This is a genomic window from Methylophaga sp. F-2 (genome assembly GCF_056859315.1).
Genome location: NZ_JBSXOF010000016.1, coordinates 57,358 through 172,700, shown reverse-complemented (window position 1 = coordinate 172,700; position 115,343 = coordinate 57,358). Strand labels below are relative to the sequence as shown.

The 115,343-nt window shown below is 42.3% G+C and carries 110 protein-coding genes and 2 tRNA genes (2 of these 112 only partly in view); 35 read left to right on the top strand and 77 right to left on the bottom strand.

Going from position 1 to position 115,343, the window contains the following annotated elements:
- The 4 genes in view from AC13DA_RS05085 to AC13DA_RS05070 are tightly spaced (at most 40 nt apart) and all read left to right on the top strand, a layout consistent with a single transcriptional unit that may run on beyond the window.
- Positions 1–827, top strand: the 3' portion of a protein-coding gene (locus AC13DA_RS05085; protein WP_284451834.1) for an outer membrane beta-barrel protein. It extends 541 nt beyond the left edge of the window; the window shows 827 of its 1,368 coding nt (coding positions 542–1,368); its start codon lies off the left edge, out of view; the stop codon is at positions 825–827.
- 9 nt (positions 828–836) lie between these two features.
- Positions 837–1,730: a metal ABC transporter substrate-binding protein gene (locus tag AC13DA_RS05080; protein ID WP_284451835.1), complete on the top strand. Its 894-nt coding sequence runs from the start codon at positions 837–839 to the stop codon at positions 1,728–1,730.
- Positions 1,727–2,491, top strand: coding sequence for a metal ABC transporter permease (locus AC13DA_RS05075; RefSeq protein WP_284451836.1), 765 nt, complete (start codon positions 1,727–1,729; stop codon positions 2,489–2,491). Before AC13DA_RS05080 ends, AC13DA_RS05075 begins: the two co-directional genes overlap by 4 nt.
- A gap of 40 nt (positions 2,492–2,531) precedes the next feature.
- The gene (locus tag AC13DA_RS05070; RefSeq protein ID WP_007145886.1) at positions 2,532–2,876 is read left to right on the top strand and encodes a DUF4870 family protein; all 345 of its coding nucleotides are present in this window, start codon (positions 2,532–2,534) and stop codon (positions 2,874–2,876) included.
- Positions 2,877–2,911: 35 nt separating this feature from the next.
- On the opposite strand, the gene AC13DA_RS05065 is transcribed toward AC13DA_RS05070, so the two are convergent.
- From AC13DA_RS05065 to AC13DA_RS05050, 4 genes are read right to left on the bottom strand one after another with little or no spacing between them, the layout of a single operon-like run.
- Entirely contained in the window at positions 2,912–3,670 is a 759-nt protein-coding gene (locus AC13DA_RS05065) for an SDR family oxidoreductase (RefSeq protein ID WP_284451837.1), read from the bottom strand.
- 25 nt (positions 3,671–3,695) lie between these two features.
- Positions 3,696–4,553, bottom strand: coding sequence for a formyltetrahydrofolate deformylase (gene purU / locus AC13DA_RS05060; protein ID WP_284451838.1), 858 nt, complete (start codon positions 4,551–4,553; stop codon positions 3,696–3,698).
- 56 nt (positions 4,554–4,609) lie between these two features.
- Complete coding sequence (locus AC13DA_RS05055) at positions 4,610–4,960, bottom strand: nucleotide pyrophosphohydrolase (RefSeq protein ID WP_284451839.1); 351 nt, start codon at positions 4,958–4,960, stop codon at positions 4,610–4,612.
- Positions 4,953–5,717 (bottom strand): alpha/beta fold hydrolase, encoded by a 765-nt coding sequence (locus tag AC13DA_RS05050; protein WP_007145890.1) that lies wholly within the window; start codon positions 5,715–5,717, stop codon positions 4,953–4,955. The genes AC13DA_RS05055 and AC13DA_RS05050 overlap by 8 nt, the downstream gene beginning before the upstream one ends.
- A 54-nt stretch (positions 5,718–5,771) precedes the next feature.
- On the opposite strand from AC13DA_RS05050, the gene AC13DA_RS05045 reads away from it, so the two are divergent.
- Entirely contained in the window at positions 5,772–5,945 is a 174-nt protein-coding gene (locus AC13DA_RS05045; RefSeq protein ID WP_007145891.1) for a hypothetical protein, read from the top strand.
- Positions 5,946–5,974: 29 nt separating this feature from the next.
- On the opposite strand, the gene fabB is transcribed toward AC13DA_RS05045, so the two are convergent.
- From fabB to AC13DA_RS05015, 6 genes are all read right to left on the bottom strand, one after another.
- Positions 5,975–7,192, bottom strand: a complete 1,218-nt coding sequence (gene fabB, locus AC13DA_RS05040) for a beta-ketoacyl-ACP synthase I (RefSeq protein ID WP_284451840.1) — start codon at positions 7,190–7,192, stop codon at positions 5,975–5,977.
- A 9-nt stretch (positions 7,193–7,201) separates the two neighbouring features.
- Positions 7,202–7,717: a 3-hydroxyacyl-[acyl-carrier-protein] dehydratase FabA gene (gene fabA, locus AC13DA_RS05035; protein ID WP_040576271.1), complete on the bottom strand. Its 516-nt coding sequence runs from the start codon at positions 7,715–7,717 to the stop codon at positions 7,202–7,204.
- A 136-nt stretch (positions 7,718–7,853) separates the two neighbouring features.
- Positions 7,854–9,173 (bottom strand): TolC family outer membrane protein, encoded by a 1,320-nt coding sequence (locus tag AC13DA_RS05030; protein WP_284451841.1) that lies wholly within the window; start codon positions 9,171–9,173, stop codon positions 7,854–7,856.
- A 125-nt stretch (positions 9,174–9,298) separates the two neighbouring features.
- Entirely contained in the window at positions 9,299–9,970 is a 672-nt protein-coding gene (locus tag AC13DA_RS05025; RefSeq protein ID WP_284451842.1) for a LuxR family transcriptional regulator, read from the bottom strand.
- The gene (locus AC13DA_RS05020) at positions 9,967–11,298 is read right to left on the bottom strand and encodes an HlyD family type I secretion periplasmic adaptor subunit (RefSeq protein ID WP_040576272.1); all 1,332 of its coding nucleotides are present in this window, start codon (positions 11,296–11,298) and stop codon (positions 9,967–9,969) included. Before AC13DA_RS05020 ends, AC13DA_RS05025 begins: the two co-directional genes overlap by 4 nt.
- A gap of 2 nt (positions 11,299–11,300) precedes the next feature.
- Positions 11,301–13,481, bottom strand: coding sequence for a type I secretion system permease/ATPase (locus tag AC13DA_RS05015; RefSeq protein WP_284451843.1), 2,181 nt, complete (start codon positions 13,479–13,481; stop codon positions 11,301–11,303).
- Between the two features lie 115 nt (positions 13,482–13,596).
- On the opposite strand from AC13DA_RS05015, the gene AC13DA_RS05010 reads away from it, so the two are divergent.
- Complete coding sequence (locus tag AC13DA_RS05010) at positions 13,597–13,935, top strand: hypothetical protein (RefSeq protein WP_273182498.1); 339 nt, start codon at positions 13,597–13,599, stop codon at positions 13,933–13,935.
- Between the two features lie 3 nt (positions 13,936–13,938).
- Here AC13DA_RS05010 and der read toward each other — a convergent pair whose 3' ends face one another.
- Genes der through AC13DA_RS04995 form a run of 3 tightly spaced genes read right to left on the bottom strand, consistent with a single transcriptional unit; the run spans position 13,939 to position 17,148 of the window.
- Entirely contained in the window at positions 13,939–15,345 is a 1,407-nt protein-coding gene (gene der / locus AC13DA_RS05005) for a ribosome biogenesis GTPase Der (RefSeq protein WP_273182500.1), read from the bottom strand.
- A complete protein-coding gene (bamB, locus tag AC13DA_RS05000; RefSeq protein WP_284451844.1) occupies positions 15,342–16,517 on the bottom strand; it encodes an outer membrane protein assembly factor BamB in 1,176 nt (391 codons plus the stop codon). Before bamB ends, der begins: the two co-directional genes overlap by 4 nt.
- Positions 16,507–17,148, bottom strand: a complete 642-nt coding sequence (locus AC13DA_RS04995) for a YfgM family protein (protein ID WP_284451845.1) — start codon at positions 17,146–17,148, stop codon at positions 16,507–16,509. Before AC13DA_RS04995 ends, bamB begins: the two co-directional genes overlap by 11 nt.
- A gap of 280 nt (positions 17,149–17,428) precedes the next feature.
- On the opposite strand from AC13DA_RS04995, the gene AC13DA_RS04990 reads away from it, so the two are divergent.
- Positions 17,429–18,613 (top strand): ammonium transporter, encoded by a 1,185-nt coding sequence (locus AC13DA_RS04990; RefSeq protein ID WP_284451846.1) that lies wholly within the window; start codon positions 17,429–17,431, stop codon positions 18,611–18,613.
- 28 nt (positions 18,614–18,641) lie between these two features.
- Here AC13DA_RS04990 and lpxA read toward each other — a convergent pair whose 3' ends face one another.
- The 13 genes from lpxA to rpsB all read right to left on the bottom strand — a co-directional run bounded on the left by lpxA (position 18,642) and on the right by rpsB (position 30,981).
- Entirely contained in the window at positions 18,642–19,412 is a 771-nt protein-coding gene (gene lpxA / locus AC13DA_RS04985) for an acyl-ACP--UDP-N-acetylglucosamine O-acyltransferase (RefSeq protein WP_007145903.1), read from the bottom strand.
- Positions 19,409–19,858: a 3-hydroxyacyl-ACP dehydratase FabZ gene (fabZ, locus tag AC13DA_RS04980; protein ID WP_007145904.1), complete on the bottom strand. Its 450-nt coding sequence runs from the start codon at positions 19,856–19,858 to the stop codon at positions 19,409–19,411. Before fabZ ends, lpxA begins: the two co-directional genes overlap by 4 nt.
- A gap of 88 nt (positions 19,859–19,946) precedes the next feature.
- Positions 19,947–20,963 (bottom strand): UDP-3-O-(3-hydroxymyristoyl)glucosamine N-acyltransferase, encoded by a 1,017-nt coding sequence (gene lpxD, locus AC13DA_RS04975; protein WP_284451847.1) that lies wholly within the window; start codon positions 20,961–20,963, stop codon positions 19,947–19,949.
- Positions 20,964–20,972: 9 nt separating this feature from the next.
- Positions 20,973–21,479, bottom strand: coding sequence for an OmpH/Skp family outer membrane protein (locus AC13DA_RS04970; RefSeq protein ID WP_007145906.1), 507 nt, complete (start codon positions 21,477–21,479; stop codon positions 20,973–20,975).
- 20 nt (positions 21,480–21,499) lie between these two features.
- Positions 21,500–23,776 carry an outer membrane protein assembly factor BamA gene (gene bamA / locus AC13DA_RS04965; RefSeq protein WP_284451848.1) on the bottom strand — a complete coding sequence of 759 codons (2,277 nt, stop codon included), beginning with the start codon at positions 23,774–23,776 and terminating at the stop codon, positions 21,500–21,502.
- 58 nt (positions 23,777–23,834) lie between these two features.
- Complete coding sequence (gene rseP / locus AC13DA_RS04960; protein ID WP_284451849.1) at positions 23,835–25,172, bottom strand: RIP metalloprotease RseP; 1,338 nt, start codon at positions 25,170–25,172, stop codon at positions 23,835–23,837.
- Positions 25,160–26,347: a 1-deoxy-D-xylulose-5-phosphate reductoisomerase gene (gene ispC / locus AC13DA_RS04955; RefSeq protein WP_284451850.1), complete on the bottom strand. Its 1,188-nt coding sequence runs from the start codon at positions 26,345–26,347 to the stop codon at positions 25,160–25,162. The genes rseP and ispC overlap by 13 nt, the downstream gene beginning before the upstream one ends.
- Positions 26,344–27,174, bottom strand: coding sequence for a phosphatidate cytidylyltransferase (locus AC13DA_RS04950; protein ID WP_284451851.1), 831 nt, complete (start codon positions 27,172–27,174; stop codon positions 26,344–26,346). Before AC13DA_RS04950 ends, ispC begins: the two co-directional genes overlap by 4 nt.
- A complete protein-coding gene (locus AC13DA_RS04945) occupies positions 27,167–27,913 on the bottom strand; it encodes an isoprenyl transferase (RefSeq protein WP_284451852.1) in 747 nt (248 codons plus the stop codon). Before AC13DA_RS04945 ends, AC13DA_RS04950 begins: the two co-directional genes overlap by 8 nt.
- A gap of 33 nt (positions 27,914–27,946) precedes the next feature.
- On the bottom strand, positions 27,947–28,504 hold the full coding sequence (gene frr, locus AC13DA_RS04940) for a ribosome recycling factor (RefSeq protein WP_273182523.1): 558 nt from the start codon (positions 28,502–28,504) through the stop codon (positions 27,947–27,949).
- Positions 28,505–28,512: 8 nt separating this feature from the next.
- Positions 28,513–29,238, bottom strand: a complete 726-nt coding sequence (gene pyrH, locus AC13DA_RS04935; RefSeq protein WP_284451853.1) for a UMP kinase — start codon at positions 29,236–29,238, stop codon at positions 28,513–28,515.
- 3 nt (positions 29,239–29,241) lie between these two features.
- Positions 29,242–30,123: a translation elongation factor Ts gene (tsf, locus tag AC13DA_RS04930; protein ID WP_007145914.1), complete on the bottom strand. Its 882-nt coding sequence runs from the start codon at positions 30,121–30,123 to the stop codon at positions 29,242–29,244.
- A 105-nt stretch (positions 30,124–30,228) separates the two neighbouring features.
- Positions 30,229–30,981 carry a 30S ribosomal protein S2 gene (gene rpsB / locus AC13DA_RS04925; protein ID WP_284451854.1) on the bottom strand — a complete coding sequence of 251 codons (753 nt, stop codon included), beginning with the start codon at positions 30,979–30,981 and terminating at the stop codon, positions 30,229–30,231.
- Positions 30,982–31,252: 271 nt separating this feature from the next.
- On the opposite strand from rpsB, the gene map reads away from it, so the two are divergent.
- The gene (map, locus tag AC13DA_RS04920) at positions 31,253–32,020 is read left to right on the top strand and encodes a type I methionyl aminopeptidase (RefSeq protein ID WP_284451855.1); all 768 of its coding nucleotides are present in this window, start codon (positions 31,253–31,255) and stop codon (positions 32,018–32,020) included.
- A gap of 15 nt (positions 32,021–32,035) precedes the next feature.
- Positions 32,036–34,654, top strand: coding sequence for a [protein-PII] uridylyltransferase (gene glnD, locus AC13DA_RS04915; protein WP_284451856.1), 2,619 nt, complete (start codon positions 32,036–32,038; stop codon positions 34,652–34,654).
- Between the two features lie 42 nt (positions 34,655–34,696).
- On the opposite strand, the gene AC13DA_RS04910 is transcribed toward glnD, so the two are convergent.
- From AC13DA_RS04910 to AC13DA_RS04795, 24 genes are all read right to left on the bottom strand, one after another.
- Positions 34,697–34,966: a ComEA family DNA-binding protein gene (locus AC13DA_RS04910; protein ID WP_284451857.1), complete on the bottom strand. Its 270-nt coding sequence runs from the start codon at positions 34,964–34,966 to the stop codon at positions 34,697–34,699.
- A 126-nt stretch (positions 34,967–35,092) separates the two neighbouring features.
- Positions 35,093–35,656, bottom strand: coding sequence for a sugar transferase (locus tag AC13DA_RS04905; RefSeq protein ID WP_284451858.1), 564 nt, complete (start codon positions 35,654–35,656; stop codon positions 35,093–35,095).
- Between the two features lie 12 nt (positions 35,657–35,668).
- Complete coding sequence (locus tag AC13DA_RS04900) at positions 35,669–36,631, bottom strand: UDP-glucose 4-epimerase family protein (protein WP_284451859.1); 963 nt, start codon at positions 36,629–36,631, stop codon at positions 35,669–35,671.
- A gap of 70 nt (positions 36,632–36,701) precedes the next feature.
- Entirely contained in the window at positions 36,702–37,226 is a 525-nt protein-coding gene (locus tag AC13DA_RS04895; protein WP_284451860.1) for a hypothetical protein, read from the bottom strand.
- 113 nt (positions 37,227–37,339) lie between these two features.
- Positions 37,340–38,116: a glycosyltransferase gene (locus AC13DA_RS04890; RefSeq protein ID WP_284451861.1), complete on the bottom strand. Its 777-nt coding sequence runs from the start codon at positions 38,114–38,116 to the stop codon at positions 37,340–37,342.
- Between the two features lie 3 nt (positions 38,117–38,119).
- Positions 38,120–39,112: a glycosyltransferase family 2 protein gene (locus AC13DA_RS04885; RefSeq protein WP_284451862.1), complete on the bottom strand. Its 993-nt coding sequence runs from the start codon at positions 39,110–39,112 to the stop codon at positions 38,120–38,122.
- 76 nt (positions 39,113–39,188) lie between these two features.
- Positions 39,189–40,430, bottom strand: coding sequence for a class I SAM-dependent methyltransferase (locus AC13DA_RS04880; RefSeq protein WP_284451863.1), 1,242 nt, complete (start codon positions 40,428–40,430; stop codon positions 39,189–39,191).
- 3 nt (positions 40,431–40,433) lie between these two features.
- Positions 40,434–41,417: a GDP-mannose 4,6-dehydratase gene (locus AC13DA_RS04875; protein ID WP_284451864.1), complete on the bottom strand. Its 984-nt coding sequence runs from the start codon at positions 41,415–41,417 to the stop codon at positions 40,434–40,436.
- Positions 41,418–41,420: 3 nt separating this feature from the next.
- The gene (locus AC13DA_RS04870) at positions 41,421–42,449 is read right to left on the bottom strand and encodes a glycosyltransferase family 2 protein (protein WP_284451865.1); all 1,029 of its coding nucleotides are present in this window, start codon (positions 42,447–42,449) and stop codon (positions 41,421–41,423) included.
- Positions 42,442–43,473, bottom strand: coding sequence for a glycosyltransferase family 2 protein (locus AC13DA_RS04865; protein ID WP_284451866.1), 1,032 nt, complete (start codon positions 43,471–43,473; stop codon positions 42,442–42,444). The genes AC13DA_RS04870 and AC13DA_RS04865 overlap by 8 nt, the downstream gene beginning before the upstream one ends.
- The gene (locus tag AC13DA_RS04860; RefSeq protein ID WP_284451867.1) at positions 43,466–44,566 is read right to left on the bottom strand and encodes a glycosyltransferase family protein; all 1,101 of its coding nucleotides are present in this window, start codon (positions 44,564–44,566) and stop codon (positions 43,466–43,468) included. Before AC13DA_RS04860 ends, AC13DA_RS04865 begins: the two co-directional genes overlap by 8 nt.
- Before the next feature lie 7 nt (positions 44,567–44,573).
- A complete protein-coding gene (locus AC13DA_RS04855; RefSeq protein WP_284451868.1) occupies positions 44,574–45,278 on the bottom strand; it encodes a class I SAM-dependent methyltransferase in 705 nt (234 codons plus the stop codon).
- Between the two features lie 39 nt (positions 45,279–45,317).
- Entirely contained in the window at positions 45,318–46,196 is an 879-nt protein-coding gene (locus AC13DA_RS04850; RefSeq protein WP_284451869.1) for an FkbM family methyltransferase, read from the bottom strand.
- Between the two features lie 46 nt (positions 46,197–46,242).
- Entirely contained in the window at positions 46,243–47,742 is a 1,500-nt protein-coding gene (locus AC13DA_RS04845; RefSeq protein WP_284451870.1) for a lipopolysaccharide biosynthesis protein, read from the bottom strand.
- A gap of 6 nt (positions 47,743–47,748) precedes the next feature.
- On the bottom strand, positions 47,749–48,834 hold the full coding sequence (gene gmd, locus AC13DA_RS04840) for a GDP-mannose 4,6-dehydratase (protein WP_284451871.1): 1,086 nt from the start codon (positions 48,832–48,834) through the stop codon (positions 47,749–47,751).
- 495 nt (positions 48,835–49,329) lie between these two features.
- On the bottom strand, positions 49,330–50,499 hold the full coding sequence (locus AC13DA_RS04835; protein WP_284451872.1) for a nucleotide sugar dehydrogenase: 1,170 nt from the start codon (positions 50,497–50,499) through the stop codon (positions 49,330–49,332).
- 4 nt (positions 50,500–50,503) lie between these two features.
- Positions 50,504–52,369 carry a glutamine--fructose-6-phosphate transaminase (isomerizing) gene (gene glmS, locus AC13DA_RS04830; RefSeq protein WP_284451873.1) on the bottom strand — a complete coding sequence of 622 codons (1,866 nt, stop codon included), beginning with the start codon at positions 52,367–52,369 and terminating at the stop codon, positions 50,504–50,506.
- Positions 52,370–52,444: 75 nt separating this feature from the next.
- Entirely contained in the window at positions 52,445–54,355 is a 1,911-nt protein-coding gene (locus AC13DA_RS04825; protein WP_284451874.1) for a nucleoside-diphosphate sugar epimerase/dehydratase, read from the bottom strand.
- Between the two features lie 80 nt (positions 54,356–54,435).
- Positions 54,436–55,314 (bottom strand): dTDP-4-dehydrorhamnose reductase, encoded by an 879-nt coding sequence (rfbD, locus tag AC13DA_RS04820; protein WP_284451875.1) that lies wholly within the window; start codon positions 55,312–55,314, stop codon positions 54,436–54,438.
- Positions 55,314–55,862, bottom strand: a complete 549-nt coding sequence (gene rfbC / locus AC13DA_RS04815; RefSeq protein ID WP_284451876.1) for a dTDP-4-dehydrorhamnose 3,5-epimerase — start codon at positions 55,860–55,862, stop codon at positions 55,314–55,316. The genes rfbD and rfbC overlap by 1 nt, the downstream gene beginning before the upstream one ends.
- A complete protein-coding gene (rfbA, locus tag AC13DA_RS04810; RefSeq protein ID WP_284451877.1) occupies positions 55,863–56,747 on the bottom strand; it encodes a glucose-1-phosphate thymidylyltransferase RfbA in 885 nt (294 codons plus the stop codon).
- Entirely contained in the window at positions 56,744–57,817 is a 1,074-nt protein-coding gene (gene rfbB, locus AC13DA_RS04805) for a dTDP-glucose 4,6-dehydratase (protein WP_284451878.1), read from the bottom strand. The genes rfbA and rfbB overlap by 4 nt, the downstream gene beginning before the upstream one ends.
- 191 nt (positions 57,818–58,008) lie before the next feature.
- Positions 58,009–58,085: transfer RNA gene (locus tag AC13DA_RS04800), tRNA-Arg, on the bottom strand.
- Positions 58,086–58,122: 37 nt separating this feature from the next.
- Positions 58,123–58,199, bottom strand: a tRNA-Pro gene (locus AC13DA_RS04795).
- Between the two features lie 141 nt (positions 58,200–58,340).
- On the opposite strand from AC13DA_RS04795, the gene folD reads away from it, so the two are divergent.
- Positions 58,341–59,198: a bifunctional methylenetetrahydrofolate dehydrogenase/methenyltetrahydrofolate cyclohydrolase FolD gene (gene folD / locus AC13DA_RS04790; RefSeq protein WP_007145949.1), complete on the top strand. Its 858-nt coding sequence runs from the start codon at positions 58,341–58,343 to the stop codon at positions 59,196–59,198.
- Between the two features lie 41 nt (positions 59,199–59,239).
- Here folD and cysS read toward each other — a convergent pair whose 3' ends face one another.
- The gene (cysS, locus tag AC13DA_RS04785; RefSeq protein WP_284452328.1) at positions 59,240–60,631 is read right to left on the bottom strand and encodes a cysteine--tRNA ligase; all 1,392 of its coding nucleotides are present in this window, start codon (positions 60,629–60,631) and stop codon (positions 59,240–59,242) included.
- Between the two features lies 1 nt (position 60,632).
- Positions 60,633–62,306: a glutamine--tRNA ligase/YqeY domain fusion protein gene (locus AC13DA_RS04780; protein ID WP_284452329.1), complete on the bottom strand. Its 1,674-nt coding sequence runs from the start codon at positions 62,304–62,306 to the stop codon at positions 60,633–60,635.
- A gap of 275 nt (positions 62,307–62,581) precedes the next feature.
- Between AC13DA_RS04780 and AC13DA_RS04775 the strand changes: the two genes are divergently transcribed.
- A complete protein-coding gene (locus AC13DA_RS04775; protein ID WP_007145952.1) occupies positions 62,582–63,163 on the top strand; it encodes a peptidylprolyl isomerase in 582 nt (193 codons plus the stop codon).
- 44 nt (positions 63,164–63,207) lie between these two features.
- On the top strand, positions 63,208–63,963 hold the full coding sequence (locus AC13DA_RS04770; RefSeq protein WP_284452330.1) for a UDP-2,3-diacylglucosamine diphosphatase: 756 nt from the start codon (positions 63,208–63,210) through the stop codon (positions 63,961–63,963).
- Here AC13DA_RS04770 and AC13DA_RS04765 read toward each other — a convergent pair.
- From AC13DA_RS04765 to ffh, 8 genes are all read right to left on the bottom strand, one after another.
- Positions 63,949–64,662, bottom strand: a complete 714-nt coding sequence (locus tag AC13DA_RS04765; RefSeq protein ID WP_007145954.1) for a DsbC family protein — start codon at positions 64,660–64,662, stop codon at positions 63,949–63,951. The two genes, AC13DA_RS04770 and AC13DA_RS04765, sit on opposite strands and share 15 nt — an antisense overlap.
- A 7-nt stretch (positions 64,663–64,669) precedes the next feature.
- Positions 64,670–65,155, bottom strand: coding sequence for a YajQ family cyclic di-GMP-binding protein (locus tag AC13DA_RS04760; protein WP_284452331.1), 486 nt, complete (start codon positions 65,153–65,155; stop codon positions 64,670–64,672).
- Positions 65,156–65,231: 76 nt separating this feature from the next.
- Complete coding sequence (gene xerD / locus AC13DA_RS04755) at positions 65,232–66,131, bottom strand: site-specific tyrosine recombinase XerD (protein WP_284452332.1); 900 nt, start codon at positions 66,129–66,131, stop codon at positions 65,232–65,234.
- Positions 66,132–66,239: 108 nt separating this feature from the next.
- A complete protein-coding gene (rplS, locus tag AC13DA_RS04750) occupies positions 66,240–66,584 on the bottom strand; it encodes a 50S ribosomal protein L19 (RefSeq protein WP_007145957.1) in 345 nt (114 codons plus the stop codon).
- Positions 66,585–66,597: 13 nt separating this feature from the next.
- A complete protein-coding gene (trmD, locus tag AC13DA_RS04745) occupies positions 66,598–67,341 on the bottom strand; it encodes a tRNA (guanosine(37)-N1)-methyltransferase TrmD (RefSeq protein ID WP_284452333.1) in 744 nt (247 codons plus the stop codon).
- 13 nt (positions 67,342–67,354) lie between these two features.
- The gene (rimM, locus tag AC13DA_RS04740; RefSeq protein ID WP_273182600.1) at positions 67,355–67,873 is read right to left on the bottom strand and encodes a ribosome maturation factor RimM; all 519 of its coding nucleotides are present in this window, start codon (positions 67,871–67,873) and stop codon (positions 67,355–67,357) included.
- Between the two features lie 21 nt (positions 67,874–67,894).
- Entirely contained in the window at positions 67,895–68,143 is a 249-nt protein-coding gene (gene rpsP, locus AC13DA_RS04735) for a 30S ribosomal protein S16 (protein ID WP_040576276.1), read from the bottom strand.
- A gap of 83 nt (positions 68,144–68,226) precedes the next feature.
- Positions 68,227–69,594, bottom strand: a complete 1,368-nt coding sequence (ffh, locus tag AC13DA_RS04730) for a signal recognition particle protein (RefSeq protein ID WP_273182603.1) — start codon at positions 69,592–69,594, stop codon at positions 68,227–68,229.
- A 154-nt stretch (positions 69,595–69,748) separates the two neighbouring features.
- Between ffh and AC13DA_RS04725 the strand changes: the two genes are divergently transcribed.
- The 10 genes from AC13DA_RS04725 to amt all read left to right on the top strand — a co-directional run bounded on the left by AC13DA_RS04725 (position 69,749) and on the right by amt (position 83,193).
- Positions 69,749–70,546, top strand: a complete 798-nt coding sequence (locus AC13DA_RS04725; RefSeq protein ID WP_273182606.1) for a cytochrome C assembly family protein — start codon at positions 69,749–69,751, stop codon at positions 70,544–70,546.
- Between the two features lie 6 nt (positions 70,547–70,552).
- Positions 70,553–71,833 (top strand): HlyC/CorC family transporter, encoded by a 1,281-nt coding sequence (locus tag AC13DA_RS04720; RefSeq protein ID WP_273182609.1) that lies wholly within the window; start codon positions 70,553–70,555, stop codon positions 71,831–71,833.
- A gap of 2 nt (positions 71,834–71,835) precedes the next feature.
- Positions 71,836–73,773, top strand: coding sequence for a hypothetical protein (locus AC13DA_RS04715; RefSeq protein WP_284452334.1), 1,938 nt, complete (start codon positions 71,836–71,838; stop codon positions 73,771–73,773).
- A 65-nt stretch (positions 73,774–73,838) separates the two neighbouring features.
- Entirely contained in the window at positions 73,839–76,301 is a 2,463-nt protein-coding gene (locus tag AC13DA_RS04710) for an AsmA family protein (protein ID WP_284452335.1), read from the top strand.
- A gap of 67 nt (positions 76,302–76,368) precedes the next feature.
- The gene (gene mutY / locus AC13DA_RS04705) at positions 76,369–77,409 is read left to right on the top strand and encodes an A/G-specific adenine glycosylase (RefSeq protein WP_284452336.1); all 1,041 of its coding nucleotides are present in this window, start codon (positions 76,369–76,371) and stop codon (positions 77,407–77,409) included.
- Positions 77,410–77,417: 8 nt separating this feature from the next.
- Complete coding sequence (locus tag AC13DA_RS04700; RefSeq protein ID WP_007145967.1) at positions 77,418–77,687, top strand: oxidative damage protection protein; 270 nt, start codon at positions 77,418–77,420, stop codon at positions 77,685–77,687.
- Between the two features lie 304 nt (positions 77,688–77,991).
- Entirely contained in the window at positions 77,992–78,201 is a 210-nt protein-coding gene (locus tag AC13DA_RS04695; protein WP_007145968.1) for a cold-shock protein, read from the top strand.
- Between the two features lie 141 nt (positions 78,202–78,342).
- Positions 78,343–79,110, top strand: coding sequence for a DUF4197 domain-containing protein (locus tag AC13DA_RS04690; protein ID WP_284452337.1), 768 nt, complete (start codon positions 78,343–78,345; stop codon positions 79,108–79,110).
- A gap of 78 nt (positions 79,111–79,188) precedes the next feature.
- The gene (locus AC13DA_RS04685) at positions 79,189–79,953 is read left to right on the top strand and encodes an elongation factor-1 alpha (protein WP_284452338.1); all 765 of its coding nucleotides are present in this window, start codon (positions 79,189–79,191) and stop codon (positions 79,951–79,953) included.
- Between the two features lie 189 nt (positions 79,954–80,142).
- Entirely contained in the window at positions 80,143–83,193 is a 3,051-nt protein-coding gene (amt, locus tag AC13DA_RS04680; RefSeq protein WP_284452339.1) for an ammonium transporter, read from the top strand.
- Positions 83,194–83,200: 7 nt separating this feature from the next.
- Here amt and uup read toward each other — a convergent pair whose 3' ends face one another.
- The 3 genes from uup to ung are packed head-to-tail and all read right to left on the bottom strand — an operon-like array spanning position 83,201 to position 87,724.
- Positions 83,201–85,096: an ATP-binding cassette ATPase Uup gene (gene uup / locus AC13DA_RS04675; RefSeq protein WP_284452340.1), complete on the bottom strand. Its 1,896-nt coding sequence runs from the start codon at positions 85,094–85,096 to the stop codon at positions 83,201–83,203.
- Positions 85,097–85,098: 2 nt separating this feature from the next.
- Entirely contained in the window at positions 85,099–86,994 is a 1,896-nt protein-coding gene (locus tag AC13DA_RS04670) for an ATP-binding cassette domain-containing protein (protein ID WP_284452341.1), read from the bottom strand.
- A 43-nt stretch (positions 86,995–87,037) separates the two neighbouring features.
- Positions 87,038–87,724, bottom strand: a complete 687-nt coding sequence (ung, locus tag AC13DA_RS04665; protein ID WP_284452342.1) for a uracil-DNA glycosylase — start codon at positions 87,722–87,724, stop codon at positions 87,038–87,040.
- Between the two features lie 182 nt (positions 87,725–87,906).
- Between ung and AC13DA_RS04660 the strand changes: the two genes are divergently transcribed.
- On the top strand, positions 87,907–88,401 hold the full coding sequence (locus tag AC13DA_RS04660; RefSeq protein ID WP_284452343.1) for a hypothetical protein: 495 nt from the start codon (positions 87,907–87,909) through the stop codon (positions 88,399–88,401).
- Between the two features lie 70 nt (positions 88,402–88,471).
- Here AC13DA_RS04660 and AC13DA_RS04655 read toward each other — a convergent pair whose 3' ends face one another.
- A complete protein-coding gene (locus AC13DA_RS04655; RefSeq protein WP_284452344.1) occupies positions 88,472–88,936 on the bottom strand; it encodes a Spy/CpxP family protein refolding chaperone in 465 nt (154 codons plus the stop codon).
- 195 nt (positions 88,937–89,131) lie between these two features.
- On the opposite strand from AC13DA_RS04655, the gene AC13DA_RS04650 reads away from it, so the two are divergent.
- The gene (locus AC13DA_RS04650; RefSeq protein ID WP_007145977.1) at positions 89,132–89,818 is read left to right on the top strand and encodes a response regulator transcription factor; all 687 of its coding nucleotides are present in this window, start codon (positions 89,132–89,134) and stop codon (positions 89,816–89,818) included.
- 3 nt (positions 89,819–89,821) lie between these two features.
- The gene (locus AC13DA_RS04645; RefSeq protein WP_284452345.1) at positions 89,822–91,279 is read left to right on the top strand and encodes a sensor histidine kinase; all 1,458 of its coding nucleotides are present in this window, start codon (positions 89,822–89,824) and stop codon (positions 91,277–91,279) included.
- A 289-nt stretch (positions 91,280–91,568) separates the two neighbouring features.
- Here the strand turns inward: AC13DA_RS04645 and AC13DA_RS04640 are convergent, their stop codons facing one another.
- On the bottom strand, positions 91,569–92,057 hold the full coding sequence (locus tag AC13DA_RS04640) for a hypothetical protein (RefSeq protein WP_284452346.1): 489 nt from the start codon (positions 92,055–92,057) through the stop codon (positions 91,569–91,571).
- A 524-nt stretch (positions 92,058–92,581) separates the two neighbouring features.
- Here AC13DA_RS04640 and msrB point away from each other — a divergent pair.
- From msrB to AC13DA_RS04625, 3 genes are all read left to right on the top strand, one after another.
- Positions 92,582–92,980 carry a peptide-methionine (R)-S-oxide reductase MsrB gene (gene msrB / locus AC13DA_RS04635; protein WP_284452347.1) on the top strand — a complete coding sequence of 133 codons (399 nt, stop codon included), beginning with the start codon at positions 92,582–92,584 and terminating at the stop codon, positions 92,978–92,980.
- Positions 92,964–93,224, top strand: coding sequence for a GIY-YIG nuclease family protein (locus AC13DA_RS04630; RefSeq protein ID WP_284452348.1), 261 nt, complete (start codon positions 92,964–92,966; stop codon positions 93,222–93,224). The genes msrB and AC13DA_RS04630 overlap by 17 nt, the downstream gene beginning before the upstream one ends.
- Positions 93,225–93,289: 65 nt before the next feature.
- Positions 93,290–94,891, top strand: a complete 1,602-nt coding sequence (locus AC13DA_RS04625) for an ABC-F family ATPase (RefSeq protein ID WP_284452349.1) — start codon at positions 93,290–93,292, stop codon at positions 94,889–94,891.
- 52 nt (positions 94,892–94,943) lie between these two features.
- Here AC13DA_RS04625 and AC13DA_RS04620 read toward each other — a convergent pair whose 3' ends face one another.
- Positions 94,944–96,368: a dihydrolipoyl dehydrogenase gene (locus AC13DA_RS04620; protein ID WP_284452350.1), complete on the bottom strand. Its 1,425-nt coding sequence runs from the start codon at positions 96,366–96,368 to the stop codon at positions 94,944–94,946.
- A 23-nt stretch (positions 96,369–96,391) separates the two neighbouring features.
- Positions 96,392–96,601 carry a dodecin gene (locus tag AC13DA_RS04615; RefSeq protein WP_007145985.1) on the bottom strand — a complete coding sequence of 70 codons (210 nt, stop codon included), beginning with the start codon at positions 96,599–96,601 and terminating at the stop codon, positions 96,392–96,394.
- Positions 96,602–96,793: 192 nt separating this feature from the next.
- On the opposite strand from AC13DA_RS04615, the gene AC13DA_RS04610 reads away from it, so the two are divergent.
- The 6 genes from AC13DA_RS04610 to AC13DA_RS04585 all read left to right on the top strand — a co-directional run bounded on the left by AC13DA_RS04610 (position 96,794) and on the right by AC13DA_RS04585 (position 102,506).
- Positions 96,794–98,641, top strand: a complete 1,848-nt coding sequence (locus tag AC13DA_RS04610) for a DEAD/DEAH box helicase (protein ID WP_284452351.1) — start codon at positions 96,794–96,796, stop codon at positions 98,639–98,641.
- Between the two features lie 109 nt (positions 98,642–98,750).
- Positions 98,751–99,980, top strand: coding sequence for a nucleoside recognition domain-containing protein (locus tag AC13DA_RS04605; protein ID WP_348638105.1), 1,230 nt, complete (start codon positions 98,751–98,753; stop codon positions 99,978–99,980).
- Positions 99,981–100,135: 155 nt separating this feature from the next.
- Complete coding sequence (locus AC13DA_RS04600) at positions 100,136–100,774, top strand: 2OG-Fe(II) oxygenase (protein WP_284452353.1); 639 nt, start codon at positions 100,136–100,138, stop codon at positions 100,772–100,774.
- Positions 100,771–101,313: a peptide deformylase gene (gene def, locus AC13DA_RS04595; protein WP_284452354.1), complete on the top strand. Its 543-nt coding sequence runs from the start codon at positions 100,771–100,773 to the stop codon at positions 101,311–101,313. Before AC13DA_RS04600 ends, def begins: the two co-directional genes overlap by 4 nt.
- A gap of 6 nt (positions 101,314–101,319) precedes the next feature.
- Complete coding sequence (locus tag AC13DA_RS04590) at positions 101,320–101,874, top strand: pyridoxamine 5'-phosphate oxidase family protein (protein WP_007145990.1); 555 nt, start codon at positions 101,320–101,322, stop codon at positions 101,872–101,874.
- Positions 101,875–101,876: 2 nt separating this feature from the next.
- Positions 101,877–102,506, top strand: a complete 630-nt coding sequence (locus AC13DA_RS04585; protein WP_007145991.1) for a MarC family protein — start codon at positions 101,877–101,879, stop codon at positions 102,504–102,506.
- 6 nt (positions 102,507–102,512) lie between these two features.
- Here the strand turns inward: AC13DA_RS04585 and AC13DA_RS04580 are convergent, their stop codons facing one another.
- From AC13DA_RS04580 to AC13DA_RS04560, 5 genes are all read right to left on the bottom strand, one after another.
- A complete protein-coding gene (locus tag AC13DA_RS04580; protein ID WP_284452355.1) occupies positions 102,513–103,538 on the bottom strand; it encodes a glycosyltransferase family 9 protein in 1,026 nt (341 codons plus the stop codon).
- A gap of 125 nt (positions 103,539–103,663) precedes the next feature.
- Positions 103,664–104,716: a DUF3549 family protein gene (locus AC13DA_RS04575; RefSeq protein ID WP_284452356.1), complete on the bottom strand. Its 1,053-nt coding sequence runs from the start codon at positions 104,714–104,716 to the stop codon at positions 103,664–103,666.
- 13 nt (positions 104,717–104,729) lie between these two features.
- Positions 104,730–105,956: a bifunctional glutamate N-acetyltransferase/amino-acid acetyltransferase ArgJ gene (gene argJ, locus AC13DA_RS04570; RefSeq protein WP_284452357.1), complete on the bottom strand. Its 1,227-nt coding sequence runs from the start codon at positions 105,954–105,956 to the stop codon at positions 104,730–104,732.
- Entirely contained in the window at positions 105,956–108,676 is a 2,721-nt protein-coding gene (secA, locus tag AC13DA_RS04565) for a preprotein translocase subunit SecA (protein ID WP_284452358.1), read from the bottom strand. The genes argJ and secA overlap by 1 nt, the downstream gene beginning before the upstream one ends.
- Before the next feature lie 150 nt (positions 108,677–108,826).
- Complete coding sequence (locus AC13DA_RS04560; protein ID WP_007145996.1) at positions 108,827–109,660, bottom strand: M23 family metallopeptidase; 834 nt, start codon at positions 109,658–109,660, stop codon at positions 108,827–108,829.
- 156 nt (positions 109,661–109,816) lie between these two features.
- Here AC13DA_RS04560 and AC13DA_RS04555 point away from each other — a divergent pair, with 156 nt between their 5' ends.
- Complete coding sequence (locus AC13DA_RS04555; RefSeq protein WP_284452359.1) at positions 109,817–110,218, top strand: DciA family protein; 402 nt, start codon at positions 109,817–109,819, stop codon at positions 110,216–110,218.
- Here AC13DA_RS04555 and lpxC read toward each other — a convergent pair.
- From lpxC to AC13DA_RS04530, 5 genes are all read right to left on the bottom strand, one after another.
- Positions 110,215–111,132 carry a UDP-3-O-acyl-N-acetylglucosamine deacetylase gene (gene lpxC / locus AC13DA_RS04550; RefSeq protein ID WP_273182677.1) on the bottom strand — a complete coding sequence of 306 codons (918 nt, stop codon included), beginning with the start codon at positions 111,130–111,132 and terminating at the stop codon, positions 110,215–110,217. The genes AC13DA_RS04555 and lpxC overlap by 4 nt on opposite strands.
- Positions 111,133–111,205: 73 nt before the next feature.
- Entirely contained in the window at positions 111,206–112,360 is a 1,155-nt protein-coding gene (ftsZ, locus tag AC13DA_RS04545) for a cell division protein FtsZ (protein WP_007145999.1), read from the bottom strand.
- Between the two features lie 50 nt (positions 112,361–112,410).
- Entirely contained in the window at positions 112,411–113,661 is a 1,251-nt protein-coding gene (gene ftsA / locus AC13DA_RS04540; protein WP_040576281.1) for a cell division protein FtsA, read from the bottom strand.
- A complete protein-coding gene (locus tag AC13DA_RS04535; protein ID WP_007146001.1) occupies positions 113,661–114,446 on the bottom strand; it encodes a cell division protein FtsQ/DivIB in 786 nt (261 codons plus the stop codon). Before AC13DA_RS04535 ends, ftsA begins: the two co-directional genes overlap by 1 nt.
- Positions 114,446–115,343, bottom strand: the 3' portion of a protein-coding gene (locus tag AC13DA_RS04530) for a D-alanine--D-alanine ligase (protein ID WP_284452360.1). Its footprint extends 41 nt past the window's final position; the window shows 898 of its 939 coding nt (coding positions 42–939); its start codon lies beyond the right edge, outside the window; the stop codon is at positions 114,446–114,448. The genes AC13DA_RS04535 and AC13DA_RS04530 overlap by 1 nt, the downstream gene beginning before the upstream one ends.

The window sequence follows — 115,343 nt, the reverse complement described above, 5'->3', positions numbered from 1 at the left end:
ATTTTGCCCCTATTGGTTATTTGAACGAACGTCATGCTCATGCCTGGAATTTTGCTGATGCACCACTGATTTACCGGGGTTTATTTGGTAATCAGCTTTCTACTGACGGGGTAAAACTCTCCTATCTATTACCAACTGATTATATGTTTGAAGTCGGTACCAGTGTCGGTAATGGTGATAGTTACCCTGGCAGTGGCGATCATAGTGGTATTGGTGATTGGCTGGTCTATGCCAAAACCGGTAGTGATATTGGTATAGAAAGCAGCTGGCAAGCAGGCATTTCACACTGGCGTTCAAGCCCGGATGATCGCTCATACAGTAGCGGACACAGTCATGGTGATGAAGAGGAAAGTTCAGCACTATTCAATGGAGACACAGATATCACCAACCTCTCTCTGGTCTACAAATGGGCACCTAATGGTAATTTCCGTCAGGAAAATCTGACCTTGATCGGTGAATTTATGTATCTGCATGACGACGGCAATATCAGTCATGGCAGTGATGAATTTGCTAATTACGATGGCAAACAATACGGCGGTTATCTGGAAGGTGTTTATCAATTCAATCCACAATGGCGTTCTGGTCTGCGTTATGACTGGCTGGGCAGTAAACATCGTGCATCGGATGATGAGTTGCTGGCAGATGCAGGGCTTGAAGGTGGCAGAAGCCATCCACAACGTACCAGTGCCATGGTGGAATACTTACCGAGTGAGTTTAGCCGTATTCGCGCGCAAATTAATCATGATCAATCGTACAGCGATGATGATTGGCAAATGATTCTGCAATATACCGTCAGCCTGGGTGCTCACGGCGCGCACCAATACTAGGAGTTTATGATGAAAACACTTATTTTCACTGTTTTAGTTTTATTGAGCTCACCTAGCTGGGCTCAACTGTCGGTGTTTGCTTGTGAACCTGAGTGGGCATCACTGACTGAAGAGTTAGGGGGCGATGATGTTTCGGTGTTCAGTGCAACCAGTGGTTTACAGGATCCGCACTATATTCAAGCACGTCCAAGTCTGATTGCCAAAGCCCGTAAAACGGATTTATTAGTTTGCACTGGCGCTGAATTAGAAGTGGGTTGGTTGCCATTACTCCAACGTAAGGCCGGTAATCCCAATATCCAGATTGGTGCTGAAGGCTATTTCATGGCGGCCGATTATGTCCGTTTACTGGAAAAACCTGTCACAGTTGATCGTAGTCAAGGGCATGTGCATGCAGCTGGTAATCCGCATATTCAAACCAGCCCGGACAATATTTTTAAGGTGGCTGAAGCGCTGGCTGAAAGGCTAAAACAACGTGATCCTGAACATGCCAGCAATTATGAACAACGCTGGCAAGATTTCCAGCAGCGCTGGCAAACAGCCATGAAACAATGGCAGGAAAAAGCGGCTCCACTGAAAGGTGTGCCCATTGTTGTGCAGCATAAAAACTGGATTTACCTGACCAAATGGTTAGGTCTGAACGAAGTGGCTGTGCTGGAGGCAAAACCTGCTGTACCGCCAACGGTAAAACAGTTGCAATCAGTAGTTGAAAAGCTAAAACAAACACCGGCAAAAATGGTGATTCTGGCCGCTTATCAGTCACCAAGAGCCACTGATTGGTTGGTGGATAAAACAGGCATAAAAAAAGTGGTACTGCCATTCACCGTGGGTGGTGATAACAACAGTAATAACTTGTTTAAGCTTTATGATGACACCATCAACTTATTACTGGATGGCGCTAAATGAACCTGATCAATCTTGATTGGTCGCTAATATTGCCTGCCCTCGTGGCAGGCATGTTAGTTCTGACAACACATGTGCCTCTCGGTCAGGAAGTATTGAAACGGGGCATTATTTTTATTGATCTCGCCATTGCGCAAATGGCGGCACTTGGGGTGATGGCTGCCACCATTTTTATTGGTGATATGCATGGTCCCTGGTTACAAGTGAGTGCCGCAGCCAGTGCCCTTTCCGCCTCGGTTCTCGTACTTTGGTTAGAAAAACGTTATCCACATATTGTGGAGGCGTTAATTGGTTTACTATTTATTCTGGCCGCCAGTGGTGGAATTTTGCTGGTGAGCCATGCTCCACATAGTGATGAATTACTGCATGATTTATTAGTGGGGCAGATTTTGTGGGTGACACCGTCTCATCTGTTATGGGTAGGTTTACTCTACGCCGCGTTGTTATTGATCTGGTTCACCATGCAATCACAGCGTAGCTGGCTTTTTTATATTGTGTTTTCACTCACTGTGACCGCTTCGGTGCAGTTAGTCGGTGTGTATTTAGTCTTTGCCAGTTTAATCTTGCCTGCTTTAGCCAGCCGTGGATTTGAGAAAACCCGTCATAAGCTGTTGCTTGGTTATGGCATAGGCTTTCTGGGTTATTTCTTTGGCCTGATCTTGGCGTTATTACTTGATGTACCCATGGGTGCTATGACCGTTTGGACATTATTTGTGTTAGTCGTAATAAGCCGTTTTATGCTGCAATGGCTAAAGCAGCGATAAATTTGGTAGATTATGTGAATACATTTACCGGAAAAGATGCATGAGCGAATCAACACAGGCCAGTCAACAAACAGTTAAACTCGTTTATTTATTATTTATCGCCAATATTATTATTCAGTTTTTAGGTTTTGTTGCAGTCGTCATTGCTTATATACATAAAGACGATGCAGCAGCCTGGTTACAGTCGCACTATCAGTTTCAGATCCGAACATTCTGGATGGGTCTTCTATATTTATTTATCGGCGTGTTATTTGCCTTCTTTTTAGTTGGCTATTTGGTGTTAGTGTTTTGGGTTATCTGGGTAGTCGTGCGCTGTGTCAAAGGTATGAAATATTTGGATCAACAGCAGCCTCATCCGAATCCAACAAGCTGGCTCTTTGGCTAAAACTGAAAAGACCGGGTAAACCGGTCTTTTATATTTTATTGGCGATGAAATGCCATCGGCCCATTCGCTTCCTGAGTGGGCATTACTTCGATCGTGGTCACATTCACATGCTCAGGGGTATTCACCAGCCACCAGACCGTATTGGCAATATCTTCGGCATCCAGTGCTCTGGTGCCTTCATAGACTTTATCTGCACGGGCCTCATCGGCTTTAAAACGTACCTTAGAAAATTCAGTTTCGGCATTCCCCGGTTCCACATTAGTGACACGGACATTCGTGCCTAATAAATCAGCCCGTATCGCCAGTGAGAACTGCCTGACAAAGGCTTTGGTACCACAGTAGACATTCCCCCCAGGATAAGGCCAGTTACCCGCTACAGAGCCGATATTAATCACATATCCTGACTTTCTCTCTGTCATCATCGGTAGGATAGTCCGAGTACAGTAAAGCAAGCCTTTAATGTTGGTATCTACCATTTTTTCCCAATCATCTAAATTGGTTTCCTGAGCGGGTTCCAGCCCTAATGCCAAGCCAGCATTATTCAGTAACACATCAATTTTTTTGAAAGGTTCGGCTAAACCATGAATAGCAGCTTCAACTGCTTTTCTGTCTGTCACATCAAAACAGCAGGTAGCCACTTTATCTTTGCCCCCCAGCTCCTGCTGTAAATCATCTAGTCGTTGCTGGCGTCGTCCCGTCAGAATTAATTGCCAGCCATTGTTTGCAAATACTCTGGCGCAAGCTTCCCCAAACCCTGAGGTAGCTCCGGTAATCATGATGGTTTTATTCGTCATGCAATCGACTCCTTATTTAGATTATTCAGGCACCTTCAGAAAACACAATGGTACGGCGACCATTGATAATAATTCGATGCTCAATATGTGCTTTTACTGCTCTCGCCAGCACAATACGTTCAATATCTTTTCCCATCATCACCAGATCTTGCGGGCTGTTATCGTGCTGAACATGTTGCACATCCTGGGCGATAATCGGTCCCTCATCTAACTCAGCTGTCGCATAGTGGGCTGTGGCACCAATAATTTTAACGCCACGCTCATAAGCCTGATGATAGGGTTTAGCGCCTTGGAAGGCAGGTAAGAATCCGTGATGAATATTAATAATCCGACCAGAAAACTCGGTCACAAATTCCTCTGACAAGATTTGCATGTAACGCGCCATCACGATCAGATCAATATCAAACTCGGCCAGCAGGCGCTTTATCTCCGCTTCTTGTGCCTGCTTGGTTTCTGCCGTGATGGGTAAGTGATAAAACGGCTTATCGAACTGACGGGCCATACCCTCTAAATCGCGATGATTACCTATAATAAGAGGAATATCGCATTTCAGTTCACCCTCTAACTCTCTCAGTAGTAAGTCGTATGGGCAGTGTGAAGCTCTTGTCACCAGTAAAGCTACTCTATAAGGCTGCTCACTGTAGCGAACAGACCAGTTTAAGTCGATAGTGGCGGCAAACTGGCTAAACTCAGCTTCAAGCTGTTGATGATTGAAGCTACCATCATCTTCAAGCTTAATTCGCATGAAATACTGACCAACTTCAGTGTCCGTATATTGCTGGCAGTGCAGAATATTAAACTGTCTTTCAGCAAAAAAGCTGGTGATTCCCGCGACTAGACCTTTTTGGTCTTTACACTGAATCAGGAAAACAATGGCGCTCATGAGGATTTCCTAAGAAATAGAATAAAAAAGCTAAATCCTAGCACTGTAATTCGGCTTTATGAATATTCATCGTACTTATCATTACGACCTTTGACTTTATCTCGTGGATATTTAGCCGCATTCTTCTGCATTTTATTTTTGATGGCCTGATTTAAATCAATGTTTAAGTCATGACAAAGATAAGCAAGATAAACGGCGACATCAGCTATTTCATCTTCCAGCTCTTCACGTTTATCGGAGGCCAGCCGTTGCTGTACTTGCTCAGCAGTCTTCCATTGAAACCACTCCAGTAACTCTGAAGCTTCTATAGATAAAGAAATCGCCACATCTTTAGGGTTGTGAAACTGTTCCCAGTCCCTCTCCCGGCGAAATTCAATAAGTTGTTTCAGGAGTTCTGTCTCAATCATCTTGTAAAAACGCCTCTACAACCTGCTTAAATTGTTGTGGGCGTTCAGCCTGAACCCAGTGCCCTGCTTTTTCAATGCAATTAAATTCCGCATGCGTAAACTGTGCTGAAATTTGTTGACGATCCTGCTCAGTGACATAGTCTGATAACTCACCATAAACAAATAAGCTCGGCATAGTTAACACCTCGCTATCAAAGATAGACGCCATTAATTCTTTAAAGTTGGCTTTAAGCGCTGTCAGGTTAATTCGCCATTTATAGCGCTCATGCTCAGAGACCAAATTCATCAATAAAAACTGACGAACAGCCTGATCAGGAATAGATTGAGCTAAAGCAGCATCGACCTCTGTTCGGCTAGTAAACTCAGATAAATTCAGTGCCATCATCGCATCCATCAATGGTGTGTGTGCACTAAAGTATTGGCGAGGAGCAATATCCACGACCACCAGTTTTGCAACCATCTCCGGATACATTGCAGCAAATTTCATCGCTACTTTACCACCGAGTGAATGTCCTAAGATATTCATCTGGCCCAATCGCAAGTCTTCACATAACTCATGGATATCTTCGGCCATGACTGTGAAATTCTGCTCATCACTATGCGGGGAACGACCATGATTGCGTAAATCAACACTAATAACACGATAAAAATGTGAAAAATACTTCGCCATGCTGCGCCAATTATCCGCTGAGCCAAATAAGCCGTGGATAATAATTAAAGGTATCCCTTCACCACTTTCTTGATAATGCAATTTCATTGATAGCTTGTTGAAACGTTATAATTAAACAATTTAAATAATCTGGAGCCCGATGTGGAAGACGAAACAATCCTAGTAATGCTGGTGAAACAATATGCCGATAAATTTGGTATTACGTTCAGCTCAAAATATCTTGATGATCCTGATAAAAAGCAATTACTGATCACACTGATTCAGGAAGCCAACGCCGGCAAACGCGGCCCAGTCACTGACGACGATCTACAATAAAAAAAGCCACCGAAAGGTGGCTTTTTTCTTTAATCATCGAGCTTTTCAAACACCAGACAGGCATTGGTTCCACCAAAGCCGAAACTGTTCGACATGACTGTTGTGAGTCCAGCGTTATCGACACGTTCCCGCAGAATAGGCATGCCTTCCGCTTCAGGATCAAGTGTTTCAATATTAGCCGAGGCGGCAAGAAAATCATTTTCCAGCATCAACAGACTATAAATCGCTTCTTGAACACCGGCAGCGCCTAAAGAATGACCTGATAATGATTTTGTTGATCCTACGGCAGGCATATCTGCGCCGAATGTCTTTTTAATAGCACCTAATTCAGCCAAATCACCTACCGGTGTGCTGGTGCCATGAGCATTAATATACTGGACTTTGCCACGAATCGTTGACATGGCAAGTTGCATACAACGCATCGCACCTTCACCAGATGGCGCCACCATATCGTAACCATCTGATGTAGCACCGTAACCGGTCAATTCTGCATAGATTTTAGCGCCACGGGCTTTTGCATGCTCATACTCTTCAAGTACTAACACACCGCCGCCGCCAGCGATCACAAAACCATCACGGTCAGCATCATAAGCACGAGACGCTTTTTCTGGCGTATCGTTATATTTGGTTGATAGAGCGCCCATCGCATCAAATAAAGAGCTCATTGACCAATGCTCTTCTTCACCGCCACCAGCAAACACAATATCCTGCTTGCCGAGTTGAATCTGCTCCATTGCTGTACCGATACAATGTGCACTAGTTGCACAAGCGGATGACATGGAATAGTTCACCCCTTTGATTTTAAACGGTGTGGCGAGACAGGCTGAGGTTGTGCTGCCCATAACCTGGGTAACACGATAAGGCCCAATACGTTTTAAACCTTTTTCGCGCAGGATATCAGCCGCTTCAACCTGATTCGAAGATGAAGCGCCACCCGATCCCATAATAAGCCCAGTTCGGATATTAGAAACCTGCTCTTCGCTTAAGCCTGCGTCAGCAATCGCTTGCTCCATAGCAATATAGGCGTAGGCAGCAGCATCGCCCATAAAACGTAATGTTTTACGATCGATATATTCTTTGAAATCGATATCAATGGTGCCTGCAACATGGCTACGAAAGCCCATATCCGCATAGTCTTGTTTAAAGCGAATACCTGAGCGGCCATGGCGAAGAGACTCTGTCACTGTTTGGGCATCAAGACCTAAGCAAGACGTGATACCTAACCCTGTAACGACAACACGTTTCATTATGAAATCCTAAAAATCATCGGTTGATGTAAACAGACCAACGCGTAAATCTTTTGCAGTATAGATATCGCGCCCATCCACAGATACCGTGCCATCCGCAATAGCCAAAACCAGCTTGCGTGCGATAACACGTTTTAAATCAATACGGTAAGTAACTTTCTTCGCTGTTGGTAATACTTGTCCGGTAAATTTGACCTCACCTGAGCCTAATGCTCGGCCACGGCCTGGATTACCATCCCAAGCCAGGAAAAATCCGACGAGTTGCCACATCGCATCCAAGCCTAAACAACCAGGCATAACAGGATCACCCGGGAAATGGCAATCAAAAAACCAAAGATCCGGATGTATATCCAATTCTGCAATGATTTCGCCTTTACCGTAAGCACCACCTGTATTTGCAATATGAGTAATGCGATCCATCATCAGCATATTGGGAACAGGGAGTTGTGCATTGCCAGGACCAAACATTTCGCCGTGTCCACACTGCAATAATTCTTCGTATGTAAATGATGATTGCTTACTCATGAATTCTCTTAATTATCCCGCCAATTGGGCTCCGTATAATACCACGATCGTTTCTAAACCAGAAAAAAACGTCATTCCCATATATATAAAAAAGCCACGGGCTTTCCCGTGGCTATGAAACTGTTGAAATAGTGATTTACTGTTTTATAGCAATAGTCTCTGCAGCCTCAGGTGCTTTAATATTTAAGCCTTGAAGCAATAGTCCCATACTATTCAAAATACGATACTGCGCATACAGTTCGTCATACTCAGTGTTAACCAGAGCCGTCTGTGCTCTGAAAACTTCATTCTCAGAATCCAATAAGTCTAATAAGGTGCGCTGTCCAAGACTGAATTGTTGTCTGTAGGCATCACGTGACTTTTGACTTGAGTCAACATGTTGTTCGCGATATGACATCTGGCTTTTGACCGTTTCCCATGCATTCCAGGAAAGCCTCGTTCCTTCTTCCACTTCACGATAAGTATTATTTCGAATCTCGGCTGCTTGATTAATTAAATAGGCAGTCTCTTCACGTCGGGCTGAATCACGGCCGCCATTCAATAGGTTATAGCGTAAACGCAACATGGCCGTGATGTCTTTATCCGTACCCACCTGACCATCGATATTATGATCAGCACGCGTACCTACTTCCAGATGTAGATCGGGATAAAAAGGTGCTTTTGCGGTGGCGTGCTGTGCACGGGCTGATTCCAGATCAAAGTTGGCTAATCTTAAAGTTGGATGATTATCAACGGCTTTTGCTATTGCAGCATCCAAGCTATCAGGAATCAGGTTTTCGGGAATTTCAGGCTCTTCTAATGATTCAGGTGGCTCGCCAACAACGCGGATAAAAGTTGTTTCTGCATCACGCAATTTACTTTCTTCTTCCATCAGGTTGGCTTCAGCTAAGGCAAGCCTACCCAGACTTTGGTCCATATCTGCACCACGACCAACACCACGCTCACTGCGAAGAACAATTTGATCATGTGTCCGTTGGTGCGCTTCAAGGTTGGTTTGGGCTAATTCAACAATTTTCTGCTGTCTCAGCACATTGAGATAAGCGTCAACAGCTTCCAACCCGGTATTTTCTGCAGCACTGTACACCGCTGATGCACGGGAATTTGTTCTAAATTCTTGTCTTAGAACTTCGTTTTTAGTTTCCATGCCATCAAACAACATTTGACGCAGCTGTAAGCTTGCCTCATCCCTGTTCAGTCTGACTTCGCCACGCCCTGCTGAACGTGTATTCGGGTTATCAGTCATTTCCCAGCCCGTACCCAAAGCTAAATCCAGAGTTGGATAATATCCGGCCTTTGCCTGATCTATTTCTTTAGAAACAGCTTGTCGTTCACTCGCAGCAGCAAGGATATCGGGATTTGACTCAATAGTATGCATTACTGCACTTTCCAACGTTTGAGCAGAAACACTAGATACCATTACCCATAAAGGTAAGCTTAAAACTAAACTTTTCTTCATCACTTCAAATCCCAATTCCCCCCCAGCCTGAATGTTTTACATTCAATGACTGAATATAAGCCTCATTCCATTGTGCTTAAAATGGCACGGTGTATTAAAACATAACATACTGTTGTTTGATATAACTAACGTAAATCCCTGAAAAATATAGCAAGTGAAAGTCTATCCGGAATATTCATTTTCTGGAATATCGCTGTTAAATGTGCTTTTACAGTTCTTTCCGTAATATTCATTGTCCTGGCAATCATTTTATTTGTCGCACCATGACTTACCAACTCAGCGACTTCCAACTCCTTACGCGACAGACTGTCCAATTTTGCTTGTTGCTCATTTGAAAGTTGAGGTGTGTGATTTAATTCATCAATTAACCCAGCAATAACATGCCGTTCTACCCACACTTCTCCCCGCTGAATCAAATCGAGCGCAATCAGTAACTTATCATCAACAAGTTCTTCTTGAAAATATCCACGTGCGCCCTGTTTAAGAATCGAAATCTGCTCAATAACAGAAAGTTTAGGTCCGATAATAAGTACACGAGCACGGGTCACAGCATTTTCCATAATGCTGAATAAAGAGCTTGCATCACCATTCAAACAAGATAGATGACACAGAATGAGATTTGGTTTTTTTCCATTAAGGTCAGCTTGCGCGTCTTCGATACAGGAAAACTCACACAGCTCATATTGGTCTGCCAAAAGGTGCTTGATATGCACAAGTTGTTGGGCATCGGTCCCGATGCAATAAAGCATTGACTTATTTGCCATATCCGGCATATTTGGTATGGTTTGATTAATCAACGTTCTCTCATCGCCTCATTTTTAGCTTTGAGTATCGGTTTGAATAAATAATCCAGCACCGTTTTTTTGCCAGTCAAAATATCAACCGTTACAGTCATACCTGGAATAATCTCTAATGGACCTTTACTACTATCAATATAGTTTTTATCTGTTCTTAAGTAGATAAGATAAAAACTCTCTCCCTCATCATTTATAATTGTATCAGCACTTATTCGTTCTAATGTAGCAGGAAGTCCACCATAAATGGAAAAATCATAAGCGGTTAATTTCACCATCGCTTGTTGTCCAGGACTCAAAAACGCAATATCAGACGGCCGAATATTTGCCTCAATTAACAGATTATCTTCAACAGGAACAATTTCAACTAAATCCATCCCAGGTTGAATAACGCCACCTACCGTATTTATTTTTAGCTGTTTTATTTTACCTTTAACGGGCGAGCGTACTAATGTACGCCTCACTCTATCTTGTTGAGAAGTGGTTGTTTCTTTAGTAATGGCTAACTCTGACTGTACCTCGCTCAGTTGTGAGGCAGCATCAGATTTAAAACGCAACGTTGTATCTTTAATTTTTTGTTTCGCTTCATTGAGTGTCGAGCGAATTCGGGGAATGGCTAATCGTGTAGTTTCCATTTCTCCACGTAAATCATTGGTGGCACGTTTAAGTCTTAATAATTCGACTTCGGATATCACACCCACTGAAACTAAGGGTTCAGACATTTCCAGCTCTTGACGACTTAAATCATAACTTGTGCTCAGTTTATTCAATTTAGCCTGATTCTCCAGTAACTCTTGTTCACGCTGTTTTACTTGCTGCTCAAGCACATTGATACTGCTCTGTAACTCTAGCTGTCTGGATTGATATAAGGAACGTTCACTGGCTGCCAATGAGGGCTGTTGCTTAATGATTTCCTCAGGTAATTCCAATGGTTTACCCTCAACCTCAGCTGTTAAACGTGCTTTGCGAGCCAACAATTCCCAATATTTCAGTTGTGTCTCGCGGAAAGAAGATGAAAAACGTGTGTCATCAATTCGAAGCAGCACATCGCCTTTGTCAACTAAGTCACCTTCATTAACCAAAACCTCAGAGAGAATCCCCCCCTCCAGATTTTGAATAACTTGCACTTTACTTGAGGGAATCACCTTACCCTGCCCGCGTGTCACTTCATCCAACTCGGTCACACTGGCCCACCAAAAGGCACAAATAAAAAATAAGGTAATCAGCAGTAACAATGAATGACCAAGTCGGGGCGAGTTTTCCAGTGAAGCGGCACTGACTTCTGACATAAACTCAAGATCGTCTGAATTCGTTTTGTTAAACCATGCCATATTTAGCCCTTGTTCACCTTTATATGGCCATTCTTAAGTGCTGTCAGAATTTGTTCTCTTGGCCCATCGGCCACAATGTGACCCTGGTCCATCACAATCACTCTATCCACCAAGCTTAATAAAGAGGCCTTATGCGTGACTAGCAATAAAGTTTTATTCTCAATATTTTCAGCCAGTTTTGCTTTGAAACGTTCTTCAGTACTGTTATCCATGGCATTGGTAGGTTCATCCAGCATGATGACAGGAGAGTCTAACAATAACGCTCTGGCAACGGCCACACTTTGACGTTGTCCACCCGACAAACCTTCACCACGCTCACCTACTGGCATATCAAAACCTGAAGGATGGCGATTAACAAATTCGGTGACGCCTGCTATGTCGGCCGCTTTGAGTACTTCATGATCTTCAGCGAATGGTGCCACCATGGTGATGTTTTCACGAATACTGCCATAAAACAGCACAACGTCTTGAGGTGCATAACCAACATTCTTTCTTAAATCGACAGGATCAACCTGTCGAATATCGGTCCCATCGAGCAAAATAGAACCTTCTTCTGGCTCATACAAGCCAAGCATGAGTTTTTCTAAGGTACTTTTGCCAGAGCCAATACGGCCGATAAAAGCCACTTTTTCACCAGCATTAATTTTAAAAGACACGTCAGTTAAGGCATCTATAGGCTGCTCTGGATATCGGAAACTGACTTTTTTAAACTCTATCCCGCCTTTAAATTCGGGACGATGCAGAAACTCTCGTCCTGAGGGTCTCTCGACAGGTAGGGCCATAAGGCTGTTCAATGAGCTTAATGCCGCTTTGGACTGGTGGTAACGTGTTAGCAGCCCGGCCAGTGCTGCCATGGGCGCTAATGCTCGTCCGGTTAAAATAGTACTGGCAATTAAGGCCCCCATCGTAATTTCATTTTCAGTAATCAGATAGACACCAAAAACAACAACGGTAATGGATGCCATTTGCTGAAGGAAAGAGGAAAAATTAATCGCGGTAGCAGATAAAATTCGCGCGCGTTGACTGTATTTCGTCATAAACCCGATCGTCTGTTCCCATTTCCGCTGTATTGGCGTCTCGGCGCCAATGCTTTTGATCGTTTCTAAGCCAGTTAAAGTCTCAATCAAAGTAGAACTTCTTTGGCCTGAATGCCTGAATAAATGTTGAATGGTTTTTGATAAAGGAAACTGAATAATCAGACTGACTAGTATTGTCAGTGGAATCACGGCCAGTGGAATGAAAGCAACAGGACCAGCCACTAACCAGATAACGGTTATAAATAATAACGAAAAGGGTAAATCCACTAACGTAGTTAAGGTAGCCGAGGTAAAAAACTCTCTGAAAGACTCAAACTCCTGCATGCTATTAGCAAATGAGCCTACTGAGTTGGACCGGGCAGACATTTTCACTGCCATGACCTTCTCAAAAATAGTGGCAGACAGTATGACATCCGCTTTTTTACTGGCAATATCAATAAAATAAGCGCGCAACGTTCGTAAAAGTAATTCAAAGACAAATACTGTTGCGACACCGATAGCCAGCACCCAAAGTGTTTCAGTGGCATTATTCGGCACGACCCGGTCATACACATTCATCACAAATAACGGTGAAGCTAGTGCAAAACTGTTTACTAATATAGATGCGATAAAAACCTGACCATAAATTGGCCAAAAACGCAGAATCGTCCCCCAGAACCAATGGTTCGCCCTTGGTATAGCTGAAAACTCTGTACGCTTATCAAATTGGTGAACGGGTTTGATAAAAATACTGTATCCAGAGTACTGAGCATTTAGTTCCTCGAATGGAATTTCTGCTTCCCCTTCCCCTGTTTCCGGGAAAATGACTCGAGCCTTGGTGTTACTCAATTCCAGAACAATACAAGCATTGGCATCATTGAGTAATAAAACAGCGGGCAGAACAAGATTCGGAATTTTCGTTAACTTTCTCTTCACAATACGTGAAGATAAACCAGCGCGATCAGCAGCACGAGTAAACAGGGATGGTGAGAGTTTATTATTAACTAATGGAAGACCAGCGACCAGAGACTCTGGGCTATGCGGCTTATTCAAAATTTTAGCCAGCAGTGTCAAACAGGACAATAATGGATCATCATGCGTACGGTAGCTATCCTGAGCATCCCATTGCTCATTTTTACTCGTATTGATGACAGGCTCCGTACGCATCTTTATTACTTGTAGTTATTAATAAAACTTGATGAGTTTCACAGTTTTTTAGTTTACTGTAAAGCACTGCTTATCGTAATGTGCTACAGGCATGGGTTTATGGAGTACTAATATAATGGTTTATGTGAAAAGAGACGAGTCAGCAAAAATCATTGCTGTCTATGACAGGCCTCAGGATGAGGCTACAGAAAAATTATCAATAAACTCTGCTGAACTAGTCGATTATTTAACACAATCGGAAAAAAAAGAAGATAGCCTTTCTGCGCTAAGTGCATCGGACTTATCATTGATAAGGGTATTGGAAGATTTGATCAACACCCTGATAGATAAACAAGTTATTTTATTTACAGACTTACCGCTAGCGGCAAGAGAGAAATTAGCCAACCGTGAAAAAGTCAGGGATCAACTCAATAGCCTTGAAAACCTGATGAGTGATGATCCCGGCCTTCTCTAATCACTAACTTTTACGACTCTTTCTTGGTGGGCGCTGTTTTTTTTGTGGCGCATTCTGACTAGCACTTTTTATTGCTTTATCACGATATGGGTTATCACTGGTTTTAAACTCAATCATCACCGGTGTTCCCTGTAATTTCAGCGCCTCTCTGAATGTATTCTCCAGATAACGCTTATAACTGTTCGGGGTAGACTCCGTCTGATTACCGTGAATAATAATTCTGGGTGGATTTTTCCCTCCCAGATGGGCATAACGAAACTTAATACGACGACCTCTAACTAACGGTGGCGGATGATCAGCAATCGCATCTTCCAGCACACGTGTTAATCGTGACGTTGGTACTTTAGTCATGGCAGATTGGAATGCTTGTCTGACTGATTTAAATAATAAACCGACCCCACTACCATGCAGTGCCGAAATAAAGTGTGTCTTGGCAAAATTCAGGAAAGGTAAACGTCGTTCGATATTGGTAGTAACCCACTCTCGTTCACTTTTTTCCAGACCATCCCATTTGTTCACAGCAATGACAACGGCACGTCCACTTTCGACAATCAGTCCGGCCAGATGCAAGTCCTGCTCAACAATCCCTTCATGAGCATCAAGCACCAACATCACGACATTGGCATCTTCCAGGGCCTGTAAAGTTTTTAAAACACTAAACTTCTCAAGTTTTTCAGAGACTTTCGACCGACGTCTAACTCCTGCCGTGTCAATTAATGTGTAATTAACACCGTCTTTCTCAAAAGGAATGTGAATACTATCCCGTGTTGTTCCTGGCTCATCAAAGGCTACCACACGCTCTTCACCCAGTAGTCGGTTAATTAATGTTGATTTACCAACATTAGGCCTTCCCAAGACAGCTAGCCGGATTTCATTTTCATCAAAGGCTTCCGCTTCATCTGCTTCAATTTTCTCAACCGCTGGAATACGTTGTTTAATTTCAGCTAATAAACTATCAATCCCTCTGCCTTGAGTGGCAGAAATGACTTGTGGCTCACCCAAACCTAATGCATAAAATTCGGCAGATATAATTTCACGGCGTTCACCCTCTGTTTTGTTGATAACAAGACAAACAGGTTTTCCATCATTGCGTAGTTGTTGGGCCACATCTGAATCTGTTGGCATCAGGCCTGCTCGACCATCAACAATGAACAAAATAAGATCCGCTTCATCAATCGCTAGCTTAGCTTGTTTGCGCATCAAATCTGACATATTGTCAGTCTGATCGGTGAGTCCACCGGTATCGATTAATATAAAATCAAAGCCGGGTTCTTTCACCTTGCCATAAATACGATCACGCGTCAGACCGGCATAATCAGCGACTAGTGCATCACGACTTCGTGTTAGCCGATTAAATATTGTTGACTTACCAACATTAGGGCGGCCAACGAGCGCGATTACAGGTTTCAATTTTCGGGTACTCTCAGAGCGGTAATACTGCCATCAGCGGCAGTAATATAAACAACACCATTAATAACTAATGGTTTACAGTAGATCGGTCCATCACTCACTTGTTGACGTGAAACAAAACGTCCATCGTCGCGGGCGATCCAGTGGATATATCCTTCAAAATCACCAACAACAATATAGTTTCCAGCAATCGCGGGCGCAGTGGCTTGGCGACGTAATAATCTTGTCTGACGCCATAATGCGTCACCACTACCATCCTGCACAGCCCAGACATAGCCTTCATCATCCGTCACATAAACCGCGTCATGGTAAGCGGCGTCTAGTCCTATTTGTGAAGACATATCACGTGACCATAAAACACGGCCAGAATTAATATCAACGGCAGCAAGCTGTCCCTGATAAGTCACTACATACACCGTATCGTCGATCACAACAGGGTCAGCATCGATATCAACCAAACGTTCCAACTCGGTACGTCCACGTGGGATAGCGATACTATTTTCCCACAAAACTTTACCGTCATTTAACGATAATGCCACCAACTTACCATTGTCATAACCAGCAATAACTTCATTACCAGTAATAACGGGGCGGCCAGCACCACGCAAACTTAACAACGGTACAGCACGTTGGTATGACCAGAGTATTTTGCCATCTTGAGCTGAAATACCGCTGACCCGCCCATCGGATGTCCGGCTGACAACAACATCATTTGCTGATGTCACTGGCGCTAAGACTTCACTGGTCAGTTGGGTACGCCATAACTCTTTACCATCGGCCTCGTTCAGAGCAACTACGACACCCTTGTCTGAACCAACGTAGACCATATTCATGCCGCCACCAATACCGGTCACCACATTCAAATCAAGATCAGCATCCCAAATTTCACGACCCGTTTCAGCATTTAATGCCGTCACCTCGCCTTCATGATCAACGGCAAAGATTTTATTATTCTGCCACCAAGATGACAGTTCCAGCTTCCTGTCACCGGCGCCGTCACCAACGCCTTTATCCCACAAAATCTTGGGGCTAATTTCACTGGTAAACTCAGTTAGTGGTTCTGGTGGTTCTTCATAGGACTCATCAGCAAACCAATCACCCACGGTACTACATGCTGATAAAAATATACTTAGTGATAAACCTATCGTAAGTAAACGCAAATTAACTTTCATGTGCAGCTGCCACGTCATCTAATTTCATTTCAATTAAGGTCTGTCTTGGCTCACCTGAATTGAGGCCAACTAATGCTTTTTGATAAGCGGCATGGGCTTCTTCGGCTTGTCCTTGTGCTGTTTTGATGTCGCCTTCCAACTCAGCGAATAATGAATCAAAGGCTGTCGCATCGTTAGATGTCACTTGCTTCAAGGCTTCATCTAACTGGCCGTTATCGAATTCGACCTTTGCCAGTCTAAGTTTTGCTAATGCTCTGTGTCCGGATAACTCTGCATTAGCAATTACCCATGAAAGGTAATCTTTTGCTTTATCAACCTCTCCCGCTTCACTGGCTTTCTCAGCCATTTGTAAGGCCGCAAATACTGAATATGCACTCTTTTTATTATCCTGCATTAACTTTTCAGTACTTATTTCCGCAGCTTCACTGTCTTGATTACTTACCGAAACGATGGCCTGCTGATAAGTTAAAGCGGCTTGTTGGTCCTGAACCTGTTGATAGTTTATCCAATAACGGACACCAAAAATAGACGCGATCCCCAACACCACCCCTACAAATACAGAGCGACCATTTTCACGCCACCACTGCTTTATTGCTTCTGCTTTTTCTTCATCAGATGCATAGATATCCATGCGGTCTCCTCAACATCAGTTTTATCATCAATATAAAGCGATTGATTATACGTTTTTATCAGCAGCTTGTGGATCAACAATTCAAAGAACGCTAACGATACACTTCTTTGATAGCACCAATTTAGTGCTTAAATTAATAGGTTTGCACCAAAACAAATCACCACATAGTCTAATATTGCACAGCTCCATCCATATATTATTGATTTAACTTAACTTTCATATTTGGTGCGAGTCTTGCTATTTTGGTGCTTTATATCTAAACCAACGAGGGGATAAGATAGTGCATAATGCAAATGATGTTTTATTTATATTACTAGGCGCCATAATGGTGCTTGCCATGCACGCCGGCTTTGCGTTTCTCGAAGTCGGAACAGTTCGCAAAAAGAATCAGGTCAATGCGCTTGTTAAAATTATTGTTGATTTTGCAATATCGACAATCGCTTATTTCTTTATTGGTTATGGCATCGCCTATAATTTACATTTTTTTGATGCTGCTCCCACACTCAGCGAAAACTATGGTTACGGCCTGGTAAAATTCTTTTTCTTGCTTACGTTTGCTGCCGCGATACCTGCCATTGTTTCAGGAGGCATCGCAGAAAGATCAAAATTTTATCCTCAATTAATTGCTACTTTTTTTATCGCCGGCTTTATTTATCCTTTTTTTGAAGGAATCAGCTGGAACGGTGCCTATGGTATTCAGGACTGGTTAAATTCTTCCTTTGGTGCCAGCTTTCACGACTTTGCAGGTTCAATTGTCGTACATGCTGTGGGTGGCTGGATTGCGCTAGCAGCTGTTTTACATTTAGGTCCCCGGCACGGTCGTTACGGGAAGAAAGGAGAGATTTTTGCTCACCCTCCTTCCAATATACCTTTTCTAGCTCTCGGTGCATGGATTTTGACTGTTGGTTGGTTTGGCTTTAATGTGATGTCAGCACAAGCCATTGACGGTATAAGTGGTTTAGTGGCTATCAATTCATTAATGGCAATGGTGGGCGGTATACTAGCATCATGCCTGGTTGGTAAAAATGATCCAGGCTTCGTCCACAATGGGCCATTAGCCGGTCTTGTCGCTGTCTGTGCCGGTTCTGACATTATGCATCCATTAGGCGCACTCATGACAGGCCTGGTTGCAGGGGCATTATTTGTTTTTACATTCACCCTGACACAAAATAAATGGAAAATAGACGATGTATTAGGTGTCTGGCCACTTCATGGCTTGTGTGGCGTTTGGGGTGGTATCGCAGCGGGTATATTCGGTCAGGTTGCGCTTGGCGGCATGGGCGGAGTCAGCTTAATATCTCAGCTTATCGGCACTGGACTTGGCATTTTGATAGCTTTTGTCGGCGGGTTTGCAGTTTACGGTTTACTAAAAGTCGTGCTTGGACTGAGATTATCTCAAGAACAAGAGTATGAAGGCGCGGACTTAAGCATTCACAAAATTACAGCAACACCCAATAATGATTAGATATAACGGGAAAACGCATAATCCGATATTATCGGATTATGCCGCCTTCCTGCTTCTTGAGAAAATCCGCTAATAAAGAAATCTCATCTGATTCTTGTTCTATGCCATCAATACGCAGCTCTGCTTCTTCAAGTTTTAGCCCTGAGCGGTATAAAACTTTATAGGCTTGGCGAATATTTTTAATTTGAATATCGCTGAAATTGCGTCTGCGCAGACCTTCAACATTAATACCAAAAGGTTTTGCCATGTGCCCAGAAACAAGAATATAAGGTGGGACATTTCTCGAAATAACACTGCCCATCGCACTAAAAGAGTGAGAGCCCATATAATTAAATTGGCTGATTAGCGTAAAGCCACCCAAAATAACAAAGTCGTCAATGATGACATGTCCCGCCAAAGAAGCATTGTTAGCAAAAATATTATCATTACCGATAATACAATCATGTGCGATATGCACATACGCCATAATCCAGTTATTACTGCCAAGACGGGTTATTCCACCACCCTGAACAGTTCCCCGATTAATCGTCACTGACTCGCGGATAAGATTGTTATCACCAATTTCAAGTAGTGTATCTTCACCGTGAAATTTTTTATCCTGAGGTTCCTCACCTATTGAGGCGAATTGGAATATGCGGTTATTTTTACCAATTTTTGTTGGTCCATTAATCACCACGTGCGATGCAATTTCAGTGCCTTCACCGATCTCGACCTTTGGGCCAATGACTGAAAAGGGACCAATCTTGACGTTATCAGCAATAACCGCTGTTGGATCAATAATAGCTGTCTGATGAATCACTTTGGCATTTCTTGGTTAACACACATGATATCTGCGCTGACAACGACTTCGCCATCAACACTCGCTTCACCCGTAAATTTCCATAAGTTACGTTTATTTTTGACCAGCTTCACTTCGAGTCTTAGCTGATCACCTGGCTCAACTGGCTTTTTGAAACGGGCATTATCAATACCTGCTAAATAATATAACGCTTCATCAGACCGAATCTCATCAGCTGTTTTAAACGCTAACAAACCTGTTGCCTGAGCAAGGGATTCAAGGATTAACACACCTGGCATGATAACACGCTGAGGAAAATGACCTGTAAAGTGTGGTTCATTGAATGTAACGTTTTTGATGCCGACTAAATGCTCGCCAGGTGTAAATTCAATGACTCTATCGATGAGTAAAAAAGGGTATCGATGAGGTAACAGGCGTTGAATTTCATGTATGTCAATCGTGTTCAAGCTAATATCCCTTGACTATTATTATATTAATAAAGACCGACAATGTTACTTTGAGTCGCCATTTTGGTAAAGCGAAACAACACTCAAATCAATCTTTTGTTTTTTCTTCAAGCTGTTTAACACGATCAAATAATTTATCCATTTGCCGGTATCTAATCACATTTTTATGCCACTGTTTAGCAGGTTCAACAGGAATACCTGAAGAATAGATACCTGCCTCATTAATAGACTTGGTGACCATACTCATCCCGGTTAATTGCACACCGCTGGCAATATTAATATGACCTGCCATGCCAGTACCACCACCAATGGCACAATATTCACCAATAGAAGTACTTCCTGCAATACCCGTACAACCGGCTATAACAGAATGTTTACCAATTGTGACATTGTGTCCGATCTGTATTTGATTATCGAGCTTCACGCCATCAGCAATAACCGTGTCATCAATAGCACCTCTATCAATTGTAGTATTGGCACCAATCTCAACATCATTGCCAATATTGACAGATCCAACTTGTGGCACTTTTATCCAGTGGCCATTATCGTTAGCAATACCAAAACCATCCGCGCCAATGACTACACCAGGATGAATAATCGTCCTTTCACCAATGATGACGCCAAAGCATAATGTTACATTAGGTCTGAGGTTTGCCGCTTTGCGAATAACCACATCATGTTCGATAACACATCCCGGTCCAATCACCACGTCATCTTCTATGATGACTGCTTGCTCAATAACGACATTCGCCCCAATACTGACATTAGCACCTATCTTTGCTGATGGGTCAATTGATGCTGACGCATGGATGCTAGGAAGTTTTTTTTCAGTGGGGTGAAGTAGACTTGCCGCTTTTGCATACGCAACGTATGGATCATCAACCTCAATGGCATTTGTTGTAACGTACTGAGCCATACCTTTTAAAACGATTATGGCACCGGCACGGGACTGATTTAAGAATTTTTTATATTTGGGATTGGATAAGAAACTAAGCTGACTTGAATCAGCATTTGATAATGTACCGACGCTGCTAACTGAATAATTAGCATCGCCGATAACATTACCATTGATATATTCCGCTATTTGAGCAAGAGTCAAACTCACAGGCGCACTCTATTTCTTAGCTTTTAACATTTCCAGAACTTTATCAGTCAGATCTACTTTATCACTGGCAAAGATAACGCCTTGGTATAAAACCAGGTCATAAGACTCTTTTTTGGCTAAATCAACAATTGTTTCAGCGATGTCTTTTTCAAGCTTTCTCAACTCTTCGTTACGACGAATAGACAAATCTTCACTATATTCATCCTGAAGACGTTGTAACTCACGCTGATCACTCAATAAGTCACGTTCTTTATCGCGACGTTGTTCAGCACTTAAAATAGCACCATCTTTATTCAGTTTTTCTTGAGCTGCTCTTAGTGCTTTATGTTTTGCTTCTAAAGACTTACTTCTTGCTGAAAATTCTTTTTCTAACCTTGCGAGTGCTGCTGCTTTTTGTGGTGATTTATCGAGCACCACGCCTGCATTTACAACACCGATTTTTAAATCTGCTGCATAACTAGCAGGTGCGGCGATGAACAATGCAAATAATAGCCAAATAAACTTCAAATTCTTCACACTCAACTCCAAATAATTAATTAAAACGTCGAACCTAATGAGAACTGGAATGCTTCAGTCTCATCGCCGTCTTCTTTCTTCAACGGTGCAGCTATACTAAACGACATTGCACCGAATGGTGAAATCCATATAGCTGACAGACCGGCTGAATATCTCAATAAACCCGCATCAAAATCTTGATTCACATCGTAAACGTTACCAAAGTCAGTAAATGCGCTCAGGCGGAAAGATTTTAACGTTTTTTTCATAAATGGTACTGGGAAAATAACTTCAGCGCCGCCACTGACCAGTAAATTACCACCTAATGGTTTATCATCTTCTTTAACACCAAGCGTATTAGCCTGGAAGCCTCTGACACTTCTGATACCACCCGCATAGAAATTCTGGAAGAAAGGATATTCTTCTGTATCCCCATACGAATCACCATAACCAAACTCACCTCTTAAAGAGAAGGTAAATGTCTCATTGATCGGATGGTACGCATTAGCCTTATATTTCAGTTTGTAGTACTGCAGTGACGGCCCTGGCACTGCAAACTCACCTGTCAGTGTTTGCGAGATACCACTTGTAGGTAACAATGCATTGTCACGGTCATCACTCGACCAGCCAAGGTTTAATGTGACAGTATCAAAAGAGTCACCCTCACGCTTAATAAAGTCAGAATAACGTGAAATGGTATTGTCGGATGGTAAATCGATTTCAGTATGCTCATAACCGACACCAAGGTTAATACGATTTTCCTCTGAAATTGGAATACCAAAGGTAATATCGCCGCCAAAGGCATCTAGTGTATAGGTAGCGATATTGGCTTCATCAGCATCAGTTTTACGATAGAAAGCATTAAAGCCTTGACTGATACCATCAACCGTCACAAAGGGGTTGGTGTAACCAAAACTATAAATAGTATTAATGCTGCTATTGTTAAAACCAAAACGAATATGTTTACCACTTCCCAAGAAGTTCTTCTGTGTCACATTCGCATTAAAAATAAGGCCATCAGATTGCGAGAAGCCGATACCGGCTGAAAGACTACCAGACGGTGTTTCTGTGACGCCAAAGTCCAAATCAACCTGATCCTGAACGCCAGCAACCGGGATAGTTTCAACGTTTACATTCTCAAAATAACCAAGCCGTGATACACGTGCTTTTGATTGCTCGACTTTTTCAGTCGAAATCCAGGCAGATTCCTGTTGACGGAATTCGCGGCGTAATACTTCATCACGTGTTTTACTATTACCAGAAATATTAATACGTCTGACATACGCTCTGCGACCAGGGTCAACAAAGAACGTTAAATCCACTTCGCGTTTTTCGCGGTCGATTTCTGGTACTGCATTTACATTGGCGAAAGCATAACCATCGTTACCCAGACGGTTAGTTAAGTTCTCAGTACTCTTTGTGATCGCCTTACGTGAAAATACAGAATTTTCTCGAATCGTCACTAACTTGAATAATTCATCTTCCGGAACAATCAAGTTACCTGCCAGACGTACCTGATTAATTTTATATTTCTCACCTTCACTGATATTAATAGTGATAAACATGTGTTTTTTATCATCACTGATAGATACCTGAGTCGACTCCACAGTAAAGTCAACATAACCACGATCCAGATAAAATGAACGTAGTGTTTCTAAATCAGCAGATAATTTTTGACGAGAGTATTGATTGTCTTTTGTCAGAAATGATAACAGTGAACCGGTTGTTGTCTGAAAGTCCGTCATCAGCTCTTCATCATCAAAAGCATGGTTACCGACAATATTGATCTCACTGATTGTGGCGACAACACCTTCCGCCATGGTGATACGAATAGCGACACGGTTTCGCGATAGTGGTGTCACTTCTGAACTAATGGCAACACCATATTTACCGCGGCTGAAATATTGACGTTCAAGTTCCAGCTCTACCCGTTCAAGCATGGCTTGCTCAAACACTTGGCCTTCACCAAAACCTATTTCGCGAAGCGATTTCAGTAATTCGGCAGAATCCATGTCTTTATTACCGACAAGTTCAATGCTGGATATCGCCGGACGTTCTTTTACTTTAATAACCAGTACATTGTCTTGTATTTCCACTTCAACATCGTTGAAATACTTTGACTTAAACAATGAACGAATAATGCCTTTTGCATCGTTATCCGTCATCGTATCCCCGACTTTTACAGGGAGATAATTAAAGACGGTACCAGCAGAAATACGTTGCAATCCCTCTATACGGATATCTTCAATGGTAAAGGACTCAGCTTTTGCGACTGAGATAAAGGACAAGAACAGGAGTATAGGCAGTAATTTATTCATTGTTATCAGCAATAACTATCCGTCGACGAAAGAGTAAGTGTACCTGCAATTAATCTGATTATCCAAACACTCTTGATAGATCATTAAAAAAGGCAATAAACATGACCATTATCAAAACAAGGAAGCCCACTTTTTGAATTTGGACCTGCATAGTGTCGGAAAGCGGTTTACCTCTGACTGCTTCAAATGCAAACATAGCCAGATGACCGCCATCCAGCATAGGAATAGGTAATAAATTGAGGATCCCCAGAGTAATACTTATCATGGCAAGAAAGCTGATAAATGACATCACCCCTTGCTCAGCAGAGCTGCCTGCGATTTGTGCAATACTAATAGGGCCGCCTAAGTTATCGGTTGATACTTTTCCGGTAACCATGCCCCACAAACTCTTTAAAGTCGATGAAGAAAAATCCCAGGTTTGAATCACAGCATATTTAATTGCCTCGATCGGTCCATAACGTAACTCCGCTTGCAGCTCTTGTGGTATGGCAGTCTGACTCGCATCCACAGCAGCACCAATGCGGCCTTTACCATCCTCACCTGTTTCAGGTATCAAAGTCAGTCCTAAGCGATCACCATCTCGTAGCAGTTCAATATCTAACGTTTTACCTGCACTGGCCTGAATCAACTCAACCCATTGATTCCAACTTGGAATAGTTTCCTGTTGTGCGCTGACTAGCATATCACCTGCTTTTAAACCGGCTTTTTCTGCCGGAGAGCCAGGCATCACCTCACCGAGAATCGGTTTTATTGAGGGACGGAGTGGCTTAATCCCAATTTGCTCAAGAATATTGCCAACTTGTTCCAGGCCAACTTGAGGCAGAATGAGCGAATGTTCTTGTTTAATACTCGCTGAGCTGACGGTAATATCAATTTTTTCGCCGTACTCTGCTTTTTGAATTAATGCCTTATAAACACTATCCCATGTCGGGGTATCATTACCATCGATTTGCTGAATTTCATCGCCGGCATGCAATCCAGCTTCCGCAGCTATTGATGCTGGCCGTACATCATCAATAACCGGTTTAATACCCGATACACCCACTACTAACAAAATCCAGTAGGCCAAAACAGCAAAAAGTAAATTGGCTATGGGTCCGGCTGATACGATGGCTACACGCTTTGCAAGAGACTGGCGATTAAATGCAAACTGAGCTTGCTCTTCACTCACCGGCATTTCACGTTCATCCAACATTTTGACATAACCGCCCATGGGAATCGGAGCTAATACATACTCAGTGCCATCTTTACCGACTTTTTGCCAGATAGGTTTACCAAAGCCCACAGAAAAACGCAGCACTTTAACACCACAACGTCTGGCCACCCAGAAATGACCATATTCATGAATGATAATCAGGATAGCTAAGGCAATTAAAAAGAAAATTAATGAATGCATAAACCAACCTTGCTTTTAGCTAAGGTTCTCGCTGCGGCATCATCCGCCAGGATCTGTTCAAGCGTCGTGGCGTCATTGGCAGGCAGTTCAATCAACACTTCTTCAATAATTCTGGCAATGTCGGTAAAGCGAATTTGTTCATCTAAAAAAGCCTGTACAGCAATTTCATTGGCAGCATTCAAAATCGCCGTCGCGGTGCCACCCTCATTTAATGCTTTGTATGCCAGGCGTAGGCAAGGGAATCGTGCGAAATCAGCTGCACTAAAATCTAATCTGCCAACTTTGACCAGATCTAAAGGTTCCACACCCGATGCAATCCTATCTGGCCAGGACAACGTATTAGTAATGGGTGTGCGCATATCTGGATTACCCATCTGTGCTAACACTGATCCATCCTCATAATCGACCATAGAATGAATAACACTTTGTCTGTGTAAGACCACTTCAATTTGTTGACTTTGCAAACCAAACAGCCAATGCGCTTCAATCACTTCAAGACCTTTATTCATCATGGTCGCAGAATCAACTGAAATTTTTTGTCCCATTGACCAGTTAGGATGGGCAACTGCTTGTTCAGGAGTGACATCGTCTAACTGCTCAAGATCATAGTCTCTGAATGGGCCGCCTGAGGCCGTAAGGATAATTTTTCTTACACCTTTACCATTGAAATCATAATGTTGAGTATTGGCTACGGGAAGGCACTGCCAGATAGCGTTATGCTCACTATCCACAGGCAGTAATGTTGCACCATTCTCGGCTACGGTTTTCATAAACAAGGCACCACTCATCACCAGTGCCTCTTTATTTGCAAGCAAGATTCGTTTACCTGCCTTTGCTGCTGCCAAGGTTGGTAGTAATCCCGCCGCCCCAACAATCGCAGCGACAACTATATCCGTACTGACCGAAGACGAAACTTCCTCAAGTGCTTTCTTGCCAATTTTAACAATGGTTTTACTATAATTTTTTTTAAGCGCTTCAGCCAGTTTATCTGCTGCGGCAGCATCTAACATCACAGCAATTTCGGGTTCGAACTGAAGGCATTGCTGCAGCATGGATTCTACTGAACGATTAGCCGTTAAAGCATAGACTTTGAATTTTTCAGGATGAAGACTTAATACATCAAGCGTACTCAGTCCTATTGAACCAGTTGACCCCAGAATCGTCACTGATTTCATTTATAACCACCCATAATTAACACAAGGAAAGTGAAAACAGGCACTGCCGCGATTAAGCTGTCAATTCTGTCTAATATTCCACCATGCCCGGGCAGCAGACTACCACTGTCTTTGACCGAGAACGCGCGTTTATACAAACTCTCAAACAAGTCGCCAACAATCGATACTGCAACGGTAACAACAGCAAGTAACAGCCATTCAAACAAGGTGATTGTTGTCGGCGTTTTTACCCAATAAAAACCGATGGCCCAAATCGACGCAAACAACACACCCCCAGCCACACCTTCCCATGTTTTATTAGGGCTGACGGCTGGCGCTAAGGCATGTTTTCCATAGCGTTTACCAGCAAAATAACCACCTGTGTCAGCCAGCCAAACGGTGACCATCACAAAGAAGAATAAAAATGCCCCAACTTCACTAAATGCCTTGAGTGTAATGGATGAGACCACAAATACGGTGAGTATCAAAATACTGCTAATGGCCCCAAAAACTTTATTTTTAAATACAAGTGACAGCCGCTCAGCCAGTGATTTATTCGAAAATCCGAGAATAACAACCAGTGCAATAAGCCAGATGAGGATGCCAATACTGATAATGAAATAAGGATTAAGTTGGGTGATAGCCAGATATAAAACGATAATTAGATCAACAGCCAACATAACCCGCATGCGAGGGCTCTGAATACCTATCATCTGATGCCATTCCCATGCAGCCAGTAATGCAACGGCAACGATCAAGGTGGTGAAGGTGGTTAATGAACTGGCAAAAACAGCCCAGACAACCAGAGGAATTAAAATAGCGGCGGTGATTAAACGTTGTTTAAGCATCAGATTGACCTTGCAATTGCTCAGAAGTACGGCCAAACCGTCTTTCACGTTTGGAAAATGAGCTGATAGCCGCATCTAATTGTTTACTATCAAATTCGGGCCATAATACGTCTGTGAAGAAAAATTCTGTATACGCCATTTGCCATAACAAGAAGTTACTGACGCGTTGCTCGCCACCAGTGCGGATAAATAAATCGGGCTCTGGCAGCGCCGATGTAGTTAATAAAGCACTGATATGTTCTTCATTAATATCTTCAGGCTTAAGCTCTCCGGTAGCTACTTTTTGTGCAATTTGCCGAACTGACTGGGTAATATCCCAACGTCCACCATAATTGGCAGCAATATTCACTATTAGCCCTGTATTATTCCGAGTTAATTCCTGCGCCTGAGCAATTTTTTGCTGTAATGTCGGAGAAAACTTATCTATATCACCAATAATGCATAACCTAATATTATTGTCATGCAGCTTTTTGACTTGATTATCCAGTGCGTGACTAAACAACTCCATTAATAGTGATACTTCTTTACCCGGTCTACGCCAGTTTTCACTACTAAAGGCAAATAGACTTAAAACCTCAACACCCAGCTCGGCACAGCGTTTTACAATATCAGCCACTGTTTTCACGCCTGCACGATGCCCCATAAATCGTGGCTGTAATCGACGTTTTGCCCAACGACCATTACCATCCATAATGATGGCAATGTGTTTAGGAATATTCTCTTTTGGGGGGGTATTCATTCAAGAATGGTCAATGAGAGTGTAACCACAGGGTTACACTTCCATTAAATCCGTTTCTTTTTCTGCAAGCACATCGTCGATTTGCTTGATGGTAGCATCGGTTAGTTTCTGAATATCTTCTTCAGCACCGCGTTGCTCGTCTTCAGAAATTTCTTTTTCTTTCAGTAGGTCTTTAAGCGTACTGTTAGCATCACGACGAATATTACGTACCGCAATACGTGCATTTTCTGCTTCGTTTTTTGCGACTTTAACCAGATCACGACGACGTTCTTCGGTTAGTGGTGGAATAGGAATACGAATAGTCATACCAGCACTATTAGGATTAACACCAAGATCGGATGTCATAATCGCCTTTTCAACGACAGATACCATGTCTTTTTCCCATGGTGTCACTGTCAATGTTCTTGAATCTTCAACACCAACGTTAGCGACTTGACTTAATGGAACATCAGAACCGTAATACGGCACTTGCAGATGGTCCAGTAAGCTGGTGTGAGCACGTCCTGCACGAATTTTTGCCATTGCTGTTCCAAGTGCAGCAACACTTTTTTTCATACGATCAGCAGCATCTTTCTTGATATCTTCAATCATATTTAATCCTATTTCACTAATGTTCCAACTTGTTCGCCATAGATAATTTTTGTCAGATTACCTTTTGTATGCACATCAAACACACGTAAAAGGATCTTTTGTTCCTGACACATGACGACAGCTGTAGTATCCATTACAGCAAGGCGGTTATTGATGACTTCATCGTAGCTAAGTTCATCATAACGAACAGCATTCGGATCTTTGCGGGGATCAGCATTATAAACCCCGTCTACCTGCGTCGCTTTTAACATCAGTTCTGCGCCGATTTCTACAGCCCGTAAACTTGCCGCTGAGTCTGTGGTGAAAAAGGGATTGCCTGTGCCGGCAGCGAAAATAACTACGCGTCCTTTTTCCAGATGTCTGATGGCGCGGCGACGTAAATAATCTTCGCAAACCTCGTGGATTCTTATTGCAGACATGACACGACAGAAGGTACCGTTACGTTCCAGCGCATCTTGTAAAGCCAGGGCATTCATGACTGTCGCTAACATACCCATATGATCAGCACTGACACGATCCATACCACTCGCGGCTAGACCTGCGCCACGGAAGATATTTCCGCCACCAATGACGACACCGAGCTGAACGCCTTGCGCGTTCAGCTCAGATATCTCTTTGGCAAAACGGGAAATCACTTCTGGCTGGATGCCATACTCCGCATCCCCCATCAGTGCCTCGCCACTCAGTTTGAGCAGGACACGCTTATAAACTGGCTGACTTCCCGTTTGTGTCATAAATTACTTCCCTCTGGCTTGTGCCATTACTTCTTCAGCAAAATTGTCTTCTGCTTTTTCAATACCTTCACCGACTTCAAAGAACTCAAAAGCTTCAATTGAAGCACCGGCTTGTTTAATCAGTTTTTCAACTGTTACATCTGGATCTTTTACGAATGGTTGGCCAACCAGGCTGATTTCGTTAACGAATTTCGCCATACGGCCTTCAATCATTTTTTCGATGATGTTTTCAGGCTTGCCGCTATCACGTGCTTGAGTCGCCACGATATCACGTTCTTTGTCTAACAACTCTTGTGATAATTCATCTGGAGAAATGGCTTGTGGACGATTAGCCGCAACATGCATGGCTAAATCTTTAGCCAATTCTTCGTTACCACCTTTCAACTGCACCATTGTTCCGATGCGGTCACCGTGACGATAAAAACCGATAATGCCATCATCAGTATTTAATGAGGTGAAACGGCGAACTTGAATGTTTTCACCAATTTTTGCAACCAGTGCCTGACGAACAGTTTCAACCGTATCACCAGAATCTAGTGTTAATTGTTTTAAAGCGTCTAAGTCAGCTGGCTGAGCTTCCAGTGCTTTTTTCGCTACAGCAGAAACAAAGTTCACAAAATCGTCTGCTTTTGCCACGAAGTCAGTTTCAGAGTTCACTTCAACCATAACAGCGTGTTTGTTATCAGCACTAACTTCAATTCCGATAATACCTTCAGCAGTAATACGGTCTGCTTTTTTATCGGCTTTTGCTAAACCTGATTTACGCATTTCTTCGATAGCGACTTCAATGTCACCATTTGCTTCAACAAGTGCTTTTTTGCACTCCATCATGCCTGAGCCTGTACGCTCACGTAGTTCTTTTACTAAAGCTGCAGTAATTGCCATTGCTCTAACCCTTTTAATCTGATTGTTTTATGAATGCTCATCACTGAGCTCATATACAACACAGGCCCACCCTCGGGCGAGCCTGCTGAATTAAACTAGTAGAAATTATTCGCTGGCTGATTCAGCACTTTCTTCAGCAACTTCTACGAATTCTTCTTTTGCATCTGCAGTTGTGACAGAAGCGCGGCCTTCCAGAATGGCATCAGCAATGTTTGCAGTGTAAAGACGGATTGCACGCATTGAGTCATCATTACCTGGAATGACGTAATCAACGCCATCTGGGTTGCTGTTACTATCAACAACAGCGATAACAGGAATACCTAATTTTCTCGCTTCTTGGATCGCGATACGTTCATGTTCAACGTCAATCACAAACATCGCATCAGGCAAGCCAGTCATTTTACGAATACCGCCAATGCTTTTTTCTAATTTTTCTTGTTCACGAGCAAGATCTAATACTTCTTTTTTCTTCAGACCTTCAGTTTTACCTGACTCGATCATGTCTTGAATAGCATCCAGACGTTTGATTGATTGACGCACTGTTTGGAAGTTAGTCAACATACCACCTAACCAGCGGCGGTTAACGTATGGCATTCCGGCGCGTTCAGCATCTTCACGAATCGCATCTTGTGCTGCACGTTTGGTTCCAACGAACATGATACGGCCTTTTTTAGAAGCCAGTTTGCTGACAAAATTCAACGCATCGTTGAACATTGGTAAGCTATGTTCTAAGTTAATGATATGGATATTGTTACGTTTACCAAAGATGAATGGGCCCATTTTTGGGTTCCAGTAACGGGTTTGGTGCCCGAAATGAACGCCTGCTTCAAGCATTTGGCGCATTGTTGTTTTAGCCATGTGTATACCTTTAATAGTATGGGGTTGAACCTCCACGTACCCCAGTTGTCGACTAATTAGGCCAAACCTAATAGCACCCCGACACCTGTGACGGCACATGTGTGATTTTGCCTTCTTTCGGCGCGCATATTATTCCATACTTAAGCAACAAAACAAAGCTAAAAGAACAATTAACAGCATCGCCAGGAATGATCACTGGTGACTAAAGCTGATTTACGGCAAACTATGCCTGATATCAGAAACTTCATTTCAAAATTAGCAGGGAATTTAAATGGCTGTCAGTATAAAAACTGCCGAAGAAATTGAAAAAATGCGTGTTGCGGGAAAACTCGCCGCTGACGTTTTGACCATGATTGAACCACATGTCCAGGCTGGTATAACCACTGAAGAGCTCAATCAAATCTGTCATGATTACATCGTCAATGAACAACAAGCCATTCCTGCCCCTTTAAATTACCACGGCTTCCCCTGCTCAATATGTACCTCGGTTAACCATGTTATCTGTCATGGCATTCCCAGTGAGAAAAAACTGAAAGATGGCGATATTATCAATATCGATATCACGGTCATTAAAGACGGTTACCATGGCGATACCAGTAAAATGTTTCAAATTGGTAAAACATCTATCTTGGCTCAACGTCTTTGTCGTGTCGCCCGTGAATCTATGTTTGTGGGTATTGAAATGGTTAAGCCCGGTATCCGTCTGGGTGATATTGGTCATGCTATTCAGACCTATGCAGAGAAAGAAAACTTCTCGGTTGTTCGTGAATACTGTGGTCATGGCATCGGCCAGGTCTTTCATGAAGATCCTCAAGTCCTTCACTACGGCACACCTGGTACCGGACTTGAACTCAAACCCGGTATGACCTTCACTATCGAGCCTATGATTAATGCCGGTAAACGTCACGTCCGTCAATTACCCGATGGCTGGACCGTGGTGACCAAAGACCGTTCCTTATCAGCACAATGGGAACACACAATTCTAGTGACTGATAACGGTTATGAGATTCTGACCTTACGTGAAGAAGAAACCGTTTAATCTATAAGGTGTTGTATGCCTCAGCAGAATCTATCTATCTGGGAAGTTGGTAACTTAGTTATTTCTTCTGATGCAGAGGTAACCAATGAAATTTGTCGGGAAGCTTTAAAACAAAGTCAGCTATACCTTCAGCAACAGTTTGATGCGGGTAGCCCGATTGAAGAATTAGTCTATCAACGCGCCTCTTTTGTTGATGAAATTCTCAACCAAATCTGGCAACAACATATCAGCGATGACACACCCGTCAGTCTGGTGGCTGTCGGTGGTTATGGTCGTGGAGAACTCCACCCCTACTCTGATATCGATGTTTTAATCCTGCTTGACGAGTCAGTATCTGATGCACCACCTGAGTCCCTGTCCAGCTTCCTGACCCAACTCTGGGATGTGGGACTGGAAATTGGCCACAGTGTCAGAACCATACAAGAGTGTCGTCAGCAAGCAGAAGATGACATCACGATTGCCACTAATTTACTTGAAGCTCGTTTATTGTGTGGTGCCAGTGAACTCTTTGAATCACTACAAAAACTGACTGTTACCAATAAAACCTGGGATACAAGACGCTTTTTTGAATTAAAAAGACAAGAACAGTTAGATCGCCACCAACGCTACAACGATACTGCCAATAATCTTGAACCTAATATTAAAGAATCACCTGGCGGGCTTAGGGATATTCAAGTTGTAAATTGGGTGGCTCAACAACATTTTGATGTCAAAAACCTGGAAGGACTACGTCAAAAAGGCTTTTTAGCTAATAGCGAATATGAAACTTTGCAAAAAGCACAAAACTTTTTGTGGACAATCCGTTTTGCACTGCATCATCTAGCTGGTCGGAAACAAGAAAAGTTAATGATCGATTTTCAGCGTGAGCTTGCCAAAAAGCTGGGGTATAAAGACGACGACTCGCGGCTTGCCGTCGAAAAATTCATGAAAGATTATTATCGTTGTGCCCGCTCTGTCCGGCAAATGAATAGCTTATTACTACAGCTATTTGAAGAAACGATTATCCTCGCTGATGAGCCCCGTGAAGTGAAAGTGATTAATCGTCGCTTCCAGTCTCATAATGGTTATCTTGAAACAATCAATCCTGGCATTTTTGCTTACTACCCTTATGCACTGCTAGAAGTCTTTCTTATTCTCCAGCAGAATCCTGAACTCAAAGGAGTCAGGGCCTCTACTATTCGTCAGATTCATGCCCATTTACACCTGGTTGATGATAGTTTCCGCCGGGATATAAAAAACCGTAGCTTATTCATGGAAATTATTCGTCAACCTAAAGGTGTGACACATGAATTTCGGCGTATGAATGAGTTAGGTGTGCTTGGAGCTTACCTACCTGAGTTCGGTCGCGTCGTCGGTCAGATGCAACACGATTTATTTCATGCCTATACAGTAGATGAACACACTCTGTTTTTGGTCGGCAATTTAAGACGTTTCTCCTGTGAAGAAAACCGAGAAGAGTTTCCTTTATGTTCGGAAGTATTCAATCAACTTCCTAAACCGGAAATACTCTATATCGCTGGCATTTATCATGATATTGCCAAAGGTAGAGGGGGCGATCACAGTGTATTAGGCGTGGTTGATGCCAAAGCATTTTGCGAACGGCATAACCTGAGTGATTATGATACGAGTATTGTGACTTTTTTGATCCGTCATCATCTTGCTATGTCGACTACCGCTCAAAAAAGTGATTTAGAAGATCCTACCGTCATCAAAAAATTTGCTGACCTGGTAGAGACAACTGAACGACTCAATTATCTCTATCTGTTAACCGTCGCTGATATCAGAGCAACCAATAATAATTTATGGAATGGTTGGCGAGACTCTTTATTAAAACAGCTATACCACAGTACTCATCAGTGGATTGAACACACTGAGGCTCAGGCAAAAAGTACTCGCGAGAAAAGTTACAAAAAATACCAGGAAGCAATGCAAAAACTGCTTGCTAAAGGCCGTATCCAGGAAGATATCGGCAAACTCTGGCATGCGTATGATTTGGATTATTTTCTACGGCATTCCGTCGACGAACTTGTCTGGCAATCAGAACAACGCTTAGACCATATTGATGAAGATCCATTAATTGCACTAAGAAAACACAACGATCAACAGACGCTGGAAATTTTTATTGTCACTCATGATCGAGCCGGTATTTTTGCTGCTATAACGGCTGCTCTAGAGCAATGCCAACTGAATGTTCTCGATGCCAAAATCAACGTCACTAATGAACATGATGCTTTAAATACCTTCATCGTGAACGGTGACAGGCTTGATACCAGACAGATTACCCGCTCGCTTGAAAAGCAATTGGCCAATACTTCTCATGTGAAGCCATATAGTCCAACCATTACTCCCAGGACCATGAAGCTGTTTAAAACACAACCAAATATTGAGTTTGAAACAAACCTTCAGCAAAACCATACGGTGATGTCTTTGCATACACATGACAGACCAGGTCTGGTATCAGCTATCGCACAAGTGTTTCTGGCATGCAAAGTGCAACTAATCAACGCCAAAATTAATACATTAGGTGACCAAGTGGAAGATATCTTTTTTATCACCACTGCCAATGAAAATGCACTTGATGAATTGGAAGAAAATGCACTTAAAGAGCAACTTTTGAGTAGTCTGTCCCAATAAAAAACGGCATGTATGACATGCCGTTTTCTGCATCAAATACTCTTATTTTTTGGAGACCATTAGATCTTCAGAAAGCTGTTGTAGTTTCTTCTCGCCGATACCTTTGACATTGGTGAGTTCATCAACGGTTTTAAACTCACCATGAGCATCACGATACTGAATAATGGCATCCGCCGTTGACGGCCCAACACCATTTAACATCTGCAACTGTTCAGAGGTTGCCGTGTTGAGATCAATCTTGTCGGCAGCAAAAGCAAAAGAGCTGCTTAGAAAAAGAGATAATACCAATGCAAAAAGTGATTTTCGTAACATAATCCATACTCCGTGTTAAAAAACTAAGTCCATAAACAGTTTCTCCTGAAACTGAAGCTTTAGATTAGATGAAAAAACAAACGGAAATCAAACAGACTTTTTACATTGTGTGAGCTGGCTCACAACTCATTTCCTGATGCGATCCCCAGCGCCTTTGCCAGTCAAAGTGAGGAAGATTAAATAAAAATACTGTTTTACTGAAAATGAAGCAATCATCTTGGCATCTGTTTCAGCAAGCAACTCAGGCGTCGACATATCAATACCATTGACCTGAGCTAAGCCAGTAATTCCAGGGCGCACCGAGAATACATTCAGTTTCTCTCTGGCTTCAATCAATTCATGCTGACTTTCCAGGCAAGGCCTTGGTCCCACAAGACTCATATCGCCTTTTAATACATTCCATAGCTGGGGAAGCTCATCGAGTTTAGTTCGTCTAAGAAACTTCCCAAAAGGCGTCACTGAAGACTCCGCCGCTAAATGTGTTGCCACATGGGCAGTGTCTTTACGCATGGTGCGAAACTTCACTAAAGTAAAACTTTTTTGGTCTCGTCCTACTCGACGTTGCCGAAATACTGGTGAACGCGTATAGAACCAGCCGACGATCAACAGCAGACATAACACTGGTAAACTAACAAGCAAACCTATGATGGAAAATACAATATCGAGTACACGAATACATAACTGATTCATTAAATTAATATCTCATTTCTTGTTTTTATCAAAATCAGCCATTTTCTCTAATTGCTCATCCATAGCAATAACTGGACTCCATTCCAGTATTCGCCTGGCCTTACTAGTGTCTATTTGTAAATTTCCAAACAACCTATCTGCCACGTCTTTTTTTCCAAGCAGCTTTGCGAGACCAGACATCAAAGCCATGGGAATAGGCAACAAAATTGATTTCACACCGTAGGCTTTTGCAATATTTTTTAATAAAGCGGTAGTGGAAATATCATCTTTATCCGCAATCAGAAACAACTCATTAGCAGCAGCTGGGTGGCTCATGCAAAGTTTGATGAAAGCTATCAAATTGTCAATCGCAATCATCGATCGTTTATTGTGTACACGACCAAAAGGCAATGGCCATCCTTTCTTAATTAGCTTGACTACATTCGCAAAATTGGCCTTTACTCTTGGCCCATATACCAAAGGTGGTCGAATAATTACTATCTGCATGGAAGATATTTTACTTATCTCAATTAATGTCTGTTCGGCCTCAAACTTAGATAAACCATAATCATCACTCGGCTGAGCAGCATCATTTTCACTAAACATTTGATTATGCTCAGTCGACTCACCATTGACTTTGACTGAACTGACAAAAATAAAACGTTTAACCCCAGCTTCAGCAGCCTGACGCGCAAGCTCTCTAGTAACAGTCACATTCATTTTACGATACTCACTCAACGGATCCGAATACGAATCATTCATGACATGCGCGCGTGCAGCAGTGTGAATAACGATATCCACATCACTCAAAATATCGATTAATGAATTTGCCTCACTCAGTTGACTCAGGTCATCACAGATAATTTGACTAACTCTCTCAGGTAACTCCGCAGTTATATTTCTAACAGTTGCGACGACTTCAACGTCAGAAGATATAAGCTCTGAAACTAGAGCTCTTCCAACAAACCCTGTGGCTCCGGTAATGAACACTTTCATTTTTGTTTATCTGCAAGTAGTGTTTTATATTCTTTCAATACCAACTTACTCATCTGCTTTGAGTCAAAGTTTATCTGCATCTTTCATATGCGGTCTGTCCCAGTCCTTTGCATCTCTGTTGCCCATCTACAAGTAACCATAGGTTTTCATATAGTTTTACAGAATTCTTAGGAGATACAAGAATCCCTGTTTTCCCATCAAGTACTGCATCATCCAAACCGGTAATAATACGTAATTTCTTCAATGCAAGCTTATAATCACTGGCAAATTTTGTTGGATTAAATCGAACCAAACCTACCCCGGATAGTGAGCCATATCCAAGTGTTTTTATATCATCAAAATCTCCTATCTTTTCATTTTGACGCTGTTCTGACCCAAAAATGCGCAATAAAAATCCAGGCACACCAGCACTAGATAATGTTGCTACGAGCGTTATCACAGCTAAAACAGTTACTAAGTCGCCGTATGCATTAGGCGATAACTGCCTTGCTAAAATAGTTTGAAAACCAAATGCTAGGCAGGCATTGAAGGCCACACCGAAGTAAAGGTAAGAAAATACCAAAAACGAAGTCATCCGGAAAAATTTAGAATTCATCAATATTCGGCATATTAAGAATTCCAAGATATACTTTTTTCAACGTTAACGTTATATTAAGCTAAATAAATGAGTGGGTTCATTCAAAAAAACACAACAAGGCATTACTGTATCTATTTCTTTTTAAAAATAGTATTTATATCCGGATATCGAAAAATATACCGAGTTTGATACCGAATAAAACTGGCTAGATGCCACAAGAAATATTTAAATTGTCGGTGACTAGCACGTTGAGCATCATGAGTTATTATCACAGAAGAACAAGCCATAACTATTTTTTCTAACTTCCAAAGTCTTGTGCATATATCTGCATCTTCGTAATACAAAAAGTAGTTTTCATCAAATCCTCCAAGAAACTCATAGACTTCTCGGCGAAACAACATAAAGATGCCAGCCCCCCAGTCTATAGGAAAACAACTTGAAGTGTCTGGTATGTTCCACTTGTAACTATGGCTTCCAAAAGTTTTTTTTAAAATTGTTGAGAGCTTTGGGAAATGTCTAATACTATCTTCTATCTGGCCTTTTGAAGAATAAACAAGAGGAACAACCACTCCAGTATCTTGGGCCTTCGCAACATCAATCATTAATGGAAAGGGATTGTTCCTTAATCTCACATCAGGATTAATTACACAAAAGTATTCTGCTGATGATTGCTTGAATGCCGTATTATGGTTTGCTCCAAACCCCTTTGGGCTAGTGTTAACTATTAACCTTAATGGAACATTTCGGGTTTTAAAGACATTACTTTCTTTAATATTGCAGGTTACGATAACTTCTTTTATCTGCAGAAAACCATTAAGAGCATCAATATCTTTGAGTAGCTTTTCCACCAACACACCTTGATTGTGGCTTACGATGGATATGGAGACTTGAGCTTCGTTTGAGTTCATCGACTATCTTTTTCTTCTTAAAATAATAATATGTAGTAACAATAATAAGTTTGTTATTCGATTACTTCTACTTAGCTTCAAGTCTTTATATGTAGCGATACGCTGTTTTAGGGGAACTAGCTCTAGTTCAGAAAAATCTTTTACATATTGAGCACGTTCTAGAGAACTAATATCTCCTGTTCTGTTTAATAGTTCTCGCGCCTGCTGAAAGGTATTACAGAAATTTCTATGTGACCCTATTAACTTATTTAAAACTAAAAATCTTCTAGGATTAAAAATCTGACTATAACTTGTTAGACCAATCGTATTGTTTTGGTGTTGTCTATATTTTATCAATGGCTTATCAACAAAATAGAGCTTGCCAGTCATCGCTGCACATAATGCAACCCACCAATCATGGATGATAATTGTATTAGGAATCGGACTAGCAATTTGGAGTAACGCACGATTAATTAGCATGGCACACCCTGTTACAGTATTTTCCACTAAAAGTCTCGATAATGTCTCAAACTCAGGGTGAGAAAGTCTCTGTTGATTCATGTATGAGGTATAAATTAACCTTAGTTGTTCATCAACTACCTCTAAGTCTGAGTACACCAGCATAGGCATTGTTTTAGTAAAGTGAGACTCCAAAGCTTCCATTTGTTTTATAAGTATGGAAATTTTTTCAGATCGCCAAACATCATCCTGATCAGAAAAACAAATATATTCCGCATGATTTTTTTTTGCATACGCCATTAAAACAGCAAAATTCCGAACACAACCTTTCTGCTCTTGATCACTTTCTATTAGCTTTATTCTACTATCACTTTGAATATGCTTTAGTATGATATCTTTGGTTTTGTCGGTTGAGCCATCATCTCGAATAATAAGTTTCCAGTTCGCATAGGTCTGACTCCTGATGCTACTGATCTGTTCACCAATAAACCTCTCACCATTAAATGCTGCGAGTAAGATATAAACAATCTTCTGGGGGATATTTCTTTCTGTACTCACAACACTTTCTGGCAAAAATAATAATATAGGCTGCTTGGTCTACTTTTAACCAAATAGCGACTTACTCACTCTTATACTAATGGATTTCAACCACATCCAAACATGGAAGTGGAAAGACCAAGTTCATGCCAGAAAATTTCTGCTGTGAAAGAAAAAATTCCCGGAAGTGCCAAGGTAATACAATCAGATAATCTGGTTTTCTCGCTATCAAATCATTTTCAGGAATAATGGGAATGAGAGTTCCCGGCGTATAGCACGAGAACTTTTCTTTATTTACTTCCCCGACAGCTTCAATCACATCTGCATTAAGATCACAATATTGCAAAAGCACATTCCCTTTAGTAGATGCACCTAATACAGCTACTTTCTTGCCTTCTTTCCTTACGATGGAAATGAACTCCAGTAACTTCTCTCTTGAGTCTGAAACCCTTTCTGCAAAAGCATGATAAGGCTCGATCGTATTTAAACCCAAAGCTAGTTCATTTTCCAATATTGCTTTTATCTGATCATTCGGCACCAAACTAACCGAGTCTTTTGCCACAGTAATTGAAAAGCTACCACCGTTAACATCATTAAACTCTACATCAATGATTTTAAAACCAACCTTATCTGTCATCCATTTGATTTGATGAAGAGAATAAAACTCCAAGTGTTCATGACAAACCGTATCATAAGAATTAGTTTCGAGCATAGTTGGCATATAACTTTGCTCAAAAACCCAAATTCCGTCATCAGCTAACACATCATAAATATCTTGCATAAAAGCCATCGGTGACTCTAAGTCATAAAACATTGAGAAGGATGTAACTATTTTAGCTTTTCGATCTGGGAACTTTTCCTTCAACAATGCAGCTGAAAAAAAGTCAGGTATCAATTCAATATGTGGAGGGTAATATTCCTTAAACTTTACCCCTGTCGGGTCTACTCCAACCAGTGAATAGCCGTTCTTTGGGTAGTTTTGTAGCGTTGTACTGTCATTACTACCGATGTCAACAATCAAGTCTCCTTCCTCGATATCTACCAGCGCCAGTATTTTTTCCACTTTTTGTCTAAGGTGACTCACCATACTAGGGTTAAGTCCCGAACGATAACCGTAATTATCTCCGTACATTTCACCCAAGTCATAAGAGTGCCCTAACTGGACTAAACCACATATATCAGCTTCTCCATGACATTTAACAAGTTTCAAAGGACCTTCAGTAATCTTTTGTGAAACAGAGGAAGGAAAAACTCCCGTTAGTGTTTGGGCTCCCAAATCAAGTACAGTGATAAGGTTAGTATTTCCGCAAATTCTGCATTTCTCGACTTTTTTATACATTTATTATTCCTGAATGTTTCTATTTTTTAATAACTGAAAATCATGCTCTACCATCATTTCAATGGTGGAACGGAAGTCTACCAATGGCTTCCATGAAAGTTCTGTTTGTAACTTACTGGCATTCCCGACTAGCTCAACAGACTCAGCAGGTCTGAAAAACTCTGTATTCGAATCATCAACAAAGTCACGATAGTCAAGGCCTAAAAAATCAAAAGCATATTTACAAGCGTCTCTCACTGTATGAACCGTACCTGTTGCAACTATAAAGTCTTCTGCCACATCATTCTGTAGCATTTTCCACATAGCCAGCATATAATCGCCTGCAAACCCCCAGTCACGCCTAGCATCTAGGTTTCCTAACACCAACCGATGCTCTAGGCCTAACTTAATCTTTGCAGCTGTTTGAGTTATTTTTCTGGTTACAAAGTGCTGGCCTCTAAAAGGACTCTCATGATTAAATAAGATGGCTGAACATGCAAACAAATTATAGTGTTCACGATAGATCTTTATCATCATGTCAGCATACGCTTTAGCGGCACCATATGGGCTTCGAGGGTTGATTAAAGTCATTTCATCTTGAGGTTCTTCACTTGGCACTCCAAACACTTCCCTGCTTGATGCTTGGCAAAACTTAATCCTGGGATTAAACTGTTTTATTGACTCCAGAATTCGTACCACACCCAGACCATTCACATCCCCCATGATGTCAGGTTCAGAAAACATTCCTTCCCCCGATGTAAATGCTGCAAGGTTATATACCTCAGCAGGCTGGGTTCGTTCAAGCAGTTTTCGGATATCATTTTTGTCTCTAAGATTCCAATCGACTATATGCACATCATTCAACTGAGCAGCAACTTCCTCATCTAGGACAGTCGTATCCTTATTTCTAGTTGCCCCAAACACCTCGTAGCCCTTCTCATTAAGTAAATTAGCTAGATAAATACCATCTTGTCCTGTTACACCGGTAACTAATGCTACTTTCTTCATAATCTAGCCTATGAACTTTGAAGCCCAAAGGCTAAGACTATTTCTGTATTTACTTTTAATGAGGCTATATAATGGCATTTTCATTGTCCTAGCCCTCATCGTACAGTAAATAGTTGCGAGCATATTCATAAGCTTTGGCGGAATAACGGCTATCAACAAAAACACTACTCTTCCTAACCAATTAGTTCTCTGCCAAAGAATACTCTTCAGTTCTTTGTAGCCATAAGCTCCCGTCGCCCTGAAAAAAATTAATTTTTTTAAGTCTTTAAAATACCCCAACGGGCATACCTTGGCTTTCGCTTCATCTGAATATCCATCAAAAGACCAAATAAGATTTGGCCACTTGCTTAACCATATTTCAAGACCTCGGGGTGTCCACATAGCATTACCGTAGCGAATAGAAAGAATAGGCTCTGCAAGAAGTTGTACTTTTTTGAGGAGAGGCTGTTGAAAGATAACGCCAACATGAATAAAAAGAGTACCATAAAACTTAATCCTGTTCCTTGAAAGCCATAGTTCTCTTTTAATCACTACACAACCAATAAAAGACAATCCATGCCCTGCATCTGACATGAACTGATCCTTATCTTTATTAAGATAAGTTTTATCGTTTTCGATTTTTATTAACTTACTATCCAATACCGTACTAAAATCATCAGTAGCAACTTCAGCATTGATTACTACTAACTCATTCTCACCATCTAACTGTTCAATAATACTGTTCAAACCTCCAGGTTTAAGCAAATCATCGTCAGTCATGAGCCAGCAATACTCACCTTTTGCATATGTCACTGATTTATCATAATCAGCATCAATACCTGAGTTAGTTGACTCCCTTATATAACGTATCTCTTGATAAGCACTTGCATAGCCATGTAAAACCTGCTCTGTATTATCAGTAGACGCTCCATCGACTATAACAATCTCAACCCCTGCAGTCAGTTGTGGAAGAATTGAATCCAGAGTTTCACCGATATAGTTTGCTCTATTGAATGTAGCAAGACAGATTGATAGCTTTATAGGATCAGACATTTTTAAATTTCACATTTATTCTTTTGAAAGCCCTATAAAAGAACCGTACCACTAAAAAAACACTTTTAGGAAAAATTGTATAAACAGTTTTGACAAAAAAATTCTTGATTGATTTATCCATATAAGCTGTTTTCAAAAGGCTATCCAAAACTTCCCTTTTTTCTATTTCTGGATAAAACTCGGTCAAGATTTTTGCAGAAAGAAATGACCGTAACCTAAACTCATTTCTAATGACTCGTCTGATATGAAAAGCTTCTTGGCTATCCTCACCATAGAAAAAGTTAGCTATATTACTATATCCTTGAATTCCTATCGCATACCTGTTTATAACACCTTTATCCAAAAAAGAATCATTTTCTCCACGCTGATCTAGAAGAATATCTGTTACAAACTGTACTCTCAAACTATGCTTAGATATTTCTAATAATCTAGCAACGTGAGCCCAACAACTCCCATCAAACTGAGGAATCAGGCGCCCAGAATCCCATGTTTCCCTTTTTACGACTAATCCACTCATAAAACTGAAAAATGCTTCTGAAGTTACAGCGGCCTGAAACCAAGAAAGTCGTTCGACCTCATTTGAAAAATCTACTTGAAACTTATGATCGATATTCAACACGGGATGCTCACGAAGTATGTTCATGTTGATATCACAAATAGTGTGCGTCGCGATATAAACATCACACCCAGTTTGAACCTGTTCTTTCATAAATGCTAGAGCACCAAGCCGCATGGTGTCATCACCACTAAAAAGCCAGCAATATTGCCCTTGAGCCAAACTAACACATTTTGCCATATCGGCATCAATACCACCTCTCTGAGGAGAGCGATAGTATCTAATAGCAAAGTCTGATTGTCTTTGATATTTATCACCAACTAAGGCAGTTTGATCCGTAGACCCTCCGTCATAAATGATTACTTCAATTTCCTCATTCAGTTGAGGAAGTATGGACTCAAGCGCATCACCTAGATAATCACCACAATTATAGACAGGGATACAGATAGATATCAGAAGACTACTCATGAAGGCAATCTATTCCTTTACCTGTAACAGATTGATATAAAATAGCATGTTGCTGTGTAACCTGCTTCCACCCATATTTAGCACTTTTGCTACATTTTGTACCAATGTAAGCATTTAAAGCACTTTTCATTGCAACTGTATCTCCACATCGACAATAATAAACATTGCTCTCAGAATTATACCCAAGCAAATCATTTTGATTCGTTGTTGTTAATGTAAAAACATCATAGTTTTCTGATGCCTTTAAAGATGTATTCCAAGGCCCCGCACCATTAGAAAAAGGAAAAACAACCGCATCTGAAACCGCTAAAATCTCACCAACGGCTTGTCCAGGCAGGAAACCTGTTACAGTAACATTTCCTTGCCACCTATCACTTTTAATCATGTTTATAATAGTCGAATGATAACGATTATTATCATTAAGGTCGCAAATTAGCACTAGGTGTTGTGTTTCAGGGTTAACAATATCGAAAAGCTTATCTACGCCTTTATTTTCATTAGCAAAACCAAAAAATGTAACAATCCTCTTTTCCTGTGAAAGTCTTCCTTTGACTTCAAAGTATTTCTGTTGACTCAACCTCACTACAGGTATTGTTGCAGCATTCTGTATATAAGATTTAGGAACACTCTTTAACCACATTGCAGCCCATGATGGTAGACGTTTTGGAAGGTCTTCTCTAACGTATATCAGAGCATCACATGACAATACATTTTGCCAACCAATGGCACCACATTCTTTATAGTGTTCGTGCCACGTTTGGACAATTTTAAAACCAACTAACTTACAAAGGAGTGGTAAGTATCTTGCTGAAAGACCATTGTAACCTGCTGTAGGATACTGAAAGTGAATTACATCAGGAGCGAACGTGGCTATTTTTTTTTTCAAATTAAAAATATTTTTCAGACTCCAAGAGACTCTATCCAATAGCTTTACACCAGTGATCATATTCTCAGTAGAACGAAACCCACTAGTCATGACTGCCAGTTTTAGAGCAGGATAATCCTCATGTAAATGCTTAGTAAGGTGATAACAGTAATCCCCGACTCCACATTTCTCTGGAGGATATGAACCTGTAATAATCAGTATTTTCAAGCGTCTGCTACAATTTTTCGAACACAATCCAGCCAAAAGTATATTCTTTGCCACCGCATTCGATAGGCGTATCTTGGCTTTCTGGACTAAAGTCACCCACCATTTTCAAGCCATATTGTTCAGCTCGCTCAACAAAGTGACTAACATCTTGCCTAGAAAAGATCAGCCAGTCCATTCCAAAAAACTTTATGCCAGTAGTATCAATCTTTTCTGGCCAATAATCGAACGACGCAATAAAATAGCCACCGGGTTGCAATAGACGTGACATTTCCTTCAATAAAGCATCGGCATTAAAGCCATGCTCAATTACTGATATCGAAGTAATCGCTTTGAAAGCTTCATCAGCAAAGGGGGTATGCATAAAGTCTGTGTTCACATAATTGATCGAACCTTGTTCCGGCATGAGTTCTAAATCAGGGTTTAAATCAGCACCACTAAGATTGATATATCCCTGTTTATGAAGAGCAACAATGATTTCAGATGCATAACACCCAATATCTAAAATAGGATCACTCTTATGTACGTTCTGTTCTAGAAAGTTTAAAGTTTCAAGTACATCCCAACTTTTGATTTGATCGCCCAGCTTTATCCCAGAATGAATTCCCAGTTTTCTTAACACGCCCATCATTGGAGATTCTATACAAGAGAGTCGCTTACGAATTAATTCCTGACGTGCTTGTTCAATTTGTAGCTTATTTTTTAAAACTTTCATTGTTTTGCCTAGATAAGAAAATAGTTGGATGTTTTATCTTTATAATTGTGCATCTACTGGTGCCGAAAACTTATAATTAATGGTCCCTGATTCACTTTTATTCTGACTCAACCACTTCTGCACATCTTCTTTAGTAATCAATATATTTCTTTGATCAGCTGTCCTAACTTCATATCCATGATTCCAAAATAAATTAAATGTATTTTCGTAGTATGGATTAAAACCGTCAGGATGATACTCATTGAGACAAATTTCTATAATCCAAGTTGGTTTGGGTTCTCGCTTGATAACATTGATCGCGCCTAAAAGTAAATTATATTCAGCACCTTCAACATCGACTTTGATAAAAAGATGCCTGTTCTTAAATCTTTCACCGAGGATAATATCCAAAGAACTCAAAGGTATAGTCCTTTTAAAAAAGCCTGATGAACCAGCCCAATTGTCAACTAGGGATGCTCCAGTGCTAGACGCTCCATATAATGAAGCTATTCCTGGTTGACTACTTAAACCAATAGGAAAAACTTCAATGTCCGACCAATTGTTCACTTCTATATTTGCCATTAGATAGTCAAGGTTCTTTTTCATAGGTTCTATGGCAATTACATGCTTGTTATAGGATTTTGCCAAACAAGAATAGAATCCTATATTTGCGCCTATATCTATAAAAATATCTGATCGATTAAACTCTTGAATAAATAACTTTGTTTCTTCTGGCTCAAATTCACCCTTTTGCATAGCAATGTGATGCATTGAACTACTACCTACTAAATTAAAGCCATAAGGCGTCATTTTTGGTTTCGTTGATTTTGATAAATATGAATTGTAAATGTCTCTAACTTCACACTTCAGAAAAAAGTATTTTTTCCTAATTAAATTCAAAAAATCAGCGATAAATACCTTATTTTGTTTTTTATACATAAATAATTCTTTTGATGAATGAAGCAAATCAATGCTCAGTTTAAGGTCAAAATCGTTTCAGTTCATACCAACATTTCAGCTTAGATTTAATATTTTTTGGTAATAACAAAAAGTTCACTATTATTGATAATATCAGCCCTAATATTGCGCATATTATGTTGTATGTGTAATGCCCAAAGTCATAGAGAAAAAAAGTAACTATTCCAACAACTGATATACTACTAAGTATTACTAAAATTACACTATTGATCAGCCAATATATTCCTTCTCCAGCCAAAAGCTTCTTGTGAGTTATCCACGTCCCAAATAAAAGATAAAAAATATTTAATATCAGCCAAGCATAAGCACCACCAATTGCTCCGTAATTCTTAGCCAAAATAAATATTAATGGGGCAAGTACAACAATTATTACAATTGTGATTAGTAAAGGTATATTTGTATTTCCGTGAGCTAATTGAAGTGCATAAGGAAAGTGCATAATTCCATTTAAAGCCGTACCAAGTATTAAAAGTGAACATATTTTTCCAGTTTCTTCTGCCAATAAGACATCACCAGTCCACAGGACTAAGAAATCTATTGAATAAAAAGAAATAATCAAAACTAATGGAAAAAAAAATGATGCAAAAATACGGGTTCCATCCATGTATAAACGTCTAAGAGCATCAATTTGGCCAGAAGCTACTAGTGTAGACATTCGAGGATAAATTGAGTTGAATAATGGTGATAAGCAGATATAGAGGCTATTAGCAACAACACCAGCCAACACATAATGACCAAAATCTTCAAGATTTAATACTTTACTCAGTATTACCTTATCCATTTGTACAAGAATAACGCCTGTCAATGCCAATGCACTCATGCCAACTGAGAGCCTCCAAACTCTTTTCACACTACTGAATGAAAAGTAAAGTTTTACATCATCACGTTTAATAACAAACCAAGCAATTGAATGCATGATTACAGCATAGCTAAAACCAATAACCGCTTGCCATACAAAAAATGCTGTAATTGTTGGACTTAGAAAAGTTAATATAACAACAGAACCTAGGCTTGAAACAGTTATAAAAACAGCGTTGATGAGACTTGTCATAGCAACTTGCTGCATTCCCATCATTGCCCCCATATACAAACCCACCGGCCATCGGCAAGCAACAACAATCCCCATTAAGATTAATGAGTTTATAACGGTGTCTGATGGTAATTTATCAACTTGTAGCCAATGACTTGCTATTGTTGGCGCTATAAAAAAAAATACACTTCCGATAAGCAAAGCCATCAGCCAATAAATCAATGAAAATGAGTGTAAAAGATTCCGAGCAAATGACATATTATTGGTCACAGAACAACGCGCCACTTCTCGATTTATGGTGGGTGACAACCCCATATCTAGAAGTTGTAGCAATGCCTGAGTCGTTGCAAAAAAACCAATTAGACCATAAGCCTCAGCCCCCAATAGTTTAAGATAAAAAGGAATTACAGCTAGCCCGATAGCAGCACACCAAATTGCTGAGATGACTCCAACTGAGAAGTTTTTTCTCAAAGTCACCCAACATCACTCATAATAATCTTTTGTATCAAAACCATGTTTTTTGATGAGCTCATCTCTCTGCGCAGACTTATAATCTTCCATCACCATTTCTGACACAAGTTCATTGAAAGTTGTTTTTGGTGACCATCCTAATTTCTGTTTTGCCTTCGTCGGGTCACCAAGTAAAGTTTCGACTTCCGTAGGTCTGAAATACCGCGGATCTACCTGAACAACACATCGACCGTCAGCATCATACCCTTTTTCATCGACGCCTTCCCCATCCCAATACAAACTTATACCCAGCTCTCGTGCAGCTACATTAACAAAATCTCTCACACTGTACTGATGTCCTGTAGCAATAACAAAATCATCAGCTTCATCTTGCTGAAGCATAAGCCACTGCATTTCAACATAATCCTTTGCATGCCCCCAATCACGTAGGGCATCTAAGTTTCCAAGATATAGACAATCTTGCAAACCTAACTTTATTCTTGCTAAGGCACGTGTAATTTTGCGTGTCACAAAAGTTTCACCACGCAGAGGGCTCTCGTGATTGAATAAAATTCCATTACAGGCATAAATACCATAAGCTTCACGATAATTAACTGTAATCCAATAACCGTAGAGCTTGGCAACAGCATAAGGACTTCGAGGGTAGAAAGGCGTTGTTTCTTTTTGAGGTACTTCCTGAACCAATCCATAAAGCTCAGATGTCGAAGCCTGATAAAACTTAGTCTTCTTCTCTAGCCCCAAAATTCTAATTGCTTCTAAAATTCTTAGAGTACCGATACCATCAGCATTTGCAGTATATTCGGGCGTTTCAAAACTTACAGCAACGTGACTCATTGCTGCTAAATTATAAATTTCATCTGGCTGTATACCTTGAATTATACGGATCAGGTTTGTTGAGTCAGTTAAGTCGCCATGGTGTAAAAAAAAATTTACGTCATTTTCATGAGGATCTCGATACAGATGATCGATTCTGTCTGTATTAAAAAGTGATGAACGACGTTTAATTCCATGTACTTGGTATCCCTTTTCAAGTAATAGTTCTGCAAGATAAGCACCGTCCTGCCCTGTGATACCAGTAATTAATGCAACTTTACTCATTAACTATCCTAATTGTTGTTTGCTTTAGTTCCAAATTAACCGCTTAGTATAAATGCAATCAATATATTTTTAACTATATGTATGGAAAAAAAACAGAGTATTTTTCATTCAAAACTCGACATTTTCCTATAGAAAATAGTTATTTATCATATAATCAAAATAAACTGATAATATGTAATTTTTCATGATAGAAAGAATATTATTTTTTAGGTTAGCGCCATAAATTTACTCAAATAGATGATTAATTAGAGGTACATAGCGAATTTGATGATATCTTAACTTAGATGCCCCTAGATAACCCACATCAAGAAATGTTAAGTAGGAAGTTTGAGTTATAGTAATACACTCAAATGATTTTATTTTTGTAGCACAGATGCCAGAAATAAAATTTCCCCGCCTTCCATGGCAGTCTACTCAGATATTTCTTGTTGGCATCCATGCCACATTTCTATCCTATAATTAATACGACGTTTACTCAGTGATCAATTTCTCATTCTAAGCATCACCGCCAAATAAATCTCGGGTGTAGATTTTATCTTTCACATCAATAATATCTTCAGTGACGCGGTTAGCTAGAATGACGTCGGCTTGAGCTTTAAACTGATTGAGATCATTAACGACTTTTGATCTGAAAAACTCAGCATCCTCAAGCACGGGCTCATAAACGATAACCTCAATACCCTTAGCTTTAATCCGTTTCATCACGCCTTGAATAGCCGAAGCTCTGAAATTATCAGAACCTGATTTCATCACTAAACGATAAATACCAACGACTTTAGGATTTCTGTTGATGATCGAATTGGCAATAAAGTCTTTTCTCGTGGTATTGGCATCAACAATCGCTTTGATGATGTTATTAGGTACATCTTCATAATTTGCCAATAATTGTTTAGTATCTTTAGGCAAACAATAGCCACCATAACCAAATGAAGGATTGTTATAGTGACTACCAATACGCGGATCTAAACCGACACCTTCGATAATCTGACGAGAGTCCAGACCATGCGCTTCTGCGTAACTATCAAGCTCATTAAAGTACGCTACCCGCATGGCAAGATAAGTATTCGAGAATAATTTAATGGCTTCTGCTTCTGTACTATCTGTAACGAGAACAGCCACCTCCGGTTTCAATGAACCTTCAACTAATAGCTGTGCAAACTTTTCTGCTCGCTCACTTTTCTCCCCCACCACAATACGTGACGGATATAAATTATCATATAGCGCTTTACCTTCTCTTAGAAATTCTGGTGAGAAGAAAATATTATCAACACCTAAACGCTGTTTAATTTCAGCAGTATATCCAACTGGCACTGTAGATTTAATGATCATCACAGCATCAGGGTTGATGCTTTTCACATCCTGAATAACGGCTTCTACAGACTTTGTATTGAAATAGTTAGTATCTGGGTCGTAGTCGGTTGGTGTGGCAATGACGACGTAATCGGCATTGGCATAAGCATCTGCTTTATCAAGCGTTGCTCGGAAATCTAATGTTTTATTCTGCAGAAAATCTTCAATTTCAGCATCGACTATCGGTGATTTTTTGTTATTAAGTAGGTTTACCTTCTCCTCAATAATATCTAAGGCCACAACTTGATGCTTTTGAGCTAATAAAACGGCCAGTGAAAGGCCAACATACCCGGTCCCTGCGATTGCTATTTTCATATTTTTACTCAACTGTGACTGATTTGGCTAAATTTCTCGGTTGATCCACGTCAGTACCTTTTATCAAGGCAACGTGGTAACACAATAACTGTAATAAGATATTGTAGGTAATAGGTGCGGTAATTCGACCAACGTTAGTCGTTGCTTTCACCACTTTGAAACTGCTTTCCGAACTGATATCACTGCGCTCATCTTCGAACACAATCATCTGTCCGCCGCGAGCTTTGACTTCCTGTAAATTGGATTTTAACTTTTCCAATAAATCATCTAACGGCGCGATAGCAATAACTGGCATTGTTTCATCAATCAAAGCTAAAGGACCATGTTTCAACTCACCGGCAGGATAAGCTTCTGCATGAATATAACTGATTTCTTTTAGCTTTAAAGCACCTTCCAGAGCAATCGGAAACATCGTTCCTCGACCTAAAAATAAAGCATGTTGTTTATCAGCAAATAACTGAGAGATTTCACGAATCTCTTCTTCATGCTCCAGTGCCATACGAATCAAATTAGGTAGTTTCTGCAAACCACCCGCTATCATTGCTTCTCGCTCTTTGTTTAAGCGTTTTTGCACTTTGCCAATACTCGTTAATAATAAGGCTAGTACAACGAGTTGTGTGGTGAATGATTTGGTTGATGCCACTCCTATTTCAGGCCCGGCATGAGTGAGATAAGTCATATCCGCATCACGAGTCAGACTGCTCTCCGCGACATTACAGATACTTAAGGTAGTAATACCATTTAACTGATGGACCTTTCTGTGATGATTAATTTGATGCAGTGCCGCCAGAGTATCAGCGGTTTCGCCTGATTGGCTTATCATCACAAACAATGTGTTATCAAGAATCACTGGATTGCGATAACGGAACTCACTGGCGACTTCTACCTGGCACGGCAAGCCGATAATATCTTCCATCCAGTACTTTGTCACCATACCGGCGTGATAGCTAGTGCCACAAGCGATGATGTGAATTTGCTCAACTGTTTTAAATATTTGTTCCGCTTTGGGACCAAAACTGGATACCAAAACCTGATCTTGAGTGATACGACCTTCCAGAGTATCGATAACAGCTTGAGGCTGTTCAAAGATCTCTTTGTGCATATAGTGACGATGTTCGCCCAGCTCAACCGAAGTAATGTTAAGGCTTGACTGTTTGATCGGACGCTCGACTAATTCGCCTGTTTCAGCACTATAAATTTCGACCTTATCGCGCGTTAATTTGGCGACATCACCATCTTCAAGAAAAATAAAATTCTGTGTAACGGGAAGCAATGCTGAGACGTCAGACGCAATAAAGTGTTCACCTATACCAATACCGATAACCAATGGGCTTCCCTTTCTGGCAGCCACTAACATATCAGGATGAGACTTATCCATTACGCCTAGAGCGTACGCCCCATCAAAAACTTTCAGAGAACGCAGAACCGCCTGTAAAAGATCATTATCCTGTTGCAGTTCAGCATGGATCTCATGGGCAACGACTTCTGTATCCGTTTCAGAAGTAAAGCGGTAGCCTTGTGTGAGCTGTTTTTGCTTTAATAATTGGTAATTCTCAATTATTCCATTATGTACGATCGCCACTTGGTTATTACAAATATGGGGATGTGCATTATTTTCAGAAGGTATTCCATGGGTCGCCCAGCGCGTATGTGCAATACCAATACGGCCAGTAAAAGGCTCAGTTAATTGATCAACCTTATCCTGCAGTTGTTGTATTTTCCCAAGAGATCTAACACGATGAAGTGCGTTGTTATCATCAAGCAGCGCCATTCCAGACGAATCATACCCGCGATATTCCAGTCTTCGTAACCCTTCCATCAAGATAGGGCTAACATTTCTTTCAGCGATTCCGCCGACTATTCCACACACTTAATTAAATCCTCTTGAAATATAGCACTATATAGAGTTTAACTGAGATTCTAATCATAAAGAATGATCTTGCCTTTACCTTTCCCCAAGCCAATCACTTAGCTCACATTGAGGGATAAAGCCGTCAATCGTGTCTAATAATATAGCCCGCGCTTTTTGACTATCATCATGTTTGTTAGCCAGTTCCAGTTCTCTAATAATTGACACCAGTGCTGACCACTCAATAACACATTCTTCTGCCCGCATAATTTTTTCATGTTTGGTTGCTGACACATTATCGCCGATGAGTAACTCTTCATAAAGCTTTTCACCCGGTCTGAGACCGGTATAGGCAATTTCAATATCACCATCAGAGTTGTCATTATCTCGTACGGTAAAACCGCTTAAATGAATCATACGCCTGGCTAGATCAAGGATTTTAACCGGTTCGCCCATATCAAGAACAAAAACATCGCCACCTTTGCCCATCGCGCCTGCCTGAATAACTAAGGCTGCCGCTTCAGGAATGGTCATAAAATAACGAATGATCTCAGGGTCAGTAACTGTTACCGGACCACCTTTGGCAATCTGGTCTCGGAATAATGGCACAACCGATCCAGAGGAACCCAAAACATTACCAAACCTGACCATAGTAAAGCGCGTTTTGTTATAGAGTGTTTTTGATTCAGCAAAAGCCTGAAGCACTAACTCTGCAAACCGTTTAGTAGCCCCCATGGTATTGGTTGGTCGTACAGCTTTATCGGTTGAGATAAGTACAAAGGTTTCAACTTCAGCATCAATCGCGGCCTGAGCGCAATGTAGTGTTCCAAATACATTGTTACGGATACCTTCATTAGTATTTCTTTCTACAATAGGAACGTGTTTATACGCCGCTGCATGATAAATCGTATTGACGCCAAACCGTCGGCAGACCATCTCAACACGTTGCTGATTAAGCACTGATCCGAGCATTGAGTAAACTGGAATATCTAAAGCCAGTGCTGCCAGTTCACGCTCGATTTGATAAAGATTAATTTCGCTGGCTTCGTAAAGAACCAGACAGGAGGGTGATAAATGAATAATTTGCCGACAGAGTTCAGAACCAATAGAACCTCCTGCTCCCGTGACCATCACCGCTTTCTTAGCAATATTCTTGCTTAATAATTCATTAATCGGCGCGACAGGTTCACGTCCCAATAAATCAGCAATATCGACTTCCTGAATATCTGAAACTTCCAGACGTCCTTCAGCAATATCCATTAAATCCGGTAGTGTTCTGACGTGAACCGGATAATGCTCCAGCAGTTTTAATATCTCACTTCTGCGACGACGACCCGCCGATGGCATCGCAAGCAAAATATCTCTGACCTTGAAACGTTCAATCAGCTTGGCAAGCTGGTCGACACCATAAACCGTCATGCCATTAATTTGTTGTCGCCATAATGTTGCGTTATCGTCAATAAACGCCACGGGACGCATCTGATTACTTAATTTCATCAATGCCGCGGCTTGTGCACCAGCTCGCCCAGCCCCATAAATTAAGACAGGTGGAATATAACGAACGGCATTGAGCTCTTTCCAGAGATGATGATCGCTTTTCACTATCAACCATCTCGCCATCATGCGACTCCCCCCTACAAACAACATCAAGATAATTGCCTGAATGGCATAAACCGTTCTGGGCACTAAACCTGCCAAATCGTTGAATGTTAGAACAATGACAGAAAAAATTAGACTATATAAAAAAACCGCTCTGGCAATTGTCCAGATAGCATCCATGCCGATGTAACGAATAATCGCCCGATATAAACCTGATTTTATAAAAATGGGGATGGCAATAACGGGGGCAAAAACAAAGATCCACAACTGCTGGTTCGGCGGAATATAAAACTCACCTAAGCGTAGAGAAAAAGCTAACCATAATGAGAATGGGATGGCTAAAAAATCCAGTATGACACTGATCGTTCTTTTTACAGGCCGCGGTCTGTTCAAAAACCATAGGCCCATTTTTTTTACAATTGATGGGTATGTCAACGTAATACACTCAGCAAGTTTTGGCTAATACACTTCAAGAAGACAAAAGATTATCACTCTTCTCCACTCATTACCCACTCCAGTGTGGTTTGCCAGTCTGGCAAAGCAAGGTCAAAATGTTGTTTTAACTTTGTATTATCGAGTAAAGAATTAGCTGGACGATTTGCCGGCGTTGGATAATCTCGCGTAGTGATAGGATGAAGCTTCGGCACTGAGTGTCCTTGTGCAGCCATTAAATGAAATATCTGCTCAGCAAAATCGAACCAACTGGCACTTCCAGCACCGGATAAGTGATATATACCACTATGCTTTTGCCAAAAATCTGCTTGCTTATAACTTTGTGAAACCACTTGTGCCGTCACATCAGCAATATGTCGAGACCATGTTGGTGCACCTATCTGGTCATGGACGATAGATAACTGCACCTTATCAATGGCTAATCTTTTCATCGTATTAAGAAAGTTAGCGCCTCTCGCACCATAGACCCAACTGGTTCTGAAGATCAGATATTTATCTGTGGCATTACTAATAGCCAATTCACCTGCCAATTTTGTTCTGCCATACACATTGAGTGGCTGAGTTTCCGCATCTTCGGTCCAGGCTTTATCACCACTGCCATTAAATACATAATCGGTTGAGTAATGAATAAGCGGGATATCACGATTTTTGGCTATTTCAGCTAGTATCTGTGGCGCAAGAGCATTGACCTTATATGCCAGTTCTTGTTCAGTCTCAGCTTTATCAACAGCTGTATAGGCTGCCGCATTGACAATTAAATCGGGTGCCAATTTTTCTACTTTTTCAGCTAACTCTTCTGTCTTGCTTAGATCGAGTGTTTGACTATCTGTGGCAATAACATCGCCAAGGCACGACAGGCTTTTTATTAATTCGTGCCCGACCTGACCACGTTTTCCGGTTATTAAAATCCGCATTAATCGTAAAATTCCGCTTCGTTAAAATGTAATCCCTGCTGATCTTTTGCCGATAGAGAAGGCAACTTGTCTAATAAAGGCCAATCAATATCCAAAGCAGGATCATTCCACAACAAACAGCGTTCGTGTTCCGGCGCATAATAATCTGTCGTTTTATACAAGAAATCGGCAGATTCACTTAACACAAGAAAGCCATGAGCAAAGCCTGGTGGTACCCACAACATTTCATGATTCTCTGCCTTCAGATGCACGCCTACCCACTGACCAAATGTCGATGATGCCTGCCGTAGATCGACAGCAACGTCATAGACCTCGCCGACGATCACACGGACTAATTTACCTTGTGCATGTTTAATCTGGTAATGCAGTCCACGTAATACATTTTGTGTAGAGCGTGAGTGATTATCCTGAACAAATTCGGTGTCTACGCCAGTGAGCGCTTCAAATTGTTTTTTATTGAAGCTTTCCATGAAAAACCCGCGCTCATCGCCAAATACTCTAGGTTTAAGGATTTTTACATCAGGCAGTGTCGTTTCTATGACTTGCATTTAATAAATCTTTTCGTGAATTAAGTTCATTAGATAATCGCCATAGCCACTTTTTACTAATGGTTTAGCTAATGCTAGAAGCTGATCAGCATCAATGTAACCTTGTCGATAAGCAATTTCTTCAGGACACATCACTTTCAACCCCTGACGTTTTTCTATTGTTTGAATAAATTGTGATGCTTCAAGTAACGAATCATGTGTGCCTGTATCCAGCCAGGCCATTCCCCTGCCCATCACTTCTACATGTAATTTGCCCATATCAAGATAGCGCTGATTGACATCCGTTATTTCGTATTCTCCACGCGCTGACGGTTTGAGACTTTCAGCGATATCAACAACCTGATTATCATAAAAATAAAGTCCGGTAATCGCATAACGAGATTTAGGTTTGGCCGGCTTTTCTTCAATACTTAAAGCTTTGCCTGCATCATCAAACTCAACAACACCATAACGCTCAGGATCAAACACAGGGTAGGCAAACACAGTTGCCCCATTACTTCTATCGTCGGCTTCAGACATCAAGTCAGCTAGGTCATGTCCGTAATAGACATTATCGCCCAAAACCAAGGCTGTGCTGCTACCACCTATAAAGGCTTTCGTTAAAGTAAACGCCTGAGCAATCCCTTCCGGTTTTTCCTGTACGACATAACTTAACTCAAGCCCCCACTGATGGCCATCGCCCAACAGTTGTTGCAATCGTGGCGTATCCTGAGGTGTTGAAATAATGCAGATTTCTCTCATCCCCGCCAACATTAATGTCGACAGAGGATAATAAATCATGGGTTTGTCATAAACAGGAAGTAACTGTTTACTTATGGACTGTGTGACTGGATGTAAACGCGTACCGCTGCCACCGGCGAGAATAATGCCTTTACGCTGACTCATGATGCCTGTTCTCCCAGACCAAGACGTTCTTGCTGATAACTACCGTCCATAACACGTTCATTCCATTCACGGTTATTGATATACCATTCAACCGTTTTCCGTAAGCCAGTTGCAAATGTCTCTCTTGGTTTCCAGCCTAGTTCACGCACAATTTTGCTGGCATCAATAGCATAGCGTTGATCATGGCCCGGGCGGTCAGTAACAAAGGTAATCAAATTACGATGAGGTGTATATTCAGACTCTGGTAATAACTCATCCATAATGTCACAAACGCGGTATACCACATCCAGATTGGTGTGTTCGTTAAAACCACCAATATTGTAGCTTTCACCTAATTTACCGTTTTCCAGAACGATTTGTAGGGCTTCAGCATGATCATCAACAAATAGCCAGTCACGGATGTTATCGCCTTTGCCATAGACAGGTAAGGGTTTACCCACCAAGGCATTATTAATGATGAGTGGAATTAATTTTTCAGGAAACTGGTAGGGTCCGTAATTATTGGAACAATTGGTCATTACTACCGGCAGCCCATAAGTATGATGCCATGCACGGACCAGATGATCACTGCCAGCTTTAGTGGCTGAATATGGAGAATTTGGTTGATAAGGCGTTGTCTCTTCGAAAAATCCCGTTTCACCTAATGTGCCATACACCTCATCGGTGGAAATATGATGGAATCGAAACTCTATCGCTGCTTCTTTATCAAGCGTTTTCCAATATTGTCTTGCGGCTTCTAATAAGACGTAGGTGCCCACTAAATTAGTTTGCACAAAATCAGCCGGACCATCAATCGAGCGATCGACATGGGATTCTGCTGCTAAGTGCATTATCGCTGTGGGTCCATACTGTGTGAATAATGCCGCCATTTTTTCAGCATCGCATATATCAGCCTGTTCAAAGTGATAACGAGCGTTGTCTGCAACAGAAAGAAGTGATTCCAGATTACCTGCGTAAGTCAGTTTGTCGATATTAACAATATGATAATCACTGACTTCAATAAGACGACGAATTAAAGCTGAACCAATGAATCCAGCTCCCCCAGTAACAAAAAGTGTTTTCCTTGACACAGATAGCTCTTCTATTTGAGTGAATTGAATATTTGCCAGGTAAAAGTAGCATTAGTCGGACTTGGAAGCAATGCGGAAGCCGTCTTTTTACAGAACTCGACGCATTATTCTAGACAATAAAAAACAGCATCAAAAATAATCATGTTTGATTGCTTTTATTAAAAGTCAGTAATGTAGGGAAGATAAGAATATGGTACGCCCGGCAGGACTCGAACCTGCTACCCTCGGCTTAGAAGGCCGATGCTCTATCCAGATGAGCTACGGGCGCATATGATTTTTACTAAGCGAGGACATGGGTTAAGAAGTGGTCGGGGCAGAGAGATTCGAACTCCCGACCCTCTGGTCCCAAACCAGATGCGCTACCAGACTGCGCTATGCCCCGACTTAATTCGAGAAGTCATCCCCGAAGAAGGCGAAATAATACGTGGTTAGAATTTAAGAGTCAATCACTGTTTTGATATTTTTTGCTGTTCGGCTCACATCATGCGATCATAGCGGCTTTTGCATAAGCGGGAATGATTGAATGAGCGCAAAGATTATCGATGGCAAAGCAGTTGCAGCTGACCTCAAACAACAACTGAAATTAGCGACAACAGAACGACTAGCTGAAGGTAAACGTCGTCCAGGTCTTGCGGTCGTATTGATAGGCGCTAACCCGGCATCTCAGGTCTATGTAGGCAGTAAGCGGAAAAGCTGTGAAGAAATCGGATTTAAATCTGAAGCCTATGATCTTCCGGAAACAACATCCGAGGAAGAGTTACTATCTTTGATTGATACCTTAAATCAAGATGATGAGATTGATGGCATTCTCGTTCAACTTCCACTGCCACAACACATCTCTGCGGAAACCGTCATTGAGCGAATTGCGCCACATAAAGACGTCGATGGTTTCCATCCATACAATATTGGCCGTCTTGCTCAACGCAATCCACAACTCAGACCTTGCACCCCAAAAGGCGTGATTACCTTACTTCGCACTACCGGTGTTGATCTCAAAGGACTCGAAGCAGTTGTGGTAGGTGCCTCAAATATTGTTGGTCGTCCTATGGCGTTGGAATTATTGCTGGCCGGTTGCACAACCACAGTTTGTCATCGCTGGACGAATAATCTGGAAGAACAAGTTCGCCGCGCTGACTTATTAGTGGTTGCCGTAGGCAAACCCAACTTTATTCCAGGTGAATGGATAAAACAGGGGGCTATTGTCATTGATGTGGGTATTAACCGCTTAGAGAATGGCAAACTGACTGGCGACGTTGAATTTGAAAAAGCAAAAGAAAAAGCCAGTTGGATAACCCCAGTACCTGGCGGTGTGGGACCAATGACCGTAGCGACATTGCTAGAAAATACCTTATTTGCCGCCGAAACATTACATAAAAACTAAAGATATAAGCGCCTGCGATAAAAAAGCAGGCGCGCATGTTGTTATAGTCGACGCCAGCTCGTTTTACCGGCAGCGTCCTCAAGCACAATTCCCATTTCAGTCAATTGATCACGAATTTCATCGGCACGAGCCCAGTTTTTGTCAGCTCTGGCCTGATTACGTTCAGCGACTAAGCTATCGATATCAACCGCTAATTGATCGGATGAGCTATCTCCTGTCAGAAATTTATCGGCATCTTGCTGGAAAAGGCCTAGCACGTCACCAAAAGATGACAATAGACCTGCAAGATAAGCGACTGCTTCAGATTGTGCCTGCTCTCTCGCCTTATTTATCGCTTGTCTGACATCAGCCATCACTGACAGTGCTAAAGCGGTATTAAAATCATCATCCATGGCGGCTTTAAAACGTCCACCAAACTCTTCATCATCATGCCAGTTTACCTTCTGTGTTGTATCCACATCACGCAAGGTAGTATAAAAACGTGTTAACGCCGCTTTGGCTTGTTCAAGCTGATCTTCGGCATAATTCAGCGGGCTACGGTAATGACTCGACAGAATAAAATAACGGATAGCTTCTGCAGGGTACTGCTCGAGTACTTCACGCACAGTGAAAAAATTACCCAAAGACTTGGACATTTTTTCATCATCAATACGCACAAAGCCATTATGCATCCAGTAATTCACTGACTGGCAACCATGAGCTCCCTCGGATTGAGCTATTTCATTTTCATGGTGTGGAAACTGTAAATCCTGCCCGCCACCATGAATATCAAACTGCTCACCCAAGCAATGTGCTGACATGGCAGAACATTCAATATGCCAACCAGGTCGTCCCAGCCCCCATGGAGATTCCCAAGCAGGTTCACCGGCCTTGGCGGCTTTCCATAAAACAAAATCCAATGGATCTGTTTTTGCTTCATTGACAGCTATACGTTCGCCGGCCCGTAGATCTTCAATATTACGACCCGATAATTTGCCATAACCGTTGAACTGGCTAACGTCGTAATACACATCACCATTATCAGCTTTATAAGCAAGCCCCTTACTGATGAGGGTCTCAATCATCGCCAATATTTCTGTCATTGACTCAGTGGCTTTAGGCTCAATATCTGGTCTAAGCACACCTAAGGCATCGGCATCCTTGTGCATTTCATCAATATAACGTTCAGTCAATGCCTGAATTGATTCGCCATTTTCTGCAGCGCGTTTAATGATTTTATCGTCGATATCGGTAATATTTCTGACGTAGGTAACGTCATAGCCTAATGCGCGTAAATAGCGTGTGACTACATCAAAAACCACCATCACACGAGCATGGCCAACATGACACAAGTCATATACCGTCATACCACAGACATACATATTGACCTTGCCTTCCTGCAAGGGTTTAAACACTTCTTTCTGTCGGGTGAGACTATTATAGATTTTTAGCATATTAGTTATTTTTTGACGTATCTTCTTTTAAACCAATGGTCAGGTTAAATACCGGTGAATCAACGGTATGGTCATAACGATCAGTGACAAAATAGCCTTCTCGTTCAAACTGGAAAGCCGTCTCTGGCTTGCAATTAACAATAGCGGGTTCCGCAACAGCCTTAATCACCTTCAGAGAGTCAGGGTTAACATCGTCCAGATAGTTACCTGTTTCTTTTCCAGGTGCTTCAGCCAGGAACAATCTGTCATATAAACGCAGCTCAACTTCCTTACCTTCTGTTGCTGAAACCCAGTGAATCACACCGCGGGGTTTCATTTCAGCAGGTGGATTCTGACCCACTGTATTAGGTACTAACGAGGCAATAACTTCAACCACATCACCGCTATCATTCTTGATGACATCATCGGCTTTAATCACATAGGCACCACGTAAACGCACATAGTCGCCTATGACTAAACGTTTGAATTTTTTCCGGCTCAGGCTAGTGTCTTCAGTAAAGTCAGACGCATCGATATAAATCGCTTTTGTAAAAGGTACTGAGCGATACCCCATAGACTCTTGTTGTGGATGATTAGCGACTTCGAGCCATTCAACGCCATCACTTGCATTAGTGATGGTCAGTTTTAAAGGATTGAGTACGCACATCGCTCGTGCTGCGTTTTCATTCAGATCATTTCGAATCTCAAATTCCAGCTGTGCAATATCGACCACACCATCGGTTTTTGCCACAGCAAGACCATTGCAAAATGAACGTAGAGCCGATGCAGTGTAGCCTCGTCTGCGCATACCGGAAATTGTCGGCATTCTGGGATCATTCCAACCAGCCACAATCTGCCCATCAACCAGTTGTTTGAGATTACGCTTACTGGTCACCGTATAATTCAGATTTAGGCGTCCAAATTCGTATTGTTTTGGCTGTGATGGTACAGGCAGATTTTCGATAAACCATTCATATAAAGGACGGTGATCCTGAAACTCCAGCGTACAGATACTGTGCGTCACACCTTCAATCGCATCGCCCTGCCCATGTGCAAAATCATAGCTCGGGTAGATACACCACTTGTCACCGGTTTGATGATGCGCTTTTTTGCGAATGCGATACAAAATTGGATCACGCATATTCATATTAGGCGAGGCCATATCAATCTTCGCTCGCAGCACACAAAAACCTTCGTCAAACTCACCCTGCTTCATTTTTTCAAACAAAGTCAGGTTTTCTTCAACACTACGGTTGCGGAAGGGTGACTCTTTACCTGGCTTAGTTGCCCAGCCACGATACTCACTTGCTTGCTCAGCAGTCAGATCACAGACATAAGCTTTGCCTTGTTTGATCAGATGAATAGCCCAGTCATAAAACTGTTCAAAGTAGTTTGATGCATAACGCACATCGCCTGCCCATTGGAAGCCAAGCCACTGTACATCTTCTTTGATAGCTTCGATAAACTCCTGCTCTTCCTTTGCAGGATTGGTATCATCGAAACGTAAATGACAGTCGCCGCCAAACTCCTCGGCCAGTCCAAAGTTCAGACAGATAGACTTGGCATGCCCAATATGCAGGTAGCCATTTGGCTCAGGTGGAAAACGCGTGACGATTTTTCCAGTCACCCTTCCAGTATCAAGATCTTCCTGAATAATAGGACGAATAAAATTATGATTAACAGCTGATTCGGACATATCGAATGACAAATTTATATGAAAACGCGCATTATACGCTCTCCGCCGGGCTGGGTAACAGCGCTGTTTTGAATAGTGATTCAATAATGCTTTAAATACTGGTTGATTATTGCTTTGCTAGCAAACATTAAGTGGACTCATCAACTACCTTATATTTTTCTGTTTTATCGTGCAGGCTCTTCACAAAAGTCATATCCATACCTATCACTTTGTTCCCATAAGAATGCATATTGCTCTATCATGTCGACTTTAAAATTGATCCTGGACATATCCTTATGATCAGACGTTTTGTGCAAATGCTGTGTTGGCTATTTGCCATTTTTTCTTTTTCAATACAAGCAGATGGGACATCCAAAATGCCACAAGTTAAACTTGAAACCAGTCTTGGTGATATCGTTATCGAACTCAATGAAGATAAAGCACCTGTCACGGTTGCCAACTTCCTTGGTTATGTCAACGATGGTTTCTATGACGGTACGATTTTTCATCGTGTCATCAAAAACTTTATGATTCAGGGTGGTGGTTTTACTCAAGAATTTCAGCAAAAAACCACAAAAGCAGCGATTGAAAATGAAGCTGATAATGGTTTGAGCAATAAGCGTGGCGCAGTTGCTATGGCAAGAACTAATGACCCACACTCAGCTACAGCTCAGTTTTTTATTAATACCGTTGATAACGGTTTTCTCGATTTTCAGGCTAAAGTGCCCAGCGGTTGGGGCTATGCTGTATTTGGTGAAGTGATTGAAGGCATGGACGTCGTCGATGCCATAAGAGAAGTCGATACCACCATGCGAGGTCCTCATCAAGATGTACCTGCAGAAGATATCGTCATCATTAAAGCAACTGTTATCAATTAATCAGACAAAACCTGCTTGTTATTTTACAAGCAGGTTTCTCTCCCATGACCAAACTGTTTATTTCCGATCTTCACTTAAACCCAGCCAGACCTGAATTAACCGCACTTGCCTGTCATTTTCTGCAACAGCAAGCTGATACCGTCTCTGACGTTTTTATACTGGGTGATATTTTTAATACCTGGTTAGGTGATGATTTAGTTCCTGATGAATTTGCTGACTTTATCGAAACACTGCGATCTTTAACGCAAGCAGGTGTAAAACTTTATCTTATGGTCGGCAATCGTGATTTCATGCTGGGAAAAAGATTTGCCGATTCAGTCAATGCCACTTTAATTCAGGATGGCTATCAATTAGAACTGGCAGGCCAACCAGCACTGTTATTACATGGTGATAGTTTATGTATCGATGATGTCGGCTATCAACGTTATCGCAGAGTGGTTAATAATCGTTTTTTGCAGTGGTGTTTTTTAAAACTACCCGCCCGCTTTCGTCAAAAAATATCCGATAAGATCAAACAGCAAAGCCAGCAAAAGAAACAATATAAATCGAGCCAGATCATGGATGTGAATCAAGCAGAGGTTGAGAAAATTATGCTTGAGAATAATGTCAAACTACTGATTCATGGCCATACCCATCGTCCAGCCATTCATCAAGTCTCATTAACCAACAATAGCGATGCCTATCGAATTGTATTAGGTGATTGGGAAGATAAAGTCAGCTATCTATTAGTCGATGATCAGCAACTTACCTTACATGATCACCGACTTAATCATCAGCAACAATCTTTACGATTTTTTTGAGTTCTCATCTAGCACCTGAATTAACTTTTCAGGTGGCAAATAACCAGGCAGAATCTGACCAGATTCAAGGAAGATAGATGGTGTGCCCTGTACACCTAATTGTTGTCCAAGTTCAAATTCTGTTTTGACTGGATTAACACAAGTTTTGGTGGCAATTTCCTGTCCTTGCTTAGCCTTGGTCATGGCTTTTTGTCTATCTGCGGCACACCAAACATTAACAGCATCATCGTAAGATTTAGAGCCTATCCCGCCTCTTGGGAAAGACATATAACGCACACGAATTCCCAAATCATTGTATTTTTCCATTTCCGAGTGCATCTTGCGGCAGTAGCCACAATCAATATCGGTAAACACGGTAATCGTATATTTGGCCTTTTCAGGACCAAAAATAATCATGTCTTTTTCATCGAGCTTATCAAGCGCTTCTTTGCGTAAACTGACACGGCGTTGCTCAGTTAGATTCGTTCTTGAATCCAATGAAACCATATCACCCTGAATCACATAACGACCATCTTTAGAAAAATACAAGATTTGTCCATTGATAACCGCTTCGTAAAGTCCAGTATCGTCTATCGCTTTGAGGCTGCTTACTTTCACATCCTGTAATGACTTTTCTATTTTTTTACGTAGCTCATCATTATCGGCATGAACAACACTGACACCTAACAAGGACAGGACTAATATGGTGTATTTCAACATGGGACTTTTAATCTCTAAAATTATTAAACTGCAGTGGCATATCGATTTTATCGTGACTTTTTAACATCGCAATAATCGTTTGTAACTCATCACGTTTTTTGCCTGTTACCCTGACACTTTCTCCCTGAACAGCGGCTTGCACTTTCACTTTGCTTTCTTTGATGAGCTTGACGATAGTCCGGGATAACTCTTTATCAATACCTTCTCTAACTAATACATCCTGTTTACGCATTTTTCCATTACCAACAGAATCCTTAACCTCTAAACAGCTAACATCGACACCGCGTTTAACTAACTTGAGTCGCAAAATATCAAGCAGTTGATCCAACTGAAAATCACTGTCAGCATGCATAGTCAGTACTTTGTCAGACTGTTCCACTTTGGCGTCAGTTCCACGAAAATCAAACCTGTTCTTCAATTCACGATTTGTCTGATCCACTGCATTGGCAAGTTCATGTTTATCCACTTCAGAAACGATATCAAAAGAAGGCATCTGTTCACCTAAATTACGCTATAAAAATTCGAGCCAGTTTAGCATTTGTGATTGATATCGTCAGTGTTATAAGCACTCAACCACGGGGATGATGTTGACCATGTAATTGTTTTAATCGCTCTTTGGCTACGTGGGTGTAGATTTGTGTCGTCGATAAATCAGAATGCCCCAGCAATAACTGAACCACTCTTAAGTCAGCCCCATGATTCAATAAATGTGTCGCAAATGCATGTCTCAACGTATGTGGCGACAAATGTTTTTCAATGCCCGCTTGACCAGCATAGCGTTTAATAATGTACCAGAAGGCTTGCCTGGTCATCGCTTTACCACGACGAGTGGGAAATAAATCATCTGTTATTTGCCCATTTAATATAGCCGGTCGACTTTCGTATAAATATTGCTGTAACCAATCTAAAGCGATTTCACCGATAGGTATCAGGCGTTCTTTATTTCCTTTACCAATACAACGAATTAAACCTTGGCGAAGATTCACCTGCTCAAACTGCAGTGACACCAACTCAGATACCCTTAATCCTGCAGCGTAGAGCAGTTCCAACATGGTTCTATCACGTAACCCTAATGGGTCAGTAATATCAGGTTGTGTCAGTAAGGCCTCGACTTCGGCTTCGGTGAGACTATCAGGTAAGGAACGACCAAGTCTAGGTGAGTCAAGTTGTGCTGTCGGATCAGAATCACGTATGTCTTCACGTAATAAATAACGGTAAAAACGTCGTAATGAGGACAGCAGCCTGGCTTCACTACGGACTTTTCTTCCTTCTCGTAGGCGTTGGCTTTGATAACGTTGGATATCCAGCTGGGTGGCTGAAACTAAATCAATATCAAACTGAGCTAACCAGGCTGAAAAGGCTAATAAATCTCGTCGATAAGCATCAACTGTATGCTGACTCAATCCAGATTCTAACCATAGGCTGTCAAGGAAAGGTTCAAGATAATAAGAAGACTGTTGCTCGCTCATATAACTACTATTAAATATCTGATATTTGATAGTAACAACTAAGCAATAAAAAAGGGCAGTGTATACACACTACCCTTTCTTTCCAATCGTCGTTTATGACAATGCGGATTATAGTTTTTCTTTAATACGTGCTGCTTTACCAGTCAGGTCACGTAGATAATAAAGTTTAGAACGACGCACATCACCACGACGTTTTACTTCAACACTTGCAATGGCTGGGCTGTGTGTTTGGAAAACACGCTCAACACCAACACCGCTAGAGATTTTACGAACAGTGAATGCTGAGTGCAGACCACGGTTACGTTTAGCAATAACGATACCTTCAAACGCCTGTTCACGTTCGCGGTCGCCTTCTTTGATTTTAACTTTAACAACAACAGTATCACCCGCTGAAAATTCAGGGATATCCTGTCTCACTTGTTCAGCGTTAAGCTGTTCGATAATGTTACTCATTGTTAACTCCCAACTAATCCTGCCCGCTCTCGGCAATAAACTCTTTTAATAGCGCAGTCTGCTCACTAGTCAAAGTCTCTTTGTCTAATAAGTCAGGTCGTCGCAACCATGTTCGTCCCAAGGACTGTTTGAGACGCCATTTACGAATCGCTTCATGGTCGCCTCCCAGCAATACCTCGGGTACTGACTGGTCATCTAAAACTTCTGGTCTGGTGTAATGAGGGTAGTCTAATAAGCCATCCACAAAAGAATCCTGCTCAGCAGACTGTTCATCACCTAACACACCGGGTATCAATCTGGACATACCATCAATCATAACCATGGCTGCCAGTTCTCCACCACTGAGGACGTAGTCACCTATCGACCATTCCTCATCAATCTCTTTTTCTATCAGGCGTTCATCAACACCTTCATAACGGCCGGCCAGTAAAATCAATTTCTGTTTACTTGCCAGTTGTTCCAGACTTTTCTGGTCCAACTTTTTGCCTTGTGGTGACAAATAGATAACGGTTGCCCCATCTCCCAGCTTTTGCTTTGCTGCTGTGATGGCCTCTTTCAAAGGCGCAACTTTCATTACCATTCCAGGACCACCACCATATGGCCTGTCATCTACCGTTCGATGCCGATCATAGGCAAAATCACGCGGATTCCAATAGTCTAAATTGAGTAGACCATGTTTCACCGCCCGACCTGTTACTCCATATTGAGTAATCGCATCAAACATTTCAGGAAAAAGGGATATAACACCAAGGTGCATTATCCGATTTCCATCAATAATCTTCACTCCAATCTACCTGGATAATTTCTTCATCCAAATCGACCAGTTTAACAATCTCATCCACTACAAATGGAATCAATATTTCCGCTTTTTTCCCTTCAGCTTTAACAACCAGCACATCATTTGCACCAGTTTCAAGCAGATGGTCGACTTTACCTAAAACCTGATTCTGAAGATTAACCACTGTCAGACCTTCAAGGTCATTCCAGTAAAACTCGTCTTCATCTACGGGTTCCAGTTGCGATTTTTTAATCGCTAAGTCTGCTCCAACCAGCGGCTGAACCTGATCACGGTCAGTGACGTTTTCAATCCCCATCACCACACCTTTACCTTGCAATCGACCACCAGACACTTTGATTTCAATCCAATCGCCACGTCTGGATAAAAATAACGGTGAATATTGCAAAATATTGGTACGAGGTTCGGTAAAAGAATACACCTTCACCCAACCTTTGACACCAAAGGCACCGGATATTTTACCTACCGGGATAAACTCCTCGGATGTTGACATAATACCCTGACAACCTAATTATTAAGCGGCTTTTTGAGCTTCTGCAATCAATTTAGCAACGCGTTCTGATGTTTGTGCGCCTTGGCTAATCCAATGTGCAACGCGGTCTAAATCAACACGAAGTTTTTCTTCTTGACCACGAGCAATCGGGTTGAAGAAACCAACGCGTTCGATATAACGACCATCACGTTTGCTGCGTGAATCAGTTACTACGATACCGTAAAAAGGGCGTTTTTTAGCGCCACTGCGAGTCAATCTAATTGTTACCATAATTTAGCCCGTTGAAAACTGGATCGGAAAACCGTCGTATTCTACGCAAGTCTCCGAAGTTTGAAAAGTCCTTTCGACACTTATTAGAAAGGCAGGCCTCCGCCCATAGGAAATTTGCCGCCCAAACCTCTCATCAATTTAGCCATTCCGCCTTTTGAACCCATCTTCTTCATCATTTTCTGCATTTGACTAAATTGTTTCAGCAGACGATTCACATCCTGGATTTGGGTTCCGCTACCAGCCGCAATTCTTTTTTTGCGCGAGCCTTTAATAATTTCAGGCTTCTGGCGCTCTTTTTTTGTCATCGAATTAATGATGGCTTCTAGTTTGGCCAATTCTTTATCATTCACCTGCTGTTTTGCGGCAGCAGGAATATTCCCCATCCCCGGCATTTTGTCTAATAGTGAACCGATGCCGCCCATTTTGCCCATTTGACGTAATTGTTCCTGAAAATCTTCCAGGTCAAAGCCTTTGCCTTTTTTCAGTTTGTTAGCCAGTTTCTCGGCTGAACCAACATCCATTTTACGTTGTGCTTCTTCAACCAGTGACAGCACATCGCCCATCCCCAGAATCCGAGAGACCACACGATCGGGATGAAAGGGTTCAAGGGCAGCTGTTTTTTCACCTACCCCCATAAACTTAATGGGTTTACCAGTAATATGTCTTATTGATAAAGCGGCCCCGCCCCGCGCGTCACCATCGGTTTTAGTCAGAATGATACCGGTAAGCGGTAAAGCTTCATTGAATGCTTTGGCCGTATTCGCCGCATCCTGGCCCGTCATACTATCAACAGTGAATAAGGTTTCTATCGGATTGATCGCAGCATGAATCTGCTTGATCTCATCCATCATGTCATCGTCTATATGTAAACGACCGGCGGTATCGATAATCACCACATCCACATAATCACGTTTAGCCTGTTCAACCGCATTACGCGCGATATCAACAGGATTTTGTGAAGACTGGCTGGGGAAAAAACGTGCATCAACTTCTTTTGCTAAGGTTTCTAACTGATCAATCGCAGCAGGTCGGTAAACATCGGCACTCGCGACCATAACGGATTTACGTTCCCGCTCTTTTAGCCATCTTGCCAATTTCGCTACGCTGGTTGTTTTACCTGCCCCTTGTAGACCTGCCATTAAAATGACCGCTGGAGGTTGGGTGCTCAGATTTAGTGAGTTTGAGTCATCCCCCATCACCGCAACAAGTTCGTCATTGACGATTTTGACCAACACCTGACCGGGGGTTAGACTGCGCAAAACGTCCTGTCCCATCGCGCGTTCTTTAACATTATCGATAAATTCACGCACTACTGGTAAAGCGACGTCGGCTTCAAGTAACGCCATTCGCACTTCTCGAAGTGTCTCTTTGACGTTATCTTCGGTAATACGGCCCTGGCCACGGATTTTTTTGAGAGTACTGCCGAGTCTATCGCTTAAGCTATCAAACATAGATCACCTTGTTAGCTAATGATGTCCTAATTTCAGAATTTAGGATTAGTAATTAATTCATCATTATAACTGATATATTGTTTCGGTCATTGCTACATCGTTATATTATTGATGTATTAAGGTAAAAAAACAGGTTCAAGGATCACACACCATTATGGCAATTGCGAATGCTTTAGCATTTCTACTTTATCTCTGCAGTAGCGTTATTCTTATTCGGCGTTTTGTACAAAAAGATCCAACCAGCGTAAATGCCAGCATCCCGGTTGGGATTTTAATTATCATGGCACTGTTGTTTCACGCGACAGATATCTTTTTCACGATGAAAAATGCCGGAGGCTGGGAGCTGGGTTTGTTCACCACGTTTTCGCTCACTACATGGTTGATGGCTTTAATCGCATTATTAATTGGTATGCGTTTACCTAATGCTCATCCGGGCATTATCGTCTACCCGCTGGTCGCTATGAGTTTGATGCTCAAAGTAGAACTTCCATCACCCGAGCCTCCCTCCTTAGCGGAACCCGCATTAGAATGGCATGTTTTATTATCTCTGGCTGCTTATAGCTTTTTTATGCTTGCCGCGATACAAGCGATTATTCTAGCGATACAAGAAAAGCAGCTACATCAACGTCACATCAATGGCTTATTACGTAAACTCCCCCCTTTACAGACGATGGAACGCGCTTTATTCCAGCTCCTGACCAGCGGTTTTATACTGCTTACCTTAGGTTTGATTACTGGACTGATGTTTGTTGATGATTTATTTGCCCAGCATCTGGTGCATAAGACTGTGTTATCCATTATCGCCTGGTGTGTATTCGCTAGCTTGTTGTGGGGGCGCGTACGTTATGGCTGGCGTGGACAAACTGCTGTCAAGTGGACCTTAGCAGGATCGGTCTTTTTATTACTGGCTTATATGGGCAGTAAATTCGTTCTTGAATATTTGATGAGCTAATCGCTTATGTTAGAAGAAACCTCTTTATTGGTTCTGTTTCTTATCCTGTTTTTTTTATTGTTTCTGTCTGCCTTTTTCTCAAGCTCTGAAACAGCCTTGATGTCACTGAACCGTTATCGTCTTAGACATCTGGAACAAGAAGGCCATCGCGGTGCGATCATCGCCAGTCAGTTATTGAGTCGCCCTGATCGACTGATTGGTTTGATTCTGCTAGGCAATAACTTTGTCAATATTCTGGCATCAGCAATTGCCACTGTTATTGGTATCAAACTGCTGGGTGAAAACGGTATCGTTGCAGCGACTTTCGCTTTAACTTTAATCGTTTTGCTTTTTGCCGAAGTAACCCCAAAAACACTGGCGGCACTGCATCCGGAAAAAGTGGCCTTTCCAGCCAGCTTTATCCTCAAGCCATTGCTATTCATACTCTATCCGCTGGTATGGTTTACCAATAGCATCACCAATAACATGGTGAGATTATTTGGTGTATCACCAGAGCAAGCAGCAACATCGGCCATCAATACTGAAGAACTGAAAGTAGCCCTGATGGAAGCTGGCAGTATGATCCCAACGCGTCACAAGGATATGTTGATGAGTATCCTTGATTTAGAAAAAGTGACTGTCAATGACGTCATGGTGCCAAGGAATGAAATTGAAGGGTTGGATATTAATGCGCCCTTTCCGGAAATTGTTCAGCAATTATCCCATTGTGGTCATACCAGGCTGCCAGTCTATGAAGAGAGTATGGATAATATTGTTGGGATACTGCATCTGCGTAAAGCCCTTCATCTTATCTCACAGAATAATCTGACGCTGGAAAGTCTTCGCAGCATTATCAAAGGCGCTTATTTTGTCCCTGAAGGCACACCATTAAATACGCAACTTATCAATTTCCAAAGAAATCGCCGTCGAACAGGTTTAGTCGTTGATGAGTATGGTGATCTGCTCGGCCTGATCACTCTGGAAGATATTTTTAGAGAAATCGTAGGTGAATTTACAGCCGATACTATCGACGAAGATAAAGATATTCACCCTCAAAATGATGGTAGTTACTTAATTAATGGTACGGCTAATATTCGTGAAATTAACCGAAATAATAGCTGGAATTTGCCTACTGATGGACCAAAGACCATTAATGGCCTTGTACTTGAATATCTGGAAAGCATTCCGGATCCCGGAGTCAGTGTCCGTATGGGTGACTATGTTATTGAAGTCATTCAGACGTCAGACAACGCCATCAAAACTGTCCGTATCAGACATTTACAGCCTGAGTTGGAACGGGAGGAATAATCTTGTCGCTCAGATATCTAAAATTATTAGGTCTGAGCGAGAGCGAAAGTCGCTCCTTAAAATCCATGCTTCGTATAGCTTCTCCACTACTCACCAGTCAGTGGAGCATTACAGATAGTAATGAGGCTGATTTAGTCATTTATAGCTTTGATTCAAGTGCAGGCCGTAAAGCCTGGCAAAAACGCTCGGCGAATCTGACAGGGTTATTAACCCATCATGCAGATTCTCATGAGCCTGTCGATATCATCTTCCAAAAGCCACTGCATAAAACGCAGTTTGCTGAAACGCTTAATCTGGCTGAGCAAAAGTTATCAAGTCATCAGTCTGCTAAGAAATCAAACAGCCAGCTAATTCCTCAAGCCAAAACAAGTTGGTTAAATACATTTCATCATCTTGTCGGCTTTGCAAAAAAGCCTGCGGATAATCTGCCGGCCTTGAATCTGCAGACGGTTTCCCATGATGAAAATGCCATTTCCACTATAAAAGATCCGGCCTTGTTACTGGTTTGGTTAAATCAGCTGCCTAACGATACATATCAGCGTGTTCCCTCATTGCTCGCAAATCTTAAAGCGCTTACTCAGCAAAAAATCAAGCCGGGTCTGTTATTGCAATTACTGGAAATGTATCGTTCTCAGGTAAATGAGTTGTTGTTCACCCGTGATATTGCCGCAGTAAAACGGGACCTGTACATGAACACGGAAAGCCTGCGTACAATAAGTTTAATCAATGAGCTTATTGGCTTATTGTCAGTTGCCTACCAGCAAATTGTCCGTTTCTTTTATCAGCGTGGGAAAACGCCACTTTCACAGCCGCTCATGTTGCTGGCACTAAACCGAACAGCAGAAATGCTCGGCTTACAACTCTTACATAGCTTCCAGTATTACCGCGTTGCTCCCGCTGGTATCTGGCAATTTCTGCATGAACTTTTTCTCTATCAGGAGAAAGCGCAGACGTTGCATCAGGAAGTCACTGTTAAACCTTATTATCAGAGTCGCAGTTTTTTTGAGATTTATGGACAGATTGTTTTGACTGCACTCACCGATCCCTACAGCCAAATGCGGTTTGACGTATTGCGCTTATTCAGGCTGATGTCGCAGTTTACTGACAAAATCGTCATTGTCAGGCTCTCAGAAGAACAAAGTAAAGTGAACAGTCGCTTCTTACTTCTCGGACATTTTTGTATCAATGCTCAGCAGGATCACTGCCCGCAACCGATGCATAACATACCAAAAGAAATCAGATCAGCAGAAACAAGTCGCTTATTTGATGCTCAAGCGGTGTTAAAATCTATCGAAACCACATTACGTGAAGCTAAAAGCCACCGTACTCATACAGTTATGTCGGCCGAATTAAGACTGGTCAGGCATATTCTTCCGCAACTTAATACAAGTTATGAAAGACGGTTTGAGCGCATAAAACAAGAAACAGACGAACATATCCAAATCACACTAGGCTTAGAATCTGTACACCAGAGCTTACAAGGTAATCTGGTCAACGCATTAGACTGGCAATTGGTGAACCTCAGTAACGGCGGTATGATGGCTAAACGTGCGCATACAGATTGTTATCATCTGAATATTGGTGACTTTGTTGGCTTATTTGATACCCATAAGAAGGTCACACTTGCTGTCATCAAATGGTTACAAATTGATATCCATAATGATGTACAAATCGGGCTTGAACGCATTATCGGTAAACCAGAGCCCGTGATGTGTCAGCCTGCTGATGAACAAGAAGAACATCCAGCTTTACTGTTACAGACTGATAATGTGACTCAAGCGAATACAAAGATAATATTGACAGAAAAAGGGATCTTTTCACCTAACCGTAAAATTCAGATAAGCGGACAGTCCACAGCCTACTCAATCCTTGCCAATGGACTTATCGACAGTAGCCTGGACTATGAAATTTTCAACTACAACCTTAATCTCGGTTCATAAATGCGGCTCGATCGCATATCATGAATGCAATTTCTTAGGATAAGAGCTCAAAACGGAATACCAATATGCGTACTGTTATAAAAATTATCATTTTCCTCATCGTTCTGGTTGTAGCCGCTTTAATCGCACTGCCATTCTTTATCAATCCTAACGACTACAAAGATGAAATTTCCCGTGAAGTAGAAAAAGCCACTGGCCGTAACCTGACTCTGCAAGGTGATATTGGCCTGTCAGTATTTCCCTGGATTGCCTTAGATCTCGGTCCTTTAACACTCAGCAATGCTGAAGGTTTTAAAGCCGACGCTTTTGCTAAGGTTCAAGCCGCCGAAATTCGCATTAAACTTATCCCTCTGCTCAAAAAACAGTTAGAAATGGACACCATAGTTCTCGATGGATTGGTACTAAACTTAGAGACCGATAAAAGTGGTAAAACCAACTGGGATGATTTAATTAACAAAACGGAAGAACAAAATTCAACACCGGCAGCAGAGTCGACAAGTCAGCCTGAAGATACATCTGAACCAGCTTTACAAACCATCACTGTTGCAGGTGTCAAACTGACCAATGCCAATATTCTCTGGTCCGATGCATCAAAAGGAGAAAGTTACCAGTTACGTAATCTTAACCTGACAACAGATCCTCTTGAACCGGGTGTACCAACTGCGGTTGATATGGACTTTGATCTAATTAGCACCAAACCAGAAGCCAAAGCACACGTTACGCTGAAAACCAATGCCGCTGTGGATATGGAAAAACAACAATATGCACTTCAAGGACTATCATTCTCAGCCATTGCTGAGGGTAAAGAACTTGCTTTCAATCAAGCAGATTTATCGTTGAAGGGAGACATCAAAGCAGATATGGCTAAACAATGGCTGGAAGTGAGTGATTTAGTTCTTTCTGCCAAAGCGTCGAATAATCAACAAACGATTGATGCCAAATTAACAGGACAACTTACCTCCAACCTGGCCACGCAACAGTCTAATATTGATAACCTCGACCTTACTGCCACTATCGAAGATCCCAGTTTGCCGGATAAAAAAGCGGAACTTCACCTGACTAGCGGCATCAAAGCCGATCTCAAACAGCAAACCCTCACCGTTTCCGCTCTTGTGCTAAAACTGCAGGATTTATTGCTTGAAGGCGACATTCAGGCGAAAGATATTCTGAAAGAAAAGCCGACATTTGCGGGCAGCATTCATATCCAGCCTTTCAGTTTAAGAAAGTTGGCATCAGATATGAAAATTGAACTGCCAGAAATGAGTGATGAATCGACTCTGGAGAAAGTCGAACTTCGTTCAGAACTCAGTGGTTCGACCAATCAAATCAATTTAAATCAACTTGCTTTAACACTGGATCAAAGCAATCTGACTGGACAATTTGCTGTCAGCAATTTTGCCAAGCCAGCATTCAACTTCAAATTGAAACTGGATCAGATTGATGCTGATCGCTATATGCCTCCAGTTAAAGAAAACAAAGACACTACTGAAGCACCAGCTTCAACAGAACAAAATAACAAAGCTAAACCCGAGGAAGCATTACCTGTTGAAGCTTTACGTCAAATCAACGCTAAAGGCACCATTGATATAGGAAAAATGAAAGCCACAGGACTGACCAGTGAAAATATCCATATCACCATTGATGCCGCCGATGGCCTGGTCAAGCTGACTCCGTTGAGTGCAAATTTATATCAGGGACAATACAACGGTAATATCATTCTTGATGCACGCAGTGACGCATTAAAACTGTCACTGAATGAACAAGTAAAAAATGTTCAGGCTGGTCCCTTACTTAAAGACATGACTGGTGATGCCAAAATCAGTGGTACCGCTAATGCTAACGCCAAGCTGACAGGTAGCGGCGCCACTGTCTCACAAATCAAACAAACATTAACAGGCAATGGTGGCTTTGCTTTTACTGACGGTGCTTTGCAAGGTATCAATATCGCGGAAATCATTCGTAAAGCAAAAGCGGCTTTAAGAGGCGAAAAATTGCCCGAATCAGATGCGCCAGTCCAAACTGACTTTTCCAGCATGTCAGGCACATTTACAGCAAACAATGGGGTAATTAACAATCAAGATCTCGCTGTTAAGTCCCCCTTGCTCCGCATTGACGGTGCCGGTAAGGCAAATTTGGCTAATGAAGCACTTGATTACGGCTTAAAAGTTGGGATTGTCGGTACCAGCAAAGGTCAAGGGGGAAAAGAGCTTGAAGACCTGAAAGGTGTGACTATACCTATCAAAATTACGGGCACATTTTCAGAACCGAAACCCACAGTTGATCTTGCTAATCTTGTGAAAGATAAAGCTAAAGAAGAGCTGAAATCAAAAGCAGAAGAAAAACTCAAAGAAAAACTGGGTGATGATTTAGGTGGTCTTCTTGGTGGTAAGTTGGGTGGTTCAAAAACCGAATCTGAAGCCAACTCAACAGATGCTGAGAAAGCGACTGACGCTGAGTCGCAAGAAGAAAAATCCTCTGATAAAAAATTAGAAGATGCCGTCAAAGATAAATTAAAGAACTTCTTTTAAGCGATAAGCATTCTTTTTTATATGCCCGCCTTGATAACATGTCAGGCGGGCTTTTACGTTGAAAATCATGACAAAATCGTTCAACTTCGCTGACGCATTACTCGACTGGTTTGATCATCACGGTCGTAAAAATCTGCCGTGGCAGCAAAATCCAACGCCCTATCATGTCTGGCTATCGGAGATCATGCTGCAACAAACGCAGGTTGCTACTGTCATCGATTACTACAACCGGTTTATTCATCGGTTTCCTGACGTTCAATCATTAGCAAAAGCAAAACAAGATGATGTGTTAGCGTATTGGTCTGGTTTAGGCTATTACGCCCGTGCTCGCAATTTGCACAAAACCGCACAAATAGTCAGCGAAGAATATACTGGACGTTTCCCAAAAACATTAGAGGAGCTCATCAATTTACCCGGTATTGGACGCTCTACAGCCGGCGCTATACTGACACTGGGCTATCATCAGAAATATCCCATCTTAGACGGTAATGTGAAACGCGTACTGACACGTTTTTTTGCTATCAGTGGCTGGCCTGGAAATAAAAAAGTCGAAGATAATTTATGGCAAAAAGCAGAGTCGTTACTCCCCGACAAACGTATTGCTAATTATATTCAGGCACAAATGGATTTAGGGGCGACCCTTTGCACACGCAGTAAACCAGACTGCCCACATTGCCCGCTGCAGAGCCATTGTTTAGCCTATAACACGGCTAGCCCAACCGATTATCCTGAGAAAAAACCAAAAAAAACTATTCCTACCAGAACATGTTACTGGCTTGTCTGTCAGAATGGTGATGAACTATTTCTGGAACAAAGACCCTCAGCGGGTATCTGGGGGGGCTTGTGGAGCTTTCCAGAAAGACAGGAAAAAGAGGATCTGATTGCTTATTGTGAACGGACTTTCCATTTTTCTGTCGATAATATCGAACAGTTATCCGAGCTGACTCACGTTTTCAGTCACTTCAAATTAACGATTCGACCGTTATTGATAACGTCACGACCAAAGGGTGTGACCGACAAGAGTGTCGGCAACTGGTATAAAATAGACGACATTATGCAACTGGGTCTTCCGGCACCAGTGCGTTCTTTTTTACACACTTTACAATAGAGGCAAATATGGCACGCACAATACACTGTGTAAAACTCAACAAAGAAGCCGAAGGTTTAGACTTCCCGCCTTACCCAGGTGATATGGGAAAAACCCTTTATGAATCTGTTTCAAAAGAAGCATGGCAAATGTGGTTAAGTCAGCAAACCATGCTGATTAACGAATATAGACTGTCACTTGCCGATCCAAAGTCACAGGCATTTTTGAAAACTGAAATGGAAAAATTCTTCTTTGGCGAAGGCTCTGCTCCTCCAGCGGATTTTGTTCCAAAAGGTTAAAATCCAGATAAAACAGCGCAGTTTCATCAAAAAATAAGGGATAGTTAAATTTAACTATCCTTTTTTTATGTAATATGGAAATGTTTAATTTTTAAGATAAATATATAAAAAACAAAATAATAAAAGAAGAAATACTCATGAGTGTGAAATTAAGCCGGGATATATAACAAAAAAAATATTGCTTTTTATTATAAAGAGAGTGTCCTTTTTCTATTTTATATGGTTACAATGCGGATAAGCTTCTCAGAAGTGTAGATCGGTCAACAAGGAGTTGTGCCGATGTAGTTATTAAATTGAGGTTGATATGGCAGAGCAAGTTACAGGTAAAGTTAAATGGTTCAATGATGCAAAAGGATTCGGTTTTATTGAGCAGGTTGATGGTCCAGATGTATTTGTCCATCACTCGGCGATTAAGTCAGAAGGCTTTAGAACATTGAAAGAAGGTCAATCAGTTACCATGGAGGTAACTCAGGGTCAAAAAGGTCCACAAGCAGAAAACGTGATTCCTGGTTAATTTTAACCATACTACGCAACATCAAAGGCCGTTCAGACACAACTGTTCGGCCTTTTTCATTTTCTATACTACTATCTATGCGATAAAAACAGACGAACAAGCTGATAGCAGAATACATCTTACTTCCCAGAGGATATTGTTATGAATACAAAAGCACCTGCCATTACTCTTGGTTTAGCATTAACACTTGGCACTGCAAATGTCATGGCAGATTGGGGCGGTTTACTGAAAGACATTCAAGAAAATAGTAAAACCTTATTAAACTCATCGCTTTCCGAAACCACTTCTGACAAAACCTCAACAAATCTGGATATTGCCACCATCGTTTCCGGCTTAAAAGAAGCGTTGGTGGTTGGCAGCCAGCGGGCTGTTGCCAGTGTTAGTCAAACGGATGGGTATTTAAAAAACACCGCCATTCATATTCCCCTCCCGCCTCAAATAGAGAAAGCTGGCTCATTAATGCGCCAGTATGGAATGGGTAATTTGGCAGATGAGTTTGAAACGAGCCTTAACAGAGCCGCTGAGAAAGCAGCGCCACAAGCAACAGATATTCTCGTCAATACCATCAAAAAAATGAGTATCGATGATGCGAAAAACATATTGAATGGCGCTGATGATGCCGCAACAGAATACTTCAGGAAACACACCAGCGATCAACTAAGAACCTTATTTAAACCAACCATTGATGAAAGTCTGGATAAAGTAGGATCTACCCAGTATTACAATCAACTAACAGACAAAATCGCTGACATTCCTGTGGTGGGAAAAAATATCAACATCAATCTACCCGATTATGTAACAGAGCAGGCGCTTGATGGGCTATTCACCATGTTAGCCTCAGAAGAGAAAAAGATCCGGGAGAACCCCGCCGCTCGTACAACAGAGTTGCTCAAAACTGTATTTCAATAATGAATCTTTCTCAATAGCTACTATTGAACGATTGAATGTAATAACATAACGCCTACATAGAAAATAAAGGAAAAATTCATGGCTCAATCGCACAAGCTGAACCTCGCCAGTCAAGGCACTTCATTAAAAGCTTTGTTTAGTGGATACTTGATGGTGGTCGCTGTTGGCTATCTGATGGCTCTGGTTCAGATTCAACTCACTCATGGCTTGGCTGATGGTAAATATGGTCTTTCTGTTGATGATATTGTCTACAGTTACTACGGCAACAGAAATAATTCTTTATTAGAAAATAAATTAAGTGGCTCAATGAAGCCCATGGCAAGTGATGAAGATCGTGCAGCTATCGTGACTTGGGTGCATCAGGGAGCAACAGAAGCGGCGTATGAAGCAACAGGAATAAAACAAATATTTGAAGCCAACTGTATTCCCTGTCACAACGCTGATTCAGGTATGCCAATCCCTGATTACACCGATTTCAAGAATATTAAAGAACGTGCTGTTGTAGACACCGGAGCTTCATTTCAATCTCTAGCCCGTGTTTCGCATATCCACCTATTTGGTATCGCATTTATCTTTATGTTTGTTGGTTTAATATTCAGTTTGGCTTCAGGCGTACCTAAACCACTAAAAGTCACGGTTATTGTCACACCTTATGCATTCCTGCTCGTCGACATCAGTTCTTGGTGGCTGACAAAACTTAACCCTAACTTTGCTTGGATGGTCATCATAGCAGGTGGTGCCATGGCTATGTCATTTGCCTTTATGTGGTGTGTATCAATGTATGAAATGTGGATCATGCCACGCCGTCACAGTGATGACCGTGATGCCTTATTAGATGAATAATTAAAGCATCTATCTCGAATAAAAAAGCCATTTACCCACTTAGGGAAATGGCTTTTTTGTTTTAGCCCTATCACAATAAATTCTCGTCAAACGGGAAACTCTTCCATTTCGTCATATAACGTATGGATTTATTTTCTGAAATATCGTAAAAAAATACATAAATCTGACTTTATATAGGCGACACTGATTGTGGATACTTTATGGTTACTTTGTTCTGCTTGCCTTGTATTTACCATGCAAGCGGGTTTTCTTTGTTTGGAAAGTGGCCTTGTCCGCAGCAAAAATAGCATTAACGTTGCAGCAAAAAACATTACTGACTTTACAATTTCCAGCGCTATTTTCTGGCTAATTGGTTTTGGCATAATGTTTGGTGACAGTGTTTCCGGTTTTTTTGGAATCAGTCATTTTATGTTTGGCGAAACGCCAACAGCCAGTGCGACCACTTTTTTTATTTTCCAGATGATGTTCTGTGGCACTGCAGCCACGCTCGTGTCAGGTGCTGTTGCTGAGCGAACCAGTTATATTGGTTATGTCATTATTACAATCACTATTACCCTGCTTATCTATCCTGTTATTGGGCATTGGGCGTGGGCAGGCATTTATAACGGTACCGCAACAGGCTGGCTGGAACAGTTAGGATTTGTTGACTTTGCAGGCTCAACGGTTGTGCATTCAGTCGGCGGCTGGGTTGCCTTAGCTGCCATATTGATTATTGGGCCACGTATCGGCCGCTATGATGTTAATGATCGCCGTATTCCCGGCAGTAACCTGCCTATGGCTGTGTTAGGTGCAATGCTTATATGGTTTGGCTGGTTTGGATTCAATGGTGGTAGCACGCTTGCATGGTCGGACAATGTGCCCAGCATCTTGCTTAACACTCTGGTTGCAGCAGTCTGGGGCGGTATTTCGACAACGCTTTTGAAATACTTCTCTGATGGCTATGTTGATGTATTAATGATTATTAACGGTGTACTAGGCGGTTTAGTGTCTATTACAGCAAACTGTCATGCGGTGAGCAGTGATCAGGCCTTTTTAATCGGCATTATCGGTGGGGTTATTGTTTTCTATGGTGACAAACTGCTTGAATGGAAAAAGATTGATGATGCTATCAGTGTGATTCCGGTTCATTTATTCGCTGGCATATGGGGCACCATCGCTCTGGCGTTGTTAGGTGATCCAACAAAAATTGGTACAGGACTCAGTCGACTGGATCAGTTAGAAGTACAATTGTTAGGCATTGCTACGATTGGTGTATACAGTTTTATTCTCGCCTATGTGGTGTTCAAAATAATCAATCGCTTCTATCCACTTCGTGTCGATGCCAATGCCGAATTGATCGGGCTTAATGTGGCAGAGCATCGTGTCAGTACAGAAGTCTTTGACCTTCTTGCTGCCATGCATCATCAACAACAAAAGTCTGATTTTTCATCTACTGTTCCTGTTGAGCCGTTCACTGAAGTGGGCCAAATTGCCCAACAGTACAATCGCGTTATTGATAAGGTTAATCAGGAAATAAAACAACGCGATCAGGCTTTCTCTGCTTATAAGGAAAGTGAGTTCCGCAAAGGCGCTATTTTACAAGCGGCCATGGATTGTATCGTCACCATCAATGAACGCGGCGAAATTATCGAATTCAATCCTGCTGCGGAACAGTGTTTTGGTATGTCAAAACGCTCCGTACTTGGACAAAACTTTTTTGTTTTATTTATCACCGAACAATCGCGTTCAGCTGCAATGAGTAACCTGTCACACGGCTTTGTCAGTGGTGATGGTCTGGTACTCAAGCGCCATAATATTGCTGAACTCACGCGCAGTGATGGTGAGGAATTCCCTGCTGAAGTGGTGATCACTCAAACCACTGATACAACACATCCTCGTGTCGAATATACCTTACATATTCGTGATATTACTCAGCAAATAAAACTGCAAAATCGTTTAAAACAACTGGCGTATAACGATCCTCTCACCGGTCTCTACAACCGTACCTATTTCATGAGTCATTTAAAACAGCTCATCCAATATCATCAGCAAACGCCTGGTTCCGTCGTTTTAATGTTCTTGGATTTAGACCAATTTAAAAAGATCAATGACAATCTGGGTCATAAAGCCGGTGATGAACTGCTATGTGAGGTCGCTAATCGTCTTGGCAAAGTCACGCGTGAACTGGATATGGTCGGACGCTGGGGTGGTGATGAGTTTGTCATCGTATTATCTGGCGATATCACGCTCGAGAACGCTGAAAGCAAGGCAATGGATATCCTCGGCGTGATGCGTGCACCAGTGACGCTTGCTCAACAAAACCTGGTTGTGCCGACCAGTATCGGCATTGCTATATCAGAAAATGGACAGATACAGGCTGAGCAGTTGTTACAACACGCAGATATTGCAATGTATAAAGCAAAACAGGCAGGTCGAAACACCTATCGTGTTTTCCTGGAAGAAATGAGTGAGAAATCCTTACAACATTTTCAACTGGAACACGCACTGCCTGATGCCATCAAAGGTGATCAATTATTTCTTGAATATCAGCCTAAGGTGTCCTGTGAAACCAGTGAAGTCGTGGGTTTTGAAGCGTTATTACGCTGGAAACATCCAGAGCACGGCTTAATCATGCCTGGCGACTTTATTCCCGTTATCGATGAATCCAATATGATCATCGACGTCGGTGAATGGGTGATTGAAAATGTCATCAAACAGTTATCAGCCTGGCGTGATGCCGGTGCAACGTTATTACCCATCGCCATTAATATTTCTGGTCATCATCTGCACTCCAACACATTAACGGCCTATGTTGAAAAATTGATGGCGCAGTATGGTATCCGTGGCGAATTACTGGAGTTTGAAATTACTGAAGGGGTGTTAACCGGTAATACCGAAGAGAGCATCGCTGCATTAACAGCATTGAAAAAAACCCGCATCCGTTTATCCATAGATGACTTTGGTACCGGCTATTCATCATTGAGCTACTTGAAGAAATTCCCAGTGGATGTGCTGAAAATTGATCAGGCCTTTATCAGAGAGTGCAGTGTTAATATTGAAGATGCCGCTATTTGTAAAGCAATTATTACATTAGCCAAAAGTCTTGGACTGGAAGTCATCGCAGAAGGTGTTGAAAATCAGGAACAATTACAGTTCCTGAAACAACACCACTGCGATGTGTATCAGGGTTATTACTTTAGTCGGCCGATAGCAGCTAAACATGCTATGACTTTATTAGAGCAAAACCTTTCTGTCAGCTGATTCGGGACTAGCTGTTGGCCTTTTCTTCCAACAGCTCCCAACGCTCAAAGGCTTCTGCCATTTTAGCTTCTAATTCAGACAGCGCTTGCTGTACCTGACTGACTTTTTTGGGGTCCTGCTGATAAAAATCCGGTTCAGACATCTTTTCGGTTAGAGCTTCCTGTTCCATTTCCAGCTTTTCAATAATGGCTGGCAAGGCTTCCAGGTCTAACTTCTCCTGATAGGTCAGGGTGGATTTTTTTGCAGGCTTATTAGTCGGTTTTTCTGCAGTCGTTTTAGCTGCCGGCTTGGGGTTGCTTTTTTGAGTATCCGCACGCTGCCTTAACCAGTCATCATAACCACCGACATACTCACGGAGCTGACCATCCGTATCAAACACAATACTGCTGGTCACCACATTATTAATAAATGAACGATCATGACTCACTAACAGTAAGGTACCAGAGTAATTCAGTAATAAATCTTCCAGTAGTTCCAATGTTTCAGCGTCCAGGTCATTGGTCGGTTCGTCCATCACCAATAAGTTAGCTGGTTGCGTAAACAGTTTCGCCAACAAGAGCCGGTTTCTTTCACCACCGGATAATGCTTTCACCGGTGTGCGTGCTCTGTCAGGTGTAAACAGAAAATCCTGCAGATAACCAATGATATGTTTACGACTACCATTAATTTCGACGTGATCACTGCCCTGCCCGACATTCTCAACCACCGATTCTTCTTCATTAAGCTGGCTGCGTAATTGATCAAAAAAGGCAATGTCCAGATTAGTACCTAATTTCACTGAGCCATGCTCAGGTTCGATCCGTTTCAATAAAATGGATAACAGTGTACTTTTACCGCAGCCATTCGGACCGATAATGCCAATACGATCACCACGCTGAATAACAATAGAAAAATCTTCAAACAGCATTTTACCGTCGTAACTCTGGCTAATATGCTCGGCTTCTAATACCAGCTTGCCGCTTCTGTCTGATTCTTGTAACTGAATGTTGGCTGTTCCCTGACGTTCACGTCGTTGACTACGCTCTTTACGTAAGGCTTCCAATGCTCTGACACGGCCCTCATTACGCGTACGACGCGCTTTGATGCCCTGACGTATCCACACTTCTTCCTGAGCCAGTTTTTTATCAAATTGTGCATTTTGCTCCGCCTCAGCCGCCAGCAATTCTTCGCGTTTTTTCAGGTAGTTTTCATAGTCACCGGGAAAGCTGACCAGATTGCCACGGTCCAATTGCACAATGCGTGTAGCCAGAGCCTGCAAAAATGTTCGATCATGGGTGATAAACAGAACAGTGCCACCATAACTTTTCAAAAAGCCCTCAAGCCAGGTGATCGACTCAATATCCAGATGGTTGGTCGGCTCATCAAGCAAGAGAATATCTGGCTGTTTGACCAATGCCTGCGCTAGTAAAACACGACGTTTCTTCCCGCCGGATAAGCTATCAAACTCGGTATCTGCATCCAGCGATAATTTGGAAATGACAGTTTCGACACGCTGCTCTAAAGACCAGCCATCAGCCGCTTCAATTTTATGCTGCGCTTTTTCGAGTTTATCTAACAGGGCCTGTGAGCTGTCTGTTTGTAGTTGATGAATAATATCGTGATATTCCACCAGCAGAGGCGCTAACTGACCTAAACCCGCTGCCACTACATCAAAGACTTTGCCATGCGTACCACTCGGGACTTCCTGCTCCAGTCGTGAAATGACCAAATCTTGAATACCGACCATTTCACCAGAGTCAGCAGTAACTTCGCCGGCAATTAATTTCATCAGTGTCGATTTGCCAGCACCGTTGCGTCCGACTAAACAGACACGTTCACCACGATCTAATTGGAAATCGACTTTATTTAATAAATTCGGGCCGCCGAAACTGACGGTAATTTGTTTTAATGACAGTAATGCCACGGTTATTCCTCAGCAGCTTGAGCTGCTTCTAATTGTTCGCTGGCATCAAACCACTGCATTTCGGTCTGTTCCAGCTGTGTTTTAAGATCCGCCTGCTGCTGTAATAAGTCTTTTAACTTATCTTTATTGGCATCGGTATAAAGTGCTGTATCGGCCAGCTGCATTTCCAATGAGGACAGAGCTTCATTAAGCTTATCCATCTGCTGTTCCGCTTTTTTCACACTGTTTCGTAATGGCTGTAGCTTTTGCCGCTGTTGAGCGGCATTTTGTCTGTCCTGCTTTTTATTGTTCACAGCAGACGATGATTCTGTGGTTTTTTCAGGTTTATCTTTATTCAACAACCACTGACGATAATCATCCAAATCACCATCAAACACTGTCGCTTGTCCATTAGACACCAGCCATAAATCATCAGTCACCGTACGTAGTAAATGTCTGTCATGCGAGACAACGACCAGTGCGCCTTCAAAATCCTGCAAAGCTACCGTTAAGGCTAAACGCATTTCCAGATCAAGGTGATTGGTCGGTTCATCCAGTAACAACACAGCAGGTTTCTGATAGACCAGAATAGCGAGCACCAATCTGGCTTTTTCACCACCAGAAAAAGGGGCTACTGGCTCTAATGCTTTGTCACCATGAAAACCAAAACCACCGAGAAAGTTTCGGCATTCCTGTTCTGAAGCCAGCTTATTCAATCGTTGAATATGTTTTAACGGACTGTCATCTGGTCGAAGTTGTTCCAGTTGATGCTGGGCAAAATAGCCAATGCGAATATCTTTGCCTTCTTTACGTTTACCACTCAGGGGCTCCAGTACACCGGCAATCAGTTTAATCAGTGTCGACTTACCCGCCCCATTCGGCCCCAACAGACCGATTCGGTCTCCCGGTGCCAGACGCATTTTAATATTACTGATCAGTGGCTTGTTTTCATCATAGCCTACTGAGGCTTTATCTAAATCTAATAAGGGCGTGGCGAGGCGACTTGGTGGAAAAAACTCAAAATGAAACGGTGAGTCCACATGTGCCGGGGCGATTAATTCCATACGTTCCAAAGCTTTAATACGACTTTGAGCTTGTCGGGCTTTGGTTGCCTTTGCTTTAAAACGTGTCACAAAACTGCGCATATGCGCAATTTCACGTTGTTGTTTTTGGTGAGCCGCTTGTTGATTGGCCAGATGCTCGGCACGTGCCAGCTCGAAATCAGAATAGCTACCCGTATAAAGTTTCACTCGCTGTTGTTCGATATTTGCGATGTGGGTGACCACGCGATCGAGAAAATCGCGATCATGCGAAATCACAATTAATGTGCCGGGATAAGCACGTAACCATTCCTCCAGCCAATATACCGCTTCCAAATCAAGGTGATTGGTGGGCTCATCCAGTAATAAAAGATCAGAGCGACACATTAATGCCTGCGCCAGATTGAGTCGCATCCGCCAGCCACCGGAAAACGCATTCACTGGCCAACTTTCCTGCTCAGCGCTAAAGCCCAGGCCATGCAACAATTTTCCTGCCCGACTATTGGCCGTGTAGGCATCAATTGCCGCCAACTTATCGTGCAATACACCGACTAAGTGACCATCATGATTCGCTTCTGCGTCAGCCAGCTGTTGGTTCAACTCAGTTAATTCGGCATCACCTTCTAGCACATAGTCCAGTGCAGACGTGTTTACAGCCGGTGTTTCCTGAGCCACATGAGCAATGGTCCAGATATCAGGAATCGATACCTCACCGGTATCCGCGTGAAGTTGTTGACGTAACATCGCAAATAAACTGGATTTACCGGTACCGTTTGCACCAGTTAAACCCACACGTTGTCCGGGATGAACAATAAGATTGGCCGATTCAAACAGTAGTTGAGTGCCACGACGGAGAGAGACTTGATTGAACTTTATCATGGCGCGAATTGTATCAAGGCCGGGGCCGGTCTAGCAGAATTTCTTATGACACCGTGTCTGGTAATTGCCAGTTAATCGGTGATTCCCCATGCTGGACAAGATAATCATTCGCCTGACTAAAATGACGACAGCCTAAAAAGCCGCGATGCGCTGATAAAGGCGATGGATGAGGCGCTTTTAAAACCAGATGTTTCTGTTGATCAATTACGCTGCCTTTTTTCTGGGCATAACTGCCCCACAACATAAACACCACATTTTCACGTTGTACATTAATGGTTTCTATGACTTTATCAGTAAACTGTTCCCAGCCTTTTCCCTGATGCGCATTAGCATGTGAATCTTCTACAGTTAATACGGCGTTGAGTAACAATACGCCCTGCTTCGCCCACGACTCCAGATAACCGTGTTTAACAGGGGGCACACCCAGATCGGATTCCAGCTCTTTATAAATATTCACTAATGATGGCGGCACTTTGACACCCGGTTTGACGGAAAAGCATAAACCATGCGCCTGTCCAGGCTGATGATATGGGTCCTGGCCCAGGATAACGACTTTAACCTCATCAAGCAGCGTAGTTTCCAGAGCATGAAACCAATCCGCAGAATGAGGATAAATTTTCTTCTGCTGGTCTTTCTCCTGACGCAGAAAAGATTTCAAGTTTTGCATATAAGGTGCATTAAACTCTGCAGCCAGGACGGCCTGCCAACTTGGCGCGTGTTCCAAAACCATGTTTATTCCCTACCAGAAAATCAGGACTATGATACCGAATCCATTTATTGAATAGCCAAATCCGGGGCATAAAATCACCTGCTGGAAAAATTTCCTAAAATAAATCAGGAGAATATCCGATAGGGTGATGTTTACTCTGATGCTAGCCTACGATTATTTAGTCACATACATGGTGTTCACAAGTGAAAACACGTATCCGGTTTATTCTCTGCCTTCTTTTTATTAGCCTGTTAAGCGCCTGTGGTGACAATGAGGAAGAATATGATCTCACCGCATCTGACAGCAAGGTGCCATCCCCCATAGAAAAAGACGATATTCCTCAATGGCTGGAACCCTATGATAGTCTTGCGCCTGAAGACTGGTTGATTCTTCGTAGTGCAGCAGCATTAAGAGGTGAAGTGACCGATCGTGAACATCGGATTGAGATTTTACAGCATGCCTCACATCACTTCCGTGAGAGCCCACGGATGATTGCTAACCGAGCAGTTCAGCTAGAAGACATGTTATTAGAAATTGGGATTGAAGAAAGCGCTGTCAGTCTGATTGATATGTTTACTCATTTACCGACCGAAGGCACGCCGCATAATTTCTCAGCCTATTGTCAGTACTACTTTAATATCCGCGCCAAGGGATATCATCAGGGCTATGCCTTGACCCAACTATCCAAACTAAAATAAATGCAGCAGCTCTCCCCATCACTGGGATGGGAGAGAGGATTGGTCGGGGAGAGCCGTGCATATTCTTTAATTAACCGGGGAATGGCGTATTAAAACTCAACATCTTAAGTTTTAAAGCCTGTCTTTGCTGCTGATCCAGAACCGCATAAAGCTCATGGGAAAATTCGGCTTTTTTGAGTGCATAACGCTTATGAAGCATCAGGGACTTATCAATTAACTTTTCCAGCTTTTCCTTATCAAAATCATCCGAGAGTGTCATTTCCTCGATATCGCGTCTGACTTTACGCGCTTCATCCCGATCTTCCTCCATCAAGTCACGTTCTTTTTCTAATAAGATCAGTATTTTGGCATTCTGCGCCGTCGTTAAATTGAGGTCATGTAAGAAAAAGCCTACATCGTCAGGTTTAGGTAACATATGCATAGCCGGTGGTGGCATTTTATTATCACTATGTGGTGGTGAAACATCCCTATCCATCATCGGATTGGCGATAGCCACTATTGGTAATAACATTATCAAAAACATTAGCTTATTCATTAGCTACCTCCATATACAAACCAGGTCTTCATTCTTTAGGCCTATTTAGGCTCGAAACTTATGACGCAGTATCCGGCATCTGGATGTTAATGAGGGTTAGCCAAAGGTAAAAACGAGTAAAGATAGTCGTTTAACTCTGGAGCAGACAACAAGTAAGCACTATCATGGCAATATCAATAGAATAAGGAGCTTAATGTGGCTAATGTACTCATCATTGATGATGATGCTGAACTGGTTGAACTATTCCAGGAATATTTACAACAAGAGCAATTTCAGGTCAGTGCCAGCTTGACAGGCAAAGCAGGTTTAGAAATGGCATTAACTGGTGATTACGATTTAATCATTCTGGATATGATGTTACCGGACATTACCGGGACAGAAATACTGTTACAAATTCGTCAAAAAAGTTTAATACCGGTACTGATGTTTACAGCCAAGGGCGATGATATTGATCGAATTATTGGATTAGAATCTGGCGCTGATGACTATGTGCCAAAACCCTGTACTCCAAGAGAACTCGTTGCCCGAATTCGCGCCATTCTGCGTCGAATGGATGCTCTGATGGTCGATATGCAGACTCAGGATATTCAGATAGGTCCCTTGCAATTAAGCGCTCAAAAACGCCAGGTTTTATGGTTTGATAAACCGCTTGACCTTACCAGTACTGAATTTAATTTACTCGAAACTTTAGTCCGTAAAGCAGGCCATGTTGTCAGCAAAGACGAACTCTCTCAGCGCGCATTAGGTCGGCCTTTAGTCAGATTTGACCGCAGTATTGATGTACATATGAGTAGTATTCGTCAAAAACTGGGAAATCAGCAGGATGGACAATCGTATATCCAAACCATTCGTGGTAAGGGTTATCAGTTCATTCGAGACTAACTGATGAGAATGAGTAAATTATTCTGGAAATTCTTTATCGTATTCTGGCTAGCGCTTTTAGTTGCTGGTATCAGCGTTGGCACTGTCGTCTGGTTACATCATAAATCTATTCAAGATCAGGCAAATAAAACCGATCCTGAAATTGATGTCCATGCGCACGCTTTTGTGTCCGTTGCAGCAGATATCTTTAGTTATGGCGGCGAGGCTGCGCTGATCACATTTCTGGAAAAAGCCCAACAGGCCCCGTTTCCTAAAGTGTATGCCATCAATGATAATGGTAATGAAATCCTTGGTCGCTCAATCGATCCCAAAGTTGTTGCTTATGCGAAAGCCTTATTTCTGCAAGGAGAGTTTCCATTAGCGATCCGTTATGTCACCGATAATGAAGGCCATTCATTACTCCTTTTCTCACCGATGAAGAGAGGGATTTCCGAAACATTATTTATTGGTCCTCCTCATGAGCGGCGTGAATTTGGACCAGCGCCTATGCTAAATGAACCTTTTCCTTCACCACCATTTGAAGCCATGCATCTGCCTCCACCACCCAATGAGGCCGTCCCCTATCCTTTAATATTATTGATTGGCTCAGGGTTAATTGCCGCTATCTTTTTTAGTGCTTTATTAGCCTGGTACTTCACCAAACCCATTGGCTTATTGCGCCAGTCATTTGCAAAACTTGCCGACGGCCAATTGCAGACTCGTATTGGCAAAAAAATGGGACGGCGACGCGATGAATTGGTGGAATTGGGCAAAAATTTTGATGATATGGCCGGAAAAATTGGGCATCTGATGTCAGCACAACAACGCCTGCTGCATGACGTATCCCATGAACTTCGCTCCCCATTAGCTCGCATGCAAGCGGCAATAGGTATCGCCGAGCAACAACCAGAAAAAACCCATGAAATACTGAATCGTATTGAACGTGAATCACAACGGATGAGTGATCTGGTCGGCGAGCTACTCGTCTTATCTCGTTTAGAAACAGGGGTCACAGACAATGTACAAACCGAAATTTGCTTGAATGATCTTCTTGACGAAATCATCAGTGATGCTCGCTTTGAAGCAAGTAGTAAAGAAATCAAGATTCATTACTCAGCCATTGAAGATATCTTTATCACAGTGCGAAGTGAATTAATTCATCGTGCTATTGAAAACATTCTGCGAAATGCCATCAAGTTCTCCCCGTTGAATTCCGAAGTTAAACTGACAGTATCGACAGATAGTGAAAAACACCGCCTTTCTATAGTGATTGAAGATAATGGCCCAGGCGTTGCTGAAGCGGATTTAGAATCCATATTTAAACCATTCTTCCGTGGCCACCTAACTGAGCGAAACGATAGCATTGGGTTAGGATTAGCTATTGCGTATCGTGCCATTGATACACATGGCGGTGAAATAAAAGCGTCTAACAGAGAAAATGGCGGACTTCGTGTCGAAGTCAATCTACCCTATAAAAAATAATCACTCCGACACAAGATCGGAGTGATTACCATAGGTTAATAAATTAAGCGGAAACAGATAATGTTGGTTCACGCTCAAAAGAGCTCATGTCATTCAGCTTGGCATATTATTCCTTCACCTCACTTTGTGTCACTGGGATAATGACTTAGAAAGGCTTCATCTTAGTGCCCAGATATAAATAAAAGATTAATAGCAGTCATTCCCATAGAATAAAAATGTACAGAAAGAATAAAAACCCCCTGACAAACACAATTGAATCTTTGTCAGGGGAATAGGATGAAAATTGTCACTATGCAATAATCTTGATGTGTGGCTGATTATTGTCTATAGAATTAAATGCTTGCCGATAACCTTCAGTTCTATTGTTCGACGACGAATTCGTATTTTTGTCCTTATCAGCTGAGTCATCTTTCATCGCCGTTCGCACTAAGACACCACTGTCATCTATACTCAAATTCAGAGGTCGTTGCTGTTTTCCGATCTGGTTTTCACTTCCCTGCAAACGTATAGCTAGTTCAGCAGCTAGCTCGTATTGACTCGTTGATGTTTGTTTTTGGCTGTCTATAGATTCTGGAGTAGAACTATCCAATGAAAATCGTTCTTGATTACTTAACTCAATAACAGAAATATCCTGGAGCGCTTTTTCTACGGTGTCTTTATCGAGAAAATTTTGTTCGTCTTCATTTAGCTTTGCATAAATAGCATTGGCTTTTTCTGTGAGATTCGACCGTCTTGAGTACTGAGACTGCAGATTATTGGATATAGCATTTATTGTCATAACTCCACCCTTATCCAAATTAATAATGGCGATAGTCTCCCAGCTATGCCACCAATTTAGTGAACACTATATTTCGTTTAACCTATTGATAATAGATAGAAAAAAGTAAACCTATGTAAAAACTTGTAAAGAGCATAACTTTAGCCGGCAAAGTCAGTCACATAACGCAAAATTTCTTGATGAAGGCATTAATCACTCAAACAAACCTTCCTGATTTTTCTAGTAACAATATGAATTTATTAAAATAAAACCACATAGAAAAATTAATCCAACAAACTACTTGATAATTTAAATAATAATCATTATCATTTGTAATCGATGGAGTTGATAGGAATTTGTATTCACAAAGACTGACCTGCTCCCTCTCTCTTAAATCTGAAAACCGAGTTTGTTGCCAGTCTTTCGGCTGGCAACTTTTTTTCCCCGATTTCACACTCTCCTTCTTCAAAAAATTCAGTTAGGCTGATTTTTCAACATGTTTTGCCTACAATAGTCAGCTTCGTAGGTACAACTTCAAAAATAAAATGCCCAACAAACTTGTAAAATCGGATGCTGAGTGGCGGCAAGAACTCAGTGAAGAGCAGTTTTATGTGACTCGTCAATCTGGAACCGAGCCCGCTTTCTCGGGTGACTATGTTGATCATGATGATGAAGGTGTATACCGATGTATCTGTTGTAAGCAGCCTTTATTTTCATCCGACAATAAATTTGATTCAGGTTGTGGCTGGCCGAGTTTTTCAGCGCAAATATCCCACGGAGTAGTGAATCATCTGGCTGATCACAGTCATGGCATGGATCGTACAGAAGTACGCTGTCAGTCCTGTGACGCACATTTAGGTCATATCTTCGATGATGGACCAGCTCCGACAGGGCTGCGTTATTGTATTAATTCGGTTGCTCTCGATTTTGACGACAACAACTAACTGGACGGTTTATATTATCGAAGCAGATAACGGTCACCTTTATACCGGTATCACTACAGATATGTCCCGCCGCTTTCAGCAACATCAGCAAGGCAAAGGCGGCGCCAGATTCTTTCATACCAGCCAGGCAAAAAAAATTGTCTATCAGGAAACTCATCCTGACCGAAGTACTGCCTCTAAACGTGAAGCCGCCATAAAAAAACTCAGCCGTCAGGCAAAATTAGCACTTATCGCTACACGCTAACAATCTGTATAATGGCGCTTTTTTTCAGCGTCATTCTCGTCGCACTTTAATAACAGGATATTCCCTTGCTTAGTACCGCAAATATCACCATGCAATTTGGTGCCAAACCCCTATTTGAAAATGTGTCCGTCAAATTTGGCGACGGCAACCGTTATGGTCTTATTGGCGCTAATGGTTGTGGTAAATCCACCTTTATGAAAATTCTTGCTAAACAGCTGGAGCCAACATCAGGCAATGTTATGCGTGATGTGAATGAGTCCTTTGCTGTATTAAAGCAGGATCAGTTTGCCTACGAAAATGAACGCGTCATCGATGTGGTGATTATGGGTCAGCCTGAACTGTATGAAGTCCATATTGAACGTGACCGTATCTATAACCTGCCAGAAATGAGCGAAGAAGACGGCCTCAAGGTAGCTGAACTGGAAGGCCAATATGCTGAGATGGATGGCTACACCGCTGAGTCCCGTGCGGGCGAACTATTATTAGGTGTAGGCATTCCTGTCGAACAACACTACGGCCCGATGAGTGAAGTCGCACCAGGTTGGAAGTTACGTATTTTATTGGCTCAGGTGCTGTTTGCTGACCCAGACATCATGCTGTTGGATGAGCCGACTAACCACTTGGACATCAATACTATCCGTTGGTTGGAAGATACGCTTAATCAGCGTAACAGCACCATGATTATTATTTCGCATGACCGCCATTTTCTGAACAGTATTTGTACACATATGGCCGATATGGATTATGGCGAACTACGCATCTACCCCGGTAATTATGATGAATATATGCTGGCATCAACACAAGCCCGCGAACGTCTGATGGCTGATAACGCCAAGAAAAAAGCTCAGATTAAAGAGCTGCAAGGCTTTGTCGCCCGTTTCTCAGCGAATGCATCCAAAGCCAAACAAGCGACGTCTCGCCAGAAACAAATGGAAAAAATCCAGCTGGAAGATATCAAACCTTCGAGCCGGGTCAATCCCTTTATTCGTTTTGATCAGGAAAAGAAATTATTCCGTAATGCCTTAGAAGTCAGCAAAATCACCCAGTTCTATGAATCGGATGAAACCTCATTATTTAAAGACTTTAGTTTCATGACAGAAGTCGGTGAAAAAATTGCGGTCATCGGACCTAACGGTATTGGTAAAACCAGTTTAGTCAAAACCCTGGTAGGTGAGCTTCCGCCTAAAGCTGGTGAAGTAAAATGGTCTGAAAATGCCAATATTGGTTATTACGCACAAGATCATGATCACCTGTTTAAAGATGATTTGACACTGTTTGAATGGATGTCTCAATGGGCAGGTCCAGAAGATGATGAACAAGTCATCAGAGGCACGTTAGGTCGTTTACTGTTTTCTGGTCACAGCATTGATAAAAAAGCCAACGTCTTATCCGGTGGTGAAAAAGGCCGTATGTTATTCGGCAAATTGATTCTGCAACGCCCTAATATCCTGGTCATGGACGAACCGACCAACCATATGGATATGGAATCGATTGAATCGTTAAATATGGCATTGGAACAATTTGAAGGCACACTGATTTTTGTCAGCCATGATCGTGAATTTGTCTCTTCATTAGCGACACGTGTGTTTGATATGGAAGCGGATGGCATCACCGATTTCCGCGGCAGCTATGATGAATACCTAAAAAGCCTGGGCGTGACCAACTAGTTAGTTCATATTCAGTTCAGCTGAGGCATTATTGCCTCAGTTGAACTTAACTTTAATCCAAGGCTTCTGCCTGAAAAGCATCACAACGAGATAAATCAAAGCCATGTGAAGCTTGTAATTGTTTATTCGCGTGACGCAAGGCCGTCCGCATTCCCTCTTCCAGCACCGGATGATAAATCGGCATCGCCAGCACCTGAGTTGCCGTCAGTTCCTGACTGAGTGCTAAAGCCAGGGTATGTGCCATATGTTCAGCGGCAGGACAGGCCATTTCAGCACCAAGAAGCTTGCCAGACTCTTTATCCAGATAAATGCGCATCAAGCCCTTATTACGTTGTGCCGCCCGTGCCCGTCCCTGATCAGCATAATCCACTTCACCAATCACAATATTCTGCTCATCCAGCTCTGCGTAAGATAAACCAACCATCGCACTTCCCGGCTCACTGAACACCACACTTAAGGGAGTTCGTCGGCAATAGGCATTGATGCCGTCGCTCACAACATTATGACCCGCTATCCGGCCCTCATCAGCAACTTCATGCAACAGCATTTTATTCGCACTGGCATCACCGGCAATAAATACAGCCGTTCCCTCAACTTGCGTTGAATTTGGGTTAATTTCTGGCATGCCTTTGTCATCAAGACTCACATCCAATGTGTTCAATCCCATCCCATCAAGGTTAGGGCGACGACCTACAGCGACCAAAACCTGATCCACCTCAACTTCATTATGCTCACTGACCACTTTCACACCAGTTTCCGTCTCAATAAGATCGGCCTTGGCCTCAGTGAAAATATCAAACTCTTCTGCCAAAGCTTGTTTTAGCGCATCACTGACTTTTTTATCTGTCAGCCCTGCCAATAAAGATTCTGCGCCAAAGGCAGTCACTTTGATGCCTAATCGTGACAAAGCCTGCGCCATTTCAATACCGATTGCCCCAAGGCCTATCACCGCCATTCTGGGTTTTAGGTTTTTTTGTTCAAACAAGGTATTTGTTGTCAGTATTTTTTTGTCGCCTATCTGTTCCCAGTCAGCCGGCACTATGGGTCTGGAACCCGTAGCGATGATTATTTTTTTTGCGGTGATTAACTGATCATTAACACTGATGGTATTAGGCCCCTTAAGACAGGCGCGTCCAGTAATGACCTTATCTTCAATATCACGAACGGATGATAATGTGCTTGATACATAATAATCTCGCAGATGACGAACCCGCTCGAATACAGCAGCGATATCAATCGTCAGTTGGTCGGCATGTTGAATACCGAACTCTGCGAAGGTATGACGATGATGATACGCATTTGCCGCTTCGATAAGCAGCTTGGAAGGCATACAGCCGACTCGAGCACAGGTTGTGCCGTACTCGCCTTCATTTATTAACAAAAAATTCTCAGTCTCTTTCTGTACTTGTTTAAGGGCTGCTAAGCCGGCCGTACCTGCCCCAATGATAATGACATCGGTCTGGGTTGCTTTTGTCATGATTATCCTTTTTGGAGCGATGCTTAATCTTCGATTCTAAATCCGACTTTGATCGTGACCTGCCAGTATTTCACACCATCGTTTTCAATATAGCCACGTGTTTCAATCACTTCAAACCAGTGCATATGCTTGACGGTTTCGCCGGCTTTTTTGATAGCATTTTGAATAGCCTGATCTGAACTTTCACTGGAACTACCGGTTAACTCAATCAGTTTGTATGTGTGTTCACTCATGTCTCACTCCTTTGTGTGATAGATAACGTTCTAAGCCATCATAAAACCTAAAACCTGACATTACCAGAAATGCGCCATATCACATTAAACAAATGATTTTTCTATCTTTTGCTTGTTCAGGATTGTATAATATGCGGTTTATCATCCCGCTCCTCAGTTTTGCGTTCAAAACTGACATTCACAGGTTTTTGCATGTCCACAGAACAACTTGACTCGATCCCCTCATTTAGTGAGTTGGGTATCGCTCCCGCTATTGTCAAAGCAATCAAAGAAGCCGGTTACGAAACACCGTCACCCATTCAAGCACAAAGTATTACGCCTTTATTAGAAGGTCGTGATTTACTGGGCCAGGCCCAAACCGGTACAGGTAAAACTGCCGCGTTTTCTCTGCCGCTATTAAGTCGTTTGAATGACCGTCAAAAGACACCTCAAATTCTGGTACTCACCCCAACACGTGAATTAGCTATTCAAGTCGCAGAAGCGATGCAAGGCTATGGCCGCCATATGAAAAATTTCCATGTTTTACCCGTTTACGGTGGTCAAAGCATGGGGATTCAATTACGCCAGTTACAACGTAGCCCACAGGTCATCGTCGGCACCCCTGGTCGTATTCTTGATTTGATCCGTCGTGGCAAATTACCACTCGAAGATCTGAAAGCACTCGTGCTGGACGAAGCTGATGAAATGCTGCGCATGGGTTTTATTGATGATGTTGAAACCATACTGAAAGAAACGCCTGAAAATCGTCAGGTTGCGCTGTTCTCAGCAACAATGCCAAAACCGATCCATCGGGTAGCTCAGCGTTATTTAAAAGATCCTGTGGATGTCCACATCCAGTCAAAAACATCGACAGTTGACACGATTACACAACGTTACTGGCAAGTCACCGGTTTACACAAACTGGATGCGCTTACCCGTATCTTGGAAGTCGAAAACTTCGATGGCATGATCATCTTTGTTCGTACCAAAAATGCGACCGTTGATCTGTCTGAAAAGCTTGAAGCTCGCGGTTATGCCAGCTCACCATTAAATGGTGATATGAATCAGGCTTTACGTGAAAAAACCATCGAAAGAATGAAAGCAGGCAAGATTGATATCTTGGTTGCCACCGATGTGGCTGCGCGCGGTCTGGATATCGAACGTATGAGCCACGTCGTTAATTACGATATTCCTTATGACACCGAATCTTACGTTCACCGCATTGGTAGAACGGGTCGTGCAGGCCGTAAAGGTGAAGCGATTTTATTCGTCTCTCCACGTGAAAAACGTATGTTGGGTGCGATTGAAAAAGCCACTAAACAGACGATTACTCGGATGCAACTGCCTAGTAGCGAAGATATTGCTGACCGTCGTGTTATGGCCTTTAAACAAGACCTGACAGAAACCATCGAATCTCAAGATCTCGCCTTTTTTGAAAATCTGATTCGTCAGTATCAAGAAGAACATAATGCAGATCCGATTGAAATGGCCGCCGCATTAGCCTTTCAGGTGCAAAAAGCACGTCCATTAAATCCTCCTGTTGTACATTCAGAGCGTAAACAACCCAGAGAACGAGCTGAGCGCGCTGAACGTGGCGATCGTCCTGAAAGAGCGAATCGTGGTGAACGTGGTATGCGTTCAGAAAGACCACCAAGAGCAGAACGTAGCCCTCGTCGTCAGGCTTCTCATCAGGCTGAAGAAGGTATGAAAACATACCGAATCGAAGTCGGTACAGAACAGAATGTTGAACCTAAACATATCGTTGGCGCTATCGCCAATGAAGCCGGTATGGATAGTCGCATGATTGGCCGTATTACGATTAATCAGGATCACAGTCTGGTTGATTTACCTGATGGTATGCCAAAAGATATTTTTCAGCATTTAAGAAAAGTCTGGGTCAACAATAAACAGCTTGAAATTAGTCTTCCTGATGGAGATGCTGACACTGCTGTAGTTAGATCAGAGAGAAAACCTCGTCGTGTTGGACTACCTGCTTCTAGCAAAACAAAAAAACGTCCAGCCATAGCGGCAAAAAAGCAAAGAAAAGCGAATCGCGACTAAGCTAAAAAACACGTATTAAAAGCCCGCGGATGTCTGACATGCGCGGGCTTTTTTTATGGCATTAACTCACTCACTTCCGCAAACAATTCACTCATGCCACAATAGCGCTATGCTGAATATCATCTGGATGGCTTTTTTCCTTATCGCCTTTATTGTCGCACTGATTAAATTACTGGTGCTGGGCGACCAGTTAATATTTACCCAACTGATGCAAGCCATGTTTGAGCTGGCTAAAACTGCCTTTGAAATAGCTCTAGGGCTTACCGGCGTGCTAGCTCTATGGCTGGGTATTATGAAAATCGGCGAACGCAGCGGCTTTATACAATTACTGACCTATGCCCTAACGCCATTATTCCAACGCCTGATGCCTGATGTCCCCAAAAACCATCCTGCCATTGGCGCCATGATAATGAATATCTCTGCTAATGCACTTGGTCTGGATAATGCCGCGACACCGCTGGGCATCAAAGCCATGAAAGAATTGCAGAAACTAAATCCGTTCAAAGATACCGCCAGTAATGCGCAGATACTGTTTCTGGTGATTAATACCTCTGCCGTCACCTTATTTCCTGTGACCATATTTACCTACCGGGCACAAATGGGTGCCGCCAACCCAACCGATGTGTTTATTCCAATTCTGATCGCAACCTATATTTCAACCCTGGTTGGATTACTGAGTGTGGCCTGGGTGCAGAAGATTAATCTGTTGGATCGGGTTGTTCTGGCCTATCTAGGCGGGTTCACAGCCGTCGTTTTTGCTTTATTGCTATATTTTTCGAACTTGCCACAACAGGACATGGTGAACCAATCCTCCTTGATCAGTAATGTAATTTTATTTTCTTTGGTGATTGTCTTTATCACTGCAGCATGGATAAAAAAAGTAAATGCCTATGATGCCTTTATTGAAGGGGCGAAAGAAGGTTTTGAAACAGCAGTCACCATCATTCCCTATCTCGTTGCTATGCTGGTAGCCATTGGTGTTTTCCGGGCCAGTGGTGCAATGGATATGCTGGCAGAAGGATTACGCCATCTAGTGCTTAGTCTGGGAATGGATGATCGTTTTATAGAAGCACTGCCCACAGCATTAATGAAACCCTTCAGTGGCAGTGGTGCCAGAGCCATGATGGTCGATACCATGCAAACCTATGGTGCCGACTCGTTTGCTGGACGACTGTCTTCCATTGTTCAAGGCAGCACCGAAACGACTTTTTACGTGTTAGCCGTGTATTTTGGTTCGGTCGGTATCAAGCATATTCGCCACGCGATTGGCTGTGGACTTGCCGCAGATTTTGCTGGCATTTTAGCCGCTATCACTGTGGCCTATTGGTTTTTCGGCTAAGCAGAAAAAAATCATACCTAAACAGCAAAAATTTGCTAAATTTTGCTGCCTGTTCAACCCCTTACCTCAATGGAACCAGTGGGTCATCCGACTCCCAAGCTCTCCATCTAAAGTAATCGGTCTGGTCTTAATTTGTCCGTTTGGAGATTGCATGCTTGAAGCCGTTAATTCATCCCACAGAAGCTACCTATGATTATATTGCTGATGCCATAGCTGACAAAGGCTATTGCGTCCTGCCTCAACTTCTTCATGCTAATTTGAATAATGCATTACAACAACGTGTGATGAATCTGGATGATGATGATTTCAAACGTGCAGGTATTGGCCGTGAACAAGACTTTCAGTTGAATAACACTGTTCGTCGTGATGAAACCCGCTGGTTAACGCTGGACAACAGTATTGATAAAGCTTACCTCGATCAGATGGCTGAGTTTCGTCTGGCTATAAACCGTCGCTTGTTTATGGGCTTGTTTGATTACGAAGCCCATTATGCGCATTACGCACCGGGAGCTTTTTATAAAAAACATGTCGATGCTTTCAAAGGTGAATCTAACCGGGTATTAACTACCGTGCTCTATCTCAATCCTGAATGGCAAGAAGATGATGGTGGGCAGTTATTCATTTATGCAGCAGATTCAGATACCGTCATTGAAAGCGTAAACCCAAACTTTGGCTGTTTTGTGATTTTCCTCAGTGAGCAATTTCCACATGAAGTAGTCAAAAGCTATCGAGATCGTTACAGTATTGCAGGTTGGTTCCGATTACATGATCCGTTACAAGCACCTTTAATATGACAAAACTTTTCGACATTTTTCAGTTAGGCCATCCGATACTACGTCAACCTACTGAAAAAGTTGAAGACATTATGAATTCAGCCTTCCAGTCGCAACTGGATATGTTGATGGATTTTGTGATGGAAAAAGGTGGCATGGGTATCGCCGCACCACAAGTAGGGATTTCGCAGCGTTTTTTTATCATGTCATCCCATCCCAATGCCCGTTATCCTCATGCGCCGGATGTGCCTGCTTTTTTTGTCATTAACCCAGAAATCATTTCCACCTCAAATACACAAGAAAAAGACTGGGAAGGTTGCCTTAGCCTACCCGGCATCCGTGGATTAGTGCCTCGTCATACTCAGATTCACGTTCGTTATCAAACCCGCCAGGCTGAATGGGTTGAAACTCGCTATGATGGTTTCCTTGCACGTGTTTTTCAGCATGAGTTTGATCATCTGCAAGGTCATGTTTTTCTAGATCGGGTGGAATCGACTTATGAGGTGATGATGGAACACGAATGGCAAAAACAAATCGTCGAAAACCGAAAAGGCTTATAAACGAATATGGGACAGAAATTTGATGCGTTATCTGATCGCTTAATCGAATTTATTCAGCAACAACATCTCTTTTTTGTTGGCACAGCGACGGAACATAGTCGTGTGAATATTTCACCAAAAGGTATGGACTCACTTCGCGTTCTGACCCCGAACAGAGTCATTTGGCTCAATGTAACCGGCAGCGGTAATGAAACAGCAGGCCATATTCAGCAACATCCCCGAATGACCATTATGTTCTGTGCCTTTAGCGGTAAACCCATGATTTTGCGTCTGTATGGTACTGCCAGCGTGATTCATCAAAATGATGCCGAATGGCATGAATTATTCCATTTGTTTGACCCACTACCAGGTGCCCGACAAATATTTGATCTGAACATTGATTTAGTCCAAACCTCTTGTGGCATGGCAGTTCCTTTTTTCGACTATAACGGTGAACGTGAGCAGCTCAATAATTGGGCTGAAAAAAAAGGGACTACAGGGATTGAAGACTATTGGCGAGAAAAAAATAGCAAAACAATTGATGGTATTACCACACATATTGAAGATAAGAATCTAAGCTAATCATGCTCGACTATACTGAATATACAAAATTTCTGGTGTCCTTAATCGCCATTGTTAATCCACTAGGGATTATTCCCATTTACATCAGTCTGACGGCTGATTACAGCAGTGCTGAGCGTGCAAAAATAGCACGGACTGTGATTATCGCTGCCACAACCATTCTTTTAGTCACTGCCTTTTTAGGGCAGTGGATTTTAGAGTTTTTTGGCATCAGTATTAACTCGTTCCGTGTAGGTGGTGGCATTATGCTGTTACTGATGGGTATTGGCATGCTTCATAACACCAGTAAAGGCCTGAAACAAAATCATGAACTGGCCCAGCAGTCAGGTGAGTCCATTGCTGTTGTTCCTCTTGCCATGCCTCTCCTTGCCGGTCCGGGAGCAATCAGTACTGTCATCATTAATGCTTATAAAGGTCATGGCGTTGCCCATTACAGTATTATCGCTCTGGATATCATCCTGCTGGGATTGTTGTTGTGGATTTTATTATTGCTGGTGCCATGGATAGCCCGCCGTATGTCTACAAATGGTATCAATATCGCTACACGTATTATGGGGCTTATTCTGGCTGCTATTGCGGTCGAGTTTATTGCAAATGGTTTAAAGGGCCTGTTCCCTGCCTTGGCAGGGTAAAAAAATTTATTGCACTTTATCTTTGTCATTAAAGAAGTTTTTCACCTGCTGCACAATAAGATCTGGTTTGATATCCATACAGGCAAATGGCGTATCCAAATGACACTCACTTTGTGCGCAATACTGACAATCAATATGTTTCTCTGCTGAGACTTCTGCTCCGAGAATGGATGGAGGCAAAGGGCCAGTGATCATATAAGATGGACAATCAACCAGCCTGGCTAACCACTGTGTCGCTGTTGCTACGGTAATTAATAAGTCCGTTTTCGCCAAACGCCCGAGCGTGACATCCATGCTCACTTCACCATTAAACTCGCTCCACACATAATAACCTTCAGCTTCCAGTAAACGCTTCAATTCGTCCTTATAGGGGTATTGTTTACTGGCAATACGTCCAGAAGTCGATAAAGCAATAACTCTTTGCCGCTCACCGCATGGAAAAGTCACAGTTTTATCAAAGTTATCCAAAGAAATATCGATAGTTTCAGGGAACTGACAACACTGATTTAAGTAAAACTGTGGATAGGCCATTTCAGCATATTCAGGCTTATCCCACCAACGCTCAAACCACTGGGCCATATTAGGAAAGGTACTTTCTATGTATTGCCATGGCTGTTGAACATATGATTGTTGAATTTCAAAGGTTAACAATGATGAAAATAGCTCTTGCATCGACATTTGCAGGTAGTTACCCGCGACGGGCAACCCCATATCTTTAAGACATCTAGCCAGCACACAAGGCATAAACCAAGTATCAAGATTAATAATCTGATCGTATTCTTCGTAAGCAAGATATTCGGCCAAATCAATAAAGCGAGGTAAGGCTTCCTGCATTTCAGACGGCCACTGTTCTGACGTCACCATATGCACTTTATCAATTTCGGGCATCAAGCCCATGAGTTCAGCGCCAACATTAAATGTCATCACGTCCAGCTCGGCATCAGGGTAGCGTTGTCGCATTATCTTGGCTGCAGGTAATAATATGGAAGCCACATCACCTAAGCCCATCATCCTTAATAATAAGATTTTCATACTAGTATTCTGTCATTTAAGAAACCTAATACTAACAATCCTTTGAGCATAGGGTGTAATAAGTTGTACTTGATAGTACATAGTAGTGAAACGTCAGTGAGTCAGAAGAAATCTTATGCTAGAACTCAAGAGCCAAACATTGTACCCACTTGCTGGGTCAACTCGGCTGAACGGTTTGGGTTGCGTAATGCTGTCATCACTAATTCACGCATACCAGGCATAAACATTAAATCTGCCAGTATATGGCTAAAGCCTTCATAACCAGCTCCATTAACAGCGAGTTTTTCAACAAATAGCTGACACAGTTCCGAAGACTCAAGTACTTTCCAGCAACGACCGGCAATCACGGCTAACACTTCAATATGACGACTGATATCAGACATAAGCGTCTGCTTGACCATACTCTCAACCATGCCCTGAGCAGAGGTATTAGAGACAGCCCTCAGACAAGCACAAACCTCAGTTATATCAGGCTGATTTTGCTCTAACTCATTTTTAAGCCGCCACTGCAAAGCCTCAACCATATTATTCGCTGGTTCAGCATTTTCCATAAATGAAGTCAGCATATGAAAGGGTTGAGGTGGAAGCTGGGGTAAGGTTTGAATTAACGCTTTTGTCAGCGTTTTATCATCAGTTCTCACCGCAATATCGGCAACGCCCTGCATGCCAAGAACTTGCCAACTATCAAACGGTTTCTGACCAGTAAAGTAGTCGTATGCTGCCTCGTAAAATGATGAAGGTCTTAAGCTGAGACTTTTGGTTGCCTGTGCATTAAAAGCCGCCATCCGATCTTCGCGTGGATTGAAGCTATAAGGACTATCTTTTAATGCGCCTTCAATATACTTGCCATCAGCAGCAGCGAGTAAATACTCACCTACCCTATCCAGCACCATTACCAGAAACTCGTCGCGAGCGGCCTGAATTAATAGCCCCTGTTCATCGAGAGGAAACTTGAGAAACCAGACATAGTGTCTGTCTGTGAATTGTGGATGCCAAAAGATAATGCCAAATAGAGCGGTACGTTGGAATGGATACGGATAAGGTACTTCAGCCGCTTCAAAGCGCGTAAATTTCTTAGCACTCAGTTTGGTGACTCTACGGCCCATATCAAAGACGCGATAATGGGCGCCACTCTGCTCCAGAAACTCACTCAGGGTGGTAATAGTATTTTCGCTCATTGTTTGCTCTAATTCAGGTGCGATACTCTGCGTTAATTTTTACGTAGTCGTAAGAAAAGTCACAGGTCCAGACTTGATCATAGGCATCACCTCGGTTCAATTTCACCGTGATAGTAATTTCTGACTCAGCCATCACAGCCTGGCCTTTTTCTTCAGTGTAACTATTCTCAGGTTGACCAGATTCAACAATACAGACATCACCAATAAAAATAGACACGCCTGATAAATCAAAATCTATTAGACCACTTCGACCAACGGCCGCCAGGATTCGTCCCCAGTTTGGATCAGACGCAAACAATGCGGTTTTTACTAATGGCGAATGGGCAATGGTATAAGCCACTTGACGACACTCTTCCTGACTTTGGCCTTGTTCAACATTGATGGTAATAAACTTGGTGGCACCTTCACCGTCACGCACAATCGCTTGAGCCAGATAACGACACACATCAGTAATCGCTTCCTGCAAAGTTTCACCTTCAGCGGTGCTGATTTGTTTAATTTCTGCATTGCCAGCTTGGCAGGTTGCCATTAATACACAAGCATCATTGGTTGATGTATCACCATCTACCGTAATGCGATTGAATGACTGTCCCATGGCATTATTAAGCATTGTCTTTAATACTGCAGGGTCAATATTGGCATCAGTCGCAATATAGGCCAGCATGGTGGCCATATCAGGCCGGATCATGCCGGATCCTTTTGATATGCCTGTAATCGTGATGGTTTTGCCATCAAGCTTTAACTGAACAGATTTTGCTTTAGCAATGGTATCAGTGGTCATAATGCCTTGGGCGGCAGCCAGCCAATTATCTTCAGATAAACGACTATAGGCTTCCGGTAATACTGCACTGATTTTATCAACAGGTAGCGGCTGACCAATAACGCCTGTAGAGAAAGGTAAAACGCTGGCCTCACTCACATCAGCCACATCGGCGACAGCCTGACAACAGGATTTTGCGGCTAAAAGGCCTGCATCCCCGGTACCGGCATTAGCATTACCAGAATTGATCAGTAAATAGCGTGACGCTTCATTGCTTTGATGTTGTTTAGCCACAATAACAGGGGCGGCACAAAACGCATTTTTTGTATAGACAGCTGCTGTTTGTGTACCGTCGGCCAGTTCAATCAAAACAACATCTTGTCGACCTGGCTTTTTTATTCCTGCACTTGCTGTGGCAAGCCGGATACCTTTAACAGGTAATAATGCTTCTGCAGTAGGTGCTGACAAATTCACTGCCATTAACTAATCGCTCCGTGACACTGTTTAAACTTCTTACCACTGCCACAAGGACAAGGATCATTACGTCCCACTTTATTACCTTCACGTGTGTAAGGCTGATGTGCCGCTAAATCTTCTTGTTGATTGTCTTCACTGCTGGCTAATTGCTGAGCCTGCTCATGTTGATATTCCATTTCAGCCGTTTGTCGGCGTTGTTCTTCAACAGCTTCCACATCTTCTTCAGCGCGAACCTGAACACGAGAAATCAACTTGATTACTTCATGTTTAATATTATCCAGCATGGTTTTAAACAGACTGAACGATTCACGTTTATATTCTTGCTTAGGATCTTTTTGTGCGTAACCACGTAAGTTGATACCGGTACGTAAATAATCCATCTGTGCCAGATGATCTTTCCATTGCGAATCCAGTGTTTGCAACATGATGGCTTTTTCAAAATGACGCATCAATTCTTCACCAACCGCCTGTTCTTTCTGTTTATAGGCTTTTTCAGCTTCTTCTACGATACGTTCACGTAATGATTCTTCATGCAGAGAATCATCTTGTTCTAACCACGTTCTAACCGGCGCATCTAAAGCAAACTCTTCGCGTAACGCATCCTCAAGACCAGCGGTATCCCACTGTTCATCAATGCTGTTAGGCGGAATATACAAACTGATAACATCATTAATTACACTACTGCGCATTGATGTGATGGTTTCTGACACATCATCAGCCGCCATCAATTCATTACGTTGTTCATAAACGACTTTACGCTGGTCATTGGCGACATCATCAAACTCAAGTAACTGTTTACGAATATCAAAGTTATGACCTTCAACTTTACGCTGCGCATTTTCAATGGCACGGGATACCCAAGGATGCTCAATAGCTTCACCCTCTTCCATGCCTAATTTCTGCATCAAACCAGCCATACGCTCTGACGCAAAAATACGCATTAAATTATCTTCAAGCGATAAGTAAAAACGCGTTGAACCAGGATCACCCTGACGGCCAGAACGACCACGCAACTGATTATCAATACGACGAGACTCATGACGCTCCGTACCGATGATATGCAAGCCACCTGCAGCCAACACAGCTTCATGACGATTCATCCACTCCTGGCGGATTTTTTGTTTTTGTTCTTCACTGGTGTCTTCTGGTAACGCCTCTAATTCTGCTTCCAGGCTGCCACCCAGTACGATATCAGTACCACGACCGGCCATATTTGTTGCAATAGTCACCGCTGAAGGCATACCCGCATTGGCAATGATATGCGCTTCTTTTTCGTGGAACTTCGCATTGAGCACTTCATGTGGAATTTTGGCTTTTTTAAGTAAACTATGAAGGTATTCTGAACTTTCAATCGAAGCGGTACCCACTAACACAGGTTGGCCACGTTTCACGCAGTCTTTCACATCTTCCAGAATAGCGTCGTACTTTTCTTTCGCCGTTAAGTAAATACGGTCCGCTTCATCCTTACGCAGCATTTCTTTATGTGTCGGAATAACCACTACTTCCAAACCATAAATGGACTGAAGCTCATAAGCTTCGGTATCAGCCGTACCGGTCATACCTGACAATTTGTTATACAAACGGAAGTAATTCTGGAATGTAATTGACGCTAATGTTTGATTCTCATTTTGAATCTTCACATTTTCCTTAGCTTCAACAGCTTGATGCAGACCTTCAGACCACCGACGGCCCGGCATACTTCTACCAGTGAACTCGTCAACAATCACAATTTGATTATCTTGCACAATATAATCGACATCTCGTTGGAACAGCACATGTGCACGCAGTGCGGCTGTTACGTGATGCATCAGGCCGATATTTGCCGCGTCGTACAAACTGGCATCAGCTGATAACAAACCGATATCGGTCAGCATGGATTCAATTTTTTCATGACCCGATTCAGTAAAATGAACCTGCTTATTTTTCTCATCCAGGGTGAAATCACCAGGCACAGTGACATCATCACCCTCACCTTCTTGTTTGCTCAGGCTTGGAATGAGTGTATTAATTTTCTGATATAACTCGGAGCTGTCTTCCGCGGGACCAGAGATAATGAGCGGTGTTCTTGCTTCATCGATTAGGATCGAGTCAACTTCATCGATAACAGCAAAATGTAATTCTCGTTGAACCTTCTCTTCAAGACGAAACGCCATATTGTCTCGAAGATAATCAAAGCCAAATTCATTATTGGTGCCGTATGTAATATCACAGGCATAGGCTTCGCGTCGGTCATCATTAGACAGACCGCCAACAATTACGCCAGTTGTCAGTCCGAGAAAGCCATACAGTTTGCCCATTTGGGTAGCATCACGTTTTGCCAGATAATCATTAACCGTGATGACATGAACACCTTTACCTTCAAGTGCATTCAAATAGACGGCGAGTGTCGCCACCAGGGTTTTACCTTCACCGGTTTTCATCTCAGCGACTTTGCCATCATTCAGCACCATACCGCCGATCATTTGCACATCGAAATGACGCATGCCAAGCACACGTTTACTGGCTTCACGTACCACGGCAAACGCTTCGGTCAATAAATCATCCGTAGTCTGTCCATCGGCAAGGCGCTGTTTGAATTCTTGCGTTTTAGCCTGTAGTGCCGGGTCATCAAGTTGCTCTATTTCGGTCTCAAACTTGGCAATCTCATCTATGAACTTACGCATTTTTTTTAATACGCGCTCGTTACGACTACCAAAAATTTTACTGAAAAACTTGCTAACCATTTTTTCGCCTTACACTGTGTTGACCTCGGCGTGAACGACACCGATAAAAAGTAATAAATTTGTGATTATAACGCGGACAAAGTCAGCGTTTGTAGATCACACTGTTTCATGTGGAGACTTCCCACGGATAAAACAAGAGCTAAAAAGAATTTACTTGATAAAACTATAAGGATTGATATGTTGACCGTCTCGCAATACTTCATAGTGAACATGTGGCCCGGTTGATCGGCCTGTAGAGCCCATCAGTGCTACTATCTCACCTTTGGTTACACGCTCACCCTTGCTTACTTTGATCGTTTTATTGTGCGCGTATCGTGTGACATAACCATTGCCATGATCGATTTCAACTAAACCGCCGTAACCTCCACGATCACCTACCCAACTCACAATACCATCAGCAACAGCCATAACCGGACTATTTTCTTTTGCTGCGATATCAATTCCTTCATGAAAGGTTTTTTTACCATTAAAGGGATCAATACGATTACCATAGAATGATGATACCCAGCCATTCTTGACGGGTTTACCTTCAGGGATACCCGCTGCAATGTTTTCCTTTGTTATCAGGTATTCCTCAAGCGCGTTTAGTGTGTCGCTCTGACCACGTAATTGACTGGAAAGCTGTTGTATCCCACGATCTAATGCTTCACTACCCAGTGGTGAACCATCATGCTCAATGCCGCCCTGCCCAGGATGTTCATCTAACGAAAAGTCTTCTGTATCGAATCCGGCAATTTGCGCTAAGCGTTCGCTGAACATCTTCAAACGAATCGTTTCCGCCTGCAAGCCACCTAATTGCTTTGCATAAAATTCTTGCAGATTTTCTTCTTGATTATTGCTAGCCAGAGTCTGATTCGTATCGGTTGGCTTTGGAGTTGAAGTGAGAGGAGGTACAGGAAGAGGATTTTCAATAACGCGATCGGTATAAAGCCATTTAGCGAGGCTATAACTGCTCACACTGATCAAACACGTTAACATCAGCATGAGTATCAACAACGTCGAGCGCGTCAAATGCCAATGCTTATGGGTCTTGCTGTTTGAGGATATAATGATAACCTGCATTGTTATCCTTTTTCAGTCACTTAAAATATGTCAAAAAAACCTGAGCGCATAAACCAACTCTATCAAAACGATAACCAGATGAAATGGTTATCAATTCGCGCCCAAAAACTGAACAAGCTTAACACCATTTTGCAAAAAAGCCTGCCTTTAAAATTTAGTAATCATTGCACATTGGCAAACATCACGGAAGACAAAATTGTCATCCTCACCGACAAAGCCAATTATGCCAGTCTATTGCGCTTTCAAGCTGCCTTTATTTGCAGTACTTTATCAGCGCATTTACCTAAACCAATCAAAAAACTTGAAGTAAAAGTTCGACCACAGTCTGAACCACTGAAACAGAAAACACTTCCGAATACACTTCGTGTTTCTGCAAAAACAGCAGACCTTCTCAAAAGTACAGCCGCTGAAATGCAAGACGGCCCGTTAAAGGCCGCCTTGAATAAATTAGCTAAACGTCAAGCCCAGAAAAAGGATTAACCTGAGATAGAAGCTGCAGGTCGACTGAAAAGAATGGGGGCATCTTTATCGTCTTCAAAGCTTACTAATTCCCAAGCATCTTCTTGAGCTAATAATTTCCGTAACAATTTATTATTCACTTCATGGCCTGATTTATGGCCTTTAAAGGCACCAATCAGACTATGTCCAAGTAAATATAAATCACCGATGGCATCCAAGACTTTATGACGAACAAATTCGTCTTCGTAGCGTAAACCATCTTCATTTAAGACACGGTAATCATCAACCACAATGGCATTGTCCATACTGCCACCTAACGCCAGATTATTTTCGCGTAACTTTTCGATATCTTTCATAAAACCAAAGGTACGAGCACGGCTTACTTCACGGACAAACGATGTGGAGGAGAAATCAACATCGACTTGTTGGGGACGTCCGGTAAAAGCTGGATGCTCAAAATCAATAGTGAAAGACACTTTGAAACCATCAAATGGCTCAAACTTCGCCCATTTATCACCATCTTCCATCATCACTGGTTTTTTGATTCGAATAAACTGCTTAGCAACATTCTGCTCTTCGATACCTGCTGACTGTACCAAGAAAACAAATGGACCAGCACTGCCGTCCATAATAGGTACTTCAGCCGCATTCAGATCAATATAAGCATTATCGATACCTAATCCGGCAAACGCAGATAATAAATGCTCTACTGTCGAAACGCGCTGACCATGTTCAATCAGCGTGGTTGATAAGGCTGTTTCACCGACATTCTCAGCTTTCGCCTGAATCTCAACTACAGGGTCGAGATCAACTCTACGAAAAATGATGCCTGTATTAGGGGCAGCAGGACGCAGGGTCAGATAAACCATCTCACCACTATGCAAACCGACACCGGTCGCACGAATCACATTCTTCAATGTTCGTTGCTTTATCACGGTGTATTACCCCCTTAAACAGTTACAGATCAAAGCATAATATCATAAGCACAATATTAGCAGCTACACTAAATTAATCAGCCTGGCGACGCAGGAAAGCCGGAATATCCAAATAATCCATATTGACATCACCATTGGCCACTTGTTTCTGCTGGCTATCTTTACCATTGCGAATCACTGTTGGTTCATCATAATCAATTTCAACAGGCTTTTTCACAATTTCAATTTGTGGCGCAGCTTCTTCAGGCGCTTTTGCAACGACGGCTCTAGGAGCTCCTAAACCAGTCGCGACAACGGTGACTCTCAATTCATCCGTCATATCCGGATCAATGACCGTTCCTACTACTACTGTGGCGTCATCTGAAGCAAATTCTTTAATGGTGTTACCCACTTCTTCGAATTCACCAATACTCATATCCAGACCAGCAGTAATATTAACTAACACACCACGAGCACCCGCTAAATCCACATCTTCCAATAATGGGCTTGAAACTGCGAGTTTCGCTGCTTCACGCGCGCGATGTTCACCTTTAGCATGACCTGTTCCCATCATCGCCATACCCATTTCTGACATCACAGTTCTCACGTCAGCAAAGTCGACGTTAATCATACCTTCGCGAGTAATTAACTCAGCAATACCTTGTACTGCACCTAATAAGACATCATTTGCTGATTTAAATGCATTCAGCAAGGTCATATCCTTACCTAATACTTTTAATAATTTTTCGTTAGGAATAGTGATAAGTGAATCAACATGTTGCCCTAACTCTTCAATACCCGCCTGCGCAATTTTCATACGCTTAGCACCTTCAAATGGGAAAGGTTTTGTGACAACTGCCACAGTTAAAATCCCCATTTCTTTAGCTACTTGTGCCACCACTGGTGCAGCACCTGTTCCTGTACCACCACCCATGCCTGCAGTGATGAACACCATGTCAGCACCATCAATCACTTCCATGATGCGTTCTCTGTCTTCCAATGCTGCCTGACGGCCTACATCAGGATTAGCACCTGCACCCAGGCCTTTGGTGATATCACCACCAAGTTGTAACTGGGTAGTGGCAGAACTTTTACGTAATGCTTGTGCATCCGTATTAGCACTGATGAAATCCACCCCTTCAATTTGGTTGATGACCATGTGCTCAAGCGCATTACCGCCACCACCACCAACACCAATCACTTTAATGATGGCATTCTCACTGTATGTATCAATTAATTCAAAAGTCATAACTTCTCCCCCAAAAAAATGTGTAAAACGAACATGCTCAATTACTCAGCTTAAAAATTCCCTTGGAACCAGCTTTTCATTCTTGCCAGCATGCCTTTTAAGCCGTCACTTACTTTAATTTCACCATGCCCTGGGGCATGCTCCTGATTGCCGAATAACAGCAACCCAACACCTGTTGCATGAATTGGGTTACGCACCACATCCACAAGTCCCCCGACATGTTGTGGTACGCCCAAACGCACAGGAAGGTGGAAGACCTCTTCAGCAAGCTCAATAGCGCCTTCCATTTTCGAACTACCGCCTGTCAGCACAATGCCGGCAGCCAATAATTCTTCAAACCCACTCCGACGTAGTTCAGCCTGAACTAACATCAATAATTCTTCATAACGTGGCTCAACCACTTCAGCTAGTGTTTGTCTGGCAAGCTGACGTGGTGGCCTGTCACCGACACTTGGTACTTCAATGGTTTCGTCTTCACGAGCCAGTTGAGTCAAAGCGCAGGCATACTTAATCTTGATTTCTTCGGCGTATTGCGTTGGTGTACGTAATGCCACAGCGATGTCATTGGTGACCTGATCACCTGCAATAGGAATCACAGCAGTGTGTCGAATAGCACCATCAACAAACACAGCAATATCCGTTGTGCCTCCACCAATATCAACCAAACAGACGCCTAATTCTTTTTCATCCTGGTCTAAGACGGAATAACTGGATGCCATTTGCTCAAGCACAATGCCATCGACAGTCAAACCACAACGTTCAATACATTTAGTAATGTTCTGTGCCGCACTCACTGCACCTGTGATCAAATGGACTTTGGCTTCCAGACGTACGCCTGACATACCAATGGGTTCGCGAATGCCTTCCTGATTATCAATAATGTATTCCTGCGGCAAAACATGCAGTAACTGCTGGTCACCAGGAAAATGAACAGCACGTGCCGCATCCATGACACGGTCGAGATCACCTTGCGTCACTTCTTTATCACGAATCGCCACGGTGCCATGTGAATTCAAACTGCGTATATGGCTACCGGCAATCCCGGCATAAACAGAATAAATCTGGCAACCTGCCATCAGTTCAGCTTCTTCGATGGCACGCTGAATCGATTGTACGGTCGATTCGATATTGACGACGACCCCTTTTTTCATACCTCTGGCTGGGTGAGAGCCAATGCCAATAATTTCGAGCGCATTATCATTTGGACCGGCATCAGGAACGGGAGCAGCGACGATAGCCACTACCTTTGATGTTCCGATATCCAATCCAACGATAAGTTCTCTTTCAGTTCGTTTCGACATCATACTGTTCCATTAAAATCAGGTTGCTGGCCGGATTTCCATACCACTGCCAGCCCATTGGTGTAACGCATATCAATTTCTTTAATCAGTTCTTTAAAGGTACCTAAGCCACCGAGGTACACCGTAACAAATCGGTCTAATCGCTGTTCATCATCAGTTCGGCCTAATTTCAGGTGCAGGCCGTCTTTAAAATCCACTTGCCAGGCGCGACGTTTATCCATGCTCATACTGATGACTCGCAAGCCCAGTACATTGACCTTTTGCTGAACATCGACCAGACGACGAGACATCATCTCGCTCATACCATCTGGCCCGTTTAACTGAATCAATCCATCAGGCATGGTGTCTTTACTCGGTTTAAACACCTTCCCGTGGCGATTCACCAGACCATCATCATTCCAGCGGGCAACCGCTTCATGCTCAGCCACAATGAGGTGTAGCGTATCTGGCCAAACCCGTCTTACTTGTATCTGTTCTACCCAAGGCAAGGTTTCACCGGCTTTTTGAATGCTGGCCACGTCCACATTTAAAAAGCTGCCCCTGACATAAGGCATAACCGCTTTAACCAATTCATTCCTGTCGGTATGAAGCAAGCTGCCATCCACCGTGACATGTTTTACAGGCAAGGTGTCGGCTTCACGCAGGTATACGCCACCAGCCACTAATAAAACGACTATCAACAAAGCCGCAGAGTGTTTAAACACACTTTTCCATGGCACAGGCGGTCTAGGCTGTTTCACCTTAGGTGCTTGTTGCATCACAGCGCCTCTGCGTGGTTTAGCCATCAGTTCTCATCCTTAAAACTGGTTTCTAAAATACGCCAGACAAGGTCTTCAAAAGACAGGCCTGCCTGCTTAGCTGCCATAGGGACTAAACTGTGATCGGTCATCCCAGGGACACTATTTGCTTCCAACAGAAATAAATTACCCTGGCTGTCCCGCATAAAATCAATACGTCCCCAGCCTTTCATACCTAAGGCATTAAATGCTTTTACGGCAATATCCTGCATACCTTGCTCAACATCAGCATCCAGACCACATGGGCATAAATATTCGGTATCGTTAGCATGATATTTCGCATCAAAATCATAAAATTCATGTGGCGTTTTTAAGCGAATCGCTGGCAGTGCTTCACCATCTAAAATCGCCACGGTATATTCCTCACCATGAATCCATTGCTCAGCAATAACGTCAGCGTCATACTTCAATGCCAAATCAATTGCCTGTTGCAATTCAGCAATATCATTGACCTTTGACATGCCAATGCTGGAGCCTTCATTCACAGGTTTGATAATAAGCGGCAGCCCTAATTCATCCACTAACGCTTGCGTATCAGTCTGCTCCGTCACAGGCATAAAAATCGCTGTGGGTAAGCCCTGCTGAATCCACGCCAATTTGCTCAGTCGTTTATTCATCGATAAAACGGAAGCAGTAATTGCACTGCCTGTATACGGCAAATTAACCGCCTGCAAAAAGCCTTGAATCTCGCCATCTTCACCGCCTCTTCCATGCAATACGATAAAGGCCCGATCAAACTCGCCGCTGGCTATCTTCTGACAAATATCAAAACTGACATCAATACCATAAGCATCAATACCCTTACGCTGTAAGCCGGCTAATACGGCATTACCGCTTATCAGTGAAATCTCACGTTCAGCTGAACGTCCGCCCATCAGCACAGCA

Bases quoted from the DNA above. Each gene is read 5' to 3' on its own strand.
- AC13DA_RS04850 (WP_284451869.1), bottom strand. From the start codon at position 46,196: ATGTATAAAAAACAAAATAAGGTATTTATCGCTGATTTTTTGAATTTA.
- AC13DA_RS04880 (WP_284451863.1), bottom strand. From the start codon at position 40,430: ATGTATAAAAAAGTCGAGAAATGCAGAATTTGCGGAAATACTAACCTT.
- AC13DA_RS04685 (WP_284452338.1), top strand. From the start codon at position 79,189: ATGGCTCAATCGCACAAGCTGAACCTCGCCAGTCAAGGCACTTCATTA.
- AC13DA_RS05015 (WP_284451843.1), bottom strand. From the start codon at position 13,481: ATGCGTACGGAGCCTGTCATCAATACGAGTAAAAATGAGCAATGGGAT.
- AC13DA_RS04910 (WP_284451857.1), bottom strand. From the start codon at position 34,966: ATGTTACGAAAATCACTTTTTGCATTGGTATTATCTCTTTTTCTAAGC.
- rfbD (WP_284451875.1), bottom strand. From the start codon at position 55,314: ATGCGGATTTTAATAACCGGAAAACGTGGTCAGGTCGGGCACGAATTA.
- ftsA (WP_040576281.1), bottom strand. From the start codon at position 113,661: ATGTCGAAACGAACTGAAAGAGAACTTATCGTTGGATTGGATATCGGA.
- AC13DA_RS05030 (WP_284451841.1), bottom strand. From the start codon at position 9,173: ATGAAGAAAAGTTTAGTTTTAAGCTTACCTTTATGGGTAATGGTATCT.
- AC13DA_RS04585 (WP_007145991.1), top strand. From the start codon at position 101,877: ATGCTCGACTATACTGAATATACAAAATTTCTGGTGTCCTTAATCGCC.
- AC13DA_RS04890 (WP_284451861.1), bottom strand. From the start codon at position 38,116: ATGAACTCAAACGAAGCTCAAGTCTCCATATCCATCGTAAGCCACAAT.
- AC13DA_RS04720 (WP_273182609.1), top strand. From the start codon at position 70,553: ATGTTAGAAGAAACCTCTTTATTGGTTCTGTTTCTTATCCTGTTTTTT.
- AC13DA_RS04555 (WP_284452359.1), top strand. From the start codon at position 109,817: ATGAAATGGTTATCAATTCGCGCCCAAAAACTGAACAAGCTTAACACC.
- ffh (WP_273182603.1), bottom strand. From the start codon at position 69,594: ATGTTTGATAGCTTAAGCGATAGACTCGGCAGTACTCTCAAAAAAATC.
- frr (WP_273182523.1), bottom strand. From the start codon at position 28,504: ATGATTGAAGATATCAAGAAAGATGCTGCTGATCGTATGAAAAAAAGT.
- rfbA (WP_284451877.1), bottom strand. From the start codon at position 56,747: ATGAGTCAGCGTAAAGGCATTATTCTCGCCGGTGGCAGCGGTACGCGT.
- AC13DA_RS04620 (WP_284452350.1), bottom strand. From the start codon at position 96,368: ATGACAAAAGCAACCCAGACCGATGTCATTATCATTGGGGCAGGTACG.
- AC13DA_RS04645 (WP_284452345.1), top strand. From the start codon at position 89,822: ATGAGAATGAGTAAATTATTCTGGAAATTCTTTATCGTATTCTGGCTA.
- xerD (WP_284452332.1), bottom strand. From the start codon at position 66,131: ATGAGCGAGCAACAGTCTTCTTATTATCTTGAACCTTTCCTTGACAGC.
- folD (WP_007145949.1), top strand. From the start codon at position 58,341: ATGAGCGCAAAGATTATCGATGGCAAAGCAGTTGCAGCTGACCTCAAA.
- AC13DA_RS04945 (WP_284451852.1), bottom strand. From the start codon at position 27,913: ATGAATACCCCCCCAAAAGAGAATATTCCTAAACACATTGCCATCATT.
- AC13DA_RS04610 (WP_284452351.1), top strand. From the start codon at position 96,794: ATGTCCACAGAACAACTTGACTCGATCCCCTCATTTAGTGAGTTGGGT.
- purU (WP_284451838.1), bottom strand. From the start codon at position 4,553: ATGAGCGCCATTGTTTTCCTGATTCAGTGTAAAGACCAAAAAGGTCTA.
- AC13DA_RS04995 (WP_284451845.1), bottom strand. From the start codon at position 17,148: ATGGATATCTATGCATCTGATGAAGAAAAAGCAGAAGCAATAAAGCAG.
- fabA (WP_040576271.1), bottom strand. From the start codon at position 7,717: ATGAGTAAGCAATCATCATTTACATACGAAGAATTATTGCAGTGTGGA.
- trmD (WP_284452333.1), bottom strand. From the start codon at position 67,341: ATGCACCTTGGTGTTATATCCCTTTTTCCTGAAATGTTTGATGCGATT.
- ung (WP_284452342.1), bottom strand. From the start codon at position 87,724: ATGGTTTTGGAACACGCGCCAAGTTGGCAGGCCGTCCTGGCTGCAGAG.
- AC13DA_RS04895 (WP_284451860.1), bottom strand. From the start codon at position 37,226: ATGAATTCTAAATTTTTCCGGATGACTTCGTTTTTGGTATTTTCTTAC.
- AC13DA_RS05065 (WP_284451837.1), bottom strand. From the start codon at position 3,670: ATGACGAATAAAACCATCATGATTACCGGAGCTACCTCAGGGTTTGGG.
- AC13DA_RS04580 (WP_284452355.1), bottom strand. From the start codon at position 103,538: ATGAAAATCTTATTATTAAGGATGATGGGCTTAGGTGATGTGGCTTCC.
- AC13DA_RS04870 (WP_284451865.1), bottom strand. From the start codon at position 42,449: ATGTCTGATCCTATAAAGCTATCAATCTGTCTTGCTACATTCAATAGA.
- AC13DA_RS04560 (WP_007145996.1), bottom strand. From the start codon at position 109,660: ATGCTGATGTTAACGTGTTTGATCAGTGTGAGCAGTTATAGCCTCGCT.
- rimM (WP_273182600.1), bottom strand. From the start codon at position 67,873: ATGTCAACATCCGAGGAGTTTATCCCGGTAGGTAAAATATCCGGTGCC.
- argJ (WP_284452357.1), bottom strand. From the start codon at position 105,956: ATGGCAGTGAATTTGTCAGCACCTACTGCAGAAGCATTATTACCTGTT.
- AC13DA_RS04825 (WP_284451874.1), bottom strand. From the start codon at position 54,355: ATGGGCCTATGGTTTTTGAACAGACCGCGGCCTGTAAAAAGAACGATC.
- rpsB (WP_284451854.1), bottom strand. From the start codon at position 30,981: ATGGCTAAAACAACAATGCGCCAAATGCTTGAAGCAGGCGTTCATTTC.
- cysS (WP_284452328.1), bottom strand. From the start codon at position 60,631: ATGCTAAAAATCTATAATAGTCTCACCCGACAGAAAGAAGTGTTTAAA.
- AC13DA_RS04640 (WP_284452346.1), bottom strand. From the start codon at position 92,057: ATGACAATAAATGCTATATCCAATAATCTGCAGTCTCAGTACTCAAGA.
- tsf (WP_007145914.1), bottom strand. From the start codon at position 30,123: ATGGCAATTACTGCAGCTTTAGTAAAAGAACTACGTGAGCGTACAGGC.
- AC13DA_RS04575 (WP_284452356.1), bottom strand. From the start codon at position 104,716: ATGAGCGAAAATACTATTACCACCCTGAGTGAGTTTCTGGAGCAGAGT.
- fabB (WP_284451840.1), bottom strand. From the start codon at position 7,192: ATGAAACGTGTTGTCGTTACAGGGTTAGGTATCACGTCTTGCTTAGGT.
- AC13DA_RS05020 (WP_040576272.1), bottom strand. From the start codon at position 11,298: ATGGCATGGTTTAACAAAACGAATTCAGACGATCTTGAGTTTATGTCA.
- AC13DA_RS04695 (WP_007145968.1), top strand. From the start codon at position 77,992: ATGGCAGAGCAAGTTACAGGTAAAGTTAAATGGTTCAATGATGCAAAA.
- AC13DA_RS05070 (WP_007145886.1), top strand. From the start codon at position 2,532: ATGAGCGAATCAACACAGGCCAGTCAACAAACAGTTAAACTCGTTTAT.
- mutY (WP_284452336.1), top strand. From the start codon at position 76,369: ATGACAAAATCGTTCAACTTCGCTGACGCATTACTCGACTGGTTTGAT.
- AC13DA_RS04780 (WP_284452329.1), bottom strand. From the start codon at position 62,306: ATGTCCGAATCAGCTGTTAATCATAATTTTATTCGTCCTATTATTCAG.
- ispC (WP_284451850.1), bottom strand. From the start codon at position 26,347: ATGAAATCAGTGACGATTCTGGGGTCAACTGGTTCAATAGGACTGAGT.
- AC13DA_RS04670 (WP_284452341.1), bottom strand. From the start codon at position 86,994: ATGATAAAGTTCAATCAAGTCTCTCTCCGTCGTGGCACTCAACTACTG.
- AC13DA_RS04690 (WP_284452337.1), top strand. From the start codon at position 78,343: ATGAATACAAAAGCACCTGCCATTACTCTTGGTTTAGCATTAACACTT.
- AC13DA_RS04875 (WP_284451864.1), bottom strand. From the start codon at position 41,417: ATGAAGAAAGTAGCATTAGTTACCGGTGTAACAGGACAAGATGGTATT.
- AC13DA_RS04700 (WP_007145967.1), top strand. From the start codon at position 77,418: ATGGCACGCACAATACACTGTGTAAAACTCAACAAAGAAGCCGAAGGT.
- ftsZ (WP_007145999.1), bottom strand. From the start codon at position 112,360: ATGACTTTTGAATTAATTGATACATACAGTGAGAATGCCATCATTAAA.
- AC13DA_RS04775 (WP_007145952.1), top strand. From the start codon at position 62,582: ATGATCAGACGTTTTGTGCAAATGCTGTGTTGGCTATTTGCCATTTTT.
- glnD (WP_284451856.1), top strand. From the start codon at position 32,036: ATGCCTCAGCAGAATCTATCTATCTGGGAAGTTGGTAACTTAGTTATT.
- AC13DA_RS05055 (WP_284451839.1), bottom strand. From the start codon at position 4,960: ATGATTGAGACAGAACTCCTGAAACAACTTATTGAATTTCGCCGGGAG.
- rpsP (WP_040576276.1), bottom strand. From the start codon at position 68,143: ATGGTAACAATTAGATTGACTCGCAGTGGCGCTAAAAAACGCCCTTTT.
- AC13DA_RS04655 (WP_284452344.1), bottom strand. From the start codon at position 88,936: ATGAATAAGCTAATGTTTTTGATAATGTTATTACCAATAGTGGCTATC.
- AC13DA_RS04590 (WP_007145990.1), top strand. From the start codon at position 101,320: ATGGGACAGAAATTTGATGCGTTATCTGATCGCTTAATCGAATTTATT.
- bamB (WP_284451844.1), bottom strand. From the start codon at position 16,517: ATGAAAGTTAATTTGCGTTTACTTACGATAGGTTTATCACTAAGTATA.
- secA (WP_284452358.1), bottom strand. From the start codon at position 108,676: ATGGTTAGCAAGTTTTTCAGTAAAATTTTTGGTAGTCGTAACGAGCGC.
- pyrH (WP_284451853.1), bottom strand. From the start codon at position 29,238: ATGACACAAACGGGAAGTCAGCCAGTTTATAAGCGTGTCCTGCTCAAA.
- msrB (WP_284452347.1), top strand. From the start codon at position 92,582: ATGCCCAACAAACTTGTAAAATCGGATGCTGAGTGGCGGCAAGAACTC.
- map (WP_284451855.1), top strand. From the start codon at position 31,253: ATGGCTGTCAGTATAAAAACTGCCGAAGAAATTGAAAAAATGCGTGTT.
- AC13DA_RS04605 (WP_348638105.1), top strand. From the start codon at position 98,751: ATGCTGAATATCATCTGGATGGCTTTTTTCCTTATCGCCTTTATTGTC.
- rfbC (WP_284451876.1), bottom strand. From the start codon at position 55,862: ATGCAAGTCATAGAAACGACACTGCCTGATGTAAAAATCCTTAAACCT.
- AC13DA_RS05050 (WP_007145890.1), bottom strand. From the start codon at position 5,717: ATGAAATTGCATTATCAAGAAAGTGGTGAAGGGATACCTTTAATTATT.
- AC13DA_RS05080 (WP_284451835.1), top strand. From the start codon at position 837: ATGAAAACACTTATTTTCACTGTTTTAGTTTTATTGAGCTCACCTAGC.
- AC13DA_RS04900 (WP_284451859.1), bottom strand. From the start codon at position 36,631: ATGAAAGTGTTCATTACCGGAGCCACAGGGTTTGTTGGAAGAGCTCTA.
- AC13DA_RS04835 (WP_284451872.1), bottom strand. From the start codon at position 50,499: ATGAAAATAGCAATCGCAGGGACCGGGTATGTTGGCCTTTCACTGGCC.
- AC13DA_RS04905 (WP_284451858.1), bottom strand. From the start codon at position 35,656: ATGAATCAGTTATGTATTCGTGTACTCGATATTGTATTTTCCATCATA.
- AC13DA_RS05075 (WP_284451836.1), top strand. From the start codon at position 1,727: ATGAACCTGATCAATCTTGATTGGTCGCTAATATTGCCTGCCCTCGTG.
- bamA (WP_284451848.1), bottom strand. From the start codon at position 23,776: ATGAATAAATTACTGCCTATACTCCTGTTCTTGTCCTTTATCTCAGTC.
- rplS (WP_007145957.1), bottom strand. From the start codon at position 66,584: ATGAGTAACATTATCGAACAGCTTAACGCTGAACAAGTGAGACAGGAT.
- gmd (WP_284451871.1), bottom strand. From the start codon at position 48,834: ATGAGTAAAGTTGCATTAATTACTGGTATCACAGGGCAGGACGGTGCT.
- AC13DA_RS04770 (WP_284452330.1), top strand. From the start codon at position 63,208: ATGACCAAACTGTTTATTTCCGATCTTCACTTAAACCCAGCCAGACCT.
- AC13DA_RS04865 (WP_284451866.1), bottom strand. From the start codon at position 43,473: ATGAGTAGTCTTCTGATATCTATCTGTATCCCTGTCTATAATTGTGGT.
- AC13DA_RS04615 (WP_007145985.1), bottom strand. From the start codon at position 96,601: ATGAGTGAACACACATACAAACTGATTGAGTTAACCGGTAGTTCCAGT.
- AC13DA_RS05010 (WP_273182498.1), top strand. From the start codon at position 13,597: ATGGTTTATGTGAAAAGAGACGAGTCAGCAAAAATCATTGCTGTCTAT.
- AC13DA_RS04950 (WP_284451851.1), bottom strand. From the start codon at position 27,174: ATGCTTAAACAACGTTTAATCACCGCCGCTATTTTAATTCCTCTGGTT.
- AC13DA_RS04855 (WP_284451868.1), bottom strand. From the start codon at position 45,278: ATGAAAGTTTTAAAAAATAAGCTACAAATTGAACAAGCACGTCAGGAA.
- rseP (WP_284451849.1), bottom strand. From the start codon at position 25,172: ATGCATTCATTAATTTTCTTTTTAATTGCCTTAGCTATCCTGATTATC.
- AC13DA_RS04725 (WP_273182606.1), top strand. From the start codon at position 69,749: ATGGCAATTGCGAATGCTTTAGCATTTCTACTTTATCTCTGCAGTAGC.
- AC13DA_RS04760 (WP_284452331.1), bottom strand. From the start codon at position 65,155: ATGCCTTCTTTTGATATCGTTTCTGAAGTGGATAAACATGAACTTGCC.
- AC13DA_RS04535 (WP_007146001.1), bottom strand. From the start codon at position 114,446: ATGGCTAAACCACGCAGAGGCGCTGTGATGCAACAAGCACCTAAGGTG.
- def (WP_284452354.1), top strand. From the start codon at position 100,771: ATGACAAAACTTTTCGACATTTTTCAGTTAGGCCATCCGATACTACGT.
- AC13DA_RS04765 (WP_007145954.1), bottom strand. From the start codon at position 64,662: ATGTTGAAATACACCATATTAGTCCTGTCCTTGTTAGGTGTCAGTGTT.
- AC13DA_RS04710 (WP_284452335.1), top strand. From the start codon at position 73,839: ATGCGTACTGTTATAAAAATTATCATTTTCCTCATCGTTCTGGTTGTA.